The organism is Pararobbsia alpina, from assembly GCF_902859895.1.
Taxonomy (GTDB): Bacteria; Pseudomonadota; Gammaproteobacteria; order Burkholderiales; family Burkholderiaceae; genus Pararobbsia; species Pararobbsia alpina.
In genome coordinates this window covers 227,922-343,264 of sequence record NZ_CADIKM010000001.1, presented here as the reverse complement: position 1 = coordinate 343,264, position 115,343 = coordinate 227,922, and the positions used below count along the sequence as shown (strand labels likewise).

The following is a 115,343-nucleotide window of genomic DNA, read 5'->3' as shown; positions in this document are numbered from 1 at the left end:
GCATCATGACGCGAAACGGTATGCCATCAGGGTCGCGCATCGCGTCCTGCTCGTCGACCGCGAGCCGGTACGAAGCGTTCTGCCGGGTCCGATCGCCCGTGGGCTGGCTCGGTGGCGACTCGAAGGCGACGCCGCCCGCGAGGATCGCCGCGAGCGACTGGGTGTCGAGCTTGATGCCGTTCGCGTCGAGCCGCACGTCGATGCCGCTCGCCTGCCAGAAGCGCGTATTGCTGCGCACGTACTGGTCGTACGGCGAATTGACGAACACGCGCACAGTCACTCCGCTGCCGTCGCGATTCAGGTCGTAGCCGACCACCTGGCCGACCGTCACGCGGCGGTAGAACACGGGCGAGCCGATATCGAGCGAGCCGAGCGAATCGCCGCGCAGCACGAACTGGCGGCCCTTCTCGTCGCCGGTTACCGCGGGGGGCGTTTCGAGACCGGTGAATTCGGTGCGCTCGTCATGCGAGCGCCCCGCGTCGACGCCGATATACGAACCCGACAGCAGCGTCGAGAGCCCGGAGACGCCGCTCGCCGCGACACGCGGCCTCACGACCCAGAAGCGCGTGTCCGTGACCGCGAAATTCTCGGCCGACTTGGTCAGTTCGACTTCGACGAGCACGTGCGAACGATCCTGCGCGAGCGTGATCCGCTTGACCTCGCCGATATTGACGTTCTTGTACTTGACCTGGGTCTTGCCGGCATCGATCCCTTCGGCGCTCAGGAAACTGATCGTGATCGTCGGTCCGCGGTCGGCCACCGCCTTGATCGCGAGCGTGATCCCGATCACCGCGGCGAGCAGCGGGATCAGCCAGACGAGCGAGGGCAGCCAGCGGCGCCGGCGCTGCACGATGGGTTCCGGGACGTCGCCGGCCAGTGGCTTCGGATCGTCTGATTCAGGCGGTTCGGGCCGTTCGCCGTTAGTCATGGTGTTGTCCTGAGTTCTCGATGTTGTCCCAGATCAGCCGGGGATCGAACTGATGTGAGGCGAGCATGGTCAGCACGACGACCATGCCGAAGGCAATCGCGCCGGGTCCCGCGTAGATCGTCGCGAGCGACTGGAAGTGCACCAGCGCGACTGTCAGCGTGACGACGAATACGTCGAGCATCGACCATCGCCCGATGAACTCGACGATCCGGAACAAGCGGGTGCGCTGGATGGGCCGCCAGCGCGAGCCGCGCTGCGAGGTGATCGCGAGCAGGCCCAGCACGACGAGCTTGAGCATCGGCACCATGAAGCTTGCGATGAACACGATGACCGCGAGCGGCCAGGAGCCTGAGGTCCAGAAGTAGACGATGCCGCTCATGATGGTGTCGTCCTGATCGCCGAACAGCGACACTGTGTGCATCACGGGCAGCAGGTTCGCGGGCAGGTACATGATAATCGCGGCGATCAGCAGGGCCCAGGTGCGCGCGAGGCTGTCGGGCTTGCGCGCGTGGAGCACGGCGTTGCAACGCCGGCAGCGCTCGGTGTGAGAGCCCGGCACATGCCGGCTCAGCAGTCCGCACGCATGACAGGACAGCAGGCCGAGTCTGCGTGCGGTCACGTATTCGACCGGCGGTCCCGGTGCGGGCTCAGGGGCGCGCGGCTTGCGATGAATGCGAGCCCGCAGCGAGCGCGCCTGGGCGGCGGGGCGGCTGTCCTGGCCGGCTTCGATCGGGCCGGGCACGGGGTTCCGTGCGCCTGGCTCGGTCATGGATGCCTCGACGTCGGAGGCGGTGGGGGGCTCGGGCTTTCCGTGGTGCCGCTTGCACTTGATGACGCCCCCTCGGACGGACCCGCGGGCACACCTGAGGCGATCACCGCGCGAACCGATGCCGGGCCTGCCGCCCTGGCCGAAGCGTGCATGGACTTGCCGTTTGCGGCCGCACGCAGCCGCATCGAGGTGATCCTGACCAGTGTTTCATCGGCGAGATTCCAGAGGTCGCGCGGATTGTACGAGACGAGCGCGGCGATCAGGAAGCTCAGCACGCCGAATGCGAACAGGGCGATCTCGGGGATCACGCGGGCGATGCTCGTCATCTTGACGACGGTGATCAGCACCCCGAGCATGAAGACTTCGATCATGCCCCAGGGCCGGACGGCCTGAATACCGCGCAGCACGAGATCGAAACCCGGCGAGCGACGACCGAGCCGCATAGGCAGCAGCAGGTAGATCAACGCAAGAATCTCCATGAGCGGAAACACGATGGTCGCGAGCGCGACGATCACGGCGATCAGGGTCCGGTCGCCGTTCACGAGGTTGAGGATGGCCTCGATCAGCGTCGTGCGCGTCGTGAGACCGTTGGTCTCGAGTTCGACGATCGGGAAGGCATTGGCAATCAGGAAGGTGATGAAGGCGCCGAACGCGATCGCGAGCTGGCGGTCGGCCGAACGCAGGCCGACAGACCGGTACAGCGTGGAACCGCACCGCGTGCAGCGCGCCGTCGCAAGGCCGGCCAAGTGCTGCTTGTGGTGCACGGTGTCGCAGATTTCGCATGCGACGTATTTGTCTAGTTCCATAAGGCTCGCGAATGGGACGCGCGATCTTGAAAAGACCATGACAGCTGCGTCGACTTGACAGCGCTCCATGGTACCAAACGCACGACCCCTTGCGGCGGCAGACAGACAGGGCCGAATGCGCCTATACTTGGCGCCGCTTGTTGACTTGTCAATGATTTGTTGCGGGCATGGTTTTCCCGCGAGGCGTGCCGTGAGTCCATGTGCTTCCCGGTTTCCGTTTTCGATTCTTTACTTGTTTTCACACGCGCGAACCTGTGGTTTCCCGTACCGTTCTCATCCCGCTCATCGTGGCTTGCGCGCTCTTCATGGAGCAAATGGACTCGACCGTCATCGCGACGTCGCTGCCCATGATCGCGACCGACCTCGGGGAAAGTCCGATCGCGTTGAAGCTGGCTCTGACCTCGTATCTGGTGAGCCTCGCCGTGTTCATACCTGTGTCGGGGTGGATGGCCGACCGCTTCGGTTCGCGCACCATCTTTCGGGCGGCGATCGGGGTCTTCGTGGTCGGCTCGGTCTTCTGCGGGCTTTCGAGTTCGCTCGACTCCTTCGTCGCGGCGCGCTTCCTGCAAGGCATGGGCGGCGCGATGATGGTGCCGGTCGGGCGCATGGTGATCCTGCGCAGCGTCTCGAAAGCCGAACTCGTGCAGGCGCTCAACTACCTGACGATTCCCGCGCTGATCGGGCCGATCATCGGGCCGCCGCTCGGCGGCCTGATCACGACGTATTTGAACTGGCGCTGGATCTTCTTTATCAACGTCCCGATCAGCCTGCTCGGCATCTATCTCGCGACCCGCTTTATCGAGAACCTGCGCGTTGACCGGGTGCCCCCGCTCGACTGGCCCGGCTTCCTCCTGTCGGCGCTGGGCCTGAGCCTGACGATGCTCGGGCTCGCCACGATCGGGCGGCACCTCGTCTCGGCCCGCGTGTCGTCCGGCTGTCTTGCGCTTGGCGTGATCGCGCTCATCGCGTATTACCTGCATGCCCGGCGCGCTGAGCATCCCTTGCTGCGGCTCGACCTGTTCCGCCTGCAGACCTTCCGGGTCGGCGTGCTTGGCGGTTCACTGTTTCGAGCGGGCATCGGCGCGCTGCCGTTCCTGTTGCCCCTGTTTCTCCAGCTCGGTTTCGGCCTGACACCGTTCCAGTCGGGTCTGCTGACCTGCTCGGCCGCGGCCGGTTCGATGTGCATGAAGACGATCTCGCGCAAGATCCTGCGGCGCTTCGGCTTTCGCACGGTACTCAAGTTCAATGTCGGTTTCGCCTCGGCGTCGCTTGTCGCGATCGCGTTCTTCACGATCCACACGCCGCATGCCGGTATCGTGCTGACCCTGCTGTTCGGCGGCGTGTTTCGTTCGCTGCAGTTCACGAGCCTCAATGCGCTGTCGTACGCCGATGTCGATCATGCCGATGTGAGCCAGGCGTCGAGCATCGCGAGTGCGGTCCAGCAGCTGTCGCTCGGCATGGGCGTGACGATCGGCGCATTTGCCCTGCAGGCCTCGAGCTATGTGCAGGGGCATACGCAACTGGTCGCAGCCGACTTCTGGCCCGCCTTCGTGCTGGTCGGCCTGCTCTCACTGTCCTCGCTGCGTTTCATCCTTCAACTGCCTGACAACGCGGGCCACCAAATTTCCGGTAAGACGTGAGTGCGCTACGATGCGCTCCCCCGCGCGGTTCGCGCGAGCTTTCAAGACAACTCCGTATGACGATTTCCCCGATTTCCCCTCGACCGAGTCATTTTGCCGGCGCGGCAACGCTTGCCCTATTGTTGTCGCTGAGCGGCCCGGCACTCGCGCAGGTCGATCTGCAAAAGAGTACGGTCGACGCGAGGTTCAAGCAGATGAACATGCCGTTCGACGGCCAGTTCAAGCGTTTCGACGCGCAAATCGCATTCGATCCCGTAAAGCCGTCGAACAGCAGCGCGAAGATCACGGTCGACACCGGCAGCTACGATCTCGGCAACCCCAGCTTGAACAAGGCGGTGCGGGGCAAGGACGGGTTCGATGCCGCGCATTACGCGCATGCGACATTCGTCTCGTCGTCAGTGGTGCCGGCGGGTGACGGCGAATACAGCGTAACAGGCAGACTTACCATTCGCGGCAAGACGCAGGACGTCGTCGTGCCGGTCAGCATGACGGAGCAGGGCGGCACGCGCGTGTTCGACGGCAGGCTGCCCGTGCGCCGCCGGGGTTTCGGGATCGGACAGGGCAAATGGGCCGATACCGCGGTGCTCGCCGACGAGGCCGTGATCGAGTTCCACCTCGTCGTTGCAAAGTAGGCGCGACAGCTGTTAACGAAAAAGGCCGGTTCGAATTTCGAACCGGCCTTTTCTCATGCATCCCTGCCAGCGCTTATACCTGTGCACCCGCGTTCGGGTCGTTCGGGTCGTGCTTCTGCGCAGTCTGCTTGATCAGGTCTTCACGCTTGACCCCGAGCCACATCGCGATCGCCGCCGCGACGAACACTGATGAGTAGATGCCGAACAGAATCCCGATGGTCAGAGCGAGCGAGAAGTAATGCAGCGACGGCCCGCCGAACAGGAACATCGAGAGCACCATCATCTGCGTGCAGCCGTGGGTGATCACGGTCCGCGACATCGTGCTCGTGATCGCGTGGTTGATCACCTCGGTCACGCTCATCTTGCGTTGTCGCCGGAAGGTTTCGCGGATCCGGTCGAAGATGACGACCGACTCGTTGACTGAGTAGCCGAGCACGGCCAGCACGGCCGCGAGCACTGACAGCGAAAACTCCCACTGGAAGAACGCGAAGAAGCCCAGGATGATCACGACGTCGTGCAGGTTCGCGATGACGCCGGCCACCGCGTACTTCCATTCGAAGCGGAACGACAAGTAGATCACGATGCCGATCACGACGAAGGCGAGCGCAAGCAGGCCGTTGGTCGCGAGCTCCTTGCCGACCTGCGGTCCGACGAATTCGACGCGCTGGAGTTGCGCCGTGTTGTCCTGCTTGCTCAGCGCGGCCATCACGAGATCGCTCTGCTGGGCCGACGACAGGCCGCCCTTGAGCGGCAGGCGGATGATCACGCTGTTCGACGAACCGAAGTTCGCCACCTGGGCGTCGGCGTAGTTGAGCTTGTCGAGCGTCTGCCGGATCGGGTCGGTCTGCGCGACGTGCGGATACTGGACTTCGAGCACCGTGCCGCCGGTGAATTCGATCGACAGATGCAAGCCGCGATGGACCAGGAAAAACACGGCCAGGACGAAGGTGATCAACGAAATCGCGTTGAACACCAGCGCGTGGCGCATGAACGGTATGTCTTTGCGGATGCGGAATAATTCCATGATGAGGCTCCAGTTCAGCGCTTGGCGTGGGGCGCGCGCGGCGGCGTGCGTTTCGCGGAGCCGCCGGCTTTGCCGGCGTCCTGGGTGCCGCCGCCTTTCGTTGCGCTGCGTTTCGTTGCTGCCTGCGCCGCGGTATCTGCCGCTCCTGCGGCCTGCCTGACAGGCTGATTGCGCCGGTCGACCACTTCGTCCGCGATTTCGACACCACCGTCATCCTCGAGCTGGTCGATGGTCGGCGTGGCGCCCTCGGGCCGCCATACCTGGCCGATCGCGAGTGACTTGAGGCGCTTCTTGCCGCCGTACCAGAGGTTCACGAGTCCGCGCGAAAAGAACACGGCCGAGAACATCGAGGTCAGGATGCCGATGCAGTGGACCATCGCGAAGCCGCGCACCGGGCCCGAACCGAACGCGAGCAGGGCGATACCGGCGATCAGCGTGGTCACGTTCGAGTCGAGAATCGTCGCCCATGCATGCCGGAAGCCTTCCGAGATCGCGGTCTGCGGCGCGGCACCGCGCCGCAGCTCTTCGCGGATGCGTTCGTTGATCAGCACGTTCGAGTCGATTGCCATACCGAGCGCGAGCGCGATGGCCGCGATGCCGGGCAGCGTCAGCGTCGCCTGCAGCAGCGAGAGCACCGCGACGAGCAACAGCAGGTTGACCGACAGCGAGATCACCGAAAACGCGCCGAACAGCATGTAGTAGACGAGCATGAACAGCGCGATCGCCGCAAAGCCGTACTGGACCGAATCGAAGCCCTTGCGAATATTGTCCGCGCCGAGGCTCGGGCCGATCGTGCGTTCCTCAATGATGTTCATCGGCGCGGCGAGCGAACCGGCGCGCAGCAGGAGCGCGAGGTCGTTGGCCGCTTCAGTCGAGACCGCGCCCGTGATCTGGAAGTTCTCGCCGAGTTCCGACTGGATCGTCGCCACGGTCAGCACTTCACCGCTGCCGCGTTCGAACAGCACGATCGCCATCGGCTTGCCAATGTTGTCACGCGAGACGTCGCGCAGGATCCGGCCGCCGGCCGAATTCAGGCGAATCTTGACGGCCGGGCGCTGGTGTTCGTCGAACGTCGCGCCCGCATCGGTGATCTGGTCGCCGGTGAAGATCACCTGTTTCCTGAGCAGCACCGGTGCGGCGTTGCCTTGCGTGAAGAGCTGATCACCCGGCGGAACCGGGTCGCCCGGGTTCGGACGCAGGCCCGTCGGGTCGGCGAGCCGGGCTTCGAGCGTCGCGGTGCGGCCGATGATGCTCTTGGCCTTTGCGGTGTCCTGCACACCCGGGAGTTCGACGACGATGCGCTCCGGCCCTTGCTGCTGGATCACCGGTTCGGCGACACCGAGCTCGTTGACGCGGTTGTGCAGCGTCGACATGTTCTGCTTGAGCGCGTTCTCCTGGACCGTGCGTTCGGCTGCCGGCGAGAACGTGCCGACCACCTGCGTGCCGCCTTGCGGGTCTGCGCGCGTGGCCCATTGCAATTCGGTGACGCGCGAGAGAAGCACTGCGCGCGCCTGGTCGGCGGTCTGCGCGTCGGCAAAGTCGATCACGACCTCGCTACCGGTGCGGTTCACGCCGCCATCGCGAATTTCCTTGTCGCGCAGCGCATTGCGCGCATCCGTTGCATCCGCCTCGAGACGCTTCGCGAGCGCGCCTTGCATGTCGACCTGGAGCAGGAAGTGCACGCCGCCGCGCAAGTCGAGGCCCAGGTACATCGGCAGCGCATGCAGCGAGCTCAGCCATTTCGGCGACTTGCTCTGCAGATTCAGCGCGACGACATAGGTCGGATCGTTCTGATCGGTGTTGAGCGCCTTTGCCAGCACGTCGCGTGCGTGGAGCTGCTCGTCGGTCGACGCGAGGCGCACGCGAATGCTCGCGGACGTCGCGCTGTTGTCAAACGTGATATCGCTGGAGTGAAGCTGGTTCGCGGACAGCGTGTCCTCGACCTTCTGCAACACACTCGAATCGACCTTGGCCGTCGCCTTGCCGCTCGAAATCTGCACCGCCGGCGCTTCACCGAAGAAGTTGGGCAGCGTGTAGAGCAGGCCGATGGCGAGCGCCACCAGCATGACGAGGTATTTCCAGAGGGGGTAGCGGTTCATGGGATGGCCCAACGGGAGGGTTCAGGGCGGAAGGGGCCGGGTGCGATGGCCGCGCCGGAGCGCGGCCATCGTCAGTCGCGATCGATCAATTCGCTTACAGCGACTTGATCGTGCCCTTCGGCAGGATGGTCGTGACGGACGCTTTCTGCACGGTGATCTCGACGCCTTCGGCGATCTCGACACCCACATAGGCTTCGCCGACCTTCGACACCTTGCCGACCAGCCCACCGCCGGTGATCACTTCATCGCCCTTCGCCATGGCTGCGAGCATGTTGCGATGCTCCTTCTGGCGCTTCATCTGCGGGCGAATCATGATGAAGTAGAGCACCGCGAACATCAGCAACAGCGGCAAGAACGTCATCAGGCTGGACTCGGTGCCGCCACCGGTAATGCCTTGCGCGTACGCATTGGAAATAAACACTCAGGGTCTCCGTCGGTTTAAGCCGAAATTAGCCGTGCATTCTACCACTGCCAAGGGGCCTGCAATCGCCTTGGCCGCTTGGCTCGCGCCCGTTCACGAAGACCGGCCGGAGGCCGGCCTGGGGCGGCCTTCGGACAGGCGTGAAGGGTCTGTCCGCTTGCACATTTCGGGCAAACACGAGGCGAGCCGGAAGATGCGCCGGAATATGACAGATTGGATACAGCGGCGGACCTAGGCTGTGGGAATCGAATGTCTGCGGAATTTGGATGTCATCCGCTCTTGATTCGCCTCCAGGAAGAAAGCCATGCTCAATTTATCATTTGCCGTGTCTTCGCGCGTCGCGCCACCTATTGTCTCGCCCTTTGGTCCGCCTGTCGGGCCTTTCCCTGCTCCATCCCGCGCGGCGGATCCATCCGCCAATGCCCCCGGCCTCGCGCTCCAGGGCTCGCCGCGCGCCGGCATGTCTTACGACGGAAGCAACATGGACGGGTTGCAACGCGCCATGCAATCGGTCGATTTTTCGATGCTGGCGGCATCTGAGCGAGGCGGATTTGGCAGGCAGGGCGACGGCCCTTCCGGCGCAAGGAGCGTCGCGCAGCCTTCGGTACCCGAAAGGGTCTATGAGTGGTGCGGAGATTCCATTCGCTCATTGCTTGGCGGTCTGGCTCAGACGAAGCCGCCGGCCCGGAGTACCCATCGGCATGCCGGGCTCGCGGAACCCGGGCACGGCGAGCAGGCTGGCTCCGCCGGCAGACGCGAACGCCGCGGCGCCGGCGAAGATTTTCTGACGTCGCTAGGGAATCCGCATCCAGCACGGCGGTCTGCCGCAGAGGCACGGCCGTCTACCGTCGAGGACTTTCTGACGTCGCTAGGGAATCCGCATCCAGCACGGCAGTCGCGTTGCAATACGGTCGACCGCTCCGACCCGGACGCCGGCGGGATCGATCAGCACGTCCTTCCCACTTCGTGTCCGACCTTGGTCAGGACGGTCTCGACCAGGATCCCCGCACAAGAGGTCGGCATGGTCTTAGGCCGAAGGACGCTTGACGGCACGCAAGGCGTACTGACGCGCGTGCGCGTCGGGCTCCCCGCGAACGCGGCGAGGCTCACGGTCACCGTATCGCGCGAGGGGGGCGCATCCGGGACGGAGGTGTGGAACCGGCACACCGGCATCGCAGGAATCGCCGCGAGGGTCGTATCGGGCAGGGCGAACCACGTGGTACCGAACATCGCCAATTGCCGGCCCGCCGAATCGCTCGGCGCCGGCAAGCAGGGGTGCTCGATCCCGGTCGAGCATGGCCGCGTCGACGGCAAGCGCTTCGTGACGGTGGAGGCCTTCGCCACACGCAATGGGACGCCGATTCAACTGGAGGTCACGAGCCAGCCGGCATAGGAGACAGGCGTCGCGGGTACCGTTTCACCCCCCCGCGCACGCGACATCAAGAAACGCATAGCCTGCTGAGCCCCGGTGCTTCGGCGCGGCCGAGACCCGGCAGCGCCGAAGTTTTCCCTTTCTCTATCCCGCGCCACCCTGGCGATCCGCATGGAAGCGCGCGCGGAACGCATCGAACGTATGCGTCTCGACCGCTTGCCGGATCTCGCTCATCAGCTCCAGGTAGTAGTGGAGGTTGTGGATGGTATTGAGCTGGGCACCGAGAATTTCGCCGACTCGATGCAGATGGTGGAGGTATCCGCGCGTGAAATTGCGGCAGGTATAGCATCCGCAACTGTCGTCGAGCGGGCGCAGGCTGGCCTTGTGCGAGGCGTTCTTGATCTTGACGTCGCCGAAGCGCGTGAAGAGCCAGCCGTTTCGCGCATTGCGCGTCGGCATCACGCAGTCGAACATGTCGATGCCTGCCGCGACACCTGCCACGAGATCCTCGGGCGTACCCACGCCCATCAGGTAATGCGGCTTGTCGGCGGGCAGCTTCGGGCCGATGTGATCGAGCACCCGCATCATGTCTTCCTTGGGCTCGCCGACTGACAGGCCGCCGATCGCGAGACCGTCGAAACCGATTTCGGAGAGCCCCGCGAGCGACTCGTCGCGCAGGTCTTCGAACATGCCGCCCTGGACGATCCCGAACAGCGCATTGGGATTCTCGAGCTGCCTGAACTCGTCGATCGAACGGCGTGCCCAGCGCATCGACATGCGCATCGACTCCGCTGCTTCCTGACGGCCGGTCGGCACGCCGTTGGTCGCATAGGGGGTGCATTCGTCGAACTGCATGACGATGTCGGAGTTGAGCACGCGCTGAATCTGCATCGAGATCTCGGGTGACAGGAATAGCCGGTCGCCGTTGATCGGCGAAGCGAAAGTCACCCCTTCTTCGCTGATCTTGCGCAGATCGCCGAGACTGAATACCTGGAAGCCGCCCGAATCGGTGAGGATCGGCTTGTTCCAGCCCATAAAGCCGTGCAGGCCGCCGTGCGCGGCGATGATCTCGTTACCCGGGCGCAGCCACAGGTGAAAGGTATTGCCGAGCAGGATCTGCGCGCCGATCTCCTCGATCTCGCGCGGCGGCATGGCCTTGACCGTCCCGTAGGTACCGACGGGCATGAAGATCGGTGTTTCGATCACGCCGTGGTTCAGCGTCAGGCGGCCGCGGCGCGCGTTGCCGTCGGTGGTCAGCAGTTCAAATTTCAGCATGGTCGGGAGCCTTGGACCGGGTCGGCACCCGGGAGAACATGAGGGCAAGGGGCGCAACGGCGGCAGCCATTACAGTCGACGCAACGTGCGTCGTTCATGGGGATGGATCCTCCGGGCGAGGGCCCGTCCGGGTGAGCAGCATCGCATCGCCATAACTGAAGAAGCGGTAGCGCGCCTCGATGGCGTGCTGATAGGCGGCGCGGATCGTCTCATAGCCTGCGAACGCCGACACGAGCATCAGCAGTGTCGACTTCGGCAGGTGGAAATTGGTGATCAGCCGTTCGACCAGATTGAACGTATAGCCCGGTGTGATGAAAATGTCGGTTTCGGCGCTGCCCGCGCGCAAGGTGCCCGCGGGGGCGCCCGCGCGGATCGCGTCACGCGCCGCCGCCTCGAGTGCGCGCATCGACGTCGTGCCGACCGCGATCACGCGACCGCCGGCGGCCCGTGTCTCACTGACGAGATCGACGAGCGATGGCGGGATTTCATACCATTCGGTATGCATGCGGTGCTCGGCGAGGTTCTCGGTGCGCACGGGCTGAAAGGTCCCCGCGCCGACATGCAGCGTCAACGTCGCGCGGCGCACACCGGCCGCATCGAGCCGCGCGAGCAGCGCGGGATCGAAGTGCAGGCCGGCGGTCGGCGCGGCGACCGCGCCGGGGTTCATCGCGTAAACAGTCTGATAGCGCGCTTCATCGAAGGCATCGGCTTCGTGCGTGATATAGGGCGGCAGGGGCAGACGGCCGTATCGTTCGATCAACTCCAGGCAGTCGGCCGGGAACACGAGCGTGTAGAACGGTTCGACGCGCGGACCGACCGTCACGTCGAACGCGTCGGCAAGGCGCAGCGTGCTACCCTCGAGCGGCGTCTTGCTCGCGCGGATCTGCGCGAGCGCGGTGCGCGCGCCGGTCAGGCGTTCGATCAGCACTTCGATCTTGCCGCCGCTGCCCTTGTGGCCGTGAAAACGCGCCTTGAGCACTTTGGTGTCGTTGAATACCAGCAGATCGCCCGCGGCGATGCAGCCGGGCAGGTCGGTGAAGTGGCGATCGCTGAGCGTCGCATGCGCGCCCTCGCCGACCACCTCGAGCAGGCGGCTCGCGGTGCGGTCGGCGAGCGCCGTCTGGGCGATCAGCTCGGGCGGCAGATTAAAATCGAAGTCGGAGAGCGTGTACATGCAAGCGGGGATGTCGCGCGCGGAGGGTCCGCGCGCCGTTCGGCGCGGTTTCACGCGAAAAACCGCTATTGTAACGATGCCTGTACCCAAAACCACGACTGCCGATTTGCCGGATACCGATCCGTTTGCTCCGACCGGGGCCGACGAAGACGCCGCGACACCCGCCGGCAAGGCCGCGGCACGCGAGGCGAAGGGCGTGAACGACACCGGAGCCGGGAAGAAATCGGCCAGGAAAGCCGCGAAGAAGGGCGCCGCGTCTGAAACGACGGCCGACAAGCTCGTGCGCATGGGACTCGCGCGTGACATCGATCTCGCCTTGCATCTGCCGATGCGATATGAAGACGAGACCGAGCTCACGCCAGTCGGCGAGTTGCTGCCGGGCCAGGCCGCGCAGGTCGAAGGCGTGGTCGTCGACAACGAGATCACCTTCCGGCCGCGCCGCCAGATGATCGTCAAGATCGTCGACGATCTGCAGGACGTGCTGACGCTGCGATTTCTCAATTTCTACGGCAGCCAGACCAAGCAACTCGCGGTTGGCGCGCGCGTGCGTGCACGCGGTGATGCACGCGGCGGCTTCTTCGGCATGGAGATGGTTCACCCTGCCTACCGGATCGTCGCCGAAGGCGATCCGCTCCCGCAGGTGCTCACGCCGGTCTACCCGAGCACGGCGGGCATTACCCAGGCCTATCTGCGCAAGTCGATCGAGCGGGCGCTGGCGCGCACGCCGCTGCCTGAGATCTTGCCTGAGCCGGTCTCGGCCGAATATCTCGTACCGATGAAGGTGCCCGCGCTCGCGCAGGCCGTGCGAACGCTGCACCACCCCGATGCGCACGAGGACGAGAACGCCCTGATGGACGGCTCGCACCCTGCCTGGCTGCGCATCAAGTTCGATGAACTGCTCGCGCAGCAACTGTCGCTGCAACGCGCGCACGAGACACGGCGTGCGCGTTCGGCGCCGTTGCTGACGCGTCGCAGGAACGATCCGGCTTCTCTCGTGGCCCGTTTCGAGCAGGCCCTGCCATTCGCGCTGACGGGCGCGCAGCAACGCGTCTGGGCCGAGATCGGCACGGAGCTCGAGGCCGCGCATCCGATGCAGCGTCTTCTGCAAGGGGATGTCGGCAGCGGCAAGACGATCGTCGCCGCGCTCGCCGCGGCCCAGGCGATCGATGCCGGCTACCAGGCGGCGCTGATGGCGCCGACCGAGATCCTCGCCGAGCAGCATGCGCGCAAGTTGCGTGGCTGGCTCGAACCGCTCGGCGTGCAGGTTGCGTGGCTTGCCGGCAGCCTGAAGGCTCGCGAGAAACGCGCCGCCGTCGAGGCGGCGGCGAGCGGTGCCGCTCAGCTCGTGATCGGCACGCATGCGCTCGTGCAGGACACGGTCGATTTCGCGAGGCTCGGCCTCGTGATCGTCGACGAACAGCACCGCTTCGGAGTCGCGCAGCGCCTGGCGCTGCGGGCCAAAGCGAAAGCGACGAATGCGGCGGCGAATTCGCTTGTTCCGGCGGACACGGGAAGCGCCATCGACGAAGGCTTGCGGGCGGGTGCGCCGGTATCCGGCAAGCAGATGCCGGCGGGTACGGGGCACTCCGGATCTGGCACTGCTCCGGCGCCGGCCGCTGTCGTCGATCAGGCATTTCAGCCTCACCAACTGATGATGAGCGCGACGCCGATTCCGCGCACGCTCGCGATGACCTATTACGCCGACCTCGACGTTTCCACGCTCGACGAGTTGCCGCCGGGCCGCACGCCGGTATTGACCAAGCTCGTCTCCGATGCGCGCCGCGACGAGGTGATCGCGCGCGTGAGGCAGGCTGCGCTCGCCGGCCGCCAGGTCTACTGGGTCTGTCCCCTGATCGAGGAGAGCGAGGCGCTGCAATTGCAGACCGCCGTCGATACCTACGCGACGCTCGCCGCCGCGCTTCCGGAACTCCAGGTCGGCCTCGTGCATGGCAGACTGCCGCCGGCCGAGAAGGCGTCGGTCATGGACGGCTTCACCGAAAACCGGATTCAGCTGCTGGTTGCGACGACCGTCATCGAAGTCGGCGTCGACGTGCCGAACGCCTCGCTGATGGTGATCGAACATGCCGAGCGTTTCGGCCTGGCGCAGCTTCATCAATTGCGCGGTCGGGTCGGGCGCGGCAGCGCGGCCTCGGTCTGTGTGCTGATGTACGCGACCCCGCTCGGGCAGACCGCCCGCGCGCGTCTGGCGACGATGCGCGAGACCTCGGATGGTTTCGAGATCGCGCGCCGCGACCTGGAAATCCGCGGGCCTGGTGAGTTTCTCGGCGCGCGTCAGTCGGGTGCCGCGATGCTCCGGTTTGCCGATATCAACGACGACGCCTGGATGATCGAACCCGCCCGCAGCGCGGCTGCGCGGCTTTTGCGGGAATTCCCACAGGCGGCGGACGCGCATCTGAACCGCTGGTTGGGTGGCCGCGAGCACTATTTGAAAGCATGATGAAAGCGTGGCGCCGCACGGCGAAGCCCCGATTGGGCAGACCGCAGGCCGTGGAACAAGGCCGGCGGTGCCTCTTCGGAAATTCGGTGTCTTGGCGAAGACATCGCCAGGGTGTATAAGAGATAAAATCTATCGAAGTGTATAGCTGATATCAATGACCCTTACCGAATTGAAATACATCGTCGCGGTTGCCCGGGAGCGGCATTTCGGCCGCGCGGCCGAGGCCTGCTTTGTGAGTCAGCCGACCTTGTCGGTGGCAATCAAGAAGCTCGAGGACGAACTCAACATACAGATTTTCGAACGAGGCACGAGCGAAGTCAGTGTGACACCGATCGGCGAACAGATCGTCGCCCAGGCGCAGCGCGTGCTCGAACAGACGCTCGCGATCAAGGAGATCGCCAAGCAGGGAAAGGATCCGCTGATCGGGCCGCTGCGACTCGGGGTGATCTACACGATCGGGCCGTACCTGCTGCCGACCCTCGTCAAGCAGATCATCGACACCGTGCCGCAGATGCCGCTGATGCTGCAGGAAAACTACACGCTCAAGCTCATCGAGTTGCTCAAGCAGGGCGAGATCGATGCGGCGATCATGGCCTTGCCGTTTCCGGAGACCGGGCTGATGGTGCGTCCGCTCTACGACGAACCTTTCGTCGTCGCCGTACCCGTTGGCCATCACTGGGAGTCGCGCGAGTCTATCGATGCCGACGATCTGAAGCAGGAAACGATGCTGCTGCTCGGTGCCGGCCATTGCTTCCGCGATCACGTGCTCGGAGTGTGTCCGGAACTGATGCGGTTCTCGCAGAACTCGGACGGCATCCAGAAGACTTTTGAGGGTTCGTCGCTCGAGACGATTCGCCATATGGTCGCGAGCGGCGTGGGCATCACCGTGTTGCCGCGCACCTCGCTGCCGGCCAAGAGCATGCTTGACGGCTCGACCGCGAAGACGGACGCCGGGTTGCTGCGTTATGTGCCGTTCCGCGAGCCGGTGCCCGACCGGCGCGTCGTGCTGGTCTGGCGCAAGAGCTTCACGCGGCTGCCTGCGATCGAGGCGATCTTCGATGCGGTCGTTGCCTGCAATTTGCCGGGCGTCAAACGGCTCGATTTGCCGGTCAACGTGAATTGATCTGAAGGGATCCGCCCGAAGAACACGCTCCTTGGATTGAACAAGTGCGCGGCGATTCTCCTCCTTCAGGGGGCCTTCAGGGCGGGGAGGATGTCAAACATCGATCCGGGCGCAGGCCCATGCGCGGCCGCGTTGCGGCCGTGTGCAGACCTTCCTCGCCGGGCCCCTGTGTCGCGGCAAATGCGGTGCTTCGGCTACACTAGACGCCTCTGCCAAAACATCGCTCGAAGGACTCATCATGGCCAAAAAAGAAGTCGCAGCAAGCACACAGCCGATCAATATCGGTATCAGCGACAAGGACCGCAAGAAGATTGCCGACGGCCTGAGCCGCCTGCTCGCCGATACCTATACGCTGTACCTGAAGACCCACAATTTCCACTGGAACGTCACGGGGCCGATGTTCAATACGCTGCACCTGATGTTCGAAGGGCAGTACAACGAGCTTGCGCTGGCCGTCGATTCGATCGCCGAGCGCATTCGCGCGCTGGGCTTCCCGGCACCGGGCACGTATAAGGAATTCGCGAAGCTGTCGTCGATCCCGGAAGCGGACGGCGTGCCGTCGGCCGAAGAAATGATCCGCCAGCTCGTGCAAGGCCATGAAGCCGTGACGTGCACCGCGCGCGCGACCTTCCCGGAGACGGACGCGGCGGCCGACGAGCCGAGCGCCGACTTGTTGACGCAACGTATGCAGATTCACGAAAAGACGGCGTGGATGCTGCGTTCGCTGCTGGCCTGAACACACTCGACGCGGCGCCTGCACGATGAATTCCGCTTTCCTTGCTGCCCGACTGCCGCTCTATCTGCGGCTGATCCGGATGGACAAGCCCATCGGCAGCCTGCTGCTGTTGTGGCCGACGCTCAACGCCCTGTGGATTGCCTCGCAGGGTCGTCCCTCGCTCTCGCTGATTGCAATCTTCGTGGTCGGCACGGTGCTGATGCGCTCGGCCGGCTGTGCGATCAACGACTATGCCGACCGCGATTTCGATCTCCATGTCAAGCGTACCGCCGCGCGGCCGCTGACCTCGGGGCGCATTCACGCGTGGGAGGCCGTGGTCATCGCGCTCGTGCTGGCGTTCGCCGCCTTCCTGCTGATCCAGCCGCTCAACGGGCTGACCAAATGGCTGTCGGTCGTCGCGCTATTTGTCGCGGGCACCTATCCGTTCATGAAGCGGTTTTTCGCGATTCCGCAGGCCTACCTTGGGATTGCGTTCGGCTTCGGCATTCCGATGGGCTTCGCGGCCGTGCAGGAGACGGTGCCGGTCATCGCGTGGGTGATGCTGGTCGCCAATGTGTTCTGGTCGGTCGCCTACGACACCGAATATGCGATGGTCGATCGCGAGGACGACGTCAAGATCGGCATCCGGACGTCGGCGCTCACCTTCGGCCGTTATGACGTGCTCGCGGTGATGCTGTGTTATGCCGCGGTATTCGTGATCTATGCGGGCATCGGCGTGGCGCTGCACTTCACCTTGCCGTTCTGGCTCGGCCTCGCGGGGGCGATCGCCTGCGCGATTGCCCACTACCGGATGATCCGCACGCGCGATCCGGCCCGCTGTTTCGCGGCATTCCTCCACAACAACTGGCTCGGCGGCATCCTGTTCGTCGGCATTGCGGCGCAGTACTGGTACTAGAAAGTACTGAAGCACCCGGGCGCCGCGCTGCCGGTGGATGGATCACCCCTGTCCGAATTCCTCACCCATCTCGAACGCGCGGTTGCGCGCGGCGACCGTGCCGCGCACGATCGATTCCGCGATGCCCGATTCCATGAACGAGGCGATGGCGGCCGCCGTCGTGCCGCCCTTGGACGTCACGCGTTCGCGCAGCACACTGAGCGGCTCGTCGGAATGCGCCGCAAGCTGCGCGGCGCCCGTGAAGGTGCCGATCGCGAGGCGCCGTGCTTCCTCGGCCGGAAAACCGAGATTCTGTGCAGCCGTCTGCAACGCTTCGATGAAGTAAAACACATAGGCCGGACCGCTGCCCGACAGCGCGGTGATGCTGTCGATCTCGCCCTCGTTGGTGCACCAGACGACTTCACCGACAGCTTCGAGCACCTGTGCGGCCAGCATCCGGCCGTCGTGGTTGACGGTCGGCGAGGCGAGCAGGCCGGTCACGCCGAGGCCGACGAGCGCGGGGGTGTTGGGCATCGCGCGCACGATGCGCTGATGGCTGCCGAGCCAGCGCATGATGTCGCTCGATCGGATGCCCGCCGCGACGCTGATCACCACCTGACGTTCGACGATGAACGGCCGCAGCGATTCCGCGGCTTCCTTGAGCATTTGCGGCTTGACGGCGAGCACGATCGCGTCATAGTCCGCGAGCTTGCGCGAGGGCTCCTCGGCCGTCACGATCCGGAACGTCTTTTCAAGCCGTTCACGCGTTTCGGCGTTCGGATCGACCGCAAAGAGATAGCCAGCCGGCGTGCCTTGCTTGATCAGCCCACCGATCAGTGCGGAGGCCATATTGCCGCCGCCGATGAATGCGATTTTCATGGTTGGAGCTCAGGAGTGACGTAAGAAAGAGGGTGCATGCGGGGTGCATGGGGTTCAATGGATCGCATAGTCGCGCTCGCCGAATACCGCTGTGCCGATCCGCACGATCGTCGCCCCCTCGAGGACGGCCGCTTCGAGATCGGCTGACATCCCGATCGACAAGGTATCGAGCGCGAGACCGTCCTCGCGCAGCGCATCCAGCAGCGCATGCAGGCGCCGGTGCGGCACGCGTTGGGCATCGAGCGTCGCGGCCGGCTCGGGAATCGCCATGAGACCGCGCAGCCGCAGCCGGGGCAGACCGGCGATGCTGTGCGCGACCGCGGCGACTTCATCGGGCGCAAGGCCGCTCTTGCTTGCCTCGTCGCTGATATTGACCTGGATGCAGACGTTGAGGGGCGCGAGTGACTCGGGCCGCTGGGCGGACAGACGTTCGGCGATCTTGAGCCGGTCGACCGAATGGACCCAGTCGAAATGCTCGGCAATCGGCCGTGTCTTGTTGCTTTGGACGGGGCCGATGAAATGCCACTCGAGCGCCGCGCGCAAGTCGGCCAGTGCTTCGATCTTCTGCAGGGCTTCCTGCAAATAGCTTTCACCGAATATGCACTGGCCATGTTCATGGGCCGCGCGCACATCCGCCGCCGCGAAGGTCTTCGAGACCGCCATCAGGCTGATCGATGAGGGGAGCCGGTCGGCCGCCCGCGCGGCATCGGCGATGCGCTGCCGGACCGTGTCGAGATGCTGGGCGATGTCGGACATGAAAACGAGAACGTAGAGCGAAGGACGACGGGCCGCGACTTCATGTCATGCGGCATGTGAATCAAATTATACGGGCGCCCGGGCAGATGCCGGGAGGCAATCGCATCCTAGCGGATCATCCGATCCACGAGTTCGATCCAGTGCATCACCGGCGTGTTCGTGCCGCTTTGCAGATGCGCGATGCAGCCGACATTGCCCGAGACGATCGCCTGCGCTTCAGTGGCCCGGAGCTTTTCGACTTTCTGGTCGCGCAAGCGATAGGCGAGGCTCGGCTGCAGCACCGAGTATGTGCCGGCGGAACCACAGCACAGGTGGCTGTCGGCCGGTAGCCTGACCTCGAAGCCGAGCCCCGCGAGCAGGTTCTCGACCTGGCCACGCAGTTGCTGACCGTGCTGGAGCGTACAGGGCGGGTGATACGCGACGACATGCAAATCGCGCGGCCGCGCGCGTTCGGCGACCCGCTCGGCGAGTTCGTTCTCGAAATCGGGCAGCAGTTCCGAGACGTCGCGGGTCAGTTCGCTCACGCGGCGCGCCTTGGCCGCATAAGCGGGATCGTCGCGCAACAGATGACCGTATTCGCGGACTGTCGCGCCGCAACCCGATGCGTTCATCACGATCGCCTCGATACCGGCTTCGACATACGGCCACCATGCGTCGATATTGCGGCGCATGTCGTCGAGCGCTTCCTCGTGATAGCTCAGGTGCAGCCGGATCGCACCGCAGCAGCCGGCCGACGGCGCACTGACGAGCTGCACGCCGAGCGCGTCGAACACGCGTGCGGTCGCGGTATTGACATTGGGCATCATCGCGGGCTGCACGCAGCCGTCGAGCATCAGCATCTTGCGCGCGTGCGAGGTCGTGGGGCGCACGCCGGGATCGCGCTGCGGCGGCAGCTTGTCGCGGAGCTTCTTCGGCAGGACGCGGCGAAACTTCACGCCGACCTGGAACGCGGGGGCAAACAGGGCCGGCTGGGGGAGGATCGTCGCAAGCGCGCGGCGTAGCAGGCGCTGGGCGAGCGGACGCATGACCTGGGCTTCGGCCTGCTTGCGGCCGATCTCGACGAGGCGTCCGTACTGGACGCCCGACGGGCAGGTCGTCTCGCAACTGCGGCAGGTCAGGCAGCGGTCGAGGTGGATCTGTGTGCTGCGCGTGACGGGCGCGCCCTCGACCATCTGCTTGATCAGGTAGATACGTCCACGTGGGCCGTCGAGTTCATCGCCGAGCAGCTGATAGGTCGGGCAGGTTGCCGTACAGAAACCGCAATGGACACATTTACGCAGGATCGCTTCGGCTTCTTCGCCGTCGGGCGTCATGCGCATAAATTCGGCGAGATTCGTTTGCATGGATCAGCTCAGGGGGACGCACTCGATCGGATTGACTCAAAAGTCCGGATAGAGCCGGCCGCGGTTGAAGATATGCGCTGGGTCGAAGGCTTGCTTGAGCCGCCGGTGGATATTCAGGAGGGGCGTCGCGAGCGGCGTGAACACACCGACCTGCTTGTCGCCGCCGCGGAACAGCGTTGCGTGGCCGCCGGCCTGGCGCGCGTCGAGGCGCACACGTTGCGCGTCGGCGTCGGTGATCCACCAGCGCTGTGCGCAACCCCATTCCATCAAGCGTTGCCCCGGCAGCGAGGCGGGCTCGGCGACGCTCGGCACGGCGACGCGCCACAGCCCGCAGCCCTCGGGAATCTCGGTGAAGTAGGGATCGGTCTGTTCGCGCAGCGCTTCCCAGAAGCGGGTCGCTTCGACGGCGTCGACGGACTCGCCGCCGAGGGCGGTGCGTGCGGCCTTGATCGCGGCCTCCGCGCCCGAAAGCCGGATCGCCATCACGCCGCCGCGCCACGCGGTCGCGGAGATCGGCAGGGGTCGGCCGGCCCATTCGTTGATTTTGCGTACCGCGTCGCTCGCATTGCATTCGAATTTCAGCGTGTTCTCGGCGACGGGTATCGGCAGTGTCTTGATCGACACTTCGAGAATCAGGCCGAGTGTGCCGAGCGAGCCGGCCAACATGCGTGCGACGTCGTAGCCCGCGACGTTCTTGATCACGCGGCCGCCGAAATTCAATTGCTGGCCCTTGCCGTCGAGGATCGTTACGCCGAGCACGAAATCGCGGATCGCGCCCGCGAACTGTCGCCGCGGCCCGGCGAGGCCCGCCGCGACGCAGCCGCCGATGGTCGCCGCGCCGCCCGATCCGAAATGGTCGAAGTGAGGCGGTTCGAACGGCAGCATCTGGTTGTGCTCGGCGAGCTTCCGTTCGATCTCGGCGAGCGGGGTGCCGCAGCGTGTGGTGATCACGAGCTCGGCGGGGTCGTATTCGACGATGCCCGCGTAGGGACGAGTGTCGAGCAGTTCGCCTTCGAGCGACTGGCCGTACCAGTCCTTGCTGCCGCCGCCGCGAATGCGCAAGGGGCTGCGCTGCGCGGTGGCCGCGGCGATCTGGGCACGAAACGAATCGAGAATATTCGCTTCGGGTATTTGGGAGCGTTCCATCAAGGCCGTTCCATCAAGTCAGAATCTCGGCAGATCGGGAAACGGCAACTGGCCGCGCACGATATGCATCTTGCCGTAGTCCGCGCATCGCGCTCGTGTCGGGATCGCCTTGTCGGCGTTCAGGAGGCCCGCGGGGTCGAAGGCCCGCTTGACTGCGAAGAAGGCGTCGCGCTCCTCGGGTGAGAACTGCACGCACATGGAGTTGATCTTCTCGATGCCCACGCCGTGTTCGCCGGTGATCGTGCCGCCGAGTTCGACGCAGCATTCGAGAATATCGGCACCGAAGGCCTCGGCGCGGTGCCATTCGTCGAGGTCGCTGCCGTTGAACAGGATCAGCGGGTGCATATTGCCGTCGCCGGCATGGAAGACGTTCATGCAGCGCAGCGCATAGCGGTGTTCCATTTCGGCGATGCGCTTGAGCAGCAGGCCGATGCTGCGCCGCGGAATGGTGCCGTCCATGCAGTAGTAGTCGGGCGACACGCGTCCGGCGGCGGGGAAGGCGTTCTTGCGGCCGGACCAGAAGCGCAGGCGTTCGGGTTCGGACCGGGATACCTGGATGCGTGCCGCACCATGTTTGCGCAACACGGAGGTCATCCGGTCGATTTCCTCGGCAACTTCTTCGGGGGTACCGTCGGACTCGCACAACAGGATCGCCTCGGCCTCGGTGTCGTAGCCCGCGTGGACGAACTCCTCGACGGCGCGTGTCGCAGGCTTGTCCATCATTTCGAGTCCGGCGGGAATCAGGCCGGCGGCGATGATGGCGGCGACGGCTTCACCGCCTTTCTCGACGTCGTCGAAGCTTGCCATGATGACCTGGGCGGTCTGGGGTTTCGGAATCAGGCGTACGGTCACCTCGGTGACGATGGCGAACATGCCTTCGCTGCCGATCAGGACGGCGAGCAGATCGAGGCCGGGCGAATCGGGGGCGAGCGAGCCGAACTCGACGATCTCGCCTTCCATGGTCACGGCGCGCACGCGCAGCACGTTATGGACGGTGAGGCCGTACTTCAGGCAATGCACGCCGCCGGAGTTCTCGGAGACGTTGCCGCCGATGGTGCAGGCGATCTGCGAGGACGGGTCGGGTGCGTAGTAGAGGCCGAACGGCGCGGCGACTTCTGAAATCTGCAGGTTGCGCACGCCGGGCTGGACGGTCGCGGTGCGCGCATAGGGATCGACTTCGACGATATTGCGAAGTCGCGCCAACGACAGCACGAGCCCATCGCGAATGGGCATGGCGCCCCCGGACAGGCCGGTGCCTGCGCCGCGCGGAACGACGGGTATGCCCAGGCGGTGGCAGACCTGGAGAATGCGCTGAACCTGGGCCTCGTTTTCGGGCAGGGCGACGGCGAGCGGCACTTTGCGATAGGCGGCGAGGCCATCGCACTCGTAGGGCACGGTATCTTCGGAGCGGTGCAGCAGGATGCGCGGCGGCACGGCGGCCAGGAGCGCATGGACGAGCTCGTTCTGGCGCGCTTCGAACGATGTGGCGCTCAGTTCGCCGGCGAGCACGGTAGTCATGATGTCTCGCGTTGAAGGCTGAACATCTTGCCGGGGTTCAGCAGGTTGGCGGGGTCGAGGGCATGCTTGATGGCACGCATGACGTCGAGTGCGTCCTCGCCATGTTCCTCGCGCATGAAGCCGATCTTGTGCAGCCCGACGCCGTGTTCGCCGGTGCAAGTTCCCCCCAGGGCGAGTGCTCGGCGCACGATCAGGTGGTTGAGGCGTTCGGCTTCTTCGTATTCTTCGGGTTTGGCGGGGTCGACGAGGATGGCAACATGGAAGTTGCCGTCGCCGACGTGGCCGACGATGGGGCACGGCAGGGGCGAGCTCGCGAGGTCGTGTTCGGTGCCGGCGATGCATTCGGCGAGCCGTGAGATGGGCACGCAGACGTCGGTGGTAATGGCGCGGCAGCCGGGCTTGAGTTGCAGCATCGCAAAATAGGCATTGTGGCGCGCGGTCCAGAGGCGGCTGCGATCTTCGGGGCGCGAGGCCCATTCGAAGCTTTCGCCGTGATGGTCGGCGGCGATCTGTGCGACGGTCTGGACTTGCTCTTCTACGCCAGACGGGGTCCCGTGAAATTCGAAGAAGAGTTGGGGGGCTTCCTTGAGGTTCAGGTGGGAGTGGCGGTTGAGCGAGCGTACGGCGAGGGCGTCGACGAACTCGACGCGCGCGATGGGCACGCCGAGCTGGATGGTCTGGATCACGGCCTTGACGGCGTCGACCATGCTCGGAAAACTGCAGCTCGCGGCGGACACGGCTTCAGGCTGGGGATGAAGGCGCACGGTGGCCTCGGTGATCACGCCGAGGGTGCCTTCAGAGCCGACGAATAGACGGGTGAGGTCGTAGCCGGCCGAGGATTTGCGCGCACGTGTACCGGTGGGGATGACGCGGCCATCGGCCAGCACGACTTTGAGGCCGAGCACGTTTTCACGCATGGAGCCGTAGCGCACGGCGTTGGTACCAGATGCGCGGGTGGCGCACATGCCGCCGAGGCTGGCGTCGGCGCCGGGGTCGATCGGGAAGAAGAGGCCGGTGTCGCGCAGGGCTTCGTTAAGTTGTTTGCGAGTGACGCCGGGTTCGACGGTGGCGATCAGGTCTTCGGGATCGATGGACAGGATGCGGTTCATCCTGGACAGATCGATGGACACGCCGCCGTGTAGGGCGAGTATGTGGCCTTCGAGGGAGGAGCCGACGCCGAAGGGGATCACGGGTATCTGATACTGGTTGCACAGGCGCAGGGTTTCGCTGACTTCGGAGGTCTGTTCGGCGAAGACGACGGCGTCGGGCAGATGCGGGACGAATGCGGACTCGTCGCGGCCGTGGTGGGCGCGCACGGCCTCGGCCACGGACAGGCGTTCGCCGTAAAGTCGCTGCAAGGCGTCGAGCAAGCCCGCGGGTAGGGCGGCGCGCATGATCGAAGCTGGAGCTGCGGGGTGATTCACCAGTGCCTCCTCCCTGTGTCGAATCGCACGGGAATGTGTTATTGCTGCGCTTTCTCAATATTTGGATGCGATGTGGCGCATCCATCACTAGTCGATTCTACTTCCGATTGGGGGGCTCAGGCTGGGTAGTTGTGATGGGGAGAGAGGGCGCGCGGAGTGGGATGCATGCTTGGAACGAGGCTGGGAAGCAAGCTCGACACAAGTTGATATGCGCAGCGGGGTTTGCTTGGCGCGGGTCCTATAATGGCTCGGCGTTTGTAGCGGCAGGTCTGTCGTTATGGCTGCGCAACCAATGGAGGCCATTGATGGGACACCGGCTCAGCAAGATTGCAACGCGTGGGGGTGACGACGGCTCGACGGGGCTCGGTGACGGGAAGCGGCTGAGCAAGGGGCACGCGCGTATCGGGGCGATCGGCGAGGTTGATGAGCTCAACTCGAATCTTGGTGTCCTGCTTTGTGAGGTTCTGCCTGACGATGTGCGGGGGGTGCTCACGCGCATTCAGCATGACCTGTTCGATCTGGGCGGAGAGCTGTGCATGCCGGGGCATGTGATTGTCCGGGCGACGCAGGTGGAACAGCTCGATGGGTGGCTCGAGCACTACAACGCGACGCTCGAGCCGCTTGCGGAATTCATCTTGCCGGGGGGGTCGCGTGCGGCCTCACTGTCGCATGTCTGCCGCACGGTATGCCGGCGGGCGGAACGGTCGGTGGTCATTCTCGAGGCTCAAGCGGGTGCGGACAGCGCGCTTCTGCGTCAGTATCTGAACCGGCTTTCGGATCTCTTGTTCGTGCTCGCTCGTGTGCTCAACCGGGCGGCGGGCGGTGAGGATGTTCTCTGGAAAAATGAACATCGTCGTGGCTGACATATTGCGCTGATCGGCGGGGCTGGCTCTCCGCTTGAGCCCCAGCCAAGTGGCTCCTTTCGTGCTCTGCCAAGCGACCCCTTCCACGCCCAGCCAAGCGGCCAGAGCGGGGCCGCTCGCCCTCCGCGGAACACGCTGCGTGCGACCGGCCCCACTCCGTCCACTCTCTCAGCCCCATTCAGCGCTAGACCTCTATGACTGTCAGTGGGGTCGCTCTTTCAGCCTCATTCGGCGCGGAGGTCGTGGTCTTGTCGGAGGGTTCTTCTTAGTTTCCCCGGCCGCTCTTTACGCGGCGTTGGCGTACGGCTTCGGCGAGGCCCTCGAGGACGGGTACGGTCTCATCCCACGCGATGCAGGCGTCGGTAATGCTCTGGCCGTAGTTCAAGGTGCAGCCTTCGACGAGGTCCTGTCTGCCTCCGACGAGGTGTGACTCGATCATCAAGCCGACGATGCGTTCGTCTCCGTCAGCGATCTGGCGGCTGATGTCGGCGCACACGGGTATCTGGTTCTCGTGCTTCTTCTGGCTGTTGGCGTGGCTGGCGTCGATCATCAGGCGCGCGGCCAGACCGGCTTTGCCAATGTCGGCGCACGCGGCTTCGACGCTCGCGGCGTCATAGTTCGGGACCTTGCCGCCGCGCAGGATGATGTGGCAATCCTCGTTGCCGGCGGTGGACACGATCGCGGAATGGCCACCCTTGGTCACTGACAGGAAATGGTGGGGCTGGGACGCGGCCTTGATGGCATCGACGGCGATCTTGACGTTGCCGTCGGTGCCGTTCTTGAAGCCGACGGGGCACGAGAGCCCGGAGGCGAGTTCGCGGTGGACCTGGGATTCGGTGGTCCGCGCGCCAATGGCACCCCACGAGATCAGGTCGGCGATGTACTGGGGGCTGATCATGTCGAGGTACTCGGTCGCGGCGGGCAGGCCGAGCTCATTGATGCCGACGAGGAGCTGGCGGGCGGTGCGCAGCCCTTCGTTGATCTTGAAGCTGTTGTCGAGATGGGGGTCGTTGATCAGGCCTTTCCAGCCGACGGTGGTGCGGGGCTTTTCGAAGTACACGCGCATCACGATTTCGAGTTCACCCGCAAGTTTCCTGCGCAGTTCGACAAGCTTGCTGGCGTAGTCGAGGGCGGCCTTGGGGTCATGGATGGAGCAGGGGCCAACGATGACGATGAGGCGATCGTCCATGCCGTGGAGGATGCGGTGCATGGCGCCGCGCGAGTGGTAGATGAGCTCGGCGGAGGATTCGACGCACGGAAGTTCGCGGATCAGGTGCGAAGGGGGGGTCAGTTCTTTCAATTCGCGGATCCGGACGTCGTCGGTGTTGTGGGGGACCATGAAATTCTCCTTGTTGTCTTGGGCCCACTGGGTCGGCACCGCTGACAGGTCGTTAGGTTGGTTGCAAAGATTCGGGACATAAAAAAACCGCCAGTCTCGCTGGCGGTTTTTTTGGTATCGGTTGCTTTCAGTTCGTCAGCTACCCTCTCCATCCGCCAGCGGTGCGAGAAACGCATAAAACCAAAAATAAAAGCGGGCGGTGGACATGGGGTCGGGCTGTTCAAAATTTAAGCTGGTGTCGCTTTATACCGAGTTTAAGCAGGGAAGGCAAGTATCACCCCTTCAAAATGCGTGAAATCTGCATCTGGAAGGGGTGTGGTGCGGAAAATGGGCGGAGGGGCCTGATTGTCGTTCGGTCTCAGGCGGTGCCGCCGACGGTCATCTTGTCGATGCGCAGGGTGGGCTGGCCGACGCCGACGGGCACGCTCTGGCCTTCCTTGCCGCACACGCCCACGCCGGTGTCGAGGGCCATGTCGTTGCCGATCATGCTCACGTATTTGAGGGACTCGGGGCCGCTGCCGATCAGGGTCGCGCCCTTGACGGGGTAGGAGATCTTGCCGTTCTCGATCATGTAGGCCTCGGATGCGGAGAACACGAATTTGCCGTTGGTGATGTCGACCTGGCCGCCACCGAAGTTCACGGCGTAGAGGCCGTGCTTCACGGAGGCGATGATTTCCCGCGGGTCCTTGTCGCCGCCGAGCATGTAGGTGTTGGTCATGCGGGGCATGGGCAGGGCGGCGTAGGACTCGCGGCGGGCGTTGCCGGTCACGGGCACTTTCATCAGGCGGGCATTCAGGGAATCCTGGATGTAGCCCTTGAGCACGCCGTCTTCAATCAGGGTCGTGCACTGGGTCGGATTGCCCTCGTCGTCGATGTTCAGGGAGCCGCGGCGATTGGGCAGGGTGCCGTCGTCGACGACGGTCACGCCGGAGGCGGCAACGCGTTCGCCGATGCGGCCGGCGAAGGCGGACGAGCCTTTGCGGTTGAAGTCGCCTTCGAGGCCGTGGCCGATGGCTTCGTGCAGCAGCACGCCGGGCCAGCCCGGGCCGAGCACGACGGTCATGCCGCCGGCCGGAGCGGGACGGGCCTCGAGGTTGACGAGGGCACCGCGCACGGCGTCGTCGACGTACTGTTCGAGGCGGGCGTCGGTGAAGTAGGCGTAGTCGAAGCGGCCGCCTCCGCCGCCGCTGCCGATTTCGCGGCGGCCGTCCTGTTCTGCGATCACGGTCACGGACAGGCGCACGAGGGGGCGGATGTCGGCGGCGAGTGCGCCATCGCTGCGGGCCACGAGGATGACGTCGTATTCACCGGCAAGGCCGGCCATGACTTGCTTGATGCGGGGGTCGCGCTTGCGGGCGATGGCTTCGACGCGCTCGAGCAGGGCGACTTTCGCGGTGGCGTCGAGGGAGTTCAGGGGATCGGCGGGCAGGTACAGGTCACGCCCGGCGACGCCGCGCAGGGAATGGGCGACTTTGACGCGGGCCTTGCCGGCGCCGCCATGGCGGCCGATCGCGCGGGTGGTATGGGCAGCCTGCTTGAGGGCTTCGGCTGACAGGTCATCGGAATAGGCGAAGGCGGTGCGCTCGCCGGCGACGGCGCGTACACCCACGCCCTGGTCGATCGAGAAGCTGCCGGACTTGACGATGCCTTCCTCGAGGCTCCAGGCCTCGCTGCGGGTGGTCTGGAAGTAGAGGTCGGCATAGTCGACCTGGTGCGTGAAGATATCGCCGAGGGTGTGCAGCAACATGCCTTCGTCGAGGCCGTAGGGCGTGAGCAGCACGTCTTTGGCGATCGCGAGATTACGGATACCGGGTTCGATGATATTCATGCGTGGCTGGAAAAGGTCGAATAGGGTTCGTGGAGTTCGGAACGGGTGGGCGGCGGCGCTCAGGCCAGCACGCGATGCCGGTAGGCAGGCAGGCTCTGCCGCACTTCGGCGATGCGCGTGGGATCGACTTCGCCGATCACGACACCGGGGCCTTCGTCATGCACGGCAACGATTTCGCCCCAGGGGTCGATCAGCATGCTGTGGCCCCAGGTACGGCGGCCGTTTTCGTGTTTGCCGCCCTGCGCGGCGGCGAGCACATAACACTGGTTTTCGACGGCACGTGCGCGCAGCAGGGTTTCCCAATGTGCCTGGCCGGTCGTGTAGGTGAAGGCGGAGGGTACGACGATCAGGGCGCAGTCGCCGAGTGCCCGATAGAGTTCAGGAAAGCGCAGGTCGTAGCAGACTGACAGGCCGACGCGGCCGAACGGAGCTTCAAAGGTGCGTACTTCGGTGCCGGGGCGGATGGTGCGGGCCTCGTCGAACGCTTCGCTGCCTCTGACGAAATTGAATAGGTGGATCTTGTCGTAGCGCACGACTTCGCGGCCCTCGGGATCGAACACGAAGGTGGCGTTGAGCACGCGGCCAGGCTCGGGAGCGGCGACGGGCAGGGTGCCGCCGATCAGCCAGATGCGGTGTCTGCGCGCGGCATCGGCGAGAAAGGTCTGGATGGGGCCGGCGCCGGCGGGCTCGCGCAGGGCGACTTTGTCGGTGTCGGCGTGCCCCATGAAGCAGAAGTATTCGGGCAGCAGCACGAGTTTTGCGCCTTCGCCCGCGGCGGCCTCGATCAGCCGGCGGGCTTCGGCCAGATTGCGCTCGACGTCGGGCACGCTGACCATCTGGACGGCGGCGACACGCAAGGGAGGAAGAACGGTCTCGGTATTCTCGGTCATAACGGCTGCAATGGACGCCGGGCTGGCCCGGCAGGCCCGCTGGAGCGGCAGCTTCGGCGGTTTGGCGCGCCGCGCGCCAGCCTGCTGGCGCTGGGGTGGCGCGGCGCGACGGTTACTGGTCGCTGTCGCTGTGCTCGGTCGCGGGACGATTCATCTTACCCTCATCGGATTTGATTTGCCGGATCGTCGGTTTGTGCCAGGTGCCGGTGACGGAATACTCGCGCGAAAAGGTGTTGGAAATCGATTCGGACAGCAGGTATTGGCCGACGAAGCCGCCAAGGCCGATCAGGGGGTTCACGAACGCGACGGCAATCGCGGCGGTGCCGAAGTTGAGTGTCGGGATGACTTTGACGAACAGGGCCTGCTGCTGGTCGACGAGGTTGATGGTGCCGCTCATGGTCGCGCGCGCGGGGTCGGTCACGAGTTCGAAGTCGTCGGTCGAGGTGACGCCGTTGTGGATGGTGCCGGTGCCGGTGATCGAATCGAATGCAAGTCCGTGGCCGACGACGTCGCCGAAGTTGAGGGTCAGCACGCGCATCAGGGTCTGCAGGGAAAGCAGGCCGAGCAGCTTGGCGACGCCCGGGTCGACCTTGACGAGGGTGCCCTCTTTGAGCTCAGCCGAGACTTTGCCGTTGAGGGTCGGATAGTTGATGGAGGTCGGGCCGCTGCGCCAGCCGATTTTGCCGGACAGGGTGCCCTTGCCGTTTTCGATGGTGCGGGGCAAGCCGAGGGTGGAGAGCAGGGCACCTGCATCGAGCACGTCGACTTTGAATTCGAGCACGGTGCGGCGGGGGCGCAGGCTTTCGCCGTTGTCGTCGTCGAAGTCTTCGCCGGGCGCCAGGACGCGCTCGCGGCGCGAGGTGCGCCAGTTGCCGTTGACGGTCAGTTTCGCGGCGGGATTGTCGAGTTCGAGCTTGTCGAGCAGCCAGACGGGTTCGTTGTCGATATCGGTATTGCGTGCATGGACGTCGAGGTGGCCGAGGCTCTTGCCGTAGACGATCAGGTTGTCGACTTCGAGATCGACGGCCGGGAAGCCGGTCGACTGGCGTTCGATGATCCGGCCGACGACGTCGTGCTCGGTGGCGCGCGGAATTTCGAGTTTGGCGAGGCGGGCCTGGAGTTCGCCGCGATTGCCCTGGTCGGGCGCGCGCCAGTTGATATGGCCGGAGATCTGGTCGGAGGCGAGATTGGCTTGCCAGAGTTCCTGATCGTGGGTGGCGCCGAGCACGACGTTTTCCCAATGCCGTTTGAGCAGGGTCAGGTGGTTGACGTGGGCCGCGAGCCGGGTGGGCATAAAGCTCGACGTGGTGGTCGCGACGGGGCCGACGTCGGGCGGTACGACGCCCCGCACGCCAAGCACGGCGCCCGCGACGGCGCCGGCCGGGCGCGCGGTCCGGGAATCGACGGTCGGGGTCAAAGACAGGGAGGCGTTCGCCGCCTGAGACGTCGAAGCGTCGGCCGGCGACGTCGAGGCAAGGGATAGCGCCGGAGTGGTCGACGGCATCGTCAATGGCGCAGTCGGTGGCACGGTCGATGGCTTGATCGGCGGTACCGTCAATGACGCGGTTGCCGGCATGCTCGACTGTGCAAGCGTTGCCGGCACCGCTGCCGCGGGAAGACCGGCCGGGGCGGCACTGCCGGTCGGATGGACGAGTTTGTCGATCACGATGCGCCATGCATCGATATCGAGTGTATCGAGGTCGAGTGCGGCGACCACACCTTCGGCAGGCAGGGGCGCGGGCTTGTTGACGCCGATCGCGCCGCGCAGTGCCACGGGGTCCAAGCCGCCGCCGACAAGGTAGTTGGCCGAAAGGGGGCCGGCGTGCAGTTCCAGCTGGGAGACGCGGGCTTTGAGCCGGGTCGCGAGGTCGGAGCCCGCGGGTGCGTCGCGTTCGTCGCCAGCGCTCGCCAGGCGGTGCACGGTGGCCCGCACGGGCATGCTGGTTCCCGCGGCCTTGTTGAAGGGGGCGGGCAGTGTGCTGCCGAGGCCGATCAGATCGGAGTCGAGGGTGAGGTCGGGGATCGTACGGGGTGCGCCTCGCACGCTCAGCTTGTACGGCGCGCTGCCGGACAGATACTCGAACAGTGCGGAGGTCGCCGGCGTGGCCGACAGGGAACGCGCGTGATCGACCGCAATCCGGCCCGAGAGGTCGATCGCGAGGCTGCCGTCCGCACGCAGGCCGCCGCTGCCGTGCACGCCGCCGCCGAGCCATTGGCCGGTAACGCCGGCCATCTGCACGGAATGGCCGGTGAAGTCGATTGCACCATGGAGGTTCGACACGGGCGGCAACACGCTGTATGTCAACTCGTTGCCGGCAAAGGTGACGCGGCCCTTGGCGCTCGTCTGCGGATGGTGGAGTCCGCGCGGCACGGTGATGGTCATGGCGAGATGCGAGTCGCCGCTTGCCTTGATCTGCGCGGTTGCCCGGTTGACCGCGTCGGGTACCGGGCTGTCGTTGAGATACTGGACCATGTCCGCGAGGGGTCCGCGCGCAGTGCCACCGATCACGAGGGGGCTCGCGCGGTCCGCGAGGTCAGTGATCTCGCCGCGAACCCGGTCGACTTTCACGCTCCGGTATCGCGCCGCGTCGATGTCGAAACGCAGCAGCTTGTTCTCGATCAGCAGGCGTCCATCGATGTCGTCGAACGCCGGCCAGTTTTCGAGCTTGCCGAAGCGGGTGCGCTTGGCGGGCCAGGGCGACGGGTCGAAGCGACCACCCTTGAACGGTGCAACGATCTTGAACAGGCCGTGCTGGGTGGGCAGTTGGTAGGGGAATTCATCGAGGCTGCCGCGAACTTCGATGGTGGTGTGGTGGCCGGTGCCGGCGAGCAGGGCATGCGCGAGGTAGCCGCGGAGCTTCGCATCGATCGAAGTCGGCAGGTAGCGTGGCACGCGGTTGACCGTCAGCCGGTCGAATCCGGCCTTCAGGTCGAGTGCGCCGCGCCCGGGCCCGGCTTTGTGATAGCTGGCCGTCAGGAAGCCCGCGGCGTCGGGGTTCGAGAAGGCGAGGCGTTCGATTTTGACGTCGATGGCCGGTTGGTTCGGGTCGGCTGTGTTTTCGATCGACCAGGTGGTGCGCCCGGCGAGGGTGTCGAAATCGAGCTCGGGTTCGTCGAACATGCCGCGGATCGTGACGGCCGCATCGCGCGCGTCGAGCTCGAGCGTGCCACGGCCTTCGTCCGCGTCGATCGAGCCGCTCAGGTTGTTGAAGCCGGGTAGTCCGCTGCGTGGATGGTGGCGCAGGGTCAGGCCGGGTTTGGGCTGCTGCGCCGAGAAACCGAGGCCGTCGAATGAGGCCTTGAACCGGATGCGTTCGATGGCCTGCACCTTGTTGTTGCGTTGAGCCTGCTCGCCTTGCAGCGAGGAAGGGGCGGGCCTCGCGAAGGCGATTGCGTAGTCGTGCAGCACGCCGCGCGGCTCGAAGCGGGCGAGCGTATCGGCGGCGGCGTCGGGCAGCGGCAGGGTTCGTGCGATATCGGCAAGCAGCCCGACGTCCATGGCGTCACCGTCGATGCTGAAGCGCTCGCCATGCGCGGCGATCGCTTTGCGCGCGGCGGTGGCACTCGCGCCGCTCGCCGCGCGCAAGCCGGGCCGGCCGATATTGGGGCCCTGGTAGGCCGCGCTCAGACGCTCGATATCGAGCCGGCGCAATACCGGCGTGCCGTCGAAGAGCGGGGGTTCGCCGCCGAACTCGAGCACGAGATCGCGGATGTTGAGCGTCGCGCCGTCGTCGTCCTGGGCGAGGTTGTAGTGAAGCTCGGCGGCGGGCAGGCTCAGCGCGGGTCGGCCTTTCGTCAGCTGCAGCGCGAGGGTATGGCCGGAGAGCGCGCCGCGCGCCTGGTTCAGGCGGCCGCCGCTGAAATCGAGCCAGACGCGGCCCGCGACGCTGCCGGCGTCGACAGTGATCGGCAGCGCCATATAGTGAGAGGCGATGCGCAGGTCGAGGGGCCCGGCTGTCGCGTAGGCGGTGCCGATCCACGAACTCGCGTCGCCGGCCTGTCCGAAGGCGGCGCTTCGAAAGTCCGCGCGAAAATCGAGGGGCCCGTGGAGCACGGAGCCGTCGGGCTGGGCTTGCAGGCCGATCTGGTGTGTGCGGCCGTCGTTGAGCAACGCGAAGCGTATGTCGCGCAGTATCAGTTCGGGCGCGCTGCGCATGGCGTCGCGCCAACGCAGGGTGCCCCCGCGCAGGACGATCGCGCGCTGGGACAGCAGCCAGTTCGGGAAGGCGCGGTCGTGCCGCCCGGTGAACGCGAGGCGCACGCCGGCGATCGACAGGCCGCCCGATGCATCGCGCTCGATCAATACATCGGGCGCGTCGACGACCAGCCGTGCAAGCACCAGTTGCAGACGGGGTATCGAGATCCACGCGATCTGGGCATTGGCGTGCGGAATCGAGAGTGCCTGCACGCCGTGGGCATCGACGATGGTCAGCTGCTCGATGTCGACGCCGGGCTGCAGACCGCTCCAGCGTGCCGAGATCTTGCCGATGTGGACGGTGGCGTGCAGCGCCGCGGAGAGTTCGCTTTCAATGCGCGGCCGCAGCAGGCCGATATCGGGCAACACCGCGTAGCGCAGCAACAAAATGACGAATGCCGCGCCGAAGTAAAGCACAAGGGCTCCGACGAGCAGCACCTTGAATATGCGCCGCAACTGTCGGTTGCCACCCGTGTGCGAAACGTCGTTGCGCGGTTCGTCGATCACGGCGGACGGTTCCGGGCGTTCGGACATGCTGCGGGGGTCGTATGCGTATGGTAGTTTGCTGGGGCGTCGGAGCCACTTTAACACAGGGTCCGACGTGCGCCCCAGCGGCTTTGGCCCGCTTTTTCCCGAGTTTAGATGACCTCTTCCCTCTTGCTTTCTGAATCGTTTTCGAGATATGCGGCAGGTGTGCTGCACGCGTTGCCCGCACTTGCCGAAGCGTTGCCCGGCCTGGCCGCTCGCCCTGCGACACGGGCCTGGATCGAGGCGCGGCTTTCAACGCTCCTCGAGCACGCCCAGCCCGGCACGCCGCCTGGCGAAGATGCGCTCAAGCAGGCCTTGCGCCGGTTGCGGGCGGAGGTCTACCTGATCGAGATGGAGCGCGATCTCGCCGGCATCGCGGAGGTCGCGGAAGTCACCGCGGCGATGACCGATCTCGCGGAAGTCGCGATCCAGCGCGCGATCGAGGTGCTCGATGCCGACTTGCGCGCGAGTTTCGGTGTGCCGCTCGGGGAGAGCAATGGTGAACCGCTCTCGCTCGGTGTGGTCGGCATGGGCAAGCTCGGCGGCCGGGAACTCAATGTGTCGTCGGATATCGACCTGATCTTCCTTTATGAGGAAGAGGGAGAGACGGCCGGGGGGCAGCGCAGGCCGATCTCGAATCACGAGTATTTCACGCGGCTCGGCAAGCGGCTGATCGGCGCACTCTCGGAGCTGACGGCCGACGGCTTCGTATTCCGGGTCGACATGCGGCTGCGGCCCAATGGCGATTCGGGCGCGCTCGTCTCGAGCCTCGGCATGCTCGAGGAGTATTTCTACGTGCAGGGCCGCGAGTGGGAGCGCTATGCCTGGATCAAGGGGCGGCTCGTGAGCCGGACCGACGATGCGCCGGGCCGCCGGCTCGCGGAACAGCTCGACCGGCTCGTCAAGCCGTTTGTCTACCGCCGCTACCTCGACTTCAATGTGATCGGCGCCTTGCGCTCGCTACACGAGCAGATCCGGCAGGAGGCCGTCAAGCGCGCGACCATGCGGCCCGAAAAGGCGGACGACATCAAGCTCGGGCGCGGCGGCATTCGCGAGATCGAGTTCTCGGCACAGGTTTTTCAGTTGATCCGCGGCGGCCAGGATGCGGGTTTCCGCGTGCGGCCGACGCTCGAGGTGCTCGCGCACGCGGTCTCGCAGAACCTGTTGCTGCCCGCGATCGCGGCACAGCTCAGCGACGCGTACCTGTTTTTTCGGCGGGTCGAGCATCGGCTCCAGTACGCGGACGATGCGCAGACCCATGCGCTGCCGGTCGATCCCGAGGCGCGCCAGCGGCTCGCGGGATCGCTCGGTTATCTCGACTACGAGGCTTTGCTTGGCGAGATCAATCGCCATCGCGTGCTTGCCGAGGCAGAGTTCGACCGGATCTTCGCGGACAAGAACAATGGCGGGTCCAACGGAGGCGGAGCTGAAGAAGGGACGCGCCGCGAGTCATCGAACCCGGCCGCGGGCGGGCGTGCCGCGAGTGCCGGTCCGTCGCAGGGGGCCGGTCGAGGCGGTTTCCATGCGAATGATCGGGAGCCCGATGCGGCCGAAGCACCGCAATCGCTTGTGACGGGCGATGACCTTTGGACGGACGCCCTGGCGGACGAGCACTTCGACGGTGCCGAAGACGATACATGGGTGTCGCAGGCCGGCCGGCTTGGGTTCCAGGACCCGGCCGCTCTGCTCGCGCGGCTGCGCGTGATGCGTACCTCGGTGCGCTACCAGAGCCTGCCCCAACTCAGCCGCGAGCGCTTCGACCTGCTCGTGGTCCGCGTGCTCGACGCGGCGGCCTCGCTGTCGGCCGAGCTTTGCGACGTCACGGTCCTGCGCTTTCTCGACCTGCTCGAGGCGGTTGCACGCCGCGGGGCCTATCTGGCCCTGCTCGCCGAGTTCCCCGCTGCGCTGAGGCGGGTGCTGTCGGTGGTCGGTGCGTCGAGCTGGGCGGCGGACTATCTGCGCAAGCATCCCCAACTGCTCGACGAACTGCTCGACGACGAGGCGCTCGCGGCACCGTCGGACTGGCCCGCCTTCAAGCGTGCCTTGTCGGGCCGGCTCGCGACGGCCGACAGTGTCGAACAGCAGCTCGACCTGCTACGTCACGCTCAACATGCCGAAACCTTTCGCATCCTGCTGCTCGATCTGGCCGCGCACATCACGGTCGAACGGATCAGCGACCTGCTGTCCGAACTTGCCGACGCCGTGCTCGAGGTCACGCTGGACGCGGTGTGGCGCCAGTTGCCGCGCCGCCATCGCGAACAGCCGCGCTTCGCGGTGATTGCCTATGGCAAGCTCGGCGGCAAGGAACTCGGCTATGCGTCGGATCTCGACCTGATCTTCCTCTACGACGACGCGGATGAGAACGCGGACGAAATCTACGCGGCGTTTGCGCGCAGGCTGATCACCTGGCTCACGACGCCGACGGGCGCGGGACAGCTTTATGACGTCGACCTGCGGCTCAGGCCGAACGGCTCATCGGGCTTGCTCGTCACGGGCCTCGACGGGTTTCGCCGCTACCAGCTTCGCGAAGGGGACGCATCGAACACCGCATGGGTCTGGGAGCATCAGGCTTTGTCGCGTGCGCGCTTCGCCTGCGGCGATGCGCGGATCGGCGAGCAGTTCGAGGCGATCCGCACGCAGGTGCTGACCCAGCATCGCGAGGCGCTGCCGCTTGCGCAGGAGATCGTGGCGATGCGCAACCGCGTTGGCGAAGGCCATTCGAACCCGACCCTGCTCTTCGATCTCAAGCATGACCTGGGCGGCATGGTCGATGTCGAATTCATCGTCCAGTATCTCGTGCTGCTGCATGCATCGAGCCATCCGGAGCTGTTGCGCAATACGGGCAATATCGCCCTGCTGCGCGAACTCGCGCACTTCGGGCTGATGCCCGACAGCGAGGCGCAAGCCGTCGGCAACGCCTACCGGACCTACCGCGCGATCCAGCACAAGATGCGGCTCGACGGCATCGATACGGCACGCGTGCCGGCACAGCGCGTGAGCGTCGAACGCGAAGCGGTGCAGGGCCTTTGGGAGCGCATTTTCGCCGGCGTCGAACCCGCGCCGCTGGGTGCGATCGGGGTGAAGTAGCTGTCGGGCACCGGCCATCGCCGATACCCGGCGGCGGCCGTCTTGTTCAACGGCATTGCGCTTCAAAAGCGCTCGAAGGCGAACGCATTCCGGCCAACGCTCTGAGGCCGGCCGGGGGCGACCCCTTCAAGCCGCGAGCATTTCCTTTGCGTGCTTGCGAGTCGTGGCGGTGATCTCGAGGCCGCCGAGCATGCGGGCGATTTCCTCGACCCGGTTCGGCTTGTCGAGCGACGCGACCGACGAGACGGTCTGGTCCGGGTCGATCGTCTTCTTGACGACCCGGAAATGGAATTCGCCGCGCGCGGCGACCTGCGGCAGGTGCGTGACGCAGAGCACCTGGCGCTGGCGCCCAAGCTGGTGAAGCAGCCTGCCGACGACCTCGGCGACCGCGCCCCCGATGCCGGTGTCGACTTCGTCGAAGATCAGCGTCGGGGTCGGGCTCGCGGCACTCGCGATCACCGCGAGCGCGAGACTGATCCGCGCGAGTTCACCGCCCGAGGCCACTTTCGCCAGCGGGCGCAGTGGCACCCCCGCGTGCCCGGCGACGCGGAACTCGATCTGTTCGAGTCCGTTCGGGCCACCCGCGCCGCCATTGGACAGCGGTACGAGCGCGACCTCGAAACGTCCGCCCGTCATCGCGAGCTCCTGCATGCCGGTCGTCACGGCGGCGCCGAGTGCCTTCGCATGACGCGCGCGTTCCTTTGACAGCTTCTTTGCGACGTCCTGATAGGCCTGCTGCGCAGCGGCTTGCACCGCGCGCATCGCATCGAGGTCGGCGGCCGCATCGAGGGCCTCGAGCTGGGTGCGCCGTGCCGCGTGTTCCTCGGGAAGCGCTTCGGGCTGGAGCCGGAACTTGCGCGCGGCAGAGTGCAGTGCTTCAAGGCGTGCATCGACCTGGGCGAGCCGCTGAGGGTCGAGGTCAAGCTTCTGCGCGTAGTGGCTCAGCGAGTAGACGGCTTCTTGAAGCTGGATTTCAGCGGGCTCGAGCGTGGCGACCGCGTCGACGAGACCGGTGTCGATTTCAGCGAGTGCGCGCAGCCGCACGACGATCGCGCTCAATTGATGCAGCATCGCCTCGTCGGACTCGGAGAGCGCCCCCAGCGCATCCTGGACGCCGCCGATCAGGTTCGCGGCATTCGACAGCCGGCGATGTTCGGCGTTGATCTCTTCCCATTCGCCGGCTTGGGGCATGAGCTTGTCGAGTTCGGCGAGCTGCCAGGCGAGTCGTTCGCGTTCGAGCTGGATCTCGCGGTCGCGCGAATGCGCGGCCTCGATCGCGGCGCTTGCCTCGCGCCATGCGCGCCAGGCCCGCGCCGTCTCGCCGGCAAGGGCGCCCAGGCCCGCATGGGTGTCGAACAGTTCGCGCTGCGAGTCGGCTCGCATCAGCAGTTGGTGCGCATGCTGACCGTGGATCTCGACCAGCATTTCGCCGACTTCGCGCAACTGGGTCAGGGTCGCGGCGGTGCCGTTGATGAACGCGCGGGAGCGGCCGCCCGTGTCGATCACACGGCGCAGCAGCACGGTGCCGGCCTCGCCCTCGAGCGCCTGGTCGGCGAGCCAGCGGTCGACGGCTTCATGGGTTGCGAATTCGGCGCTGATGTCGGCGCGGCTCTGTCCGGTGCGCACCACGCTCGCTTCGCCGCGCGCACCGAGGGTCAGGGCGAGGGCATCGATGAGGATCGACTTGCCCGCGCCGGTCTCGCCCGAAAACACGGTGAAACCCTGCTCGAACTCGAGGTCGAGTGTGTCGACGACGACAAAATCGCGAATCGAAAGATGGCGCAGCATGGGAAGCGAGCACTCCAGGGCGGCACAGGCGACGAAATCGGAAAACAGAAGATTACCTGAGATGCGGGAGGATTTTGCCCTACCCGGATGTCAGCGCGATGGTGAGGCGGACGGGAGGGGCGACCGGCAAGTTGGCCGCCACGAGCACCCGGCCAGTGAAGGCAGGCAGCGGGGACCGCCAGCTGCCTCGATCCGGGCGCGCGCCAGTGGCGAGGCCCTCAGACCGGGTCGTCCTCGTTCGAAGGGTATTCGTTCCAGTGCAGTTTCTCGCGCAGGGTCGCGTAGTGACTGTGACCGATCGGATGCAGGAAGGGCACGGTGTGACTGGCTCGCCGCACTTCGATCGTGTCGTTGAGTTCGAGCGCGGTGAACGATTGCATGTCGAAGTTCACATTCACGTCTCGTCCTGAGACGATTCGTATCGCGATTTCCGAGTCGTCGGATAGAACGATCGGCCGGTTCGAAAGCGCATGCGGCGCGATCGGCACCAGGACGATACCCGCCAGCTGAGGATGCAGGATCGGCCCCTGCGAGGACAGCGCATAGGCTGTCGAGCCCGTCGGCGTCGCGACGATCAGGCCGTCCGAACGCTGGTTGTACATGAAACGGCCGTCGACCGAGACACGCAGTTCGGCCATGCCTGAGAAGCCCGAACGGTTGACCACGACGTCGTTGAGCGCATCGGCCTTGTAGATGGTCGCGCCGTCCCGCACGATGCGCGCTTCGAGCAGCATGCGTTCCTCGCGTTCGCAGGCGCCCGCGAGCATCTGGGGCACGACTGTGCGCATCTCGTCGAGCGGAATGTCGGTGATGAAGCCAAGCCGTCCCGCATTGATGCCGATCAGGGGCGTGCCGTAGGGCGCGAGCTGGCGGCCGATGCCGAGCATCGTGCCGTCGCCGCCGACCACCACGGCCACATCGGCCTGCGCGCCGATCTCCTCGGGCGTGAGCCCGCGAAAGCCTTCAAGGTCGAGGGCCGCTGCCGTTTCGGATTCGAAAACCACCTCGTAGCCCTTGGCCGTGATGCAACTGGCCAGCGCCTTGAGCGGCTCGGTAATGCCCGGCGTATTTGCCCGGCCGATCAGCGCGACGGTCTTCAATAGTCTCCCCCTCGTTCCTGCTTGAATGCGTGCTCGAATTACACCATAGCTGCCACCCGAACGGCGCCTCGTCAAGAGGACAGCGGGTAGAATGAAACCCGAATGAAGGCCGGCACGGGATGCAGAAGATACGCGTGAGCAAACCTGAAATGCAAGCGCAAAGCAACAGATGGCGGTAACGCACCCTGTTTACCCGCATGCATCGTGCCGCCATGCGGTTACAATCGATCCATGCTAGACCCACGCGCCCAAACCCTGCTAAAGACCCTGATCGAGCGGTATATCGCCGAAGGTCAGCCTGTGGGTTCGCGCACCCTGTCAAAGTACTCGGGGCTCGAATTGTCGCCGGCGACCATTCGCAACGTGATGTCCGACCTCGAGGAACTGGGTCTGGTATCGAGCCCGCATACGTCGGCGGGCCGGGTGCCGACGCCGCGTGCCTACCGTTTGTTCGTCGATACGATGTTGACCGTGCAAACGATGTCGGACAACGAGCAGGTCAAGCACGATGTCCAGCAGCGTCTCACGCCGGCTGAACCGACCAAGCTGGTTGCCGCGGCGGCGAGCGTGCTCTCCAATCTGTCCCAGTTCGCGGGTGTCGTGCTCACCCCCCGGCGCAGCCATGTTTTCAAGCAGATCGAGTTCATGCGGCTGTCCGAAAAACGGATCCTGCTGATCATCGTGACACCCGAGGGTGACGTACAGAATCGAATCATGGCGACCCAGCGCGAATATTCGCCATCGCAACTGATCGAGGCGTCGAACTATATCAACGGCCACTTCGCGGGACTCAGCTTCGATGAGGTCCGGCGCCGGCTGCGCGAGGAGATCGACGCGCTGCGCGGCGACATGACGCACTTGATGCATCAGGCGGTCGCGGCCAGCACCGACGAAAGCGACCCCGGTGAGACGGTGCTGATCTCGGGTGAGCGCAATCTGCTCGAAGTCGCCGACCTGTCGTCGGACATGGCCCGGCTGCGCAAGCTGTTCGATGTTTTCGACCAGCGCACGAGCCTGCTGCAATTGCTCGATGTCTCGAGCCACGCGCAGGGCGTGCAGATCTTTATCGGCGGGGAATCGAATCTCGTGCCGATCGAAGAGATGAGCGTCGTCACGGCGCCCTACGAGGTCGACGGCAAGATCGTCGGTACGCTCGGTGTCATCGGTCCGACCCGGATGGCCTACCAGCGCGTGATTCCGATCGTCGACATTACCGCGCGCCTGCTGTCGAGCGCGCTCAGCCAGCATTGAGCCTGATGCGTTTCGATCTCGAACTTCCCTCGCAGAACCCCAACGCGGGCGCGCGCCGCACGGCCGTGCTGCTGATCAATCTCGGCACGCCGGATGCGCCGACGCCGGCTGCCGTGCGCCGCTATCTTGCCGAGTTTTTGTCCGACCCGCGTGTGGTCGAAATTCCGTCCTGGCTCTGGCAGCCGATCCTGCGCAGCCTGATCCTGCCGTTCCGGGGCCGTTCGTCCGCACACAAGTACGCTTCGGTGTGGATGCCCGAAGGCTCGCCCCTGAGGGTCCATACCGAGCAGCAGGTCCAGGCTCTGCGCAACTGGTTCGCCGCGCAAGGCGCGCCGGTGCTGGTCGAGTATGCGATGCGCTACGGTACGCCCTCGATCGCCGATGTGCTCGGCCAGCTCAAGCGCGCCGGCGCGGACCGCGTGCTGCTTCTGCCGATGTACCCGCAATACGCGGCCTCTACGACAGCCACCCTGTTCGACAAGGTGGCCCAGGCGATGCGCCGCATGCGCAACCAGCCGGAAATCCGTGTCATCAAGCAGTATCCCGATGCGCCCGGATATATTGCCTCGCTCGTGGCCCAGCTGCGGGAATACTGGACGATCCATGGCACGCCCGATTTTGCGGCCGGCGACCGGCTGCTGCTGAGCTTCCACGGTCTGCCCAAGCGCACGCTGGATCTCGGCGATCCGTATCACGACCAGTGTCAATTGACCGGCGCCTTGCTCGCCCGCGCGCTCGGGCTCGATGAGACGAGTTGCCGGGTGACGTTCCAGTCGCGTTTCGGCCGTGAGGAGTGGCTCCAGCCTTACACGGCTCCGTCTCTCGCCGAACTCGGCGCGGCTGGCGTGACGCGCGTCGACGTATTCTGCCCGGGCTTCACGGCCGACTGCATCGAAACGATCGAGGAAATCGGCATGGAAGGGCGCGACGCGTTCATCAAAGCCGGCGGCAAGGTCTACCACCGGATTCCGTGCGTCAATGCGTCGCCGCTCTTCATTGACGCGCTCGGCGAACTCGCGCTGACCAACCTCGGAGGCTGGCTCGAGCCGATGCCCGGATCGTCTGGCGCGTCATTTGACGCCTCATCCGGGGCTGCGACCGGTGCGGGCTTCGGGGCCGGGTCGGCTTCGGCCTCACACTCCGCCATCCCTCCCTCCACGGCCGTGCCGCACCCGGGCCATGGCGCCGCGGCGGCCGACTTTACGCGCTAGGCGCGCAGAACGTCATGCAATACAAGATCTCGACCGAGCCCGGTGCGCGGCTGCGCATCGACAAATGGCTCTGGGCCGCGCGCTTTTTCAAGACCCGTTCCATGGCGGCCGATGCGGTCGACAAAGGGCGTGCGCGAATCAACGGCGACGCCGTCAAGACGGCGAAGGAAGTCAAGGTCGGCGACCTCGTGACGATCGAGATCGAGCGCGTGCGTTGGGTCGTCGAGGTCAAGGGCATCTGCGAAGTGCGCGGTCCGGCAACGGTTGCGCAGACGCTCTACGCCGAGACGGACGAAAGCATTGCGGCGCGGCGCACCGAGCTCGAACGCCGGAAAGTGTTTCACGAACCCGCGGAAGAACGTCATGGCCGGCCGACCAAGCGTGAGCGCCGCGTGATCGACCGCTTTTCGGGCGGGGACTAGAATCGGTCTGCCACAAGGGATTGCTCTGCGACAGGGGATGGGTCTGCGACAAGGGATTGCTCTGCGACAATGCATCGGTCCGCAGCAGGCACACAAGGTCGCCGGCTTCAGCTTATCCGTTCCAGGCCGCCGGTTTCAGTGGCACACAACCGTGCGCGGGGCGACCCATGACATGATGGTGGCTTTGGCGCCCCCATATTCGGAATTGCAGCGGGTGACCGCACCTGACAGGCAGATCGTCAGTGTGGTCGCGATCAACACGGCCGCGACTGTCGCAATCGCATAGCCCAGTCTCATGATGAACCCTTCGCGACGGTGAGTGGCCCGCCGTGGGGCAGGCCGGAGGCGCAAACGCTCGCGGCACGGTGAGCCGGCGGGTTCCCCCGAGCGCGATGGACGGCGCATGGGAAGGTTCGCAGGCGCGAGAGATGCGCTTGATGAATCAAGTGTAGGCCAGCAAAAAAGCAGGCTCAATCGGATTACGACGAGAGACCGCACGACTATGTAACCGCGCGTTGCAATGCAGTGTTCTACAAAAAATTGTCGAATTGGGGCTTGAAAAGGTGTATGAGCAGCCCGATATCGCACAAAGCGCGTCATTTGCCCCCGAAAGGCATGACGCGGCGGGCTGCGGTGCTCCTGCGAGGTGCCGGACTGCATCGTACCCACCCACGAATCTGATCGACCACAGACGGAATGAGCATGGAAGAAAACCAAGCGACGCAGGCCCCGGGCGAGACGCCCGAGACAGCTGCCGCCGCCCAGGCGGCCAGCCAGACGACGGGCCCCGTGCCCGGCAACGACACAGCGGCTGCACCGGCTGCGCCGGCTGACGCGGATGCGGCGCTCGCCGAGGTCCAGGCCAAACTCGCCGAAATGCAGGAAAGCTTCTTGCGCGCGAAGGCCGAGACGGAGAATGTGCGTCGGCGCGCCCAGGAAGATGTCGAAAAGACGCACAAATTCGCGATCGAGCGGTTCGCCGAGCATCTGCTTCCGGTGATCGACAGTCTCGAGGCCGCGGCCACCGATTCCTCTGGCGATCTCGTCAAGGTGCGCGAGGGCATCGAGTTGACCTTGCGTCAGCTCAATTCGGCACTCGAAAAGGGCCGCGTCGCCGTGATCAATCCCGTCGGCGAGAAGTTCGATCCGCATCGTCATCAGGCCATCTCGATGGTGCCGTCCGAACAGGAATCCAACACGGTCGTCACCGTTCTGCAGAAGGGTTTCCTGATCGCCGACCGCGTGCTGCGCCCGGCGTTGGTGACGGTTTCAGCACCGAAGTAGCCCGCCGGGCCGGCAAGGTGCGTCGCCCGTGAGCGGCAGGCCAGAAGTTCAGGTCAGCGTTCAGGCCAGAGTTCAGGCCGCCAGGGCGGACAGCCATACCGGTCGGCACGACAGCGGGCATGACGGCACAGCTGGACTGGGCGCGCAAGAAGATCGCTCGAAAAAAGTAGCCCTGTTTGACTCAGGGTCTTGAAAAGCAGGTAGCGCGCCCCGATTTACACGACATCGAACATCGTTGGCCTGGCTCGAGAGCGGGGCTGCGGATACGGAAATAACGGAGATTTGAGAATGGGCAGAATTATCGGTATCGACCTCGGCACCACGAACTCGTGTGTGGCGATCATGGAAGGCAACACCACAAAGGTGATCGAGAACTCGGAAGGTGCGCGCACCACGCCGTCGATCATCGCCTATATGGAAGACGGCGAGATTCTCGTGGGCGCACCGGCCAAACGTCAGGCCGTGACCAATCCGCGCAACACGCTGTACGCGGTCAAGCGGCTGATCGGCCGGCGCTTCGAAGAAAAGGAAGTGCAGAAGGACATCGGCCTGATGCCCTACAAGATCAGCAAGGCCGATAACGGCGATGCATGGATCGACGTGCGCGACTCGCAGCTGGCGCCGCCGCAGATTTCGGCCGAAGTCCTTCGCAAGATGAAGAAGACCGCCGAAGACTATCTGGGCGAGACTGTCACCGAAGCCGTGATCACGGTACCGGCCTACTTCAACGACACACAGCGCCAGGCGACCAAGGATGCCGGCCGCATCGCGGGTCTCGAGGTGCGGCGGATCATCAACGAACCGACCGCTGCCGCGCTGGCGTTCGGCCTCGACAAGAATGAGAAGGGCGACCGCAAGATTGCCGTCTATGACCTCGGCGGCGGCACGTTCGACGTGTCGATCATCGAGATCGCGGACGTCGACGGTGAAAAGCAGTTCGAAGTGCTCTCGACCAACGGCGACACCTTCCTCGGCGGCGAAGATTTCGACCAGCGCATCATCGATTACATCATCGGCGAGTTCAAGAAGGACCAGGGCGTCGACCTCTCGAAGGACGTGCTCGCGCTGCAGCGCCTGAAGGAAGCCGCCGAAAAAGCGAAGATCGAACTGTCGAGCTCGCAACAGACCGAAATCAATCTGCCGTACATCACGGCCGATGCGAGCGGTCCGAAGCACTTGAACCTGAAGATCACCCGCGCGAAGTTCGAGGCGCTCGTCGAGGAACTCGTCGAACGCACGATCGAGCCGTGCCGCATTGCGATCAAGGATGCAGGCGTGAAGATCGGCGAGATCGACGACGTGATTCTCGTCGGCGGCATGACGCGGATGCCGAAGGTGCAGGAGAAGGTCAAGGAGTTCTTCGGCAAGGAACCGCGTCGCGACGTGAATCCGGACGAAGCCGTTGCAGTCGGTGCGGCGATCCAGGGCCAGGTGCTGTCGGGCGACCGCAAGGACGTGCTGCTGCTCGACGTGAGCCCCCTGTCGCTCGGTATCGAGACGCTTGGCGGCGTGATGACGAAGATGATCGCGAAGAACACGACCATCCCGACCAAGCATTCGCAGACATTCTCGACGGCTGACGACAGCCAGGCCGCGGTGACGATCAAGGTGTTCCAGGGCGAACGCGAGATGGCGGCAGGCAACAAGCTGCTCGGCGAGTTCAACCTCGAAGGCATCCCGCCCGCACCGCGTGGCGTGCCGCAGATCGAAGTCGGTTTCGATATCGATGCAAACGGTATCCTGCACGTGTCGGCGAAGGACAAGGCGACCGGCAAGGAAAACAAGATCACCATCAAGGCGAACTCGGGCCTCTCCGAAGCCGAGATCGAACAGATGGTGAAGGATGCCGAGGCGAATGCCGTCGAAGATCGCAAGCTGCGTGAGCTGGCCGATTCGCGCAATCAGGCCGATGCGCTGATCCACAGCAGCCGCAAGGCGCTCGTCGACTACGGCGACAAGCTCGAGGCGGGCGAGAAGGCCAAGATCGAGGAAGCGATCAAGGCGCTCGAGGACTCGGTGCGCGGCGGCGACAAGGCCGATATCGATGCAAAGGTCGAAGCGTTGTCGGCGGCGTCGCAAAAACTCGGCGAAAAGATGTATGCCGATATGCAGGCTGCGCAGGCGGCCGGCGATGCCCAGCCAGCGGGTGGCCAGGAAGCCGAGCATGCGCAGCAGGCCTCGGCCAAGGCCGAAGACGACGTGCTCGACGCCGAGTTCAAGGAAGTCAAGAAGGACTAAACAGGACCAACCGGCCGCGCGGATCAAGCCCACGCGGCCGGTTTGCTTGTCGATTGCGGCGCCTGGCGTCCCGTTTTGGGCCGACCAGGCTTTATCGTTTGTGAGGGTCGCGAGGCCCGTTGCGAGTATCAGCACGGATTATGGCGAAACGGGATTATTACGAGGTTCTGGGCGTAGCCAAGAACGCGAGCGAAGACGAGATCAAGAAGTCGTATCGCAAGCTCGCGATGAAATATCACCCCGACCGGAATCCAGACAACAAGGACGCGGAAGAGCATTTCAAGGAGGCGAAGGAAGCCTATGAAATGCTGTCCGACGCGCAGAAGCGCGCGGCCTACGACCAGTACGGACATGCAGGCGTCGATCCGAACATGGCGGGGGCGGGCGGTCAGGGCTTTGGCGGATTTGCCGAGGCATTCGGCGACATCTTCGGTGATATCTTCGGCCAGGCTGCGGGCGGCGGTGGCGGGGCCGGTCAGCGCGGCGGGCGCGGCGGTGGTCCGCAGGTCTATCGCGGCGCCGATCTGCGCTACAGCATGGAGATCACGCTCGAGCAGGCGGCGCACGGCTACGAGACGCAGATTCGCGTGCCGAGCTGGACCGCTTGCGACATCTGCCACGGCAACGGCGCGAAGCCGGGCACCAAGCCCGAGGTCTGCCCGACGTGCGGCGGCAGCGGTGCGGTGCGGATGTCACAAGGCTTCTTCAGCATCCAGCAGACCTGCCCGAAATGCCATGGCTCCGGCAGCTATATTCCCGAGCCTTGCACGAATTGCCACGGCGCGGGCAAGGTCAAGCAGACGAAGACGCTCGAAGTGAAGATCCCGGCCGGCATCGACGACGGCATGCGCATCCGCTCGGCTGGCAACGGCGAGCCGGGTCTGAACGGGGGGCCATCGGGTGATCTGTTTGTCGAGATCCATATCAAGCAGCACAGTGTGTTCGAGCGCGACGGCGATGACCTCCACTGCCAGATGCCGATCGCCTTCACGAACGCGGCGCTCGGTGGCGAGATCGAGGTACCCACGTTGTCGGGCCGCGTAACGTTCCCGGTGCCCGAGGGCACGCAATCGGGCCGTACGTTCCGTCTGCGCGGCAAAGGCATCAAGGGCGTGCGTGCCACGGTGCCCGGCGACCTGTACGTGCATGTGGTAGTCGAAACGCCGGTCAAGCTCACCGATACGCAGCGTGATCTGCTCAAGCAATTCGAGCGGTCGCTGACCGAAGGCGGCGCGCGGCATAGCCCGCAAAGCAAGGGCTGGTTCGATCGGGTCAAGAGCTTCTTCGAATAGGAGCAGATGGGTTTGACGCCGTTCGCGTTGCTCGACGATTGCGACGCATCCCTGGCCGCACCGACCAGCCGTCTTTATACGGGGCTGGTCGGTGAGTTGGCTTCGTATGGCGCCGACGATGCCGAGGCTGTCTGCGCGCAAGCCGAGCGCGCGTTGCGCGACGGCCTGCATGCGATCGTGCTCGCCGACTATGAATGGGGTACGCAAGTGTCAGTCGATCGCATCGCTCGGGCGGGCGATGCGGAGCAAGCGTGCGTCGCAAGGGCGAATGCCGGAGTGGAGCAAAAAGCGCAGGCCGGGAGACCGGCGCTGCGCTTTTTGCTTTTCTCGAATTGCGAACACCTGTCACGTGAAGCCGTCGATGCATGGCTCGTGGAGGCGGATCATGCCGCCTTGCAAGCGGCTCCCGCAGGGCTCGCGCGGATCAAGGAAGATACACCGCGCGAACGCTTCGACGATGCGCTTGCGCAGATTCGCGCGGCGCTCGAGCGCGGTGATACCTATCAGATCAACTATACCTACCGGCTCGGCTTCGACGTGCTCGGTTCGCCGGTGTCCCTCTACCGGCGACTGCGGGCGCGGCAGCCCGTGCGCTATGGCGCGCTGATCGCATTGCCGGATGCGCGCTTCGTGCTGTCCTGCTCGCCTGAACTCTTTCTGCAGCACGAGGCGGGTATGCTGCGTGCGCAACCGATGAAGGGGACGGCCGCCCGTGTCGACGATCCGGACGAGGACGCACGGGTGCGAGCCGGTCTTCGGGCAGATCCCAAGAATCGTGCCGAAAACCTGATGATCGTGGACTTGTTGCGCAACGATATCGGGCGCGTCGCGCAGACCGGGTCGGTCGAGGTGCCCGCGCTGTTTTCGGTCGGTGCCTATGGCCGCGTCTGGCAGATGACATCGACGGTGCGCGCGCGGATCGACGCGGGACGCTCCTTTGCCGAACTCATGCGTGCGCTGTTTCCGTGCGGATCGATCACTGGAGCGCCGAAGCATCGGGCGATGGAGCTGATCGCCGAACTCGAAACTTCGCCGCGGGGCCTCTATACCGGTTCGATTGGGTGGCTGGACGCACCGACGGACACGCGCCGCTGTGGCAATTTCTGTCTATCCGTCGCGATCCGCACGCTTGTGCTCGATGCTGATACGCATCGGGGCGAAATGGGTGTCGGCGCGGGAATCGTGCTCGACAGCGTCGCGGCTTCAGAATGGGATGAATGTAAAGTGAAAGCAGGATTTGCAACGGGCAACGATGCCGGATTGGCTCTGTTCGAAACGATGCGTGCAACTCGCGCCGGCGGCGTCGCGCATCTCGACCGGCATCTCGCCCGGCTCGTGCACAGCGCGGCCGAGCTCGGCATGAAATTCGATCCCACCTCGATTCTCGAGCATGTGAACGCCTACCTGCCGCAGCTCAGCGACGGCGAGCACCGTGTCAAGGTCACGCTCGATGCGGCTGGCGCAGTCACGGTCGGTGGCGGGCCGCTCACGCCTTTGCCGCACATTCCGGTCAAGTTGGTACTGGCGGCCGAGCATGGCTATGCATCGACTGACGCCGATGATCCCTTGCTGCGCTACAAGACGACCCGGCGCGATCAATACGACAGTGCGTGGCGCGCGGCCGACACGCAGGGCGCGTTCGACATGCTGTTCTTCAACACCCGTGGCGAACTCACCGAGGGCGGCCGTAGCAATGTCTTCGTCAAGCGCGACGGCCATTGGTGGACGCCGCCCCTTTCGAGCGGCCTGCTGCCGGGCGTGATGCGCGCGATCGTCCTCGCGGATCCGCAATGGCACGCCAGCGAGCGCGTGCTCACGCACGACGACCTGCTGCATGCCGAAGACCTGATGGTCTGCAATGCACTGAGAGGGCCGCTGCGCGCCACGCTCGGCTAGAACGTATGCTCGGGCCCGGGAAACGAACCGTCCTTGACGGCACGTATATAGGCGCCGATCGCGTTCTGCACGCTGCCGTTTTCCTCCAGGAAGTTCTTCACGAAACGCGGCCGCTTGCCGGGGAAGATGCCGAGCATGTCGTGCAGCACGAGCACCTGGCCTGAACAGCCGGCGCCCGCGCCGATCCCGATGGTCGGAATCGCAAGCGACTGCGTGACGTCGTTCGCGAGCGCGCCCGGGACCGCCTCGATCACGAGGAGTTGTGCACCCGCCTGCTCGACCGCCAGCGCATCGCGTCGCAACTGCTCGGCGCCCGCATCGGTCTTGCCCTGTACCTTGAAGCCGCCGAATGCGTGAACCGACTGCGGCGTCAGGCCGACATGCGCACAGACCGGGACCGCGCGTTCGACCAGAAAGCGGATCGTCTCGGCGAGCCATTCGCCCCCTTCGAGCTTGACCATCTGCGCACCGGCACGCATGAGCGCTACCGCATTGTTGAAGGCATCGGCCGGCGTGCCGTAGGTGCCGAACGGCAGGTCGGCGATCACGAGTGCGCTGCGGGTGCCGCGCGCGACCGAGGCCGTGTGGTAGGCGATGTCGGCCAGTGTCACCGGCAAGGTCGTCCGATGGCCTTGCAATACATTGCCAAGCGAATCGCCGATCAGGACCGAATCGACTCCCTCCGCATCGCAGACCGCGGCAAAGCTCGCGTCGTAGGCGGTGAGCATGGCGATCTTTTCGCCGCGCGCGCGCATTTCAGCGAGACGCGGCACGGTCACGGCCGTGCGCGCTGTCTCTTGGAGATAACTCATCGAACAGGCTCCAGGGGAGCACGCCGGCACGGCGTGCGGTTCAGGAAGAGGGGGAGCGGGTCGCGATACGGCACTGGCATACTTCGACCCTTTCGATGCGCTGGTCGGCCACATCCGCGAGAAAACCCTGCAAGAGGCCGAGCCCGGGAATCTCGAGGGCCGGATCCAGTTCAAGCAGCGGTACGACCACGAATGCACGGCGCGTCATGCGCGGATGCGGGACGACAAGCTGCGGCGAGTCGATCGTCTCTTGGCCGTATAGCAGCACATCGAGGTCGAGCGTGCGCGGCGCGTTCCGAAACGGCCGTTCGCGTCCGAAATGGTGTTCGATCGAAAGACATAGCGCGAGCAATTGTTGGGCGCTAAGTGTCGTATCGATCGCCGCGGCGACGTTCAAATAGTCGTCGCCGCCCGCATCGACCGGCGCGGACCGGTAGAAGCTCGACTTGGCGAGCACGGTCACGCTGGCATGCTGGGCCAGGCAGACGACTGCATCCTTGAGCGTCTGCCGCGCATCGCCGAGGTTCGCACCCAGGCCAAGATAGGCTAACGTCATCTTATTGCTTCGTTCGTTACAGATCCCGTCGATCGTCGAATCGATCGACGCCCTGTGCATCGATCAGCGAGTACGACGTGCATCTTGCCACTTCCTGCGCAGTGCCGCTTGCCAGCGTCGCGCCGCAGCCCACGCTCAGTCGCCCTTGTAACCGCCGCCGTTTTCGTGATGGTAGTCGCGCTCGGCTCCTGCGTGCCCGTTGCCACCTTCACCTCCGTCGTGGTCGGTACTGTCCCCCGCCTGGCCGCCTTCCTCACCACCTGCCTTGCGCCCGCCTCGGCGCCGCCGGCGGCGCGGGCCGCGTTCCTTGGCGGAGCCTTGCGTGAGCAGGGCGTCGCGCGCGCCGATATCGCCGTCGACAAAATCGGTCCACCACTGGCCGACTTCGGCATCGAGCTCGCCCGATTCACACCGGAGCACGAGGAAGTCGTAGGCGGCGCGAAAGCGCGGATGCTCGAGCAGCTTGAAGGCGGTACGGCCGCTATGCTTTTCGAGGCGCGGCTGCATCGACCAGATTTCCTTCATATCGGCGACGAAGCGTTTCTGGATCGCGAGTTTTTCGGTCTGCGTGTCGAGCACCTCGTCCATCGCGCGATGCAGCCCGGGAATCGGATAGTCGCCGTTCGCGGTGTGTTTCTGCCAGCGGTCCTGTACTTGCTGCCAGAGCAGTGCCGCGAACAGGAAACCCGGCGAGACCGGCTTGTTCGCGCGCACGCGGTCATCGGTGCTCGTCAGTGCGAGCGTGACGAACTTCTCGCCGTGCGGCTGCTCGAGCACGACATCGAGCAGCGGCAACAGGCCATGATGGAGCCCTTCGGCGCGCAGCCGCTGCAGGCAGGCGAGCGCGTGGCCCGAGAGCAGCAGCTTGAGCATCTCGTCGAACAGACGAGCGGCCGGCACATTGTTGATCAGGTCGGCGAGTCTCGTGATCGGCGCGCGCGTCGCAGGGTCGATCTCGAAACCGAGCTTGGCCGCGAAACGCACGACGCGCAGCATGCGCACCGGATCTTCGCGGAACCGCGTCGCGGGGTCGCCGATCATGCGCAGCGTGCGTGCGCGAATATCGGCCATCCCGTCGTGATAGTCGAGCACGGTCTGCGTCGCCGGATCGTAGTACATCGCGTTGATCGTGAAATCGCGGCGTGTCGCGTCCTCGTGCTGTTCGCCCCAAACGTTGTCGCGCAAGACGCGGCCACTCGCGTCGACCGCATGGGTGCGTCGGTCGAGATCGGCGCGCTTGAGTCGGCGGGGGGCTTCGGTCTGCGTCTTCACGACGGCCTTCGCGGCGGCCCGGGCTTCCGGCGAGCCTTTGCCTTCGTTCTCGCCGTCGCCGCCGGGCTGGTCGACCAGCGCGCGGAAGGTGGACGTCTCGATGATTTCCTGACCGAACTGCACATGCACGATCTGGAACCGCCGGCCGATGATCCGTGCGCGGCGGAACAGCTTCTGCACTTCCTCGGGCGTCGCATCGGTGGCGACGTCGAAATCCTTCGGCGCGACGCCGAGCAGCAGGTCGCGCACGGCGCCGCCGACGATGAAGGCGCGAAAGCCGGCTTGCTGGAGCGTGTCTGTTACGCGGACCGCATTGCGCGAGATCAGCCCCGGGTCGATATGGTGAATATCGGCCGATACCACGGTGGGCACCGTCGGCGTCTTCGGCAAGGCAGCAGCCAAGGCTCCGGCCTTGCGGTCGTCCGGGCTTGTGTTCGGGTCCTGGCCCAGGAGCCGGCGTATCAGTTTTTTTATCACTTGGCTTCGAACAGTTCGAGAATCCGCCAGCCCTTCTGGAGCGCATGTTCGCGCAGCGTCGGATCGGGGTTCGTCGCGATCGGATCGGTGACTTTCTCGAGCAGGGGAATGTCGTTCCGGGAATCGCTGTAGAAATAACTGCGCTCGAAGCTCGACCAGTCCTTGTCGAGGGACTTGAGCCATTCTTCGGTGCGGATGATCTTGCCTTCCTGGAAGCTCGGAATGCCGTCGAGCTCACCCGTGTACGGGCCGTGCGGGTCGCCGTCAAGTGTCGCGGGCATCGGTGCGATGAGGCACTCGATGCCGAAGGCGCGTCCGATCGGCTCGGTCACGAATGCGTTGGTCGCCGTGATCAGGCAGCACAAGTCGCCGGCATCCTGGTGTTCGCGCACGAGTTCGAGCGCGACCGGGAGCAGCGCGGGCTCGATGACCTCGGCCATGAACTGGCGGTGCCACTCGTGCAACTGCGCGCGCGAGTGGCGGGCGAGCGGTGCGAGCGAAAAGCGCAGGTAGGCATGGATGTCAAGGCAGCCGGCCTTGTAGTCCGCATAGAAACGCTCGTGCGCGAGGCTGAAGGCGGGTTCGTCGACAATGCCGAGCTTGACCATGAAACGACCCCATTCGTGGTCGCTGTCGGTGGGCAGCAGGGTGTGATCGAGATCGAACAGCGCGAGATTGCGTGCGGCTTTAGTCATGGGGCGCATTTTACTTGAAGCGGGGAGAGCGTTCGGGCGATCGTTCCGGATAATCTCAGCCATCCTGTAATTCGCCGTCGAGACTGGCCAACATCGCACGCAGCAGGGGCAGCGTGACCGCGCGTTTCTGCTCGAGCGAAAAGCGGTCGAGCGCGTCGAACAGCGCCATCAGGCTCGGCATATCGCGCTTGAAATGGGTGAGCAGGTAAGGCGGCACATCATCAGCGAGCGCGATGCCGCGCGCGCGTGCGGCATTCTTGAGCGCGAGCATCTTGCCCGCATCGTCGAGCGGCGCAATCTGGTAGACGAGGCCCCAGCCGAGCCGCGTGCGCAAGTCGTCGCGCACCGTGAGGGCGAGCGGCGCCGCGTTTCCGGCGACGACGAGCGCGTGGCGCGCGTGCGCGCGCACCTCATTGAACAGATTGAACAGGGCGATTTGCTGCGCGCTCGACAGCCCGTTCACGTCGTCGACCGAATACAGCACGATTTCGGGCTCGAACTCGAACGCCGCAAGCGGGCTGTGCGGACCTGCGTGGCGTGCGCGGTCAGCCGGCGCCGCGTGGCAAAGCGCGTACAGAAGATGGCTGCGTCCGCTGCCGTTCTCCCCCCAGAGATAGAAAGTGCGGTCCGCCGGCGGTTCGGCAGTGGCGGATAGGCCGTCGAACAGTCCCCGCAGACGCGCGACCGGTTCGAGGTTGCCGCCTGTCACGAAATTGTCGAACGTCGCCGGCGGCGGCGTGCCGAGGTCGAGCACGAGCTGGCGGACAGGGGGCGCAAGAGGCAAGGGAGGCACCAACAATGGAAGGACCGGGTATGAGGAATGAACGGCGCGGTGCGCGACACCGATAAGTCAGTGACAACCTATCCCATCGGTTAAAATCCGCATTCTACCGAACCTCATTGTTTCCCCCGCCATGAATGATCCGAAAGTCGGCACTCCTGCAACTGGTCTGTCTTATCGCGATGCCGGCGTCGATATCGACGCCGGCGACGCCTTGATCGATCGTATCAAGCCGTTTGCGAAAAAGACGTTGCGCGACGGCGTGCTGGGCGGCATCGGCGGCTTTGGCGCCTTGTTCGAAGTGCCCAAGCGCTACCGCGAGCCGGTGCTGGTATCGGGCACCGACGGCGTCGGGACGAAGCTCAAGCTCGCTTTCCAGCTCGACAAACACGATACCGTCGGCCAGGACCTCGTGGCGATGAGCGTCAACGACATTCTGGTGCAGGGCGCCGAACCCCTGTTTTTCCTCGACTATTTCGCCTGCGGCAAGCTCGATGTCGATACCGCGGCCCGCGTGATCAAGGGCATCGCCGAAGGCTGTGAGCTGTCGGGCTGCGCGCTGATCGGCGGCGAGACCGCGGAAATGCCGGGCATGTATCCCGATGGCGAATACGATCTCGCGGGTTTTGCGGTCGGCGCGGTCGAAAAAAGCGAGATCATCGACGGCAAGTCGATCGAACCGGGCGACGTCGTGCTGGGCCTCGCGTCGAGCGGCATTCATTCGAACGGTTTTTCGCTCGTGCGCAAGATCATCGAACGGGCGAAACCCGACCTCGATGCCGATTTCGACGGCCGTTCGCTGACCGATGCGCTGATGGCGCCGACACGGATCTATGTCAAGCCGGTGCTCGCGCTGATGAAGCAGATCAAGGTCAAGGGCCTGGCCCACATCACGGGCGGCGGGCTCGTCGAAAATGTGCCGCGGATCCTGCAAGCAGGGCTGACCGCCGAACTCGACCATCGCGCATGGCCGTTGCCGCCGCTGTTCTCATGGCTGCAGAAACACGGTGGTGTCGCCGATGCGGAAATGCATCGCGTATTCAATTGCGGCATCGGCATGGTGCTCGTCGTGTCGGCCGCGGATGCGGCAGCGGCTCAGGACCTGCTCGCGGGCGCGGGCGAAACGGTCTGGCAGATCGGCACGATCCGTCGCGGCGCCGAAGGCGAAGCCCAGACGGTCGTGATCTAGCCTAGGCTAGCCATCAGCGCGAGCACGCGATCCGTTGCGTCGCTCGCGCAGCAATCGACGATCGCGCGTTCGGGAATCGAGCGCAGCCACGTCAACTGGCGCTTGCAGAGCTGGCGGGTGGCGAACACGCCCTTGTCGCGCATCGTCGCGCGATCGGTCTCGCCGTCGAGATATTCCCAGACCTGCCGGTACCCGACGCAGCGCATCGAGGGCATTGAGGTGTCGAGGTCGCCACGCGCCTTGAGGCGCTCGACTTCCTCGATCAGGCCGTTTCCGAGCATCATGTCGAAGCGGTGCGCAATGCGCTCATGGAGCACCGCGCGATCCGACGGTTCGAGTGCGATCGGCATGAAGCGGTATTCCGTCTTCGGCCGCCGCCGGGGGGCATCGAGCAAGGCCGACATCTGCTGGCCGCTCAGCAGGTAGATTTCGAGCGCTCGCTGGATCCGTTGTGAATCGTTTTCGGGTAGCCGTGCGGCGGTCACCGGATCGACTTCGGCAAGCCGCGCATGCATCGCGGGCCATCCGTCGCGCGATGCTTCGGCGTCGAGCCGCGCGCGCAGTTCGGGGTCGGCCGCGGGCAGATCGTTGAGCCCTGTCGTCAATGCCTTGTAGTAGAGCATCGTGCCGCCGACCAGCACGGGACGTCGGCCACGCGCGAGGATCTCGCCGACGAGGCGCAATGCGTCGTCATGAAACTCGGCCGCCGAATAGGCATCGGCAGGATCGACGATATCGATCAGGTGATGCGGGACGCTCGCGAGTTCGGCCGCGCTGGGCTTGGCCGTGCCGATATCCATTTCGCGATAGACGAGCGCCGAATCGACACTGATGATTTCGATCGGCTCGCGCGCGGCCAGCGCAAGCGCGGCGGCAGTCTTGCCCGAGGCGGTCGGGCCCAGCAGGCAGGCGATCTGGACGGTCATGACAAAGCCGCCGTCATCGGAGTGTCTTCATGTGCGCGCCGTCATATTCGGCGCACGGTCGCGAGCGACTCGTCGAGTGGATCACATTCATCATCGGCGAACCGTCACTGGCCACGCATGAACAGCCGGTCGAGATCGGCTATCGTCAACTGGAACCAGGTGGGCCGGCCATGATTGCATTGATCGGCGCGTTCGGTGGTCTCCATCTGGCGCAGCAAGGCGTTCATCTCATCGTGGTTCAGGCGGCGGTTGGCACGTACAGCGTGATGGCAGGCCAACGTGCCCAGCAACTCGTGCTGGCGCTCGGTCAGCATCCGCGAGCCGCCATAGGCCTGAAGGTCGGTTAGGACCGCACGGGCGAGCGAGATCAGGTCGGCTTCCTTGAGCAGCGCGGGCACCGCGCGGATGGCCAGCGCGGTGGGGGAGAGCACCGCGATGTCGAAGCCGAGCGCGTCGAGGACCTCGCGGTTTTCCTCGACGGTGCCCACCTCGATCGGGTTCGCGGACATCGAAAGGGGAATCAGCAGCGGCTGGACCGCGATCGCGTGGTCCCCGAGCGCAGTCTTGAACTGCTCGTAGAGAATGCGTTCGTGGGCCGCGTGCATATCCACGAGCACGAGGCCGCGCGTGTTTTGCGCGAGTATATAGACGCCATGCAACTGGCCGAGCGCGTAGCCGAGCGGTGCGTCGTCGGGCAGGCCTGCATAGGCGTCGGCCGGCGATCCGCCGGCGCGCACATTCGAGCCGTCGTAACGGGCTGCGTCGGCTCCGCCGGAACTTCCTGGAGTCGAGTCCCCGGAACCGGGCTGACCGAAACCGGCATCCACGGTGTCCGAGCCATACCTCTGCACGTTTTTTCGCACTTCGAGCCCGCGGCCGGCGGATTCGTAGTTCGCCGCGTAGGCCCAGCCCGCGCCATCCTGTCCCGGAACACCCTCCGCAAGGGGGCGGCCGGGCGTTGCCGGATCGAACCCTCGCGCGTGCGCGGGCGATACGTCCGCCATGCCGTCAAGCCCAGGCTGTTTGTCGGCGCCCGGCTCGGGAACGACCTGGGCCGTCCAGGCGGGTCTGGGCACGCCAGCGTCCGCAGCGGTTCCGTCCGCGCCGTCGCTGCCAGTGCGTCGCCCGTACAGTGCATCGTAGAGCGCGAGCGGCTGGGCGACCGGCAGGGTGCCCTGGCGCATGCGCATCTGCGCGATCCACTGGGTCGTGTTGGCCTGGCTTCCCGTGCCGCCGCCCAGGGCGCGCGACAACTGGCCTTCGCCCCCGGCTCCGTCGATCTGCGTTGCATGACCGAGCGAGGTCGTGTCGGGCGACGCACCCGCATGCCGCGCCAGCGCGCGCTGGACGGCGTGGAAGACGAACTGGTGGACCGAGCGCGACTCGCGGAACCGGACTTCGATTTTCGACGGATGCACGTTCACGTCGACCGATTCAGGCGGCACTTCGAGAAACAGTACGTACGACGGATACCGATCGCCATGCAGCACGTCTTCGTAGGCGGAGCGCACGGCATGGGTCAGCAGCTTGTCGCGCACGAAGCGGCCGTTGACGAAGAAATACTGCTGGTCGGCCCGACCGCGGCTCGCGGTCGGCAAGCCCGCAAAGCCATAGACTGCGACCGGTCCCGCCCGCTCGTCGAGCGGCAGGTGCGCGAGCGAGAACCCTTCGCCGAGTACCTTCGCCACGCGTTGTGCGGGCGTGCCCGCGTTCCAATGCTCGAGCGCGCGGCCGTTGTGCATGACCGAGAACGAGACGTCGGGGCGCGCGAGCGCGGCGCGGCGGACCATTTCGAGGCAATGGCCGAGTTCGGTCTGGTCGGTCTTCAGAAACTTCCGGCGCGCCGGCGTATTGAAATAGAGCTCGCGTATTTCGATCGTCGTGCCGACACCGCCCGCGGCAGGCGCGATCTCGCCGTGTTCGGCATCGATGCGTGCGGCATGCGCGGCGTCGGCGGTACGGCTCGTGATCGACAACTGCGAGACCGATGCGATCGAGGCGAGCGCTTCGCCGCGGAAACCGAGTGTGGTCACCGCTTCGAGTTCGGCCAGCGTGCGGATCTTGCTCGTCGCGTGCCGCAGCAGCGCGAGCGGCAATTCGCCGGCCGGCATCCCATATCCGTCGTCGGCGATCGAGATCCGCTTGACGCCCCCTTCATCGAGCGTGATCCGGACCGTGGTCGCGCCCGCATCGAGTGCGTTTTCAAGCAGTTCCTTGACCACCGATGCGGGCCGTTCGACGACTTCGCCCGCGGCGATTTGACTGACGAGCTGGTCGGGCAAGGCCGCAATCGACCTGCGTTCGCGTTTCGGCGCGGCGGGATCGGACGCCCCATTGTGCGTCGCGGCGGGTATCGACGCTGATGTCGACGCGGACGCGGCGGCGTCGGATGCGGCGAGGCGAGCCGTTTCGTCGTCGGGCGGAGGAGGAGGGGCTTGGACGTCGGACATGCGCAACATTATAGCCAGTCGGCCTGCGTTCAAACGCTTCTGGCAGACCGCCGCGGGTCAACTGCGAGTCAATTGCGAGTCAACCAGGAAATCGCCATGAGCTCCCTACGAAACCGCCGCGGAAGCGCTCGGCGATGACTCGCCGGAACGCCGTGGAAAATCGCGCAAGGATCACTAAGTCCGTGTCGCTTATTCACTAAAGTTGCAAATGTCTTCCGGTATGATCGTGCTCATCCATTTATGCCTGAAGGACATCGATTTTGGACACTCTTCTCCAATTCGCCGGATATGTGCTGCATATCGACAAGTTTTTTGGCACATTCATCGCGCAATACGGAGCTTGGATTTATCTCATACTGTTCCTGATCGTCTTCTGCGAGACCGGCCTGGTTATCGTGCCGTTCCTGCCCGGAGATACCTTGCTGTTCGTCGGCGGCGCCTTCTGCGCGACGCATGCGCTGAGCCTGCCGGGCCTCTGCGCGCTGCTGATCGTTGCCGCTGTGCTGGGTAACACCGTGAATTTCCATATCGGCCGATTTATCGGTCCGAAGGTTTTCGAGCGGGACTGGCGGCTGATTGACCAGCGCGCGCTGCGCAAGACGCACGATTTCTATGAACGCCACGGCGGCAAGACCGTCGTGCTTGCGCGATTCGTGCCGGTCGCGCGAACGTTCGCACCGTTTGTCGCGGGCGTGGGTGCCATGGGCATCGCGAGTTTCCAACTGTACAACGTGCTCGGCGCGGCGCTGTGGGTGCTGCTTCTCGTGATTGGGGGGTATTTCTTCGGCAACCTGCCTTTTGTCAGGCAATACCTGAATGTGATCGTGCTGGTCGGGGTCGCGGCCGCGATCGTTCCGGTCGCGTTCGGCGCACTCTATAAGTTCCTACAACGTAAGACGGCATGACTCGCCGGTGACGGAATTGCGAAGGGTTGATCTGGACGTGGTCGCAGCCGTGTGAGCGGTTCAAGTGTGCCGGTCGACTCAGGGTCCACACGTTATTAGCTGCTTATATGAGTTCGGAGCGGCTTGCTCTCGCGCTTGTCGGCTTGTTTCGGGCCATCGGGAAGCATCGCGGAGGGCCCCGCCGCGTGGCGGGTTCAGCGTCGTGGAAGGACCTTGTTGAAGGGTCGCACTGAAATCCCTCTTGCGACCCGACAGAATGACATCATAATAGTTTGACGATCCACGCCGATTTTCAGCGCGCGAACGGTCGATGGTCTGTTTTCGATGCTCCGAATCGACGACCCACCTCCCGCCACGTGCGCGACTGTCCCGCCGGTGTGGACGCACAGGGGTTTCGCGGAGATCGACGATGTTGCATGAGCTGCTCGAGCACTACGGTCTGATCATTGTGTTTGCAAGTGTGTTCGCATCGGCAATCGGCCTGCCGGTGCCAGCATTGCCGACGCTTGTGCTCGTCGGTGCGATGTCAATGTTGCATGTGGGACCGCTCGCGGAGCATTTATTGCCGGTCCTGGCGGTGTCCGTGTGCGCGAGCCTGCTCGGCGACACTGTATGGTTTTTTGCCGGCCGTCTGTACGGCGGCAGGACCTTGCAGACCCTGTGCCGCGTGTCGCTTTCGCGGGATACCTGCGTGAAGCAGACCGAACGTTTCTTCGGGCGCTGGGGCGTGCGCGTGCTCGCGCTTTCCAAGTTTATTCCCGGCCTTTCGCTGGTGTCGATCCCGCTTGCGGGGGCGATGAATGTGTCGCTTGGCCAATTCCTGCGCTACGACGCGGTCGGCGCCGCGCTCTGGGCCTCGGTCGGCCTACTGGTTGGTGTGTTGTTCGCGCCGCAGATCGACATGATCTTTATTGCGCTGGGCAAGCTTGGCAAGGCGGCCGCACTCGTGATCGCGGTGCTCGTGGTGCTCTATGTCAGCTATCGGTGGTGGCGCCGCCGCTCCTTGATGCATACGCTGTCCGAAGCGCGCATTTCGGTCGACGAACTCTACGGCCTGATGAACGCGCAAGCGATACCCGTCATCTACGATATCCGCTCGCGCGAGAAGCGCATGCTCGATCCGTTCATCATCCCGGGCTCGCTGTTCGCCGACGAGCGGATGCTCGACGAGATCGCCGCGACGGTCGATCGCGACCAGAAGCTTGTCATCTACTGTTCGTGCCCTAACGAAGTGTCGGCGGCATGGATGGCCAAGCAACTCACCGAACTTGGTTTCAAGGACGTCGTGCCTTTGCGCGGCGGTCTCGATGCATGGCGCGATGCGGGCTGGCAGCTCGCACCGATCGTCGAGGAAGCGGCCAATGATGCCGAGATCGGTATCGCCATGAAGGCGGTTTGATCGGCAGATGAGCGATCAATGGAACTGAGCCGCTAGAGCACCGATTGAGGGCTGAAGGTCGACCGAGCGTCGATCGAATGCTCAATGAGCGTCGACTGAGGAATTGAGCGACGCCTGAGCACCGGTTGAGTGCTGGCCAAAGGCCGTCCGCGCGTCGATTGAATGCCGAATGAGCGCCGACCGAGCGCCGCTTGAATGTCGATCGAACGTCGATTGAAGTGGCCCCGCTCCGGTCGATCCCGGCTCCCGGTAACTGTGCCACTTTCAGGACTTGCAATGACCTCGACTCCGGACGAATTTCCTGTAGCGCCCCTTGCGCCCCTGACGGGCACGGACGATTCCGCGCCCGGGGCCACTTCCGAACCGGCACCGCCCCCGCTCGACGCCCCCGTCGAAGCGCCGTTCTCCTCTTTGCAATCGCGGTTGCACCAGATGTTTCCGCAACTCAGCGACGCCGAGATCGAACGGATGCGGCCCTTCGGCGAGCCGCGTCATGCCGAGGCGGGCGAGGTGCTGGTTCACATGGGGCAGCCGAGCATCGGCATGTGGGTGATCCTGTCGGGCGTCATGCAGATCGTGCGGCGCGACGGCATGGGGCATCGCAAGATGTTCACCGAGGCCCATCCGAGGTATTTCGTCGCCGAGGTTGCCTCGATTTCAGGCGGCCCCACGCTGGTCGACGGGATCGCCCTCACGCCGATGGAACTCCTGTTGATTACGTGCGAACGCCTGCGCGCCTTGCTCATCGCCGATGCGGAACTCAGCGAAAAAATCATGCGCGCGCTAATCCTGCGGCGCGTCTCGTTGATACAGGAAGGCAGCGGCGGGCCCGTGCTCGTCGGCACCGGGAGCGAGCCCGGCTTGCTCGCGCTGCAAGGCTTTCTCACGCGCAATAACCATCCGCATACCGTCGTCGACGCGAAGACCGACCCCGAGGCCGCCGCGATCGTCGAACGCGTGGCCGCGAAACCCGAGGAGTTTCCGCTCGTGATCTGCATGGACGGCACGATCCTGCGCAATCCTGACGAGGGCCAGCTGGCCACCTGTCTCGGACTGCTGCCGGAGTTCGACGAATTGGCCGTCTACGATCTCGTGATTGCCGGCGCGGGGCCGGCCGGTCTCGCCGCGGCAGTGTATGCGGCCTCCGAGGGCCTGTCGGTCGCGGTGCTCGACTGTCGCGCGCCGGGCGGCCAGGCCGGTGCGAGTTCGCGGATCGAAAACTATCTGGGTTTTCCGACCGGCATCTCGGGCCATGCGCTCGCCGGGCGGGCGTTCGTGCAGGCGCAGAAGTTCGGCGCGCATATAGCGATCCCGGCGGAGATCGTCGCGCTCGACTGTAGTTGCTCGGCAGCCACGCATTACCAGCTTGGCCTGACATTGAAGACCGGGCAGCGCGTCAACACGCGCTCGCTCGTGGTGGCCACGGGCGCCGTTTATCGGCGGCCGCAGGTCGAGAAGATCGAGCATTTTGAAGGGCGCGGGATCTATTACTGGGCGTCGCCGATCGAGGCTAAGCTGTGCAAGCACGAGGAAGTCGTGTTGATCGGCGGCGGCAATTCGGCGGGGCAGGCGGCCGTGTTCCTGGCCTCGCACGTCTCTCATCTGCATCTGTTCATTCGTGGCACGAGCCTCGATGCGAGCATGTCGCGCTATCTGATCGACCGCATTGCATCATTGCGCAATGTGACGCTGCACACTTGCACGAGGCTGGTCGGGCTCGATGGCGACGAACGCGGGCTATCTTCGATTCGCTATGAGAGCACCGATCAGGTGGGCGAGCAGCGCATGAATATCCGCCATCTGTTCCTGTTCATCGGTGCCGATCCGAATACCAAGTGGCTGCGCAACTGCGGCGTCGAGCTCGATGAACATGGCTTCGTGGTCACCGGGGCAGACGCGCGCCCCTATCACGAGGCGCCGACGCTGGCGCTCGAAACGAGTGTCGACGGGGTGTTCTCGATCGGCGATGTGCGCTCCGGATCGATCAAGCGGATCGCCTCCGGAGTCGGAGAAGGCGCTGCGGTCGTCGCGCAGATCCATGGCTTCCTGAGCAAGCAGGGGCAGGTCGCGCCCACCGCGGCACAGGTCGTCTAAGTACGGGAGGCGGTGATTGGCGAGGTCTCTCGCCAATCACCGCCTCAAGCCCTGCCTCAAGCCCTGCCTCAAGCCCTGCCTCAAGCCCTGCCTCAAGCCCTGCCTCAAGCCCTGCCTCAAGCCCTGCCTCAAGCCCTGCCTCAAGCCGCGCCTCAAGGTCCTACATCAAGCCATCCTGTTCTTCGACAGCGGCGGGTTGGCGGCGAAGTAGCGTTTGATTCCACGCAGGATCGCATCGGCCATCTTGTCACGATAAGCGTCGTTCTTGAGCTTCGTTTCTTCTTCAGGGTTGCTGATGAACGCGGTCTCAACCAGGATCGACGGAATGTCGGGCGCCTTGAGCACCGCGAAGCCCGCCTGTTCGACCGAGCCCTTATGCAGCTTGTTGATATCGCCGATCTCGTCGAGCACGAAACTGCCGTAGCGCATGCTGTCGCGGATCTGTGCAGTCGTCGACATGTCGAGCAGGGCACGCGAGACCGTTTCGTCCTGCGTCTTGATATTGATCCCGCCGATGAGATCCGATGAATTCTCGCGATTCGCCATCCATTTGGCCGCGGTGCTCGTTGCGCCGTGATCGGACAGCGCGAATACCGACGAGCCGCGCGCCTCGGGCGTGATGAACGCATCGGCGTGAATCGAGACGAACAGGTCCGCTTCGACGCGACGCGCCTTTTGTACGCGTACATTGAGCGGCACGAAGAAATCGTCGTCGCGCGTCATCATCGAGCGCATATTCGGCTGAGCGTCGATCTTGGTACGCAGACGCTTGCCGATATCGAGCGCGACATGTTTCTCGTAGGTCCCGGAACTGCCGATCGCACCCGGGTCTTCGCCGCCATGGCCAGGATCGATGGCGACGGTCAGCAGACGTACCGTCTTCGAGCCCTTCTTCGGCGGTGCCGCGGGCAGCAGGCCGTCGGAGCCGGAGTCCGGCACGTTCTGTGCAAGCGGTCCTGGCGGGGTCGGCGACTTGACGCCGGAAGACTTGTTCCGTGAAGCCGTGGTGCTGCCGGCGCCATGGCCACTATCACCCAATCCGCCGGTGCCGCTGCTTGCGCCTTTCGCGCCCGTGCCGGCCGGCTTCGCATCGTTGTCCGCATATTTCTGGAAGAACGCATCGCTGTCGTCGCCAGCCCCCGAGGCACCGCCATGAAACGGCTGGCCCGCGAGCGAAGTGTTTGCGCCGGTGCTACCTTTCGCGCCATCGGCCCGCACGGCATCGTCCGGTGCATGTAGCTCGAGCGGCGGGCTTGTCGTCAGCGCGGATTGAGGCGCGTTCGCGCCGGCCTGCGCCTGCTGCTGGGCAAAATTCTGTTCCTTGTGTTCGGTCTGCGCGAGCAGTTCCATCAGCGGGTCGGGTGCGACGGCCGGATAGAGGTCGAAGACCAGTCGATAGCGATACGAACCCGCGGGTGCCAGCGCGAACACCTGCGGCTTGGCTGCGTCCTTGAGGTCGAAGACGAGCCGCACGACATGGGGGGCGAACTGGCCGACCCGCACCGACTGGATTTGAGGGTCGTTCGGCGTGATCTTCGAGACGAGATCGCGCAAGGACTGGTCGAGTTCGAGGCCGTTGAGATCGACTACCACGCGGTCGGGGTTTTCGAGCAGCTTCGACGCGTAGTCGAGCGGCTGGTCCGACTCGATCGTCACGCGCGTGTAGTCGCGCGCGGGCCAGACTCGCACGCCGAGCACCGAACTCGCGTAGGCGAGTCGCGGGCCGACCAGTGCGAGAGCGAGCGTCGAGGCACCGGCACGCAGCACCTGGCGACGCTTCCAATTGGGCGACGCGGTGGCGTCGGCTTCGATCGAGCGAAACGGTTTGATCAGCATCGGTCCAGATAGTCCTTGCCACGCGCGCTGTAGGCACGCGCGGTCAATACACGGCCTTCGCCCGCCAGGTCGAGCGACAGCGAAAGGTCCGGCACGCCGATCAGCATACCGGCCTTTTCTGGCCATTCGACAAGGCAGAGCGCGCCTTCATTGAAGTATTCGCGAAAGCCCGCATCGGCCCATTCTGCAGGGTCGGCAAAACGATACAGGTCGAAGTGATAAACGTCGTAACCACGCCTGCCGGTTGACATGTCGCCATGTTTGCCGGGCGAGTGGTCCTGTTGTTTTTCGTGCGGGGTGCGCGAGTTGCCGTTCGGCATGGAATGCTGCTTGCCAAGCGATTCGTCGCCCGGTCTGTCCTCGCGCTTGTCGTCCGGCTGATCGACGCACCCGACGTCGTCGATCCGATACGGTTCGACGAGGGTATAGGTCGGACTTCGTACACGGCCCCGATGACCGAGGGCATGGAGTGTCGCGCGCACGAGCGTGGTCTTGCCTGCGCCGAGATCGCCGAGCAGATGGACATGCAGGCCACCGTCGATCCGCTGGCCCGCGGTTCCCGCCGAACGCAGCGCGGCCGCGAAGCGTTCGCCGAATGCGACGGTCGCGGCTTCGTCAGGCAGATCGAACTGACGTTCGCAGATCGGTGACACGGGTGCGGCGGGGGCTGCAGGCATTGCGTAAAATGGTCAGGATGAATCCAGTCAAGGCCGATCTCGCGCCCGACCCCGTGCCCGATGCACTCCCTACCGGTGCCGCGCAGCCACTACGCGCGCCGGGGGGCGAGTCGTTGCGCTCGTCTCTCGACAGCGATGCGCTTGCCGCTCTCGCGACGCGCATCAAGACATGGGGCGGCGAACTCGGATTCGACGCGGTCGGCATCAGCGATACCGACCTCTCGACCGCGGAACACACGCTGCAGGCATGGCTCGCTGCGGGTTTCCACGGACAGATGGATTATATGGCCAAACATGGCCTCAAACGCGCACGTCCGGCCGAGCTTGTGCCTGGAACACTACGAGTCATCAGCTTGCGGATGGCTTACCTTCCCGCACAATTGCAGCCTTCCAACTGGCGCGCGGCGCAGTTCGCACGCAATGCGGTGCCGGGTGAGGCGGTCGTATCGGTCTATGCGCGTGGCCGCGACTATCACAAGGTGTTGCGCAATCGCCTGCAGAAACTCGCCGAACGTATCGAGATGGAGATCGGCCCCTTCGGCTATCGTGTATTCACGGACTCCGCACCGGTGCTCGAAGTCGAACTCGCGCAGAAGGCGCGGCTCGGCTGGCGCGGCAAGCACACGCTGTTGCTCGAGCGCGATGCGGGTTCGTTTTTCTTTCTCGGCGAGCTGTTCGTCGACCTCCCGCTGCCGATCGATGCAGCCGCAGTGCCCCCGGTTGCTGCGGCGCCGCCCGCCAACGGCGTGCATTGCGGCAGTTGCAGCCGGTGCATCGATGTCTGTCCGACCGGAGCCATCGTCGCGCCGTACCAGGTCGATGCGCGTCGCTGCATCTCCTATCTGACGATCGAACTCGCAGGCAGCATCCCCGAAGAACTACGGCCATTGATCGGTAATCGGATCTATGGATGCGACGATTGCCAGTTGGTGTGTCCCTGGAACAAATTTGCAAAGCTGTCCCAGGTCGACGATTTCGAGGCGCGCAACGGTCTCGAGCAGGCCTCGCTCATCGATCTCTGGCAGTGGACGGAGAACGATTTCGAAGCCAGACTGGCGGGCACGGCGATCCGCCGTATCGGCTATGAGCGTTGGGTGCGCAATCTCGCCGTCGGCCTTGGCAATGCCTTGCGGGCCACGCCGGATGCCAGCGCGCGCGCACCGTTCGCCGATGCTTTGCGAAGCCGTTTGGCCGATCCTTCCGCCTTGATTCGCGAGCACGTCGAGTGGGCGCTCCGGGCGGCGTGAACGTCGCCCGGGAGCGGCATGAGTCCAATAGGGAAAAGAAGCACGGATGAATACAGGCGCGGTGACAAAAACGGGCAACAAACCGCGCGGCAAGCGTTCGCATGTCCTCATCGACACGGAGACCCCCTTTCCGCCCGCACATGCTGACAGCTTGTACGTGATCGACGCGTTTTGCGATGCGCTCTGGCTCGAGCAAGGCCTGTCACGCAATACGCTCGATGCTTACCGGCGCGATCTGCGGCTTTATGCTGACTGGCTCGCCAGGCGCAATGCCAATGCGATCGCGCAGACCACCGAGGTCGATCTCATCGCTTATGTCGCGGCCCGCAGCATTGACAAGGCGAGTTCGGCAAACCGCCGCCTCTCGGTGTTCCGCCGCTTCTTCGGCTGGGCACTTCGCGAGCATCACGTGAGCGTCGACCCGACGCTGAAGATGCAGACCGCGAAACAACCGCTGCGTATGCCTTCGACATTGTCCGAAGCGCAGGTCGAAGCACTGCTCGACGCGCCGGACGTCGACACGCCGCTCGGACTGCGCGACCGCACCATGCTCGAACTCATGTATGCGAGCGGACTGCGCGTCTCGGAGCTCGTCAATCTGAAGACGGTCGAGATCGGGCTCAATGAAGGGGTGGTTCGCGTGATGGGCAAGGGTTCCAAGGAACGGCTCGTGCCGTTCGGCGAGCAGGCGCACGAATGGCTTTCGCGCTATCTGGTCGAAGGGCGCGGTGCCATCCTCGGTGCGCGCGCGGCCGACGCGATGTTCGTCACCGCGCGCGGCGACGCGATGACGCGCCAGCAATTCTGGCACCTGATCAAGCGCCATGCACTGAGCGCCGGCATCGCGGCGCGCCTGACGCCGCATACCTTGCGCCATGCGTTCGCGACGCATCTGCTGAACCACGGCGCCGATCTGCGGGTCGTGCAGATGCTGCTCGGTCATGCCGATATCTCGACCACGCAGATCTACACCCATGTGGCGCGCGAGCGCCTGAAGACCCTGCATGCCATTCACCACCCGCGCGGATAGAACGCCGACGTTAGAATGCGCGCATGAGCGAGTTGCAGCACGTGCGCAACACTGCTGATGCAGCGCCGACGATGAGATGAGCAAGAGCCGACACGTTTACGAGACCCCCGCGACGCAGTTTCTCAAGCGCCACAACATCGCGTTTGGCGAGCATCCCTACGACTATGTCGAGCACGGCGGCACGACCGAGTCTGCGCGCCAGCTCGGCGTGGACGAACATCATGTGATCAAGACGCTGGTCATGGAAGACGAGCAGGCGAAGCCGCTGATCGTGCTGATGCATGGCGATCGCACTGTTTCGACGAAGAACTTGGCAAGGCAGGTTGGCGCGAAGCGCATCGAGCCCTGCAAGCCCGAGGTCGCCAACCGGCATTCGGGCTATCTGATCGGCGGCACCTCGCCGTTCGGCACGCGCAAGGCGATGCCGGTCTATGTCGAAGCCAGTGTACTTGCGCTGGAGCGGATCTATCTGAACGGCGGCAGGCGGGGTTATCTCGTCAGCATCGCGCCTTCGGTGCTGACGACCCTGCTCGATGCCAGGCCGGTCGAATGTGCGAGCGTGGAGTAGGCGGACAAGCAGGCGGACAAAGCAGACGGACAAAGCAGACGGACAAAGCAGACGGACGAGCAGGCAGATAAGCAGGCGGAGAAGTAGACGGATAAGCAGGCGGAGAGGTAGGGGAGAAGCAGGGACAAGCAGGCGGATAGGCAGGAGCGAGTAGCGGGGGCTCGCTTGCCCCAAGCGCCATTGCCTCGTGGCTTCGCTACAATTGCGGCCGGTCTCTTAACTGGAATAGTCCATGCCGAATGTGCTGAATGTGCTGATTGCCGTCGTCGGCGCCTATCTGATCGGGTCGATCTCGTTTGCCGTGGTCGTCAGCAAGGCGATGCGGCTCGACGATCCGCGCACCTATGGCTCGAAGAACCCTGGTGCGACCAATGTCCTGCGCAGCGGCAGCAAGACCGCGGCGATCCTGACGCTGCTTGGCGATGCGCTCAAGGGCTGGTTCGCCGTCTGGCTCGTGATCCAGTTCAGCGACCGCTATCAACTCGGGGAAGAAGTGATCGCACTAGGTGCGATCGCCGTGTTTCTCGGGCACGTGTTCCCGGTGTTCTTCAAATTCAAGGGCGGCAAGGGGGTCGCGACGGCAGCAGGCGTGCTGTTCGCATTGAGCTGGATACTGGGCCTCGCGACGGTGGCGACCTGGGTGATCATCGCGTTCTTCTTCCGCTATTCGTCGCTCGCCGCGCTCGCGGCGGCCATATTCGCGCCGTTCTACGAGTTCTTCATGTACGGCCCCGGGCCGATCTCGGTCGCCGTGGTCGTGATAGCGATGCTGTTGATCTGGCGCCACGCAAGCAATATTGCCCGGCTGATGGCAGGCAAGGAAAGCCGGCTCGGCCAGAAGAAATCCTAGCGGCCGGAGAGCCCGGCCTCGGCGCGCCTGGCGGTGCGCGGGCCGCGTCACGGTTCCTCAATCCCGCCAGACCCGTGAGACTCGCCAGTCCCGCCAGACTAGCCAAACTAGACAAACTAGACAAACTAGACAAACTAGACAAACTGGTCAGTCCCGTCAGTCCTGTCAGTCGCGGAAGTTGTTGAAGTCGAGCGGCGTGTCCGTCACATCTTTCTTGAGCAGCGCGATCGCGGCCTGGAGGTCGTCGCGCTTCGTGCCGGTCACGCGTACCGCGTCACCCTGGATGCTTGCCTGCACCTTGATCTTGCTGTCCTTGATCGTGCGTACGATCTTTTTCGCGAGATCGCCGCTTACGCCCTTCTTGATCTTGATCACCTGTTTGATCTTGTCGCCGCCGATCTTCTCGACCTTGCCGTAGTCGAGAAAACGCACGTCCACATTGCGCTTGGCCATTTTCATGGTCAGGACGTCGGTGACCTGCCCGAGCTTGAAGTCGTCGTCCGCAAAGGCGGTCAGTTCGAGTTCCTTGTGTTCGATGCGCGAGTCGGATCCCTTGAAGTCGAAACGGGTCGAGATTTCCTTGTTGGCTTGCTCGATCGCATTTTTTACTTCAATCATGTTTGCTTCACTGACGACGTCGAACGATGGCATGGCTGGTTTCTCCGGGGTCCGCGGGACCCTCGTTATAATCACGGGTCGTCGTTATTTTACCGGGGTGGCCCGCTTTTCCAAGCCCCGCAATGACCCGACCCGCGCATCGGCCACCCGTCGACAGGGCGCTTCTCCTTCACCGATTCCGTATGTCGAGCCTGCTCAACGACTATTCATTGCTTACCCATAACACGTTCGGCTTCGACGTGCGCGCGCGGTTTGCCCGCACGATCGAAGACGAGCGCGATGTGGCGGACGCTTTTCACGACACGCGCACGGCTTCGATGCCCCGTCTCGTGCTCGGCGGCGGCAGCAATGTCGTGCTGACGCGCGATTTTCCGGGCGTGGTGTGGCTCGTCGGTCTGCGCGGGCGGTGCATTCTGAGTGAAACGACCGATGCCTGGCTCGTCGAGGCGGCCGCGGGCGAGAATTGGCATGACTTTGTTGCCTGGTGTCTCGACGAGGGATGCCGAGGTCTCGAGAATCTGGCATTGATCCCAGGTACGGTCGGGGCGGCGCCGATCCAGAACATCGGTGCGTACGGGCTGGAGATCGCCGAGTATTTCGATTCGCTGCGTGCGTTCGACCTGTCGAACGGAGTGATCGTCGAACTAGACTGCGCGGATTGCGCGTTCGGCTATCGGGACAGCGTCTTCAAGCGCTTGGCGCGCGATCGCTACCTGATCCTGTCGGTCCGTTTCAGGCTGCCCAAGGCATGGCGAGCACGCACCGCTTATGCGGATCTTGCGCGCGAACTCGTTGCACGCGGTGTCGCCGAACCGAGCGCGCACGATATCTTCGCAACGGTGGCCGCCGTGCGCCGCGCCAAGCTGCCGGACCCGGCCGCGCTGGGCAATGCGGGTAGCTTCTTCAAGAACCCGGTGGTGGGTGCCGCGCAATACGCGGAGCTGATCGCGGTCGAGCCCGAGCTCGTGGCCTACGAGCAGCCAGACGGTTCACGCAAGCTCGCCGCTGCGTGGCTGATCGACCGCTGTGGCTGGAAAGGGCGCTGCCATGCGGGCGCCGCGGTGCACGACCGGCAGGCGCTCGTGCTCGTGAACCGAGGCGGCGCGACGGGTGCGGATGTGCTCGCCCTGTCGCAGGCAATTCGCGATGACGTGCTGGCGCGCTACGGCGTCGAGCTCGAACCGGAGCCGCTGGTCGTTTAGACAAGGCCAGCAAAACCCGCAAACCCGCAAATCCATAGAAACCCCGGAAAAGACGACAAAAAACCCCGTGATTCGCGTGAACCGTTTCCCGCAAGCGGGATGGGTTCACAGGGAACACGGGGTTTTCTGCTACGAGGCCGGCGCGCCGGCCTCGTGCACGATGCCCTTACGAGCGATTGCGGCGTGCGTTCTCGGCAATCCGCATACGCAAGGCGTTGAGCTTGATGAAGCCGCCGGCGTCGGCCTGGTTGTAGGCACCGCCGTCGTCGTCGAAGGTCGCGATGTTCTTGTCGAACAGCGTGTTCTTCGAATCGCGTGCGACCACCGTTACGCTGCCCTTGTAGAGCTTGACGCGTACCCAGCCGTTCACATTCTGCTGCGTATGGTCGATCAGCACCTGAAGCGCCTTGCGCTCCGGCGCCCACCAGTAGCCGTTATAGATCAGCGCCGCATAGCGGGCGAGCAGGTCGTCCTTGAGGTGCGCGACTTCGCGATCGAGCGTGATCGATTCGATGCCGCGATGCGCCTTGAGCATGATCGTGCCACCCGGCGTTTCGTAGCAACCGCGCGACTTCATGCCGACAAAGCGGTTTTCGACGAGATCGAGACGACCCACCCCATGCTTGCCGCCAAGCCGATTCAGCTCGGTTAGCATCTCGGCCGGCGACAGGGCCTTGCCGTTCAGCGTGACCGGATCGCCGCTCTCATAGCCGATGTCGAGATATTCGGGCGCGTCCGGAGCCTGTTCGGCCGAGACGGTCCAACGCCACATATCAGCCTCGGCTTCGGCCTTCGGGTCTTCGAGGTGGCGGCCTTCGAACGAGATGTGCAGCAGGTTCGCGTCCATCGAGTACGGCGCGCCGCCTTGCTTATGCTTCATATCGATCGGAATGCCAGCCTTTTCCGCATAGCTGAGCAGCTTCTCGCGCGACAGCAGGTCCCATTCGCGCCACGGCGCGATGACCTTGATGCCGGGCTCGAGCGCGTAATAACCCAGTTCGAAGCGGACCTGATCGTTGCCCTTGCCGGTCGCGCCGTGCGAGACGGCCTGCGCGCCGGTCTGGCGCGCGATCTCGATCTGGCGCTTCGCGATCAGCGGACGCGCGATCGACGTGCCCAGCAGATACTCGCCCTCGTAGATCGCATTGGCACGGAACATCGGGAATACGAAGTCGCGCACGAACTCTTCGCGCAGATCGTCGATATAGATGTTTTCGGGCTTGATGCCGAGCTGCACGGCTTTCGCTCGCGCGGGCTCGAGTTCTTCGCCCTGACCGATGTCGGCCGTGAAGGTGACGACTTCGGCGTCGTAGTTGTCCTGCAGCCACTTCAGGATGACCGAGGTGTCGAGCCCACCCGAATAGGCGAGCACCACTTTCTTGATTTCGCTCATGTTTGACTCGTGCGATGCCGCGGCGCCCGGTGCGGGCCGCGAACCCGATATTGTGACATTAAATAAAGCAGCAGCCCCTGAAACGGCGAGGGCGCCGCGCTTGAACAGCGGCTCGGATGGCGGCCGGCCTCAGCTCAGGCGGTAACCGGCGGGCGCATGGCCACCGGCGCGCCATCGTCAATGGCTGACTCGCCCCAGCAGCAGGAATTCCATCAGCGCCTTCTGGACATGCAGCCGATTCTCGGCCTCGTCCCAGACTACACTTTGCGGGCCGTCGATGACATCCGCGGAGACTTCCTCGCCCCGGTGCGCCGGCAGGCAATGCATGAAGAGCGCCTCGGGCCGGGCCCGCGCCATCATGCCGGCATCCACGCACCAATTTGCAAACGCCTTCTTGCGCACTTCGTTTTCCTGTTCGAACCCCATGCTGGTCCAGACATCGGTCGTGACGAGGTCGGCACCGTCGCAGGCTTCGCGCGGATCGGCAAAGACTTCGTAGGCATCGCGTGCATCGGGGTCGAGCATCGCCGGATCGAGCGCGTAACCTGCCGGCGTCGACAGCTTCACCTTGAAGCCAAGGATGTGGGCCGCCTCGATCCACGTATAGAGCATATTGTTTGCATCGCCGACCCAGGCAACAGTCTTCCCTGCGATGGGTCCGCGTTGTTCATAGAATGTGAAGATGTCGGCGAGAACCTGGCAGGGGTGGTTCTCGTTGGTCAGGCCGTTGATGACCGGCACGCGCGAGTTGTCCGCGAAACGGCGCAGGATGTCCTGTCCGAACGTACGGATCATGATGATGTCGGTCATGCGCGAGATCACCTGGGCGGCGTCTTCGATCGGCTCGCCGCGACCCAGCTGGGTATCGCGCGTGCTCATGAACACGGCGTGGCCGCCAAGTTGGTGAATGCCCGCTTCGAACGAAAGCCGTGTGCGCGTGGAGTTCTTCTCGAAGATCATCGCGAGCGTGCGATCGTGCAGCGGGTGGTAGGTCTCGTAGTTCTTGAACTTCTGCTTGAGGATTCGAGAGCGGTCGAGCAGGTAGTCATACTCGTCGCGCGTCAGGTCCTTGAACTGCAGATAGTGGCGAATGTTTTTTTGAGCCATAAAAACAAAATCGGCGGACTGACCCGGGCAATGAAGCCCGGACGGCGCCGCCGTTCGTTGGATAAGTACCTCAAGCATAATGGATTTCGCGGGCTTTGACGAGCCGCGTCGGCAGCATAAGGTGTCTCTGTCATGGGTCGGCAGCACGCGTCCGGAAGACCCGAATGTACCCTCGAGTCTTCTATAAGAGTGGGCCTAAAACCTGTCTAGCCCATGCTGCTTTGCAGTATAATTTCGCCAGCTTCCAACACGGGGATCGTGCCGGAAGCCGCGCCCACAAGGGCGCGTGGGTGTTTGCATTCGCCGGTTTCCGATCCCTTCATGCCGCGGCGTGAGGGTTCCAGTTCTTGCTGGAACTCAGTCTGCGTGCTTACCAGGTATTGCATATGGCCGACACGTTCCCAAGAGAGTTTTTCATCCAAGGCGTGACCAATGAAGGCAAGACCTTTCGGCCCAGCGACTGGTCCGAGCGGTTGTCCGGCGTGATGTCGGCCTTCGGGCCGGGAGCCAGCGGCGCGAATGCGAAGCTCAAGTATTCCTTGTACGTGCGACCCGAAATGTTCGGCAACGTCAAATGCGTGGTGGTCGACGAGCGCCTGCGCGATATCGAGCCGATGGCCTTTGACTTTGTGATGAATTTCGCGCGCGATAACAACCTGTTGGTGACGGAAGGCTGTTCGATACCCGATCATACCGAAGAAGCCGAGGCTGCCGCGGCCGCTAAAGCCAAGGCGGCAGCGCAAGCCCGGATGGCAAGGCTGGGGTGAGGAAGCGGTCGGGGCCGGTAGGTCGAATCCGCCGTGACAGCAGAACTCGCCGAGGGGCGAAAACGCAGGGAAAGATTAAGGCGCAGGAAGAGACCTTACCGCCGACAAGCAAAAAGCCCGCTTCAAGTGAGAGCGGGCTTTTTTTCGTGCTGCCGGATCAGCGGGCCGTGCGGGCCACGGCTGGTGTGAGCGGCCTTCAAGCAGTTGCCTGCTCAATGGCCCCGCATCACAAGTTCGTTCAGGCTGCCGTCGAGAGTTGCTTGACCGCGGCGGCCAGGCGGCTCTTATGACGAGCTGCCTTGTTCTTGTGCACGATTTTCTTGTCGGCGATGATGTCCAGCGTCTTCGACGAGGCGCGGAATACTTCAGCAGCCTTTTCCTTGTCGCCCGACTCGATCGCCTTGCGGACAGCCTTGATGGCGGTACGCATCTTCGAACGCAGTGCGGAATTGTGGGAATTGGCTTTCGCTGCCTGGGTGGCGCGCTTGCGTGCTTGTGCGGTATTGGCCATGGTGGTCCTCGATCGGTTCCGGCAATGCGACTGCCGGCATTGGCCGCGGTCGCGAGAATTAGAGATTCAGAAACGGCGGAGTATATCAGCGGGCCGCCGTCCATGGCAACCTCCCCGACATCCCGCCGCACAGGCACCGTTGCGAGTCCGCTCACGAATCCGTTCTCGTCGCCGGTCTGCCGGCATCGGTCGGCTTACCCTGCGAGGTGCCTCCATCCGCGCTTTCGTCCGCGCATCCATCCGTATGTCCGCGCATCCGTCCCGCATCTGTCGCGCATCCATCCCGCATCCGTCCGTATAATACGCGCCAACATGAATCTACTCCGAGCACTACTCACCGTCAGCGGCTTCACGCTGCTGTCGCGGATCGCCGGCTTGGCGCGCGAAGTCCTGATCGCCCGCACCTTCGGCGCCAGTCCTCTCACCGACGCGTTCAACGTCGCGTTCCGCATTCCGAATCTACTGCGCCGCCTGTCCGCCGAAGGCGCGTTTTCGCAGGCTTTCGTGCCGATTCTCGCGGAGTTCAAGGCCCAGAAAGGTCATGATGCGACCAAGGCGCTAGTCGATGCGACCGCCACCGTCCTGGCCTGGTCGCTCACCGTGTTGTCCCTGATCGGCATGCTATTTTCGTCGGCCGTGGTGTTCGCCGTTGCGACCGGCCTCAAGAACCAGGGAGATGGTTTCCCGGCGGCGGTCCACATGACCCGCGTGATGTTCCCATATATCGCGCTGATTTCGCTGACCTCCCTCGCGGCCGGGGTGCTCAACGTCTACAAGAAGTTCTCGCTGCCGGCCTTCGCGCCGGTTTTATTGAATGTGAGCTTCATCTTTGCCGCGCTGTTTGTCGCCCCCCATATCAAAATGCCGATCTACGCGCTCGCATGGGCCGTGCTGGTCGGCGGGGTGCTCCAGTTCCTGGTTCAGCTACCCGGTCTGCGGCAGATCGACATGATGCCGCGGATCGCGCTCGATCCCTTCAGGGCCTTGCGGCACCCGGGCGTCAAGCGAGTGCTCGCCAAGATGGTGCCGGCGACGTTCGCGGTCTCGGTCGCGCAGCTCAGCCTGATCATGAACACCAATATCGCGTCGCGGCTCGCGGCGGGCAGCGTGTCGTGGGTCACCTATGCCGACCGGCTGATGGAATTCCCGACCGCCATGCTCGGTGTCGCGCTCGGCACGATTCTATTGCCGAGCCTGTCGCAGGCGCATAGCGATGCCGACAACAATGAATACTCGGCGCTGCTCGACTGGGGCCTGCGCCTGACCTTCCTGCTCGCCGCACCGGCCGCGGTCGCGTTGTTCGTGTTTTCGGTGCCGTTGGTCGCATCGATCCTCGACTACGGCCGTTTCAATGCGCATGACGTCGAGATGGTCGCGCGTGCGTTGTCGGCCTACGGCGTCGGGCTGATCGGCCTGATCGTCGTCAAGATTCTCGCGCCGGGCTTCTATGCAAAGCAGGACATCAAGACGCCGGTCAAGATCGCGGTCGCGGTGCTCGTTTTCACCCAGCTGTCCAACTACGTGTTCGTGCCGATGTTCGCGCATGCGGGCCTTGCGCTCGCCGTCGGGCTCGGCGCTTGCTTGAACGGGCTGCTGCTCTATCTCGGGCTCGTGCGGCGCGGCATCTACATGCCGTCGGCCGGGTGGGGCAAATTCCTGCTCCAGTTGCTCGGCGCGTGTCTCGTTATTGCCGGGGTTCTGCTATGGTTGAGGCAGAGCTTCGACTGGGTTGGCCTGCGTCACACGCCGGTTGTGCGACTGGGGCTGTTCGGTTCGAGCCTGATAGCCATTGGCGCGCTGTACTTTGGCATGCTGTGGGCAATGGGTTTCAAATACACCTTTTTCAGACGGCGAGTGAGTTGATGGCGACGCGCATGCTCGAATACTTCGGCACGCTGGTAGCCGAGGATGTCGGCTTTCCGTTGACAGAGGCGGCGTTGGCGCTTGCGCAGGACGCCTATCCCGATCTCGATCTGCAGGCCTCCCTGGCCGAGATCGATGAGTTGGTGATGCGCGTGCGCAAACGCCTGCCGCGGGATGCCGGCGCCGTGCAGAAATTGCAATTGCTGAACCGATTCTTCTTCGGTGAACTCGGTTTTGCCTGCAATCTCAACGATTACTACGATCCCGACAACAGTCATCTGAACGCGGTGCTTCACAAACGCCGCGGCATTCCGATCACGCTCGCCGTGCTCTACCTGGAGTTCAGCGAGCAGCTTGGAATCCCCGCGCGAGGAGTCTCGTTTCCGGGGCACTTCCTGCTGCGCGTGACGACGCCTGCGGGTGAGGTGATGCTCGATCCGACCTCGGGCGAAGCGATGTCCGAAGCGAGACTGGTCGACATGCTCGAGCCTTATGTGCGCGAGCACTCAGGCGATCCGGTCGCAAGCATCTTGCGCGCACTGCTAACGCCGGCGACCGATCGCGAGATTCTGGCGCGGATGCTGCGCAATCTGAAGGCGATCTATCTGCAGACCGAACGCTGGCAGCGCTTGCTTGCGGTTCAGCAGCGGCTCGTGATCCTGCTGCCCGACAGTATCGAGGAACGGCGCGACCGGGGCCTTGCCTTCGCGCGGCTCGACTATTTCCGCCCCGCGGTCGAGGACCTCGAACGTTATCTTGAAGTGCGGCCCGATGCGGAGGATGCGACGGTCGTCGAATCCCAGCTCGACGAGCTGCGCCAGCGGACCCGCGGCGACGGCGACGACGACTGAACTATCTGCGGTTGATCAGGCCTGCGTTCAGGTGCTCTTCGCGGCGCCATGATTGGAATAAGGCCTCTGCCGCCTATCTGGGTGCCATGCGGATTGCACCGTCGAGCCGGATCACCTCGCCATTGAGCATCGGGTTGCCGAGGATATGTTTGACCAGCATCGCATATTCGATGGGTTTGCCGAGCCTCGAAGGGAAGGGCACACTTGCACCGAGTGCATCCTGCACGCCCTGGGGCATGCCGAGCAGCATGGGCGTTTCGAAGATGCCGGGGGCGATCGTCATCACGCGAATGCCGTTGCGTGCGAGATCGCGGGCGATCGGCAGCGTCATGCCGACGATGCCGCCTTTCGAGGCCGCGTAGGCTGCCTGCCCGACCTGCCCCTCGTAGGCAGCGACCGATGCCGTGTTCACGAGCACGCCACGCTCGCCGTCCGCTGTGGGTTCGAGTACGGCCATTGCCGTGGCAGCCAGCCTGATCATGTTGAAGCTGCCGATCAAGTTGATGGTGATGGTGCGCGTAAAGACATCCAGTGGATGGGGGCCGTCCTTGCCGATGGTCTTCGCGGCCGGCGCGATGCCTGCGCAATTGATTAGGCCGCGTAGCGCGCCAAGACCCTCGGCGGCGCCGATCGCAGCGATGGCGTCCGCTTCCTGAGTCACATCGGTCTTGACGAACAAGCCGCCAATCTCTTTGGCGAGCGCTTCACCCGCATCCGGGTTGAGATCGGCGATCACCACCCGGCCGCCGTTTTCGGCAAGCAGGCGCGCAGTGCCCGCACCAAGACCTGAAGCGCCACCCGTGACGATAAACACGTTATTGTTGATCTGCATCGCCGGCTTCTCCCAAAAGTCGCTCGCGCGCGATAGCGTGAGGCCGATACGATTCTGTCCGTTTTCCGGTAACAGAGCCAGTCGTCAGAGCGGTCCCAAAAAAAAGCGGCCACATGGGCCGCTTTCTCCGCGTATCGATCCGGTTGCCCGGGATCGACGCCACACTGACATCTGACACCTCACTTCAACGCTTCGACCACACGTTGGCGGATCGCCTCGACCGAACCAGTTCCCGAAATCTTCCGGTATTGCGGTGCCTTGACGGGCGAGCCTTCGGCCGAATGCGCGGCCCAGTCGGCATAGTAGTCGACCAGCGGACGCGTCTGCGCGACGTAGACATCGAGGCGCTTGCGCACGGTTTCTTCCTTGTCGTCGTCGCGTTGCACGAGCGGTTCACCGGTCACGTCGTCCTTGCCCTCGACCTTCGGGGGGTTGAACTTCACGTGATAGGTGCGGCCCGAGGCCGGGTGGACGCGGCGTCCGCTCATGCGCACGATGATCTCGTCGAACGGGACATCGATCTCGACAACATAATCGATCGCCACACCCGCCTGTTTCATTGCCTCGGCTTGCGGAATCGTGCGCGGGAAGCCGTCGAACAGATAGCCGTTTATGCAGTCGGGTTCCGTGAGCCGTTCCTTGACCAGGTTGATGATCAGGTCGTCCGGCACCAGCTCGCCCGAGTCCATGAAATGCTTCGCCTTGATGCCCAGCGGTGAGCCCGCTTTGACCGCCACGCGCAGCATGTCGCCCGTGGAGATTTGCGGGATGTTGTAGTGTTCCTTGATGAAGGTTGCCTGGGTGCCCTTGCCCGCGCCGGGGGCGCCTAGCAGGATCAAACGCATGGTGATGTCTCCCAAGAAGATTGCGAATTTTTTTCAGGCGCCCGCTGCCACGAGGGTGCGGACGCGTTCGAGATCGGCCTGCGTGTCGACGCCGGGTGCAGGAGCGTGCGCTGTCAGCAGCACGCCGATACGCTCGCCATGCCAGAGCGCGCGCAGTTGTTCGAGTGCCTCGGCTTCCTCGATCGGCGCCTGGCTCAAGCCCGGGAAGCGGCGCAGGAACCCCGCGCGATACGCATAAAGACCGATATGCCGGTAGACCGCGGTCGAAGGTGCAGGCATCGCAGCAACATCCGGCCAGTTCCGTTGATAAGCGTCGCGTGCCCAGGGTATCGGAGCACGTGAGAAATACAGTGCGACACCGCGCGCATCGGGTACGACCTTGACCACATTCGGATTGAAAATCTCCGCTGGGTCGGCGATCGGGTGGGCGGCGGTCGCGATGGCGCAATCGGGCAGGGCGGCCAGGTGCGCGGCGACGCCACGCACGAGCGCGGGATCGATCAGCGGTTCATCGCCCTGAACATTGACGACGATCTGGTCGTCCGGCCAGCCGAAATGTTCGGCGACTTCAGCGAGACGGTCCGTGCCGGTCGGGTGATCCGCGCGCGTGAGCAGGGCATCGAAGCCCGCGTCCCTGACCGCATCGAACACCGAACGCGCATCCGTGGCGACGAGCACTTGCCCGGCGCCGGACGCGCGGGCCCGCGCCGCGACGCGCACGACCATCGGCACGCCACCGATATCGGCCAGCGGCTTGTTCGGCAAGCGGGTCGATGCAAGGCGCGCGGGAATGACCGCGACAAACGGGGCGGCAGGGGCAGAGGGGGCAGAGCCACTCGGTGCGCGGCTCATCGGTCGCCGGCGGGACCGGGGTCGACGAGCGTGCCTTCGACAGTCTGCCGGGCTTCGTTGACGAGCATCACCGGAATCCCGTCGCGAATCGGGTAGGCGAGTTTGTCGACGCTGCAGATCAGCTCCTGGGCCGCGCGATCGTGCGTGAGCGGCCCCTTGCAAAGCGGGCAGACTAGGATTTCAAGCAGGCGTGCGTCCACGAAGTTTCTCCACAACAAGCGCAATCAGGCGCGAATCCAGCACGGCTTCGACCGGGACCGCCCAGAGCCGGTCGTCGCGCCAGGCGGTGCATTTTACCGCATCCTTTTCTGTAATCAGGACCGCTTCGGCATCATCTTCGCCAAATGGGTTCGTTTCGAAACGGTAATGATCGGGCAGCGCGCGCGTGGCCGGCGCAATGCCCTGCGCCCGCAGCGTCGCAAAAAAGCGCTCCGGCGCTCCAATACCCGCAGCGGCCAGCACGCGCTGACGCGTGAATTGCGTGAGCGGACGACGCAGCGACGGATTCGCGACATGCCACGCTTCACCCGGTTCAAGCCTGAGGCCGAACGTGTTCGGCCACGCGGGCAAGGCGCGATCATACGGGTTATTCACCAATGTGGCGTCGCGCGAGCGCGACAAGCCTTCGCGCAGCGGGCCTGCCGGCAGCAGAAAACCGTTGCCGCCGAGCCGGTGATCGAACACCACGATCTCCGCGTCGCGACCCAGGCGGTAGTGCTGCAAGCCATCGTCGCTGATGATCGCGTCGACTTCGGGATGAACGCGGCGCAATGCCTGTGCCGCTGCCACACGGTCGGGATGTATCACAACCGGTGCGCCGCTGCGGCGCGCGATCAGCAAGGGTTCATCGCCGACTTCACTTGCAGCGGAAGTCGCCAGGACTTCGCGCGGCTCCCGCACCTTGACACCGTAGCCGCGCGAAATGACACCCGGCGTGAAGCCGGCTTCACGCAACGCCCGCACGAGGGCGATGACCGTCGGCGTCTTGCCTGTGCCGCCGACCGTGACATTGCCCACCACCACGACCGGCACGCCGACGCGTTCGATCTTCCGCAGTCCGCTCTGAAAGCTCGCACGCCGCAGCGCCGCGAGCGCGCCGAAGACGAGCGAGAACGGCCATAAGCTCCAGGCCAGCCAGCCGCGCTGTTGCCAGACACGGGTCAGGAACAGTTCAGCGCCGCCCAAACGTTGTTTTTTCAAAATATCAATCGCGAGTAAACCACCGGCGCGGGAACCCCGATGGCCACGTACTTTAGCGTGCGGGTCCGGACCGAACAAGGCGCAACTGCCCTGACTCGTCACCTCGGCGGATATCCCCCGCCGCTGTGGATAACATTGTGAAGAACTTCGCTAAAAGCGTGCTAAGTCTTTGCGGCGGCAAGCTTTGCATTGCCCTGCCGCGTTTTGAGGCACCCATTGACGAGAGTCAGACGGTAACGTTTGCGTGCGCCAGCGCCTTGCGACGATCTCTCCAAACCGCGCGCCATATAAGGCCCTCAGCCGGTACAGGGCCGGGCGAACTCAGGCGAACACTACGCAGCATTGCGAGGCACGAGGTCATTTTTTCCTTTGAATACTTGCTTCGCGCGGTCATCAAAGCTCTGCACGTGGCTAAGGAGTACATGTGGATAGCTTGGCGGACCCCTTTTTAAAGTGGGCCGTGCGGGCTCACCGATTGCGGGCCTGCTGAGGCTGCGCTACACGCATGTCGATCACTAGCGCACGCAGCGACGGTCTTCGGACAAACCATCGGGCCGTGGGGCTGTTTGCCGCCTTCCGTGCGATGTCAGTTAAGCTACATCGCCTTGATCGCTACGATGGCATCCGGCGTTTCGATGACGGGATCTGCCTGTCCTCACGCCGCATCCGTCCTTAGCGTGCTGTGCTCGCCTTTGACATTGACTGAAATCACCATGAACCTTGACACCGACTGGCCCACATCGCCATCGTCCGATCCGTTTCCGTCCGGCGGGGAACTGGTATTGCCGGTGTCGGCGCTCAACCGCGCAATTGCGAGTGTGCTCGAGCGGACATTTCCTCTTGCATGGATTTCCGGCGAGGTATCGAACTTTACGCGGGCGGCGAGCGGGCATTGGTATTTCTCGATTAAGGATGCCTCTGCGCAGATTCGCTGCGTGATGTTCCGCGGCCGTGCCCAGTACGCGGACTTTTTGCCGCGCGAAGGCGACCGCATCGAAGTTCGCGCGCTCGTCACGATGTACGAGCCGCGCGGCGAACTCCAGCTCAGCGTCGAGCAGGTGCGCCGGACCGGCCAAGGTCGCCTTTACGAAGCTTTTCTCAAGCTCAAGAAGCAGCTCGAGGCCGAAGGTATGTTCGACGCCGAGCGCAAGCGCCCGCTGCCTGCGCATCCGCGCGCGATCGGTATCGTTACTTCGCTCGCGGCCGCCGCATTGCGCGATGTGCTGACGACCCTCATGCGGCGTGCGCCCCATGTTCCCGTGATTCTGTATCCGGCGCCGGTACAGGGCGCCGATTCAGCCGGGCGGCTGCGCGAAATGGTCGAACTCGCGGGCCGGCGAGCGGAAGTCGATGTGTTGATCGTTTGCCGGGGTGGTGGCTCGATCGAGGATCTCTGGTCTTTCAATGACGAGGCACTGGCCCGCGCGATTGCCGCGTCGCCGATGCCTGTCGTGAGCGGCGTCGGCCACGAGACCGACTTCACGATCGCCGACTTCGCGGCCGACCTTCGGGCACCGACGCCGACCGGCGCGGCCGAACTCGTGAGCCCCCAGCGTGCGCTGTTACTACGCGAGCTGGGACACCATCATGCCCAGCTCTCGCGCGCTCTCGAACGGGGCATCGAGCGCCGCGGCCAGCAGCTCGACTGGCTCGCCCGGCGCCTGGTCAGCCCCGCTGAACGACTTGCACGCCAGCGGCAGCATCTGGGTCAACTCGGCGCGCGCCTGGCTGGCGCGGCCGCGCGCTCGACGCAGACAGCGCGTGCACGCTTCGCGCTGCTCGAGATGCGCTGGCGCCGTCATCGCCCCGATCCCGCGCAGGCGCGCCTGCGTGTCGATCAGCTCGCTGCGCGCCTCGAGCAGTCGTTTTTTCGCGGCCAGGAGCGCCGGGTCGCCCAACTTCATCAGTTGGCCATGCGGACCGAACTATTGAGCCCGCGCCGAACGCTCGAGCGCGGTTATGCGGCGATTCTCGATCCACAGGGCCATGCCGTGCGCGATCCGGCGATGCTGCAACGCGGCAAGCGCATCACCGTGCATCTGGCGGAGGGTTCCGCGGATCTCGGCATCGGTGACGTGCAACCCCGGCTCGATGCGGATTTTTGAGCGTGCTGAAAGGTCTTGACGTATCGCAAGCCCGCCATCCGACAGGGTGCAGAAATTCCGGGCACGGAAATGGCGACGCTTCCTCCTGGCACGCGAGGGCGGAGAAGATCGCCTACAATCCTAAGTCGCGCGCTTGATTGAGCGTTACCCGTATCCCTGAGAACAATTTCAAGTCCCCCCTTACAACAGGAAGAAAGACCATGGAACATACGTTACCGCCGCTGCCTTATGCCAAGAACGCACTCGCTCCGCACATCTCGGAAGAGACGCTCGAGTTCCACTACGGCAAGCATCACCAGACCTACGTGACCAACCTGAACAAGCTGATTCCGGGCACCGAGTTCGAGAATCTTTCGCTTGAAGACATCGTCCGCAAGGCATCGGGCGGCATTTTCAACAATGCCGCACAGATCTGGAATCACACCTTCTTCTGGAACAGCATGACCCCGGCCGGCGGCAAGCCGAGCGGCGCCCTGGCTGCAGCGATCGACAAGAAGTACGGTTCGTACGACAAGTTCAAGGAAGAGTTCACCAAGGTTGCCATCGGCACCTTCGGTTCGGGCTGGGCCTGGCTGGTCAAGAAGCCGGACGGTTCGCTCGACATCGTGTCGACGAGCAACGCCGCAACCCCGCTGACGACCGATGCGAAGCCGCTGCTGACGCTGGACGTCTGGGAACACGCGTACTACATCGATTACCGGAATGCACGTCCGAAGTTCGTTGAAGCGTTCTGGAACATCGTGAACTGGGAATTTGCCGGGAAGAATTTCGGCGCGTAAATCCGACTTGCTGTCACGTGACGACATAGTTCGGATCGTGCAATAGAAGTTTGGAAACGGTGGTAAAAACGAAAGCCCTCCAGCGTGAGGGCTTTCTGTTTTTCCGCACGTGATCGCAATGGATTCATGGTCAGGGCCGCGAGTGTCTCGTTCGCCAATCCTCCCCGCTGCTCCTTGAGAAACTCGACCAGACGCTGGACGTCTGTCTCTTCGACATCTACATTGATTCCACCAACATGAGCGCGGCGGAATCGAGAAACTCAATAACAGGGACGTCCTTACGAGTTCGATCTCATGGTCGAGACCGGCCGGTGGGCGAGCTCTCTTTCTGAACGCATTTCCCAATGTGTCGTGGTTCATGTTCGCTGAAGGGGGGTGTTTGAGGCCCCCCCAACATCACCAATCGCGAGGAGCTTCTTATGAGCAATTCACAGATGCAGAGCGAAGCCGCGACGGCGACCGGGAACGCGCGGAAGCTCGACATGAAGCTGGAGGTCGTCGTCATCCCCGTCTCGGACGTCGATCGCGCCAAGCAGTTCTACGCTCGGTTAGGTTGGAGGCTCGACGTCGATATCGCGAAGGATGACCAGTTTCGGGCCGTACATTTCACCCCCCCGGGCTCGCAATGCTCGGTCCTCTTCGGCACGGGTGTCACGACGGAAGAGCCGGGTTCGGTGCAGGGACTCCATCTCATCGTCTCTGACGTCGACGCAGCACGCGCAGAGCTGGTCGAACGTGGCATCGACGTGAGCGAAGTCTTTCACGACGTCGGCGGCGTGTTCCACCATGCCGGCGATGTAGGGCGGGTGAACGGCCCGCATCCGGCGCGGGGCAGCTATGGTTCTTTCGCCTCGTTCAGCGATCCCGACGGAAACGGCTGGGTTTTCCAGGAGGTCACCACACGACTCCCCGGAAGGGTGGATGCGCGCGGCACGATTTTCACTTCGTCGATCGAGCTCGCGGATGCGCTTCGACGCGCTGCGGCCGCGCACGGCGAGCATGAGAAACTGATCGGCCAGACTGATAAAAACTGGCCGGACTGGTATGCCGAATACATCGTCCGTGAGCAGGCCGGCACTCCACTACCGGCATAAGTAATGGCAGCGGCCAGCCGGGCAGCTAGCGATCACAACGGGACGTCCTCGCAAGTTCACCTGGCCTCGTCTCCTCCCAACTTCACCCAGCCTCGTCGGTTTATCCACCTCTCCAATGAGCGGTCTCAGGGGCTCCAAAGCACATTGGACTACCGTCGCCGCGAGCGCGCGGGCGGTTCAATTCCGGGTTGTGTGTCAACCGCGGCGAGGAGATGCCGGCGGCCCTCGTCAAGGATTTCATCCGCGAGCGTCGGGTCAACACCTGCAACAGCACGCGAAAGCAGCAGCGTACCGACCATCTGGCTGAACAAAGTGATCGCCTTTCTGCGGCTGCCTTCGCTGATCCCTTCCGTCTCTTCGATGATTTTGGCGAACCGTCCGAGGTTCGCCGCGAGACCTTCTGCATAAGAACCACGCGCGACGTCGTCGAACCGGCGCGCGTCGCCGACAAAACCCGACAAGGGGCAGCCCGCCTCGATATTCGCCCGATGCTCGGGGGACAGGTACCACTGAATGTTTTGCTTGACCGGGTCAGCGTCCGCGGACCTGGCGCTTTCGATCAGGGAGACAAAAGCCGCTCCTCCCTCATCCATGGCCTTTTCCATCACTGCGGTGACCAGCGCGTCCTTTGATTTGAAGTGGTTATAGAAACCGCCCTGCGTAAAGCCCGCCGTCTTCATCAGCTCCGCGAGTCCGACCGCATTGACGCCGCGCTCGCGAAACAGCTTCTCGGCGGCTGCCACGATCGCGCGCCGGTTTTCAACCGCCTGCTGCCTGGAAACTCCCACTCCGTCCTCCCTTCGGCCGACAACGACCCAATAAGACTCATCGAAAAATACAATGTCGATCACCATTGACATTGCCGGAGCGGGCGCCCACAATCCGCAGCAATGACAATGTCATTCACCATTGACTTGAGTATAGCCTTCTTTACCTGAACGTTCAGGCAGCAGGGGGCGCAACCGGTATCTGACGCCTGACCGCGTCATCACCTGAGTCTCCAAGGAGGGCCTCTACATGACTAAGACAACCCCCGATCAGAATAGGGCGCTCGTGCTGGAAGCATTCGACACCCTGTTCAACAAACGCGACTACGTTGCGGCCGAGCGTTTCTGGTCCGACCGCTACATTCAGCATAGCGCCCACATTGCACCGGGACGCGACGGCCTTTTCAACCTGGTTCACGCGCTGCCTGACACCTCGCGCTATGAGAACCAGCTGATCGTGGCCGACGGTGACTATGTCATCGCGCATGGCCGCTTCACCGGGACCGGCAGGCCCGCTGCGTGGATTGCAGCCGACATCGTCCGCTTCGAAGACGGCAAGCTCGCCGAGCACTGGGACGTCCTTCAGGACGAAGCGACCAAGGCCGAATCCGTAAGCGGCCTGCCGATGTTCGGCGACCGATTCCCTGCCTGACCACGCAAACCTCACCTTCAGCCACTTCAACAGGGCAACGACCATGAAACTCACTGGAAACACGATCTTCATCACGGGCGGCGGTTCGGGCATCGGCCGCGGGCTGGCCGAGGCGCTCCACAAGCGCGGCAACAAGGTCATCATCGGTGGTCGCCGGCGCAGCCATCTCGACGAGTCGGTGGCGGCGAATCCCGGCATGGCTGCAATCGAGCTCGACATTGCCGACCCGGCCAGCATTGGCAGGGTGGCGGCGCAACTGATCGCGGACTATCCCGATCTCAATGTGCTGATCAACAACGCAGGGATCATGCAGCCTGACCAGGCGGGTGGTCACATTGACGACGCGCTGATGGTGTCCACCATTACGACCAACCTCATGGGGCCGATCCGCATGACGTCGGCGCTGATCGATCACCTCAAGACCCGGAACGACGCTGTCGTCGCCTATACCAGCTCGGTCCTGGCTTTTGTTCCGCTGGCCGCTACGGCAGTGTATTCATCGACCAAGGCGGCGCTGCATTCGTACATCCTGTCGCAACGCTTCATGCTGCAGAACACGAAGGTTCGCGTACTGGAGATCGCACCGCCCTGGGTGCGCACGGACCTCATGAACAGCCGTGAGGCTGAACAGGCGATGCCGCTTGAGGCCTTCATCGACGAAACGATTGCTGTCCTCGGAACGGATGTGGACGAGGTTCTGGTTGAAGGGGCGAAGCAGTACCGCGAGAACCCCGGACCCGGTGAGCACGGTTTCGTCAATGGCTTGAATGCTCGGATGATGGAAGTGCTGGGTGGGTGAGTTACCCGAATAGCTACTACGCGACGGCACTCACATAGGCCCAACTCAGACTTCGTGTTGGCCAGCAGAATCACTTCGTGATCCATAACGACTGGATGGCTAGTCGACTCGATCGCCAATCAGGCGCCGACCTTGCCGCAGTCTCGGGTTGCAACACCATTCGCTGCGCCGGCGGGTTATACGCCGGTATAGCCAGGTAATGCTAACGCGGTATCGGACTATCCATCCGTAGAGTAGATATGCCCTGCGGCCATATCTACTCTTCTGTCATCAAGACAGTGCCTGCCGTTACAACAGCGCAAATCCCACGGTTCGGCCCGACGACGACATCGACTTGGTTCCCTCTTATAAGGTCGTCGAGGAATCAATTTACATTGCATATCTAGATGCGTTGTCCAGGCGCTGTGCAGAAGAATGGCGCGTATTTTTTTGCGGGTATGAGCCATGAGTTTCAGTTCCTGATCATAGGCTCGATCGATCGTGATGATTGAAAATCTCGTTTGGACTCTGCAGACTGCAGCGCGCACCATGCCTCACCTTGCTGACGAATGAGTTGGCATACATCATAAAAATCATGGTGGCTGCTCTATTCGTTTTTGTGTTGTCACCGTTAAATTCTTGAAGAAGGCGCACATCGCGTCTGGATGGAGTCGCGAAGACCGTAGCCAGGTGATGGGTCGATCGCATCCGAACCACACGCTATCCGTCGTTCGACCGACATTGTTGATCGCTTGAATTTTGTCTTTGGAAAGCGACGCTGGCGCAAGCGATGTAATTCGCAGTCCTTCATTGGATAGGGTCAGCGAAGTCGCGAGGGCTCGATTGCCGCAAAGAAATGGATTGCCGAACTCTAACCACCGTGGGAAGCACCTGAGTCGCGAACGACACGGCCCCACGCCTATTCGATGTTCATCACCCCCCTAATAGCAGGAGACATGTATGACCAGCCTGTCACGACGTAAGATGCTTGTTGGCGCTGCCAGTGCAGCCGCTGCCGCGGGAGTCGCGGTCACCGCGAAGGCGGCCTCGTTCGGCAATCCGGACCGCCCGCCCGAGGGAGCGATCAACGCAAAGAGCGTGACCGATCCCGGGCCACAGAACCCCACGCTGGCGAATCAATTTCCGTCGTTCCAGGATCCACCCGCGACCGACATCAACGGCATGCCGATCTTCTGGTCGTCGTTCAACAACGCGCACAAGCGTATTCAGGACGGCGGCTGGGCGCGCGAAGTCACGCAGCTTGACTTCTATATTTCCGAAGACATTGCGGGCGTGAACATGCGCCTGAACGCGGGCGGCATTCGCGAATTGCATTGGCATCAGCAAGCGGAGTGGGCCTTCATGGTCGATGGAAACTGCCGCATCACGACGCTCGACAACGAAGGGCGTGCGTCCGTGGAGGATGTGAAAACGGGCGACATCTGGTACTTCCCGCCGGGCTTGCCGCATTCGCTGCAAGGACTCGGTCCGAACGGTGCGGAGTTCGTCCTCGCATTCGACAATGGCAAATCGACGGAATTCAACACGCTGATGTTGACGGACTGGATCGCCCATACCCCGCCGGAGGTGCTTGCCAAGAATTTCGGCGTGCCTGCCGAGTCCTTCAAGAACATTCCGGTCGACAATCTGTGGATTTTCCAAGGCGAGGTACCGGGTCCTCTAGCGGCAGACCAACGGGAGACGCTCTCGCCGAAGGGGGCACCTTCGCATCCGTTCATCTTCAGGATGAGCGACATGAAGCCCAACGTGAAGACCGCCGGCGGACAGGTACAGATCGTCGACAGCAAGAACTTCAACGTTTCCAAGACGGTTGCCGCCGCACTGGTAACGGTGAAGCCGGGCGGCATGCGTGAGTTGCACTGGCATCCGAATGCCGATGAATGGCAATACTACGTCAAGGGCCAAGCCCGCATGACCGTGTTCGATACCGGCCCAAAGGCTCAGACAGCCGATTTCAATCCGGGCGACGTCGGATATGTGAAGAAGAGCCTCGGGCACTATGTTGAGAACACCGGGAAAACGGACCTGGTGTTCCTCGAGATCTTCAAGGCGGACGAGTATGCGGAAGTCTCGCTGTCCGAGTGGTTGGCTCATACGCCGGCGAAAATGGTGATGCAGCACCTGAACATTTCGGAAGACGTCATTGCGAAATTCGCGAAAGTCCGGCCTGACGTCGTGCCCACCTGATCATTAAAGCAACAGGGGTCCGCTCCCATCCGCGAGGCCCCTTAAATTTTTGATCATTTCTGGCACCTCCAATGAAGAAAGCTCTGTTGACCGTGGTACTGACGGGTATTGTTGTTTCGACTGCCGCGCACGCGCAAAGCAGCGTAACGTTGTATGGCCTCATCGATGCGGGACTCACGTATGTGTCGAACCAAAAGGAAGCAGGTTCGAGCGCCGGGCACAGCAAATTCGCGCTGACCGACGCCAGCATCAACCCCGACCGTTTTGGTCTGCGTGGTTCAGAAGACCTGGGCGGTGGCCTCAAGGCCATCTTCACATTGGAAAACGGCTTCACCCTCACCAATGGCGCCCTTGGCCAGCACGGTCTGCTGTTCGGTCGGCAGGCGTTCGTCGGTCTGTCAAGCGACCAGGTCGGTACGGTGACGCTTGGCCGTCAATATGATTCGATGGTCGACTACCTGGCACCGTTGGCGGGCGCCGGTGCCCCCAAGGGCGGCGTATTCTTCGGGCACCCGTACGACAATGACAACCTGCAGAATACGATGCGGATCAACAATGCGATCAAGTACGCGAGCCCGGACTACAACGGTTGGAGCTTCGGCGGCCTGTACGGCTTCTCGAACGCGGCCGGAAGCTTTTCCAACAACCGGGCCTATAGCTTCGGTACTTCGTATGACAACGGTCCATTTCGTTTCGCGGCGGCGTACCTGCAGCTGAACAACGGTGGTACCGCCACCAATCTGGCCGGCGCGACAGACTCCATCGTCAATGCGGCCGGCCAGGTGACCGGCAGCGACTCTACGTTCAGCGCCGGTCAGCAACGTACATTCGGTGCGGGTCTGGACTACGTGTTGGGTCCGGCGACGGTCGGCTTTGTGTTCACGGAAACAAAACTGGAAAACGCCATCGGGATCAACAACACCAGCTCCTCGCCGATCTCCCTCGGTCACGCCTCGAGCCTGCGTTTCGACAACTATGAAGTCAACGCGAGCTACACCGTGACGCCGACGGTCAAGGTCATAGGTTCATACACGTTCACGGACGGCGCTTCCAGTCTCTCGGGCGCGTCGGACCCGAAATGGAATCAGTTCAACCTGCTGGTGGACTACGCGCTGTCCAGGCGGACCGATGTGTACGTCGAAGGCCAGTTCCAGAACGTGAGCGGTGGTGGCACGGTGTTTACGGCTGACATCAACGGATTGTCACCGTCGGCCACCAGCAGGCAAGTCGCGGTCACCGCGGGCTTGCGTACCCGCTTCTAAGGCGCAGCGACACACCGGCTGCCCGGACGAGCCTCCCGCTTCGAGCGTTGGCAGACACGGGCAGGTCGAGCGTCGGCCGTGCCTCACATCAATGTAGTCCGAAGCGGTTCGTGGCTTGACCTGCGGCTGTGCATGCGCGACCGCTGCAGAGTAAGTAGAAGGTTTCCCTGCCAAGCCGTTCGGTCATCGCGATTGCCGTGCCCGGCTTTCCCGGCTCGCGAGTCAATATCCAACCGTCGCGCGGATCCCTGGGCAACCAGGTCAGCGGAGCGGACGGCCACCTCAACGCGTCGACATTACCGGCGATGGACAGCCCCACGCTGGACGGGTCATCCGTGTAGATAGGATCCTGGCCAGCAATGGCTGCGACGTCCTTTGCGACGGCCGCGGCGTTACCCCGATACTTCGTCTGGTAGAAGGGGAAGCCCACCATAGCCACGTATTTGAGCGCTATGACACCGGCAATGAAGCAGACCGCAATGCGCACGGACGGAGCACTCATGCGCGCCAGCCGACCCGCTAGGTAGTACGCGATAAACGGATAGAGCGGCAGGATGTAGCGAATGCTGCTTTGCGGCGCGAGCCAGTAGGGCAGGAAGTTGAGCAGCGCCGCGCACGTAATCGTCCCATCCCAGCGGCAGGCCCCCTCACGGGCCGCTGCGCGGTCACGAATGGCGCCGTAGGCGACGACGGCCGTAACAGGCAGGAAGCGGCAGAACGTTTCGACCGGGAATGCCACGATCTGCTTCAACCATGCACGCGGATCCGCCGGCAAGAGCTTGTTGATGATGTCGGCCGTCATGGCGCCGCCGTCGCGGCCAGCAATGCCACGCCCGCCACCCCCATTGAAATGGAACCAGACGAGCGGAGCTGCGATCGCCACGGCGTAGCACAAGAGTGCAAAGGGCTTGAGGAGGGTGGCGCGCGACTCGCGATGCCGGACAAAAACGACCAGCCAGGTCGCGGCCACGAACACGTAAGCAGTGAGCGCCTTGGTCAGGAAAGCGGCCGTCACGAGCGCGGCAGCGAGCGCCAGTGGGGCCGCTTTCTCGCATCGAGCCGCGAGCAGAACGCAGCCCATCGCGCCAAAGGTGAGCAGGGCGAAAAGTGGGTCCGAATACGCAAGCCACCCGTGGTAGAGCAGGGCATCCGAGCTCAGGAAGACCAGCACGGCCAGCGCGGCATGACGAGTCGTTGCACCGATGCCGCGAGCGAACCCAAGGAGCGCGGCAGCTGTCAGGACGGTTGCGCCGGCGGCGACAAGCCGGCTGGCCACAAGAACATGCTCGGGGCCAAGCACCATTGCAATCGGAAGGATGACCCAATTCAGAAACGGTGGGCGTCCGTAGGCACCGCCATAGAGGAGAGGGTTCGACCAGAAGTGACCGTGCCACATTTCCAGCGTGGAAATCGTGTAGACGCCTTCTTCCCCGACATATGGAAAAAACAGACTCGGTACGAAGCTCAAAACCGCAGCCACTACTAGCCAGCGCCATAACGTCGGCGTCTCCCCGTGCTTCATTGTTACCTTCCTTCTGCGCCGGCCAGCAGACCCGGCAATCTAGTAGAATCGGTGCCCGCGCCGCGCGCGGCGGCCCGGAGTTTAGCACCATTCCGAGTTGGAAAAAGATGCGCGAAACAGGGGCGCATACAGATGATTCGGTGCGTCGACGGGGACGTATTGACGGAAAGCGAAGCATGCCAAATAACATCGACCAGACCACATCCAGACCGCTCTTGACCCTCATCGCGCCGGCATACAACGAGCAGGAGGTGTTGCCTGATTTTCATCGGCGGGTTGTCGCGGTCCTGGATCAAATGGACGTGCCGGCGGAAATCCTCTACGTGAACGACGGCAGTACAGATTCAACACTGTCCATCATGCGGCAACTGCTGGCGGATGATCGGCGCGTGAGCCTCATCGACCTGTCGCGCAACTTCGGCAAAGAGATTGCCATGACGGCCGGCCTTGACCACGCCCGAGGCGATGCAGTCGTGGTCATCGATACGGATTTGCAGGATCCGCCCGAGCTGATTCCCGAACTGGTGCGCTTATGGAAGGCCGGTCACGACGTTGTATACGCCCAGCGCGAGACTCGGGAAGGGGAGTCGTGGCTCAAGAAGGCGACCGCGCATTGCTTTTATCGAGTCATCGACAAGCTTACGAATGTTCGTATCCCGCGCGACACCGGAGACTTTCGCCTTTTGTCGCGCCGTGCGGTCGACGCACTGCGGCCGCTGCGCGAGCAGCATCGATTCATGAAAGGCCTGTTCGCCTGGATTGGCTTCACGCAAATCGCTGTTCCTTACCGTCGGGACGAACGCTATGCGGGCAAGACGAAATGGAATTACTGGAAGCTCTGGAATTTCGCTCTTGAAGGCATTACATCGTTTACCACGGCCCCGCTCCGGTATGCGACCTACCTGGGCCTGTGTACCTCGTTGCTGGCGTTCTCATACGGCGCTTTCGTGTTCTGGAAGGCAGTTGTCTATGGCGATGCCGTGCGCGGATATCCATCGCTCATGATCGTGATGCTGTTTCTTGGCGGCGTGCAGCTCATGACGCTGGGTGTTATTGGCGAATATGTCGGACGCACGTTTAACGAAACCAAGCGCCGGCCGCTGTACTACACCAATCAAGTCAGTCTCTCGATGCTAGCCGGCGCGGCGCGGGCCGAAGCCGCGACGCTGCTCCCCACACCCGACTAATATGCAGCGGCAGCTTGTTTGCTTCGGGATTGCCGGCGTTGCCGGTTTTCTGATCGATGCCGGCGTGCTCTATCTGGCGCTGTGGATTGGCTGTGGCTTTTTCGCCGGCCGCGCGGTGTCGTTTCTCTGCGCCGTTTGGGTGACGTGGCGAATCAACCGACGGTACGCCTTCGCCGCGGATCGTAGCGAATCGGTCTGGTCGGAGTGGTGGAAGTATCTGGCTGCGATGTCGGCGGGCGGGACGGTCAACTATGTGGCGTACGGTGCCATCGTGTTCAGCCTTCAGGGCAGGGCATACCTGCCCATCGTTTCTGTCGCAATCGGGTCCGTCGCCGGCATGGTCGTCAACTATATGACGGCGAGGCTTTGGGTCTTCCGATCGCGTTGATAGTACGCGCGCTGACTGGCGCCGGTTCCAGGATGCGTGCATCACGGCGGAACATGCATCGTGTCGCGCGCACCGACAAAGGGCGACCGCACCATCTTGCTTCGCTTTCACGAAGCCTGCGATGACATCGGCAGACCGGCCTGCTCAAGTGCCGATGACTATTCCGCACCAACCGTTCTGGATTGAAAGTCCACCTGGCTTGGCACGATTCTCGCTAATGTCCCCCGGCTCGTATAGATAGGGTGGCAACCATGGCTTGCTTACATTGACTGGGGTTCGAGCAACCGGCGCCCGTTCGTCGCGCTGCTGCCGCGATCCTTTGATGTCGGCCAAGCCGTGCGCTGTCGCGCTGACGGTGTAGACGAGGTAGGCCGGTTCACGAGTCGGCACGCAATTCGAAACGGAGAAACACAATGGACATGCTGACACAGACCCCAGACGGAATGGTGGCGCACACAACGGCTCACGCAGTGCCGGCCGCCATGCGCAGCCGCTGGCTTCAGCTCGGCCTGGGCCTCATTTGCATGATGACCATTTCGAGTCCGCAATATGTGTGGACTCTGATGACGAAGCCGCTCATGGCGCAATTCGGCATTGCGCTGCCCGAGCTGCAAGTCACCTTCTCCCTGCTGGTGCTGCTGCAGGCTTTCTTTTCGCCGTTCCAGGGCGCGCTGATCAATCGCTTTGGGCCGCGCGTGCTGATTTCGATCGGCACGGTGCTCTCCGGCCTGAGCTGGGTGCTCGCATCGTATGCGCACAGCACGACGATGCTGTACCTCACGTACGGCTGCATTGGCGGCCTCGGTACGGGTATCGTCTACGTCGGTGTCGTGGGCCTCATGGTCCGCTGGTTTCCTGATCGACGCGGTTTCGCCGCTGGCGTAGCTGCCGCAGGCTATGGCATGGGCGCCATTCTGACCACCTTCCCGATTTCGGCGTCGTTGGTTTCGCGCGGCTTGGATTCGACCTTGTGGCTGTACGGGGTCGTCTTCATCGTGGTCGGGTTCGTCGCATCGCAGGGTCTGCGCCTGCCGCCGGCGGCTGTGGACGGCGCCACGGCCAGTGCCAAGGCAAGCACTTCGAAGCGCGAGTACCGGCCGGCCGAGATGCTGAAGCAGCCGCTGTTCTGGTTGATGTTCCTGATGATGACGATGATGTCCACCTCCGGGTTGATGATCACTTCGCAGATGGCGACCTTCGCGACCGATTTCGGCGTCAGCAAGGTCATGGTGTTCGGGCTCGCCGCGTTGCCTCTGGCGCTGACGATCGACCGTTTTACCAACGGCCTGACACGTCCGCTGTTCGGTTGGGTATCGGACCGCCTGGGGCGCGAAAACACGATGGGGTTCGCCTTTGCACTGGAGGGCGTCGCCATGACGCTCTGGCTGTTGACACGCCATGACGCCATGCTGTTCGTGCTCCTGTCCGGTGTCGTGTTCTTCGGCTGGGGCGAGATCTTCTCGCTGTTCCCGTCGACACTAACCGACACCTTTGGTGCCCGATATGCAACGGCGAACTACGGCTGGCTCTACCTCTCGTTCGGGATCGGCTCGGTCTTCGGCGGTCCGCTTGCCGCACTGCTGCATCAGCACACTCAGAGCTGGCTGCCGGTATTCGCCTGTGCGATCGGGCTGGATATCGCCACCGCCGCGCTTGCGATGTTTGTCTTGAAGCCGAGGCGCGCCCGGTTTGTCAGCGCCCTGCGCTGAACGGCCTGCGGGAAGGGATATCGCGGGCGGTGACCTCGGTATCGCCGCGGTCCACTCCGAGCGCGAAGCCTTCCCGACCTAGGATCTCTTGGTTGACGCGATCGTTGAGCAGCGCCTGCTTAATTTGACCGTTCGTGCCCTGAACGTCGGTCGCGTCAACTGCCAGCCCCCCGAATCGCCTGGAACGCGACCCCACACCTCGCGCTGTGGAGCGCTCGCTTCACCTGCACTCACCCTCACGGACGGTCCGCCTACACACAGGACCAAGGTCCAATAGCGGCAATTTCTCCTGACCCTTAGTCTATCGAAAGAGCGAGTGCAATCCCGCTGCACGCGCGAACTCCGGACTACCGGCAATGGGAAAACTCCAACCATTCGTTGTGGTCGTCGATGACGATGAATCGGTGAGCCGGGCGGTCAAGAGACTCTTACGCTCAATCGGGATCACTGCGGAAACGTTCGCCAGCGGTGATGCCTTTCTCGACACTTTGTCGTCGATCCCGTCATATCGCCCCGACTGCGTCATCCTCGACGTGCAAATGCCCGGGCTCAATGGACTGGAAGTCCAGCGGCGCCTGGCCGGTAGTGGTACGCCAATCATTTTCATCACCGCTTACGACGACGTCGGTCTGCGCGAGCAGGCGCTCGCCGGCGGTGCCGTAGCGTGGCTGCGCAAGCCGTTTCAGGACGATTTATTTGCCCGGACTGTGCGTGCCGCCCTGGAAAGAAAGCAGCCGTCGTAGCTGGCGTGTTCGCGCCGAGCCGGTATTGGACCAAAGGCCAATTGTCACGACGCAGCCCGGCATCCAATATTGATCCTATGAAGGCCGTGTGGGAAGCACATCGCGCGGCTCGATGAGTCATCGCATCGGGGACGGAGCCATCGCAAGAAGCAAGAATCAGGAGAAGCGGCGATGAAAAAGCACTACCTTCTTGCGGCGTTTGCGTTGGCTTCATGCCTCGCCTCGGCCACGCTGCAGGCGGCCGACTTCGACGGCAGCAAGCCATTGATCTGCGCCACGATCGATGCGCACGACTGCGACCCCGGCCTGACCTGCCAGCGTTCGCTGCCGGCCGAGCTGGGTGCGCCGCAATTCCTTCGCATCGACTTTGCGAAGAAGACCATAGCCGGGCCACAACGCACCACACCCATTCACTTCATGGATAACAGCCCGGCGGAGATTCTCATGCAGGGCGTCGAATTCGGCTTTGCCTGGACGATCGTGATCGACAAGGCTTCGGGTGAACTCACCATGACACTTCTTAGCAGTGAGGACGCCCTGGTGCTCTTTGGGAGCTGCACCCCCCTGTAGCGACAAGCGGTGATCCAATGAAACGTGCAAGCGTGGATGTTCACATGAAACAGTTGCCGCAGTTACGCGATGACCTCAATGCGATGCCCGCGCCGCGCGACGTGCCTCGCTGGCTTTTCGCCATGTGCGCATTGATGCCGGTGTGCGTCGCCTGCAACAAGCCGGCTGCACTACCCGCGCCACCGCCCATGGAAGTCACCGTGATGCAGATCACGCAACGTGACACGCCCGTCGAATTTGAATTTACCGCACAAACGCAAAGTTCCCGGGAAGTCGAGATTCGCGCGCGAGTCGATGGCTTTCTCGACCGCCGCGTCTATACCGAAGGTCAAATGGTCCACGTCGGGCAGACGCTCTTTCTAATGGACCCCAAGCCGTTCGAAGCCGCACTGCAGACCGCGAAGGGTGAACTCGCGCAGCAGCAGGCACGGCTCGGCGTGACCAAGGAAAACCTGGCGCGCGTGATTCCGCTTGTCGCACAGAATGCAGTGAGTCAGAAAGATCTCGACGACGCGAGGGGCAGGGAGAAGGAGGCGGAAGCGGCAGTGATTGCGGCGAAAGGGCAGGTGCAGGTCGCGCAGCTGAATCTCAGCTATACGACGATCAAGTCACCGCTCAAGGGCCTGTCGAGCTTCGCTCGACAGCAGGACGGCAGCTATGTGACTGCGTCCGCAACGGGATGGCTCACGTCGATCTACCAACTCGATCCCATGTGGGTCAATTTCAGCATCTCGGAAAACGAGATGCTCGGGTATCGCGACCAGGTCAACAAAGGTCGATTGCGCTTCCCCGCGAACAATGACTTCGAGGTCACGCTCGTGCTCGCCGACGGCACGGTGTTTCCCTCCCGCGGTCGCATCAATTTCGCCAATCCGGCCTTCAGTTCGGAAACCGGCACGTTCCTCGTGCGCGCCGTGTTCGCGAATCCGGACGATAGCCTGCGGCCGGGCCAGTTCGTGCGCGCGCGTGTTGCCGGTGCGGTGCGCGTGAACGCGATCCTCGTGCCGCAACGGGCCGTTCTGCAGGGCGCCAAGAGTCACTTCGTGTGGGTCGTCGACAACAACTCGAAGGCACACCAGCGCGTCGTCGAAACAGGGGAGTGGCACGGCGACGACTGGTTCATCACCCAGGGCTTGCAAGCGGGAGAGCGGATTGTCGTCGACGGTTCCCTTCGTGTTGTCGCCGACACACCGCTGAAGATCGTGGGGGCGGCGGCGCCGCGCCCCGTTTCCGAACCGACGCCGGGCGGGACGGCTCCTGCGTCCGGTTCGTCCAACGTCGCGGCGAATTGAACAGGCGAGCGACATGAGCCTCTCCCGTTACTGTATCGACCGTCCGATCTTCGCAACGGTCATTTCGATCGTGATCACGCTAGGCGGCGCCGTCGCGATGTTGAATCTGCCGATCGCGCAGTATCCGGACATCACGCCACCGCAGATCACGATCTCCGCCACCTATCCGGGTGCGAGCGCCGACGTGGTAGCCAACAACGTCGCCGCGCCGATCGAGCAGCAGGTGAACGGCGCGGACAACATGATCTACATGAACTCGTCGAGTTCATCGACGGGCAATCTGACAGTCAACGCGTTCTTCCAGATCGGCACCAATCCGGAACTCGCACAGGTGGATGTGCAGAACCGTGTCAATCTCGCTTTGCCGCAGTTACCTTCGTCGGTGCAGGCGCAGGGTATCCAGGTGCAGAAGAAGTCGTCGGCGTTCATGATGGTGATTGCGATCTATTCGCCCACCAACCGCTACGATGCAACCTATATCGCGAACTACGCGAACATCTATGTGCTCGATGCACTCAAGCGTGTGCCTGGAGCGAATCAGTCGAGCATCTTCGGCACGCCGGACTACGCGATGCGGATCTGGCTCAAGCCCGATCGCATGGCGCAACTGGGGATCACGGCGGGCGACGTGCAAAGGGTCGTCGCCAATCAGAACCAGCAGTTCGCTGTCGGTCGCATCGGGCAGTCGCCAACCGGTTCGCCGGTCGAGCAATCCTTCGCGGTGACGACGACAGGGCGGCTCAGCGAGCCGGCCGAATTCGAGGACATTATTGTTCGCGCAGCCAGCGGCGGCGCGGCCATCGTGCGCCTCAAGGACGTTGGCCGAGCCGAGCTCGGGCAGAAGGACTACTCGATTCGCAGCCGTTTTCAAGGCAAGCCGGCAACGGTGCTCGCCGTCTATCAGCAGCCGGGCGCGAACGCACTCGATGTGTCCAAGCAGGTGCGCGCGACACTCGAAGAAATGAAGAAATCGTTTCCTGAAGGGCTCGAGTACAGCATCGCAATGGACACGACGGAGTTCACGCGTGTGTCGATCTCGGATGTCGTGCACACATTTTTCGAAGCGCTCGTGCTGGTCGTGATCGTGGTATTCGTGTTCCTGCAGAGCCTGCGCGCGACGCTGATTCCGGTGCTGGCGGTACCGGTATCGATCATGGGCACGTTCATGGGCATGCTCGCGCTCGGCTTCTCGATCAACATGTTGACGTTGTTCGGGATGGTGCTCGCGATCGGCATCGTGGTGGACGATGCGATCGTGGTGATCGAGAACGTCGAGCGGAACATGAATGTCCACAAGCTGAGTCCGGCTGACGCCGCCCGGCGCGCAATGGATGAAGTGTCGGGCCCGGTTATCGCGATCGTGCTCGTCTTGTGCGCCGTATTTGTACCGGTCGCGTTTCTCGGCGGCATCACGGGCCAACTGTACAAGCAGTTCGCCATTACGATCGCGATTTCAGTGGTCCTCTCGGGCGTCGTCGCGCTCACGCTTTCGCCGGCGCTGGCGGCCTTGCTGCTCAAGCCAGGGCATCATGAAAAGCGCGGCTTCTTCCGATGGTTCGACAAGAAATTCGAGGGCATGACACACGGCTACACGAACGCGGTCAAGCTCGTGATCAAGCGGTTTGTGATCGCACTCTTCCTGTTTGCCGGCATGATCGCACTCGCAGTCATGATGATGCGCACGATACCGACATCGTTCCTGCCTCCCGAAGATCAGGGCTACCTGCTCGGCGCGATCATCATGCCCGATGCCGCGAGTCTCGATCGAACAGGTGACGTGTCGAAAGAGGTCACCGACTACTTCATGAAGCAGGAAGCGGTAGGCAGCGTGACGATCGTCGATGGCTACAGCCTGCTCGACAGTCAGAACAAGAACAACGCGAGCACGTTCTTTATCGGCTTCAAGAGTTTCGATGAACGCTACAAGTGGGCCAACATCAGAACGCAGAATGCGCGGGCGGTGTTGATCGATGCGTACCGGCACCTGTCGACGGTAAAGGAGGGGATCATCCTGCCGGTCAATCCGCCGTCGATTCCGGGGCTTGGGACGACGGGCGGCACCGAGATGTGGATTCAGAGCAAGGGCGATGCGACCACCGCGCAGCTGGCCGACGTGGTGCAGAGATTCCAGGCCGAGGCGGCCAAGCGCCCCGAACTCGCGCGTGTGACTTCGACTTTCAATGCCTCGTCCCAGCAGTTGCTTGTCAACGTCGATCGGGACAAATCCGAAACACTCGGCGTGCCGATCGAGGAAGTGTATAGCGCGATGCAGACGATGTTCGGTTCGCTGTACGTCTCGCAGTTCAACCGTTCGAGCCGGCTCTGGCAGGTCATCCTGCAGGCGGAGCCGACTTACCGGCTCGCCCCGAAGGACCTCGACCAGATTTTCGTGCGCAGCAGGACGGGCAGCATGGTGCCGCTGAAAGCCGTGGTCACGTCGCGCTTCGTCACCGGGCCCGATCTCGTCACGCGCTTCAACAACTTTCCGGCTGTGAAGATCACGGCCAATGGCGCGCCTGGCTATAGCTCCGGTCAGGTCATCACGGCGCTCGAAGAAGCGGCCACGCAGGTCATGCCCCAGGACTATGGCATCGGGTGGAGCGGTGAGGCCTATGAGGCGCGGCAGTCCGGTGGTACCTCGGGGCTGGTGTTTGTCTTCGGGCTCGTGATGGTCTTCCTCATTCTCGCCGCGCAATATGAGAAGTGGAGTCTGCCGGTGGGGGTGTTGATGGCAGTGCCCTTCGCGCTCTTTGGCGCGCTGCTCGCGATCATGCTGCGCGGGCTGGAAAACGACGTGTACTTCCAGATCGGTCTGACGATGCTGGTTGCGCTGGCTGCGAAGAATGCGATCCTGATCTTCGAGTTTGCGGTGTTGAACCGTGAGTCGGGCCAGTCGGTGTACGACTCGGCCGTCACGGCGGCGACTGAGCGGCTACGACCGATCGTGATGACGTCGCTCGCGTTCATCCTTGGTTGCGTCCCGCTTGCCATCGCCACCGGGGCCTCGGCGAACAGCCGGCATTCGATCGGCACGGGCGTGATCGGCGGGATGCTCGGCGCGACGGTGATTGCCGTGTTCTTCATCCCGATGTTCTTCTATGTGCTCGAGTCGATGTCCGAACGCACCGGCGGCAAGAAGACGCCAGGGCCGACCACCGGCGGACCGGCAGGCGGCGAACCGGCAGCCGTTGCGCAGCCGGGGCCGGGCGGACCGACGGTCAAGCCGTCCGCGCCGCATGAGGATTCATGACATGCGCGCCCCGGTCCGCCACTTGCCCCTGGTCGCCATCCTGCTTGTGACAGCCGGGCTTGGCGGTTGTCTGCTCGGTCCCGACTATGTGCGGCCGAGCGTTGCCACGCCCGCAACCTACCGGTTCGCAGCCGACGAATTGAACGATGTCGCCAATACCGCCTGGTGGGAGCAGTTCCAGGACCCCGTACTGAACGATCTCATAGCCGCCGCGCTCGCCAACAACTGGGATGTGAAGATCGCCGCGGCTCGCATCGACCAGTTTCTGGGTCAATTCGATACGACACGCTCGTTGTTGTTTCCGCAGGTCGGTGCCGGGTTCGACGCCTCGCGCCAGCGTGTGTCAGGGGTTGGCCTGATCCGGCCGCCGGCCGTGAGTGGGGCGGTGTTCAACGACTTCCAGTTATCGCTGTCGGCCGCGTGGGAGATCGACCTGTTCGGCAAGTTGCGGCGCCAAACGGAATCCGCCCGTGCGAGCCTGTTGGCGAGCGAGGAGGGCCGTCGCGCGACGATCATGTCACTGGTTGCCTCGGTGGCTTCGTCGTACATCAATCTGCGCGATCTTGACCAGCAACTCTCGATCGCCAAGGCGACGACGCAGAGTCGCGCGGGTTCGGTGGAAGTGTTCCAGGCACGGTTCTCGGGTGGCGACGTGTCACAGATGGAACTCGCGCAGAGCCAGTCGGAATATGAAGCGTCGCTCGCGACGATTCCGCAGATCGAGACACAGATCGCCCAGCAGGAAGATGCGCTTTCAGTACTGCTCGGCCGCAACCCCGGGCCTATTTTGCGTGGACGTGAATTGACGGAACTGGCCGTGCCTGAAGTGCCGATGGCGTTGCCATCCGATCTGCTCGAGCGACGCCCCGATCTTCGCGAGGCCGAACAGAACCTGGTCGCCGCCAATGCACTGATCGGCGCTGCGCGCGCACTGTACTTTCCCACGATATCGCTGACGGGTCTCCTGGGCACGGAGAGCAGCCAGCTCTCGAAGCTGTTTACCGGGCCGGCGCGGATCTGGTCGTATGCCGGCTCGCTCACCGTGCCAATCTTTACCGCGGGCAATATCAGCGGCCAGGTGCGGCAGGCGGAAGCGCAACAGCAACAGGCGCTGCTCCAGTACCAGCAGGCGATTCAAGTGGCATTTCAGGAGGTCGCCGATGCGCTGATCGCGCTGCAGAAGTCGCGTGAGCAACTCGTGATCCAGGGACGTCAGGTGGACGCGTTGCGCACGTATTCACGGCTCGCGAGGCTGCGCTACGAAGGCGGGTACACAAGCTATATCGAGGTACTGGACGCCGAGCGCAGCCTGTTCAACGCGCAATTGAGCTACACGCAGACCAACGGCGTGGTGTTCAGCTCGCTGATCGGTTTGTATAAGGCGATGGGGGGCGGTTGGGTGATCGAGGCCGAGCACATGACCGCTCCCGTGGCTCAGCAAGGCGCTTCGGGACCCCAGGCCGGCACCGCGGTCACGGAGCAGCCGCGATGAACGCCAGCATGCCTCTCGTCGCCTGCCACGAATGCGATCTGCTGCAATATGAAGTGCCACTGTCACCCGGTGGGGTGCTGCGCTGTCGCCGATGCCGGGCGGAGCTCGGTCGCGCGCATCCGGATGGCGTTGACCGCCCGTTGGCCTTGACGTTTGCATCGATGGTGCTTTTCGTGATCGGCAATGTGTTTCCGATCGTTGGCCTCGCTGTCAACGGCGATCTGGTCCAGACGACTTTGCTGGGCGCTGTCCGTGTGTTGTACAGGGACGGCATGTGGCCACTCGCGGGGCTCGTGTTCGTGACGACGTTCCTGATGCCACTGCTGCAGATGGCAGCCATGATCCATCTACTGGTTCCACTCCAGCTCCGCCGGCTGCCGTACCGGTATGACATCTTCGTTCGCCTACTGCATCTGGCGCGGCCATGGGGCATGACTGAGGTCCTGATTCTCGGCATGTTGGTGGCGCTTGTGAAGCTGGCTCACATAGCGAGCGTGGTCCCGGGCGTGGCGCTCTGGTCGTTTGGAGCACTCATGCTGCTGCTTGCCGCAGCCAGTGCGGCATTCGATCCACGCGCGCTCTGGCAGCGTGTGGAAGCCGCTCATCGTGGCGCGGCGAATACCGGTGAGTTGGCGGCGCCGTCTGTGCGAACAGCGATGCGTTACGGGCTGCTCAGCTGCCACAGTTGCGGGTTGCTCGTGAAGTCGGGCACGCATCATGACGATGCGCGCTGCCCTCGGTGCGGGGCCGGACTTCACGTGCGCAAGCCGGAGAGCTTGGCGCGCACGTGGGCGTTCCTGATTGCTGCGATGGTGCTCTACATTCCCGCAAATGTGTTGCCGGTCATGAATACCAGTTCATTGTTCGGCACGGAAAAGGACACGATTCTCAGTGGCGTTGTCTACCTGTGGACTTCCGGATCCTGGCTCCTTGCGGTCGTAGTGTTTATCGCGAGTATTGCCGTTCCGATGCTCAAGATCATCGCGCTCATTTTCCTCGTCATCACCACGCAACGGCGCTCGGTGTCGCTCTTGCAGGGAAGAACACGGATCTATCGGGTGGTGGAGTTTGTCGGACGCTGGTCGATGCTCGATATCTACGTCATCACCATTCTCGTTGCACTCGTGCAATTCAATGCGCTCGCGACTATTCAGGCTGGCCCGGCCGCTATTGCATTTGGCGCGGTGGTGGTGCTGACGATGTGCGCAGCGATGTCGTTCGACCCACGCCTGATCTGGGATGCGACGGAGGTCGATCGTGCCTGAACCCACGGGCGAGCCCGGGTCGTCCGACATGCCCGACGCCGTCACCACGCCGCGCTCGCGCTGGCGGGTGCAGATCGTGTGGCTGGTGCCGCTCATTGCGGTTCTGATCGGCGGCTGGCTGGCCGTGAAGGCCGTCATGGAGCAGGGGCCGACGATCACGATCACCTTCCAGACCGGCGAGGGCCTCGAGGCGGGCAAGACCAAGATCAAATTCAAGGACGTGGACATCGGCGTTGTGAAGAGCGTCACCCTGTCGAGCAACCATCGCGCTGTTCTCGCTACCGCCGAACTTTCCAAGGACGTATCGACGCTGCTGGTGGACGACACGCGTTTCTGGGTTGTGCGGCCCCGCATCTCCGGGGGTACCGTGTCTGGCATTGGTACCTTGCTTTCGGGATCCTTTATCGGCATGGACGTGGGAAGCTCCACGAAGTCCCGGCACGACTACATCGGCCTGGAATCTCCTCCTGTCTTTGCAAGCGGGGTGCCGGGCCGCGAGTTCATATTGAAGGGGGAAGACATGGGCTCGCTCGATGTCGGCTCCCCCATCTATTACAGACGGCTGCAGGTGGGGCAGGTCACGTCATACCGGCTCGATGACAATGGGAAGGGCGTGACGATGCATGTCTTTGTCAATGCACCCTACGACAAGTACGTGAAGGCGGATACACGCTTCTGGAAGGCCAGCGGCATCGATGTGTCGCTCGATGCGACGGGTGTGAAGGTGAACACGGAATCGCTGGTGGCCATCCTCATCGGTGGCCTCGCGTTCCAGACGCCAGACGAGACGGCCGACCAGCCGGAGAGCGCCGCGCACACCGAATTTGAACTGTTCTCCGATCGGGTGGAGGCGATGAAGCGCCACGACACCATCGTCGATACCTATGTCATGAACTTCAAGGAGTCCGTCCGCGGATTGACAGTCGGTGCGACGGTCGATTTTCGCGGCATCGGTGTGGGCGAGGTGGCCGCGATCAACACACGGTTTGATCCCGTTACCAGGCAATTCAGCATTCCGGTCACGATTCGTCTTTACCCGGAGCGATTTACCTCACGCTATGCGGCAGGTGAGTCTGGCGGCAGGGTGACGAAGGACCCGCAAGGACTCGCCCAATGGCTCGTCGACCGCGGCCTGCGCGGACAGTTGCGCACGGGAAATCTTTTGACTGGCCAGCTCTATATCGCGTTTGATTTTTTCCCTGATTCGGCAAAAGCAAAGATGGACTGGAGCAAGAATCCGCCTGAATTGCCGACTGTGCCAGGCGGCTTCCAATCGCTGCAGGAGTCGGTCACCAGTCTCGTGGCAAAACTGAACAAGATCCCGTTCGAGGAGATCGGCAAGGACGCGCACCAGACGCTGCTCGACGCGAACAAACTGATCAAGCAGCTCGACACGGAAGTCGCTCCGCAGGCGCGGCAGACGCTGGCTGCTGCGAAAACCGCGCTCGATGCGGCAAATGCCGCACTGCAACCCGATTCCGCGCTTCAGACCAATACCGCGGATGCGATGCGGGAGATGGCACGCACTGCGGCTGCTTTCCGCACGCTGGCGGATTATCTCGAACGTCATCCTGAAGCACTGATCAGCGGCAAGGCGGAGGAAAAGAAGTGATACGCCCATCCTTACGCCCCGCTATCGTGCTGGTTGTCGCCATGCTCGCCGGTTGCGCTTCACAGAAGTCGGATTTTTATACCTTGAGCGTGGAGGCGCCCTCCGACACTACGCGCTCCACCGAGATGATCAGTGTGGTGGTCGGGGCCGTGACTGTCCCTGAATTGATCGACCGGCCGCAGATCGTGATTCGCGGGGGCGCCAATCAGGTCGATATCGACGAATTCGCCCGTTGGGCGGAGCCACTGAAGAGTCAGATCCCGCGTGTGATAGCCGGAGATCTCGCCTTGGTACTGAACAGCCCGCGGGTGTCCGTCTACCCGATCGCCGGCGATTCGGCCGGGGCCTTTCGGGTGCGCACGGATGTGGAACGTTTTGACGCGGTGCCTGGCGAATCAGTCACGGTCGATGTGATGTGGTCGGTGTCGCCGCCCGGAAAAGGCAGGCCGATATCCGGGCGAACCACCGTGCGCGAGCCGTGTACCGGCCCGGGCTACGGCGCGCTGGTGGCGGCCTGGAGCCGGGCGCTTGCCACGGTAAGCCGCGATATCGCCTCGGCAATCCGCCCGGCGCCGGCGCTCTGAGTGCTGCGGCACAGGCACAATCGCCGAATTGCGCGCGCAGTGAGTCGTCCACCTTGACGAGCGGCCCCAGCGGCGCAGCCTCGTTCGCAAACAGCAGCAATCGTTCGACGGTCTCTCCGAGGGTCAGGAAACCACGCTCTCGCCGACCCCCATGCCGCAAACGCCTTTTACCACTCGGCCACCGCTCCGTCCGGATGTCGCCACACCGGGTTGTGCCAGTCCGGCGCATTGCGGCTGCGTTCGAGCACGACTTCCTCGTCGATGTCGACGCCGAGGCCGGGGCCGGTCATCGCATGGATATGGCCTTTGTCGAACTTGAACACGTCCTTGTTGCGGACGTAGTCGTTGACCTCACCACCCTGGTTGTAATGAATTCCCATGCTCTGTTCCTGGAGCACGGCATTGCGCGAGACGAAGTCGACATGCAGGCATGAAGCCAGCGCGATCGGCCCGAGCGGGCAGTGCGGCGCGAGCGCGATATCGTAGGCTTCGGCCATCGAGGCGATCTTGACGCACTCCGTGATGCCGCCGGCATGCGAGAGGTCCGGCTGCACGATCGACAAGCCGCCCTGCGCGAAAACACGCTTGAACTCGAAGCGCGAGAACATCCGCTCGCCCGCGGCGATCGGAATGAAGGTGCGCTCGGCAAGTCGCGGGTAGTACTCGGCCTGTTCGGCCAGCACGGGCTCTTCGATGAACAGGGGGCGGAACGGTTCGAGTTCCTTGATCAGCACGGGGGCCATCGGTGCCGAGACGCGGCCATGGAAGTCGAGTCCAAAGTCGATGCTGTTACCGAGCGCATCGCGAATCTCGCCGATCTTCTTCACGACGGTATCGACGGCACGCGCCGAGTCGACGATGCCCATTTCCTCGCAGCCGTTCATCTTGAAGGTGTCGAAGCCGACGGCCATGAGCTTTTTCATCTGCTCGACGATATCGCTCGGTCGGTCACCGCCGACCCAGCTATAGGTCTTCATCTTGTCGCGCACGAGACCGCCGAGCAACTGGTAGACCGGCACGCCGAGTGCCTTGCCCTTGATGTCCCAGAGCGCCTGGTCGATACCGGCGATCGCGCTCATCAGGATCGGGCCGCCGCGATAGAAATTCGAGCGGTACAGCGTCTGCCAGATATCGTTGATGCGCGACGGGTCTTGCCCAATCAGCGACTCGCCCATTTCGACGACGGCCGTCTCGACGGTGCGCGCGCGGCCTTCGATCACGGGTTCGCCCCAGCCGACGATGCCCTCATCGGTTTCGATCTTGAGGAACATCCAGCGCGGCGGCAGGCGGTAAGTGGTCAGCTTGGTGATTTTCATGGCGTTTCGGTCAGGTTTCGGTCTGGCGGTCCGGCAGGTTTTTGCGCGTGGCAGCCGTGCACAAGGCAAACCCAAGGCAAACCCCAGGGCAAACCCCGATGCGCGTTCCGGGCGTTCAGTATGCCTTTTTTAGTGCTCTCCGACGAACCGCGGCGAGGTGTCCCAAAAGGCGGGCAACTCGTCTTGCCCCGCCTCGCCGATGAGACGGCGCCAAGTCCCATCTCCAATCCTCAAGCCCTACCCATCGAAGAAATAATGGGCTGCTGCATTGCAGCACCCCGGCGCCTTGTCCTAACCGCCGACGGTGAATTGCTCACTCAACGAGCACATATCAAAAATCTGAACTAGAACTAATAAGGATTTCCGCGGTGTTCGACCGGCAAACGCGTTTACCCGACCTTGACTTCACCCGATCGATTGTCGATCATTCGATCAATGCAAGATCAAATGATCGATTTTGGCCCGCATTGCGGGCGTTGGATCATGCGTCGGAATTTCTTGTTCGATTTTCCCGCCAACACGCAGCACCTTATCCGGCACCGCAGTTCAACAAGCCGGCACACTCAGGAGACGCAACATGAAATACTTTTCCCGGCCGTGGCAGGCCCTGATCCCGGCAGCCTGCGCAACGCTCGCCTGCACGGCGTTCAATGCCCAGGCCGCCACGACGGTCACCATCGCAACGCTGAACAACCCGGACATGATCGAGCTCAAGAAGATCTCGGCCGACGGTTTCGAAAAGCAGAATCCGGATATCAAGCTGAACTGGGTGATCCTTGAGGAAAACGTGTTGCGTCAGCGTGCGACAACCGACATCACGACCAACAGCGGTCAGTTCGACGTGATGATGATCGGCACGTATGAAGCGCCGCAGTGGGGCAAGCGCGGCTGGCTCGCGCCGATGACGAACCTGTCTGCAAACTACGATCTCGACGACGTCGTGAAGAGTGCGCGCGACGGCCTGTCGTATAACGGCACGCTCTTTGCGCTGCCGTTCTATGTCGAAAGCTCGATGACCTACTACCGCAAGGACCTCTTCGCGGCCAAGGGCCTGAAGATGCCCGATGCACCGACCTATGACCAGATCAAGGACTTTGCCGACAAGCTGACCGACAAGGCCAACGGCCAGTATGGGATCTGCCTGCGCGGCAAGGCAGGCTGGGGCGAGAACATGGCGTACGTGACGACGCTCGTCAACGCGTTCGGCGGCCGCTGGTTCGACGAGAAGTGGAATGCGCAACTGACCTCGCCGGAATGGAAGAAGGCGGTCAACTTCTACGTCGACCTGTTGAAGAAGGACGGCCCGCCGGGAGCGAGCTCGAACGGCTTCAACGAAAACCTGACGCTGATGTCGGGCGGAAAGTGCGCGATGTGGATCGATGCGACGGTTGCCGCCGGCATGCTCTATAACAAGAAGGACTCGAAGATCGCCGATACGGTTGGCTTCGCAGCCGCACCGACACAAGTGACGGCGAAGGGTTCGCATTGGCTGTGGTCGTGGGCGCTCGCGATTCCGAAGACGTCGAAGTCGCCGGATGCCGCGAAGAAGTTCATCGAATGGGCGACGTCGAAGGAATACATCGCTCTTGTCGCGAAGGATGAAGGCTGGGCATCGGTGCCCCCGGGCACGCGTAAGTCGACCTACACCAATCCCGAATACCAGGCTGCTGCGCCGTTCGCGAGCTTTGTGCTGAAGGCGATCGAAACCGCCAACCCGAACGATCCGTCCGCACAGAAGGTGCCGTACACGGGCGTGCAGTTCGTCGGTATTCCGGAGTTCCAGTCGTTCGGCACGGTGGTCGGTCAATCGATCTCCGGTGCGGTGGCAGGCCAGATGGCGGTCGACCAGGCACTGGCCGCAGGTCAGGCAACGGCGAACCGCGCCGTCAAGCAAGCGGGCTATCAGAAGTAAGCTGGACGGTGAGCTGAGCAAAGCCGGCAAGAAAAGCAGGCTCAGCAGGCCCGAAAGCCGGAAGTACAGGAGCAAGGGAGCCGGGCATCGGACGATCCGATGCCCGGCGCTCGGTGGACGCGCTGGTGCGGTCCGCCTTCAGGAGACGAAGCAAAATGCCAAATCCGATCTCGCGTCGCGCAGCGCTCGCCACCGGTCCGATGGTGGTCGACGCCGCGGCCCTCACCCCCCCCAAGGCACGCCGCGCAAGTCGCTGGCTGATGTCGCCCTCGGTATCCTTGCTGTTGATCTGGATGGCGGTGCCGCTCGCGATGACGATCTGGTACTCGCTGTCGAACTACAACCTGCTGAACCCCGATATGAAGGGTTTTGCGGGTATCCAGAATTACCTGTTTCTCGCGGGTGATCCGGCCTTCTGGCCGTCGATCCTCAATACGATGGTCCTGATTGTCTCGGTGCTGCTGATCACCGTGGTTGGCGGCACGCTGATGTCCGTCTTGTTCGACCGACAGTTCCCGGGGCAGGGTGTCGCGCGGCTGCTTGCCATCGCACCGTTCTTCGTGATGCCGACCGTGAGCGCGTTGATCTGGAAGAACATGATCCTGCATCCGGTCTATGGGCTGATCGCGCGGGGCATGATGGCCGTCGGCCTGCAGCCGATCGACTGGTTCGCGCGATTCCCGATGTTCTCGATCATCCTGATCGTCGCCTGGCAATGGCTGCCATTCGCCTTCCTGATTTTGTTCACGGCGATTCAGTCGCTCGACCAAGAGCAGAAGGAAGCGGCCAAGATCGACGGCGCGGGTGCGTTCTCCATGTTCTTCAAGATCACGCTGCCCCATCTGAAACGACCGATCACCGTGGTCGTCATGATGGAGACGATTTTCCTGCTGTCCATCTTCGCGGAAATCTACACGACGACTGGCGGTGGCCCGGGCACGGCAACCACCAACCTCTCGTACCTGATCTACTCGCTCGGCCTCCAGCAGTTCGACATCGGCCTTGCGTCGGCGGGTGGGATCATCGCGGTGGTGCTGGCGAACATCGTGTCGTTCTTCCTCGTGCGGATGCTCGCGCGCAACCTGAAAGGGGAGTATGAATCATGAGCTACTCCGCTCCCGCCAAACCCTCTTCTTCGCCCATCGCGCCGCCCAGTAGTTCCGCGGGTTCCGCGGGTTCCGCGGGCGCGTTCCCAGGCGCGCCTGCTGCGCCGAACGGTCCGCTTGCGAGCACCATGGCGACGCCGGCCACCGCACCCCCAGGCGTGCGCGCAGGCGCCAAGGTGGCCAAGCGCCGCAAGCCCAAGACAAAGATCAAGTTGGCCGACGGCGTGCTGGGGATCTTCGCGTGGATCGTTGCGCTGTTGCTGTTCTTCCCGATCTTCTGGATGGCGATCACCGCATTCAAGTCGGAAGGGCAGGCGTATTCGACCTTGCTGTTCTTCCGGCCCACGCTCGAAAGCTTTGCTGAGGTGTTTGCACGCAGCAACTACTTCGCGTTCGCATGGAACTCGATCCTGATCTCGCTGGGCGTCACCATCCTGTGCCTGATCCTCGCCGTGCCGGCCGCCTACGCGATGGCCTTCTTCCCGACGAAGAAGACGCAGCAGATTCTGCTGTGGATGCTGTCGACGAAGATGATGCCGTCGGTCGGCGTGCTGATTCCGATCTATCTGATCTGGAAGAACGCCGGCTTGCTCGACACGGTCAGCGGTCTGGTCATCGTCTATACGCTGATGAACCTGCCGATCGCGGTATGGATGGCCTACACGTACTTCTGCGAAATTCCGCGCGACATCCTCGAAGCGGGGCGCATCGATGGCGCCGTGACATGGCAGGAGATCGTGTTCCTGCTGCTGCCGATGGCCCTGCCGGGGATCGCCTCGACCGGTCTGCTGCTCGTGATCCTGTCGTGGAACGAGGCGTTCTGGAGCATCAACCTGTCGAGTTCGAACGCCGCGCCGCTCACGGTGTTCATCGCATCGTATTCGAGCCCTGAAGGCTTGTTCTGGGCGAAGCTGTCCGCCGCGTCGCTGCTGGCTGTTGCACCGATCCTGCTAATCGGCTGGATTTCGCAGAAGCAGTTGGTGCGCGGACTGACCTTCGGTGCGGTCAAGTAGACGTTGAAGCCGGCCGGGTTGGATGTTGCGTTCGAAGCCTGGTCGGAAGTGCAAGTGCCGCAATCACCTGCGAGCACCACAGGAAATGCGGGCGAGGCCTGGTTGAACCGGGTCTCGCGCGTGCCCCGCTCTCGGGAGATGGTTAATGAATGTCGAAGCCCTGACGCCTGCATTCGAGGCGTTGATTTGCGACTGCGATGGCGTGCTGATCGACAGCGAGGCCGTCGCGTCGCAGATGCTGGTCGACGAACTCGAAGGGCGCTGGCCGCACCTCGACGTCGAGCCGCTCCTGCAGCCGCTGCTCGGTCATCGCATCGAGCGGGTGCTTGCCGCGATGGCCGTGCATGCGGGCGCGATCCTCTCGGAGCGTGACATCGAGGCGATCCGGCGCCGCGTCGAAGATGCGGCGGTGCTCGCGCCCGCCGTGCCCGGCATCGCCGATGCACTCGACCGCATCGCGTTGCCCAAGGCTTGCGCGAGCAACAGCCACACTGAATATGTCGAATCGGCGCTGTTGCGCACGGGCCTCGCGCAATTCTTCGACAACCGTCTCTGGTGCGCGGACCGGGTGCCGCATCCGAAACCCGCGCCCGATGTGTATCTGGGTGCGTCGGCTGAACTCGGCGTCGCGCCCGAGCGTTGCCTGGTCGTCGAGGACAGCGTGACCGGCGTGACGGCGGCCGTGACCGCGGGCATGCCCGTGCTGGGCTATATCGGCGGCGCGCACTCGAGCGCCGCGCAGGTCCGGGTGCTCCGGGAGGCCGGCGCCCTTCATGTATTCGAAGACATGCGGGAACTGCCCGCGATGATTGCGCAACTCTCCGCGGCGCGCGTACTGCGCGCCACACAGAACTAGCCGGGAGGCGATATGGCAAGCGTAATACTCAAGAACGTTGCAAAGCGGTACGACGAAGTCGATGTGCTTCGCAATATCAACCTGACGATCGGCGACGGCGAGTTCGTGGTGTTCGTCGGGCCGAGCGGCTGCGGCAAGTCCACCTTGCTGCGGATGATCGCGGGCCTCGAGGACATCACCGATGGCGACCTCGAGATCGACGCGATCCGCGTGAACGAAGTGCCGCCGGCCAAGCGCGGCATCGCGATGGTGTTCCAGTCGTATGCGCTCTATCCGCACATGACGCTGTACGACAACATGGCCTTCGGCCTCAAGCTCGCGCATACCCCAAAGGCCGAGATCGACGCGGCCGTGCGCGGCGCGGCGAAGACGCTGCATATCGAGCACCTGCTCGACCGGCGCCCCAAGCAGCTCTCGGGCGGCCAGCGCCAGCGCGTGGCGATCGGCCGTGCGATCACGCGCAAGCCAAAGGTCTTCCTGTTCGACGAACCGCTGTCGAATCTCGACGCGGCACTGCGTGTGAAGATGCGTCTCGAGTTCGCGCGGCTGCATGATGAACTCAAGACCACGATGATCTATGTGACGCACGACCAGGTCGAGGCCATGACGCTCGCCGACAAGATCGTCGTGCTCTCGGCGGGCAATATCGAGCAGGTCGGCACGCCCGACATGCTCTATCACGCACCGGCCAATTTGTTCGTCGCGGGCTTTATCGGTTCGCCGAAGATGAACCTGCTCAACGGAACCGTGTCGGCCGTCGGGGCCGACGGCGTGACGGTTCGCTACGAATCGGGCGATGTCCAGCATGCGGCGGTCGATGGCTCGGGGGCGCAGGTCGGCGACAAGGTGACGGTCGGCATTCGGCCCGAGCACGTGCTGGTCGACGGCCTCGACGATGGCGTGCGCGCGACGGTGCTCACCGTCGAATCGCTCGGTGACGCGGCCTATCTCTACGCGCAGTCGCCGCTTGCCCTGGACGGTCTGATCGCACGGATTCCGCCGCTCGAACGCCGTCAGAAAGGCATTCAGGTCAAATTCGGCGCGACCCCTGAGCATTGCCACCTGTTCGATGCCGAGGGACGCGCGTATCCGCGCAAATTCATCGAGAAGTTGCAGGTCGCGTGAGGAACGCGCCCGATCGTGCGTGAGTCGGGTGAGCCCGTATGAGCGGGCTTGCCCATGAGCTTGCCGGGAACGGTCCCGCTTGAGCGTCTCCCCTCGTTTTTATCCTGATTGCAAGGTCGTACTATGGCAACTTCTTCTCCCGGCAGTGAAGAGCACATCATCCTGCACATCGGCACGGGCTCGTTTCATCGCGCGCACCAGGCGTGGTACCTGCACCGGCTGCGCGAGACCGGCAACGACGAAGACCGGCGCTGGTCGATCGCGGCGGGCAATATCCGCAGCGACATGAACGCCGTGCACGAAGCGCTCGCCGCGCAGGGCGGCCGCTATACACTCGAGACGGTCACGCCGGCCGGCGAGCGCGAGTACGAGACGATCACCTCGATCAGGCGTGTGCTGCCGTGGTCGGCCGATCTCGCTTCCCTCATTGAATGTGGCGCTTCGCCGGCTTGCCGGATCATCGCTTTCACGGTCACCGAAGCGGGCTACTACCTCGATGAACACAACCGGCTCGATCCCTCGTACCCGGATCTTGCGGCCGACCTTGCCGGCGGGCGCACCACGATCTACGGCGCACTTGCGGCGATCCTCGACGCACGGCGCCTCGCGGGCGGGGGGGCGGTCACGCTGCAAAGCTGCGACAACCTGCGCAGCAACGGTGAACGTTTCCACGCGGGCTTCAGCGAGTTTCTCGATCGGCGCGGGCTGAAGGAACTCAAGCAATGGGTTGATCAGAACACGAGCTCGCCGAGCGCGATGGTCGACCGGATCACGCCCCGTCCTTCTCCGGACGTGCGCAAGCGTGTGCTCGCCGAGACAGGCTTCGACGATACGTGTCCGGTGATGGGCGAGTCGTTCATCCAGTGGGTCATCGAAGACCACTTCGTGGCCGGACGCCCGGCCTGGGAAAAGGTCGGCGCCGAACTCGTCGAGTCAGTGGTGCCGTACGAAGAAGCGAAGATCCGCATCCTCAATGCGAGTCATAGCTGCATCGCCTGGGCCGGCACGCTTGTCGGGCTTCGGTATATCCATGAAGGTACGCACGATGCCGACATCCGGCGGTTTACCTACGACTACGTGACGCAGGACGTGATCCCGAGCCTGAGTCCGAGTCCGCTCGATCTCGAAAAGTACCGCGACGTCGTGCTCGACCGCTTCGGCAATCCCTATATCCAGGATACCAACCAGCGTGTTGCCGCGGACGGCTTCTCGAAGATTCCGGGCTTTATCGCGCCGACGATGCGCGACTGCCTTGCGCGTGGTGCGCAGCCTGCCGCGACGGCGATCCTGCCTGCATTGTTCCTGCGTTTCCTGCAGCGCTGGGACAAGGGTGAGCTGCCTT

Annotated in this window: 94 protein-coding genes (2 of these 94 cut by a window edge); 52 read left to right on the top strand and 42 right to left on the bottom strand. The window is 63.6% G+C overall.

All coding sequences use genetic code 11. The features are described 5' to 3' along the window. The 3 genes in view from HV670_RS01485 to HV670_RS01475 are tightly spaced (each overlapping or abutting the next) and all read right to left on the bottom strand, a layout consistent with a single transcriptional unit that may run on beyond the window. Positions 1-928, bottom strand: the 5' portion of a protein-coding gene (locus HV670_RS01485) for a PqiB family protein (RefSeq protein ID WP_175102839.1). It extends 713 nt beyond the left edge of the window; only the first 928 of its 1,641 coding nucleotides appear in the window; it begins with the start codon at positions 926-928; the stop codon falls past the left edge of the window. Continuing rightward, positions 921-1,697 (bottom strand): paraquat-inducible protein A, encoded by a 777-nt coding sequence (locus HV670_RS01480; protein ID WP_175102838.1) that lies wholly within the window; start codon positions 1,695-1,697, stop codon positions 921-923. The genes HV670_RS01485 and HV670_RS01480 overlap by 8 nt, the downstream gene beginning before the upstream one ends. After that, positions 1,694-2,503 (bottom strand): paraquat-inducible protein A, encoded by an 810-nt coding sequence (locus HV670_RS01475; protein ID WP_175102837.1) that lies wholly within the window; start codon positions 2,501-2,503, stop codon positions 1,694-1,696. Before HV670_RS01475 ends, HV670_RS01480 begins: the two co-directional genes overlap by 4 nt. Before the next feature lie 254 nt (positions 2,504-2,757). Here HV670_RS01475 and HV670_RS01470 point away from each other — a divergent pair, with 254 nt between their 5' ends. Both HV670_RS01470 and HV670_RS01465 read left to right on the top strand, forming a co-directional pair. Next, complete coding sequence (locus tag HV670_RS01470; RefSeq protein WP_281362346.1) at positions 2,758-4,143, top strand: MFS transporter; 1,386 nt, start codon at positions 2,758-2,760, stop codon at positions 4,141-4,143. A 56-nt stretch (positions 4,144-4,199) separates the two neighbouring features. Next, on the top strand, positions 4,200-4,775 hold the full coding sequence (locus HV670_RS01465) for a YceI family protein (protein WP_175102835.1): 576 nt from the start codon (positions 4,200-4,202) through the stop codon (positions 4,773-4,775). Positions 4,776-4,848: 73 nt separating this feature from the next. Here the strand turns inward: HV670_RS01465 and secF are convergent, their stop codons facing one another. From secF to yajC, 3 genes are all read right to left on the bottom strand, one after another. Then, on the bottom strand, positions 4,849-5,799 hold the full coding sequence (secF, locus tag HV670_RS01460) for a protein translocase subunit SecF (RefSeq protein WP_175102834.1): 951 nt from the start codon (positions 5,797-5,799) through the stop codon (positions 4,849-4,851). A 14-nt stretch (positions 5,800-5,813) separates the two neighbouring features. Next, the gene (gene secD / locus HV670_RS01455; protein WP_175102833.1) at positions 5,814-7,898 is read right to left on the bottom strand and encodes a protein translocase subunit SecD; all 2,085 of its coding nucleotides are present in this window, start codon (positions 7,896-7,898) and stop codon (positions 5,814-5,816) included. A 94-nt stretch (positions 7,899-7,992) separates the two neighbouring features. After that, complete coding sequence (gene yajC / locus HV670_RS01450; protein ID WP_246256906.1) at positions 7,993-8,259, bottom strand: preprotein translocase subunit YajC; 267 nt, start codon at positions 8,257-8,259, stop codon at positions 7,993-7,995. A 541-nt stretch (positions 8,260-8,800) separates the two neighbouring features. Here yajC and HV670_RS01445 point away from each other — a divergent pair. Then, complete coding sequence (locus HV670_RS01445) at positions 8,801-9,712, top strand: hypothetical protein (RefSeq protein WP_175102831.1); 912 nt, start codon at positions 8,801-8,803, stop codon at positions 9,710-9,712. Between the two features lie 123 nt (positions 9,713-9,835). On the opposite strand, the gene tgt is transcribed toward HV670_RS01445, so the two are convergent. Beyond that, positions 9,836-10,966 carry a tRNA guanosine(34) transglycosylase Tgt gene (tgt, locus tag HV670_RS01440; RefSeq protein WP_175102830.1) on the bottom strand — a complete coding sequence of 377 codons (1,131 nt, stop codon included), beginning with the start codon at positions 10,964-10,966 and terminating at the stop codon, positions 9,836-9,838. A 94-nt stretch (positions 10,967-11,060) separates the two neighbouring features. Beyond that, the gene (queA, locus tag HV670_RS01435; RefSeq protein ID WP_175102999.1) at positions 11,061-12,140 is read right to left on the bottom strand and encodes a tRNA preQ1(34) S-adenosylmethionine ribosyltransferase-isomerase QueA; all 1,080 of its coding nucleotides are present in this window, start codon (positions 12,138-12,140) and stop codon (positions 11,061-11,063) included. A gap of 76 nt (positions 12,141-12,216) precedes the next feature. Between queA and recG the strand changes: the two genes are divergently transcribed. From recG to ubiA, 4 genes are all read left to right on the top strand, one after another. Further along, on the top strand, positions 12,217-14,598 hold the full coding sequence (gene recG / locus HV670_RS01430) for an ATP-dependent DNA helicase RecG (RefSeq protein WP_175102829.1): 2,382 nt from the start codon (positions 12,217-12,219) through the stop codon (positions 14,596-14,598). A 154-nt stretch (positions 14,599-14,752) separates the two neighbouring features. Beyond that, entirely contained in the window at positions 14,753-15,721 is a 969-nt protein-coding gene (locus HV670_RS01425; RefSeq protein ID WP_175102828.1) for a LysR substrate-binding domain-containing protein, read from the top strand. Between the two features lie 238 nt (positions 15,722-15,959). Further along, positions 15,960-16,457 (top strand): Dps family protein, encoded by a 498-nt coding sequence (locus tag HV670_RS01420; RefSeq protein ID WP_175102827.1) that lies wholly within the window; start codon positions 15,960-15,962, stop codon positions 16,455-16,457. Positions 16,458-16,482: 25 nt separating this feature from the next. Further along, entirely contained in the window at positions 16,483-17,352 is an 870-nt protein-coding gene (gene ubiA, locus HV670_RS01415; RefSeq protein WP_175102826.1) for a 4-hydroxybenzoate octaprenyltransferase, read from the top strand. Positions 17,353-17,394: 42 nt separating this feature from the next. Here ubiA and proC read toward each other — a convergent pair whose 3' ends face one another. The 6 genes from proC to HV670_RS01385 all read right to left on the bottom strand — a co-directional run bounded on the left by proC (position 17,395) and on the right by HV670_RS01385 (position 24,397). Continuing rightward, positions 17,395-18,210, bottom strand: coding sequence for a pyrroline-5-carboxylate reductase (gene proC, locus HV670_RS01410; protein ID WP_175102825.1), 816 nt, complete (start codon positions 18,208-18,210; stop codon positions 17,395-17,397). A 54-nt stretch (positions 18,211-18,264) separates the two neighbouring features. Further along, positions 18,265-18,966, bottom strand: a complete 702-nt coding sequence (locus HV670_RS01405) for a YggS family pyridoxal phosphate-dependent enzyme (RefSeq protein ID WP_175102824.1) — start codon at positions 18,964-18,966, stop codon at positions 18,265-18,267. Between the two features lie 107 nt (positions 18,967-19,073). Next, positions 19,074-20,309 carry a glycolate oxidase subunit GlcF gene (gene glcF, locus HV670_RS01400; RefSeq protein ID WP_175102823.1) on the bottom strand — a complete coding sequence of 412 codons (1,236 nt, stop codon included), beginning with the start codon at positions 20,307-20,309 and terminating at the stop codon, positions 19,074-19,076. A gap of 36 nt (positions 20,310-20,345) precedes the next feature. After that, positions 20,346-21,455 carry a glycolate oxidase subunit GlcE gene (gene glcE / locus HV670_RS01395; RefSeq protein WP_425511366.1) on the bottom strand — a complete coding sequence of 370 codons (1,110 nt, stop codon included), beginning with the start codon at positions 21,453-21,455 and terminating at the stop codon, positions 20,346-20,348. Between the two features lie 18 nt (positions 21,456-21,473). Beyond that, positions 21,474-22,973, bottom strand: coding sequence for an FAD-linked oxidase C-terminal domain-containing protein (locus HV670_RS01390; RefSeq protein ID WP_175102822.1), 1,500 nt, complete (start codon positions 22,971-22,973; stop codon positions 21,474-21,476). Beyond that, a complete protein-coding gene (locus HV670_RS01385) occupies positions 22,970-24,397 on the bottom strand; it encodes an FAD-binding oxidoreductase (protein WP_175102821.1) in 1,428 nt (475 codons plus the stop codon). The genes HV670_RS01390 and HV670_RS01385 overlap by 4 nt, the downstream gene beginning before the upstream one ends. A 305-nt stretch (positions 24,398-24,702) precedes the next feature. Between HV670_RS01385 and HV670_RS01380 the strand changes: the two genes are divergently transcribed. After that, complete coding sequence (locus HV670_RS01380; protein WP_175102820.1) at positions 24,703-25,260, top strand: cob(I)yrinic acid a,c-diamide adenosyltransferase; 558 nt, start codon at positions 24,703-24,705, stop codon at positions 25,258-25,260. Positions 25,261-25,525: 265 nt separating this feature from the next. Here HV670_RS01380 and aroG read toward each other — a convergent pair whose 3' ends face one another. The 4 genes from aroG to HV670_RS01360 form a co-directional block, all read right to left on the bottom strand. Then, positions 25,526-26,599 carry a 3-deoxy-7-phosphoheptulonate synthase AroG gene (gene aroG, locus HV670_RS01375; RefSeq protein WP_175102819.1) on the bottom strand — a complete coding sequence of 358 codons (1,074 nt, stop codon included), beginning with the start codon at positions 26,597-26,599 and terminating at the stop codon, positions 25,526-25,528. 358 nt (positions 26,600-26,957) lie between these two features. Next, positions 26,958-28,427 (bottom strand): metalloprotease TldD, encoded by a 1,470-nt coding sequence (tldD, locus tag HV670_RS01370; RefSeq protein WP_175102818.1) that lies wholly within the window; start codon positions 28,425-28,427, stop codon positions 26,958-26,960. Between the two features lie 59 nt (positions 28,428-28,486). Further along, positions 28,487-29,317: a carbon-nitrogen hydrolase family protein gene (locus tag HV670_RS01365; RefSeq protein ID WP_175102817.1), complete on the bottom strand. Its 831-nt coding sequence runs from the start codon at positions 29,315-29,317 to the stop codon at positions 28,487-28,489. A gap of 112 nt (positions 29,318-29,429) precedes the next feature. Continuing rightward, positions 29,430-34,046, bottom strand: coding sequence for a YhdP family phospholipid transporter (locus tag HV670_RS01360; protein ID WP_175102816.1), 4,617 nt, complete (start codon positions 34,044-34,046; stop codon positions 29,430-29,432). Positions 34,047-34,154: 108 nt separating this feature from the next. On the opposite strand from HV670_RS01360, the gene glnE reads away from it, so the two are divergent. Continuing rightward, positions 34,155-37,127 (top strand): bifunctional [glutamate--ammonia ligase]-adenylyl-L-tyrosine phosphorylase/[glutamate--ammonia-ligase] adenylyltransferase, encoded by a 2,973-nt coding sequence (gene glnE, locus HV670_RS01355; protein ID WP_175102815.1) that lies wholly within the window; start codon positions 34,155-34,157, stop codon positions 37,125-37,127. A 126-nt stretch (positions 37,128-37,253) separates the two neighbouring features. Here the strand turns inward: glnE and recN are convergent, their stop codons facing one another. Further along, a complete protein-coding gene (recN, locus tag HV670_RS01350; RefSeq protein ID WP_175102814.1) occupies positions 37,254-38,915 on the bottom strand; it encodes a DNA repair protein RecN in 1,662 nt (553 codons plus the stop codon). Between the two features lie 218 nt (positions 38,916-39,133). Beyond that, positions 39,134-40,042 (bottom strand): NAD kinase, encoded by a 909-nt coding sequence (locus HV670_RS01345; protein WP_175102997.1) that lies wholly within the window; start codon positions 40,040-40,042, stop codon positions 39,134-39,136. Positions 40,043-40,246: 204 nt separating this feature from the next. Between HV670_RS01345 and hrcA the strand changes: the two genes are divergently transcribed. The 3 genes from hrcA to HV670_RS01330 are packed head-to-tail and all read left to right on the top strand — an operon-like array spanning position 40,247 to position 42,899. Beyond that, on the top strand, positions 40,247-41,266 hold the full coding sequence (gene hrcA / locus HV670_RS01340; protein ID WP_175102813.1) for a heat-inducible transcriptional repressor HrcA: 1,020 nt from the start codon (positions 40,247-40,249) through the stop codon (positions 41,264-41,266). A 5-nt stretch (positions 41,267-41,271) separates the two neighbouring features. After that, entirely contained in the window at positions 41,272-42,477 is a 1,206-nt protein-coding gene (hemH, locus tag HV670_RS01335) for a ferrochelatase (RefSeq protein ID WP_175102812.1), read from the top strand. 14 nt (positions 42,478-42,491) lie between these two features. Then, complete coding sequence (locus HV670_RS01330; protein WP_175102811.1) at positions 42,492-42,899, top strand: RNA-binding S4 domain-containing protein; 408 nt, start codon at positions 42,492-42,494, stop codon at positions 42,897-42,899. A 135-nt stretch (positions 42,900-43,034) separates the two neighbouring features. Here the strand turns inward: HV670_RS01330 and HV670_RS01325 are convergent, their stop codons facing one another. After that, entirely contained in the window at positions 43,035-43,196 is a 162-nt protein-coding gene (locus HV670_RS01325; protein WP_175102810.1) for a hypothetical protein, read from the bottom strand. A 405-nt stretch (positions 43,197-43,601) separates the two neighbouring features. Here HV670_RS01325 and grpE point away from each other — a divergent pair, with 405 nt between their 5' ends. From grpE to pabB, 4 genes are all read left to right on the top strand, one after another. After that, positions 43,602-44,183 carry a nucleotide exchange factor GrpE gene (gene grpE, locus HV670_RS01320; protein ID WP_425511365.1) on the top strand — a complete coding sequence of 194 codons (582 nt, stop codon included), beginning with the start codon at positions 43,602-43,604 and terminating at the stop codon, positions 44,181-44,183. Between the two features lie 288 nt (positions 44,184-44,471). Beyond that, the gene (dnaK, locus tag HV670_RS01315; RefSeq protein ID WP_175102808.1) at positions 44,472-46,421 is read left to right on the top strand and encodes a molecular chaperone DnaK; all 1,950 of its coding nucleotides are present in this window, start codon (positions 44,472-44,474) and stop codon (positions 46,419-46,421) included. 140 nt (positions 46,422-46,561) lie between these two features. Continuing rightward, entirely contained in the window at positions 46,562-47,713 is a 1,152-nt protein-coding gene (dnaJ, locus tag HV670_RS01310) for a molecular chaperone DnaJ (protein ID WP_175102807.1), read from the top strand. A 6-nt stretch (positions 47,714-47,719) separates the two neighbouring features. Continuing rightward, the gene (gene pabB, locus HV670_RS01305) at positions 47,720-49,609 is read left to right on the top strand and encodes an aminodeoxychorismate synthase component I (RefSeq protein WP_175102806.1); all 1,890 of its coding nucleotides are present in this window, start codon (positions 47,720-47,722) and stop codon (positions 49,607-49,609) included. Here the strand turns inward: pabB and panB are convergent. The 5 genes from panB to hda form a co-directional block, all read right to left on the bottom strand. Beyond that, positions 49,606-50,421 carry a 3-methyl-2-oxobutanoate hydroxymethyltransferase gene (panB, locus tag HV670_RS01300; RefSeq protein WP_175102805.1) on the bottom strand — a complete coding sequence of 272 codons (816 nt, stop codon included), beginning with the start codon at positions 50,419-50,421 and terminating at the stop codon, positions 49,606-49,608. The genes pabB and panB overlap by 4 nt on opposite strands. 40 nt (positions 50,422-50,461) lie before the next feature. After that, a complete protein-coding gene (folK, locus tag HV670_RS01295; RefSeq protein WP_175102804.1) occupies positions 50,462-50,977 on the bottom strand; it encodes a 2-amino-4-hydroxy-6-hydroxymethyldihydropteridine diphosphokinase in 516 nt (171 codons plus the stop codon). A gap of 135 nt (positions 50,978-51,112) precedes the next feature. Then, entirely contained in the window at positions 51,113-52,726 is a 1,614-nt protein-coding gene (gene pcnB, locus HV670_RS01290; protein WP_175102803.1) for a polynucleotide adenylyltransferase PcnB, read from the bottom strand. After that, positions 52,723-53,421 (bottom strand): histidinol-phosphatase, encoded by a 699-nt coding sequence (locus HV670_RS01285; protein ID WP_175102802.1) that lies wholly within the window; start codon positions 53,419-53,421, stop codon positions 52,723-52,725. The genes pcnB and HV670_RS01285 overlap by 4 nt, the downstream gene beginning before the upstream one ends. A 55-nt stretch (positions 53,422-53,476) precedes the next feature. Continuing rightward, positions 53,477-54,205, bottom strand: coding sequence for a DnaA regulatory inactivator Hda (gene hda, locus HV670_RS01280; protein WP_175102801.1), 729 nt, complete (start codon positions 54,203-54,205; stop codon positions 53,477-53,479). 130 nt (positions 54,206-54,335) lie between these two features. Here hda and purM point away from each other — a divergent pair, with 130 nt between their 5' ends. After that, on the top strand, positions 54,336-55,391 hold the full coding sequence (gene purM, locus HV670_RS01275; protein WP_175102800.1) for a phosphoribosylformylglycinamidine cyclo-ligase: 1,056 nt from the start codon (positions 54,336-54,338) through the stop codon (positions 55,389-55,391). On the opposite strand, the gene miaA is transcribed toward purM, so the two are convergent. After that, positions 55,388-56,317, bottom strand: a complete 930-nt coding sequence (gene miaA / locus HV670_RS01270) for a tRNA (adenosine(37)-N6)-dimethylallyltransferase MiaA (RefSeq protein WP_175102799.1) — start codon at positions 56,315-56,317, stop codon at positions 55,388-55,390. The two genes, purM and miaA, sit on opposite strands and share 4 nt — an antisense overlap. A 104-nt stretch (positions 56,318-56,421) precedes the next feature. Then, a complete protein-coding gene (gene mutL / locus HV670_RS30785; protein ID WP_246256864.1) occupies positions 56,422-58,767 on the bottom strand; it encodes a DNA mismatch repair endonuclease MutL in 2,346 nt (781 codons plus the stop codon). 260 nt (positions 58,768-59,027) lie between these two features. Between mutL and HV670_RS01255 the strand changes: the two genes are divergently transcribed. The 3 genes from HV670_RS01255 (at position 59,028) to HV670_RS01245 (ending at position 63,165) form a co-directional block, all read left to right on the top strand. Beyond that, positions 59,028-59,672, top strand: a complete 645-nt coding sequence (locus tag HV670_RS01255) for a VTT domain-containing protein (RefSeq protein ID WP_175102798.1) — start codon at positions 59,028-59,030, stop codon at positions 59,670-59,672. A gap of 409 nt (positions 59,673-60,081) precedes the next feature. Next, positions 60,082-61,071, top strand: coding sequence for a DedA family protein/thiosulfate sulfurtransferase GlpE (locus HV670_RS01250; protein ID WP_175102797.1), 990 nt, complete (start codon positions 60,082-60,084; stop codon positions 61,069-61,071). 276 nt (positions 61,072-61,347) lie between these two features. Beyond that, positions 61,348-63,165 (top strand): FAD-dependent oxidoreductase, encoded by a 1,818-nt coding sequence (locus HV670_RS01245; RefSeq protein ID WP_175102796.1) that lies wholly within the window; start codon positions 61,348-61,350, stop codon positions 63,163-63,165. Between the two features lie 165 nt (positions 63,166-63,330). Here the strand turns inward: HV670_RS01245 and HV670_RS01240 are convergent, their stop codons facing one another. Both HV670_RS01240 and tsaE read right to left on the bottom strand, forming a co-directional pair. Then, positions 63,331-65,001 carry an N-acetylmuramoyl-L-alanine amidase gene (locus HV670_RS01240; protein WP_175102795.1) on the bottom strand — a complete coding sequence of 557 codons (1,671 nt, stop codon included), beginning with the start codon at positions 64,999-65,001 and terminating at the stop codon, positions 63,331-63,333. After that, a complete protein-coding gene (gene tsaE, locus HV670_RS31995) occupies positions 64,995-65,678 on the bottom strand; it encodes a tRNA (adenosine(37)-N6)-threonylcarbamoyltransferase complex ATPase subunit type 1 TsaE (protein WP_343054283.1) in 684 nt (227 codons plus the stop codon). Before tsaE ends, HV670_RS01240 begins: the two co-directional genes overlap by 7 nt. A gap of 17 nt (positions 65,679-65,695) precedes the next feature. Between tsaE and queG the strand changes: the two genes are divergently transcribed. The 4 genes from queG (at position 65,696) to plsY (ending at position 69,373) form a co-directional block, all read left to right on the top strand. Further along, the gene (queG, locus tag HV670_RS01225) at positions 65,696-66,925 is read left to right on the top strand and encodes a tRNA epoxyqueuosine(34) reductase QueG (RefSeq protein WP_175102794.1); all 1,230 of its coding nucleotides are present in this window, start codon (positions 65,696-65,698) and stop codon (positions 66,923-66,925) included. Positions 66,926-66,971: 46 nt separating this feature from the next. After that, positions 66,972-67,955, top strand: a complete 984-nt coding sequence (gene xerD / locus HV670_RS01220; protein ID WP_175102793.1) for a site-specific tyrosine recombinase XerD — start codon at positions 66,972-66,974, stop codon at positions 67,953-67,955. Positions 67,956-68,031: 76 nt separating this feature from the next. Then, a complete protein-coding gene (gene ybaK, locus HV670_RS01215; protein ID WP_175102792.1) occupies positions 68,032-68,523 on the top strand; it encodes a Cys-tRNA(Pro) deacylase in 492 nt (163 codons plus the stop codon). Positions 68,524-68,755: 232 nt separating this feature from the next. Next, positions 68,756-69,373 carry a glycerol-3-phosphate 1-O-acyltransferase PlsY gene (plsY, locus tag HV670_RS01210; RefSeq protein WP_425511364.1) on the top strand — a complete coding sequence of 206 codons (618 nt, stop codon included), beginning with the start codon at positions 68,756-68,758 and terminating at the stop codon, positions 69,371-69,373. A 165-nt stretch (positions 69,374-69,538) separates the two neighbouring features. Here plsY and HV670_RS01205 read toward each other — a convergent pair whose 3' ends face one another. Continuing rightward, positions 69,539-70,024, bottom strand: a complete 486-nt coding sequence (locus HV670_RS01205; RefSeq protein ID WP_175102791.1) for a YajQ family cyclic di-GMP-binding protein — start codon at positions 70,022-70,024, stop codon at positions 69,539-69,541. A gap of 149 nt (positions 70,025-70,173) precedes the next feature. On the opposite strand from HV670_RS01205, the gene murB reads away from it, so the two are divergent. Next, the gene (gene murB, locus HV670_RS01200; protein ID WP_175102790.1) at positions 70,174-71,193 is read left to right on the top strand and encodes a UDP-N-acetylmuramate dehydrogenase; all 1,020 of its coding nucleotides are present in this window, start codon (positions 70,174-70,176) and stop codon (positions 71,191-71,193) included. Positions 71,194-71,359: 166 nt separating this feature from the next. On the opposite strand, the gene HV670_RS01195 is transcribed toward murB, so the two are convergent. Together HV670_RS01195 and argF are read right to left on the bottom strand one after the other, a co-directional pair. After that, entirely contained in the window at positions 71,360-72,586 is a 1,227-nt protein-coding gene (locus HV670_RS01195; protein WP_175102789.1) for an argininosuccinate synthase, read from the bottom strand. Between the two features lie 177 nt (positions 72,587-72,763). Continuing rightward, positions 72,764-73,693 (bottom strand): ornithine carbamoyltransferase, encoded by a 930-nt coding sequence (gene argF, locus HV670_RS01190; protein ID WP_175102788.1) that lies wholly within the window; start codon positions 73,691-73,693, stop codon positions 72,764-72,766. A 386-nt stretch (positions 73,694-74,079) separates the two neighbouring features. Here argF and HV670_RS01185 point away from each other — a divergent pair, with 386 nt between their 5' ends. After that, positions 74,080-74,460, top strand: a complete 381-nt coding sequence (locus HV670_RS01185) for a DUF3579 domain-containing protein (protein WP_175102994.1) — start codon at positions 74,080-74,082, stop codon at positions 74,458-74,460. Positions 74,461-74,698: 238 nt separating this feature from the next. Here the strand turns inward: HV670_RS01185 and rpsT are convergent, their stop codons facing one another. Next, entirely contained in the window at positions 74,699-74,971 is a 273-nt protein-coding gene (gene rpsT, locus HV670_RS01180; protein ID WP_175102787.1) for a 30S ribosomal protein S20, read from the bottom strand. A gap of 312 nt (positions 74,972-75,283) precedes the next feature. Here rpsT and murJ point away from each other — a divergent pair, with 312 nt between their 5' ends. Both murJ and HV670_RS01170 read left to right on the top strand, forming a co-directional pair. After that, the gene (murJ, locus tag HV670_RS01175; RefSeq protein WP_175102786.1) at positions 75,284-76,834 is read left to right on the top strand and encodes a murein biosynthesis integral membrane protein MurJ; all 1,551 of its coding nucleotides are present in this window, start codon (positions 75,284-75,286) and stop codon (positions 76,832-76,834) included. Then, complete coding sequence (locus tag HV670_RS01170; protein WP_175102785.1) at positions 76,834-77,685, top strand: SirB1 family protein; 852 nt, start codon at positions 76,834-76,836, stop codon at positions 77,683-77,685. Before murJ ends, HV670_RS01170 begins: the two co-directional genes overlap by 1 nt. Positions 77,686-77,758: 73 nt before the next feature. Here HV670_RS01170 and HV670_RS01165 read toward each other — a convergent pair whose 3' ends face one another. The 5 genes from HV670_RS01165 to lpxK all read right to left on the bottom strand — a co-directional run bounded on the left by HV670_RS01165 (position 77,759) and on the right by lpxK (position 81,414). Continuing rightward, positions 77,759-78,517, bottom strand: a complete 759-nt coding sequence (locus tag HV670_RS01165; protein ID WP_175102784.1) for a 3-hydroxyacyl-CoA dehydrogenase — start codon at positions 78,515-78,517, stop codon at positions 77,759-77,761. A 179-nt stretch (positions 78,518-78,696) separates the two neighbouring features. After that, complete coding sequence (adk, locus tag HV670_RS01160; RefSeq protein ID WP_175102783.1) at positions 78,697-79,362, bottom strand: adenylate kinase; 666 nt, start codon at positions 79,360-79,362, stop codon at positions 78,697-78,699. A gap of 33 nt (positions 79,363-79,395) precedes the next feature. Beyond that, a complete protein-coding gene (kdsB, locus tag HV670_RS01155; protein ID WP_175102782.1) occupies positions 79,396-80,214 on the bottom strand; it encodes a 3-deoxy-manno-octulosonate cytidylyltransferase in 819 nt (272 codons plus the stop codon). Then, positions 80,211-80,414, bottom strand: a complete 204-nt coding sequence (locus HV670_RS01150) for a Trm112 family protein (protein ID WP_175102781.1) — start codon at positions 80,412-80,414, stop codon at positions 80,211-80,213. The genes kdsB and HV670_RS01150 overlap by 4 nt, the downstream gene beginning before the upstream one ends. Next, positions 80,395-81,414: a tetraacyldisaccharide 4'-kinase gene (gene lpxK, locus HV670_RS01145; RefSeq protein WP_246256863.1), complete on the bottom strand. Its 1,020-nt coding sequence runs from the start codon at positions 81,412-81,414 to the stop codon at positions 80,395-80,397. The genes HV670_RS01150 and lpxK overlap by 20 nt, the downstream gene beginning before the upstream one ends. A gap of 713 nt (positions 81,415-82,127) precedes the next feature. Here lpxK and xseA point away from each other — a divergent pair. The 3 genes from xseA to HV670_RS01130 all read left to right on the top strand — a co-directional run bounded on the left by xseA (position 82,128) and on the right by HV670_RS01130 (position 85,392). Next, positions 82,128-83,519 (top strand): exodeoxyribonuclease VII large subunit, encoded by a 1,392-nt coding sequence (xseA, locus tag HV670_RS01140; protein ID WP_175102780.1) that lies wholly within the window; start codon positions 82,128-82,130, stop codon positions 83,517-83,519. A gap of 200 nt (positions 83,520-83,719) precedes the next feature. Further along, entirely contained in the window at positions 83,720-84,298 is a 579-nt protein-coding gene (locus HV670_RS01135) for a superoxide dismutase (protein ID WP_175102779.1), read from the top strand. A gap of 434 nt (positions 84,299-84,732) precedes the next feature. Further along, the gene (locus HV670_RS01130; RefSeq protein ID WP_246256862.1) at positions 84,733-85,392 is read left to right on the top strand and encodes a VOC family protein; all 660 of its coding nucleotides are present in this window, start codon (positions 84,733-84,735) and stop codon (positions 85,390-85,392) included. Positions 85,393-85,541: 149 nt separating this feature from the next. On the opposite strand, the gene HV670_RS01125 is transcribed toward HV670_RS01130, so the two are convergent. Then, the gene (locus HV670_RS01125) at positions 85,542-86,180 is read right to left on the bottom strand and encodes a TetR/AcrR family transcriptional regulator (RefSeq protein ID WP_175102992.1); all 639 of its coding nucleotides are present in this window, start codon (positions 86,178-86,180) and stop codon (positions 85,542-85,544) included. A gap of 229 nt (positions 86,181-86,409) precedes the next feature. Between HV670_RS01125 and HV670_RS01120 the strand changes: the two genes are divergently transcribed. From HV670_RS01120 to HV670_RS01105, 4 genes are all read left to right on the top strand, one after another. Beyond that, positions 86,410-86,811 (top strand): nuclear transport factor 2 family protein, encoded by a 402-nt coding sequence (locus tag HV670_RS01120; protein WP_175102777.1) that lies wholly within the window; start codon positions 86,410-86,412, stop codon positions 86,809-86,811. A 43-nt stretch (positions 86,812-86,854) separates the two neighbouring features. Beyond that, positions 86,855-87,610, top strand: a complete 756-nt coding sequence (locus tag HV670_RS01115) for an SDR family oxidoreductase (protein WP_175102776.1) — start codon at positions 86,855-86,857, stop codon at positions 87,608-87,610. A 939-nt stretch (positions 87,611-88,549) separates the two neighbouring features. Then, entirely contained in the window at positions 88,550-89,797 is a 1,248-nt protein-coding gene (locus HV670_RS01110) for an oxalate decarboxylase family bicupin (protein WP_175102775.1), read from the top strand. 71 nt (positions 89,798-89,868) lie between these two features. Then, positions 89,869-91,059, top strand: coding sequence for a porin (locus HV670_RS01105; RefSeq protein ID WP_175102774.1), 1,191 nt, complete (start codon positions 89,869-89,871; stop codon positions 91,057-91,059). 88 nt (positions 91,060-91,147) lie between these two features. Here the strand turns inward: HV670_RS01105 and HV670_RS01100 are convergent, their stop codons facing one another. After that, positions 91,148-92,581 carry an ArnT family glycosyltransferase gene (locus HV670_RS01100; protein WP_175102773.1) on the bottom strand — a complete coding sequence of 478 codons (1,434 nt, stop codon included), beginning with the start codon at positions 92,579-92,581 and terminating at the stop codon, positions 91,148-91,150. Between the two features lie 215 nt (positions 92,582-92,796). On the opposite strand from HV670_RS01100, the gene HV670_RS01095 reads away from it, so the two are divergent. From HV670_RS01095 to HV670_RS01045, 11 genes are all read left to right on the top strand, one after another. After that, positions 92,797-93,768, top strand: a complete 972-nt coding sequence (locus HV670_RS01095; protein ID WP_246256859.1) for a glycosyltransferase family 2 protein — start codon at positions 92,797-92,799, stop codon at positions 93,766-93,768. Between the two features lies 1 nt (position 93,769). Further along, positions 93,770-94,156, top strand: a complete 387-nt coding sequence (locus HV670_RS01090; protein ID WP_175102772.1) for a GtrA family protein — start codon at positions 93,770-93,772, stop codon at positions 94,154-94,156. Positions 94,157-94,599: 443 nt separating this feature from the next. Beyond that, positions 94,600-95,865 carry an oxalate/formate MFS antiporter gene (gene oxlT / locus HV670_RS01085; protein WP_175102990.1) on the top strand — a complete coding sequence of 422 codons (1,266 nt, stop codon included), beginning with the start codon at positions 94,600-94,602 and terminating at the stop codon, positions 95,863-95,865. A gap of 356 nt (positions 95,866-96,221) precedes the next feature. Further along, complete coding sequence (locus HV670_RS01080) at positions 96,222-96,608, top strand: response regulator transcription factor (RefSeq protein WP_175102771.1); 387 nt, start codon at positions 96,222-96,224, stop codon at positions 96,606-96,608. Positions 96,609-96,779: 171 nt separating this feature from the next. Beyond that, a complete protein-coding gene (locus HV670_RS01075) occupies positions 96,780-97,178 on the top strand; it encodes a hypothetical protein (protein ID WP_175102770.1) in 399 nt (132 codons plus the stop codon). A 134-nt stretch (positions 97,179-97,312) separates the two neighbouring features. Beyond that, the gene (locus HV670_RS01070; protein ID WP_246256904.1) at positions 97,313-98,470 is read left to right on the top strand and encodes an efflux RND transporter periplasmic adaptor subunit; all 1,158 of its coding nucleotides are present in this window, start codon (positions 97,313-97,315) and stop codon (positions 98,468-98,470) included. 13 nt (positions 98,471-98,483) lie between these two features. After that, positions 98,484-101,720 carry an efflux RND transporter permease subunit gene (locus tag HV670_RS01065; protein ID WP_175102769.1) on the top strand — a complete coding sequence of 1,079 codons (3,237 nt, stop codon included), beginning with the start codon at positions 98,484-98,486 and terminating at the stop codon, positions 101,718-101,720. 1 nt (position 101,721) lies between these two features. Further along, entirely contained in the window at positions 101,722-103,212 is a 1,491-nt protein-coding gene (locus tag HV670_RS01060; protein WP_175102768.1) for an efflux transporter outer membrane subunit, read from the top strand. Next, complete coding sequence (locus HV670_RS01055; protein WP_175102767.1) at positions 103,209-104,477, top strand: paraquat-inducible protein A; 1,269 nt, start codon at positions 103,209-103,211, stop codon at positions 104,475-104,477. Before HV670_RS01060 ends, HV670_RS01055 begins: the two co-directional genes overlap by 4 nt. Continuing rightward, positions 104,452-106,089 (top strand): PqiB family protein, encoded by a 1,638-nt coding sequence (locus HV670_RS01050; protein WP_175102766.1) that lies wholly within the window; start codon positions 104,452-104,454, stop codon positions 106,087-106,089. The genes HV670_RS01055 and HV670_RS01050 overlap by 26 nt, the downstream gene beginning before the upstream one ends. Before the next feature lie 26 nt (positions 106,090-106,115). After that, complete coding sequence (locus tag HV670_RS01045) at positions 106,116-106,673, top strand: PqiC family protein (RefSeq protein WP_343054281.1); 558 nt, start codon at positions 106,116-106,118, stop codon at positions 106,671-106,673. A gap of 167 nt (positions 106,674-106,840) precedes the next feature. Here the strand turns inward: HV670_RS01045 and dgoD are convergent, their stop codons facing one another. Further along, positions 106,841-107,989 carry a galactonate dehydratase gene (gene dgoD / locus HV670_RS01040; protein WP_175102765.1) on the bottom strand — a complete coding sequence of 383 codons (1,149 nt, stop codon included), beginning with the start codon at positions 107,987-107,989 and terminating at the stop codon, positions 106,841-106,843. A 577-nt stretch (positions 107,990-108,566) separates the two neighbouring features. On the opposite strand from dgoD, the gene HV670_RS01035 reads away from it, so the two are divergent. The 6 genes from HV670_RS01035 to dalD form a co-directional block, all read left to right on the top strand. Next, positions 108,567-109,901, top strand: coding sequence for an ABC transporter substrate-binding protein (locus tag HV670_RS01035; protein ID WP_175102764.1), 1,335 nt, complete (start codon positions 108,567-108,569; stop codon positions 109,899-109,901). A 200-nt stretch (positions 109,902-110,101) separates the two neighbouring features. Then, the gene (locus HV670_RS01030; RefSeq protein WP_246256900.1) at positions 110,102-111,007 is read left to right on the top strand and encodes a carbohydrate ABC transporter permease; all 906 of its coding nucleotides are present in this window, start codon (positions 110,102-110,104) and stop codon (positions 111,005-111,007) included. A 128-nt stretch (positions 111,008-111,135) separates the two neighbouring features. Further along, the gene (locus HV670_RS01025; protein ID WP_175102987.1) at positions 111,136-112,020 is read left to right on the top strand and encodes a carbohydrate ABC transporter permease; all 885 of its coding nucleotides are present in this window, start codon (positions 111,136-111,138) and stop codon (positions 112,018-112,020) included. A gap of 145 nt (positions 112,021-112,165) precedes the next feature. Further along, entirely contained in the window at positions 112,166-112,876 is a 711-nt protein-coding gene (locus HV670_RS01020; protein WP_175102762.1) for an HAD family hydrolase, read from the top strand. Between the two features lie 12 nt (positions 112,877-112,888). Next, the gene (locus tag HV670_RS01015; protein ID WP_175102761.1) at positions 112,889-114,001 is read left to right on the top strand and encodes an ABC transporter ATP-binding protein; all 1,113 of its coding nucleotides are present in this window, start codon (positions 112,889-112,891) and stop codon (positions 113,999-114,001) included. 123 nt (positions 114,002-114,124) lie between these two features. Next, a protein-coding gene (dalD, locus tag HV670_RS01010; protein ID WP_175102760.1) for a D-arabinitol 4-dehydrogenase crosses the window boundary here: on the top strand, positions 114,125-115,343 show its 5' portion. Its footprint extends 206 nt past the window's final position; 1,219 of the gene's 1,425 nt are visible here — the first part of the coding sequence; its start codon is at positions 114,125-114,127; its stop codon lies beyond the right edge, outside the window.

Coding starts and splice junctions, on each gene's coding strand:
- yajC (WP_246256906.1), bottom strand. CDS start 8,259: ATGACGTTCTTGCCGCTGTTGCTGATGTTCGCGGTGCTCTACTTCATC.
- HV670_RS01075 (WP_175102770.1), top strand. CDS start 96,780: ATGAAAAAGCACTACCTTCTTGCGGCGTTTGCGTTGGCTTCATGCCTC.
- dnaK (WP_175102808.1), top strand. CDS start 44,472: ATGGGCAGAATTATCGGTATCGACCTCGGCACCACGAACTCGTGTGTG.
- HV670_RS01100 (WP_175102773.1), bottom strand. CDS start 92,581: ATGAAGCACGGGGAGACGCCGACGTTATGGCGCTGGCTAGTAGTGGCT.
- tsaE (WP_343054283.1), bottom strand. CDS start 65,678: ATGCCTGCAGCCCCCGCCGCACCCGTGTCACCGATCTGCGAACGTCAG.
- HV670_RS01035 (WP_175102764.1), top strand. CDS start 108,567: ATGAAATACTTTTCCCGGCCGTGGCAGGCCCTGATCCCGGCAGCCTGC.
- panB (WP_175102805.1), bottom strand. CDS start 50,421: ATGAGTTATCTCCAAGAGACAGCGCGCACGGCCGTGACCGTGCCGCGT.
- HV670_RS01015 (WP_175102761.1), top strand. CDS start 112,889: ATGGCAAGCGTAATACTCAAGAACGTTGCAAAGCGGTACGACGAAGTC.
- HV670_RS01030 (WP_246256900.1), top strand. CDS start 110,102: ATGGTGGTCGACGCCGCGGCCCTCACCCCCCCCAAGGCACGCCGCGCA.
- oxlT (WP_175102990.1), top strand. CDS start 94,600: ATGGTGGCGCACACAACGGCTCACGCAGTGCCGGCCGCCATGCGCAGC.
- queA (WP_175102999.1), bottom strand. CDS start 12,140: ATGTACACGCTCTCCGACTTCGATTTTAATCTGCCGCCCGAGCTGATC.
- adk (WP_175102783.1), bottom strand. CDS start 79,362: ATGCGTTTGATCCTGCTAGGCGCCCCCGGCGCGGGCAAGGGCACCCAG.
- HV670_RS01170 (WP_175102785.1), top strand. CDS start 76,834: ATGGCGACGCGCATGCTCGAATACTTCGGCACGCTGGTAGCCGAGGAT.
- HV670_RS01130 (WP_246256862.1), top strand. CDS start 84,733: ATGCAGAGCGAAGCCGCGACGGCGACCGGGAACGCGCGGAAGCTCGAC.
- plsY (WP_425511364.1), top strand. CDS start 68,756: ATGCCGAATGTGCTGAATGTGCTGATTGCCGTCGTCGGCGCCTATCTG.
- HV670_RS01110 (WP_175102775.1), top strand. CDS start 88,550: ATGACCAGCCTGTCACGACGTAAGATGCTTGTTGGCGCTGCCAGTGCA.
- HV670_RS01050 (WP_175102766.1), top strand. CDS start 104,452: ATGCGACGGAGGTCGATCGTGCCTGAACCCACGGGCGAGCCCGGGTCG.
- HV670_RS01165 (WP_175102784.1), bottom strand. CDS start 78,517: ATGCAGATCAACAATAACGTGTTTATCGTCACGGGTGGCGCTTCAGGT.
- HV670_RS01060 (WP_175102768.1), top strand. CDS start 101,722: ATGCGCGCCCCGGTCCGCCACTTGCCCCTGGTCGCCATCCTGCTTGTG.
- HV670_RS01365 (WP_175102817.1), bottom strand. CDS start 29,317: ATGACCGAGAATACCGAGACCGTTCTTCCTCCCTTGCGTGTCGCCGCC.
- argF (WP_175102788.1), bottom strand. CDS start 73,693: ATGGCTCAAAAAAACATTCGCCACTATCTGCAGTTCAAGGACCTGACG.
- HV670_RS01055 (WP_175102767.1), top strand. CDS start 103,209: ATGAACGCCAGCATGCCTCTCGTCGCCTGCCACGAATGCGATCTGCTG.
- grpE (WP_425511365.1), top strand. CDS start 43,602: ATGGAAGAAAACCAAGCGACGCAGGCCCCGGGCGAGACGCCCGAGACA.
- tldD (WP_175102818.1), bottom strand. CDS start 28,427: ATGAATATCATCGAACCCGGTATCCGTAATCTCGCGATCGCCAAAGAC.
- HV670_RS01250 (WP_175102797.1), top strand. CDS start 60,082: ATGTTGCATGAGCTGCTCGAGCACTACGGTCTGATCATTGTGTTTGCA.
- dnaJ (WP_175102807.1), top strand. CDS start 46,562: ATGGCGAAACGGGATTATTACGAGGTTCTGGGCGTAGCCAAGAACGCG.
- mutL (WP_246256864.1), bottom strand. CDS start 58,767: ATGTCCGACGTCCAAGCCCCTCCTCCTCCGCCCGACGACGAAACGGCT.
- HV670_RS01325 (WP_175102810.1), bottom strand. CDS start 43,196: ATGAGACTGGGCTATGCGATTGCGACAGTCGCGGCCGTGTTGATCGCG.
- HV670_RS01285 (WP_175102802.1), bottom strand. CDS start 53,421: ATGACTAAAGCCGCACGCAATCTCGCGCTGTTCGATCTCGATCACACC.
- HV670_RS01195 (WP_175102789.1), bottom strand. CDS start 72,586: ATGAGCGAAATCAAGAAAGTGGTGCTCGCCTATTCGGGTGGGCTCGAC.
- HV670_RS01090 (WP_175102772.1), top strand. CDS start 93,770: ATGCAGCGGCAGCTTGTTTGCTTCGGGATTGCCGGCGTTGCCGGTTTT.
- HV670_RS01360 (WP_175102816.1), bottom strand. CDS start 34,046: ATGTCCGAACGCCCGGAACCGTCCGCCGTGATCGACGAACCGCGCAAC.
- aroG (WP_175102819.1), bottom strand. CDS start 26,599: ATGGTCCCCCACAACACCGACGACGTCCGGATCCGCGAATTGAAAGAA.
- glnE (WP_175102815.1), top strand. CDS start 34,155: ATGACCTCTTCCCTCTTGCTTTCTGAATCGTTTTCGAGATATGCGGCA.
- HV670_RS01025 (WP_175102987.1), top strand. CDS start 111,136: ATGGCGACGCCGGCCACCGCACCCCCAGGCGTGCGCGCAGGCGCCAAG.
- ybaK (WP_175102792.1), top strand. CDS start 68,032: ATGAGCAAGAGCCGACACGTTTACGAGACCCCCGCGACGCAGTTTCTC.
- hrcA (WP_175102813.1), top strand. CDS start 40,247: ATGCTAGACCCACGCGCCCAAACCCTGCTAAAGACCCTGATCGAGCGG.
- glcE (WP_425511366.1), bottom strand. CDS start 21,455: ATGGAACGCTCCCAAATACCCGAAGCGAATATTCTCGATTCGTTTCGT.
- recN (WP_175102814.1), bottom strand. CDS start 38,915: ATGCTGCGCCATCTTTCGATTCGCGATTTTGTCGTCGTCGACACACTC.
- murB (WP_175102790.1), top strand. CDS start 70,174: ATGTCGAGCCTGCTCAACGACTATTCATTGCTTACCCATAACACGTTC.
- HV670_RS01115 (WP_175102776.1), top strand. CDS start 86,855: ATGAAACTCACTGGAAACACGATCTTCATCACGGGCGGCGGTTCGGGC.
- HV670_RS01420 (WP_175102827.1), top strand. CDS start 15,960: ATGGCCAAAAAAGAAGTCGCAGCAAGCACACAGCCGATCAATATCGGT.
- secF (WP_175102834.1), bottom strand. CDS start 5,799: ATGGAATTATTCCGCATCCGCAAAGACATACCGTTCATGCGCCACGCG.
- HV670_RS01405 (WP_175102824.1), bottom strand. CDS start 18,966: ATGTCCGACATCGCCCAGCATCTCGACACGGTCCGGCAGCGCATCGCC.
- pabB (WP_175102806.1), top strand. CDS start 47,720: ATGGGTTTGACGCCGTTCGCGTTGCTCGACGATTGCGACGCATCCCTG.
- ubiA (WP_175102826.1), top strand. CDS start 16,483: ATGAATTCCGCTTTCCTTGCTGCCCGACTGCCGCTCTATCTGCGGCTG.
- HV670_RS01425 (WP_175102828.1), top strand. CDS start 14,753: ATGACCCTTACCGAATTGAAATACATCGTCGCGGTTGCCCGGGAGCGG.
- folK (WP_175102804.1), bottom strand. CDS start 50,977: ATGACGTTAGCCTATCTTGGCCTGGGTGCGAACCTCGGCGATGCGCGG.
- kdsB (WP_175102782.1), bottom strand. CDS start 80,214: ATGAGCCGCGCACCGAGTGGCTCTGCCCCCTCTGCCCCTGCCGCCCCG.
- xseA (WP_175102780.1), top strand. CDS start 82,128: ATGAACCTTGACACCGACTGGCCCACATCGCCATCGTCCGATCCGTTT.
- HV670_RS01330 (WP_175102811.1), top strand. CDS start 42,492: ATGCAATACAAGATCTCGACCGAGCCCGGTGCGCGGCTGCGCATCGAC.
- tgt (WP_175102830.1), bottom strand. CDS start 10,966: ATGCTGAAATTTGAACTGCTGACCACCGACGGCAACGCGCGCCGCGGC.
- HV670_RS01380 (WP_175102820.1), top strand. CDS start 24,703: ATGGGACACCGGCTCAGCAAGATTGCAACGCGTGGGGGTGACGACGGC.
- HV670_RS01105 (WP_175102774.1), top strand. CDS start 89,869: ATGAAGAAAGCTCTGTTGACCGTGGTACTGACGGGTATTGTTGTTTCG.
- HV670_RS01070 (WP_246256904.1), top strand. CDS start 97,313: ATGCCGGTGTGCGTCGCCTGCAACAAGCCGGCTGCACTACCCGCGCCA.
- rpsT (WP_175102787.1), bottom strand. CDS start 74,971: ATGGCCAATACCGCACAAGCACGCAAGCGCGCCACCCAGGCAGCGAAA.
- miaA (WP_175102799.1), bottom strand. CDS start 56,317: ATGACCGTCCAGATCGCCTGCCTGCTGGGCCCGACCGCCTCGGGCAAG.
- secD (WP_175102833.1), bottom strand. CDS start 7,898: ATGAACCGCTACCCCCTCTGGAAATACCTCGTCATGCTGGTGGCGCTC.
- HV670_RS01120 (WP_175102777.1), top strand. CDS start 86,410: ATGACTAAGACAACCCCCGATCAGAATAGGGCGCTCGTGCTGGAAGCA.
- hemH (WP_175102812.1), top strand. CDS start 41,272: ATGCGTTTCGATCTCGAACTTCCCTCGCAGAACCCCAACGCGGGCGCG.
- HV670_RS01205 (WP_175102791.1), bottom strand. CDS start 70,024: ATGCCATCGTTCGACGTCGTCAGTGAAGCAAACATGATTGAAGTAAAA.
- purM (WP_175102800.1), top strand. CDS start 54,336: ATGAATGATCCGAAAGTCGGCACTCCTGCAACTGGTCTGTCTTATCGC.
- dgoD (WP_175102765.1), bottom strand. CDS start 107,989: ATGAAAATCACCAAGCTGACCACTTACCGCCTGCCGCCGCGCTGGATG.
- xerD (WP_175102793.1), top strand. CDS start 66,972: ATGAATACAGGCGCGGTGACAAAAACGGGCAACAAACCGCGCGGCAAG.
- glcF (WP_175102823.1), bottom strand. CDS start 20,309: ATGCAAACGAATCTCGCCGAATTTATGCGCATGACGCCCGACGGCGAA.
- HV670_RS01465 (WP_175102835.1), top strand. CDS start 4,200: ATGACGATTTCCCCGATTTCCCCTCGACCGAGTCATTTTGCCGGCGCG.
- HV670_RS01065 (WP_175102769.1), top strand. CDS start 98,484: ATGAGCCTCTCCCGTTACTGTATCGACCGTCCGATCTTCGCAACGGTC.
- HV670_RS01135 (WP_175102779.1), top strand. CDS start 83,720: ATGGAACATACGTTACCGCCGCTGCCTTATGCCAAGAACGCACTCGCT.
- HV670_RS01390 (WP_175102822.1), bottom strand. CDS start 22,973: ATGACTACCGTGCTCGCCGGCGAACTGAGCGCCACATCGTTCGAAGCG.
- HV670_RS01020 (WP_175102762.1), top strand. CDS start 112,166: ATGAATGTCGAAGCCCTGACGCCTGCATTCGAGGCGTTGATTTGCGAC.
- HV670_RS01240 (WP_175102795.1), bottom strand. CDS start 65,001: ATGCTGATCAAACCGTTTCGCTCGATCGAAGCCGACGCCACCGCGTCG.
- HV670_RS01245 (WP_175102796.1), top strand. CDS start 61,348: ATGACCTCGACTCCGGACGAATTTCCTGTAGCGCCCCTTGCGCCCCTG.
- HV670_RS01480 (WP_175102838.1), bottom strand. CDS start 1,697: ATGACCGAGCCAGGCGCACGGAACCCCGTGCCCGGCCCGATCGAAGCC.
- HV670_RS01185 (WP_175102994.1), top strand. CDS start 74,080: ATGGCCGACACGTTCCCAAGAGAGTTTTTCATCCAAGGCGTGACCAAT.
- HV670_RS01080 (WP_175102771.1), top strand. CDS start 96,222: ATGGGAAAACTCCAACCATTCGTTGTGGTCGTCGATGACGATGAATCG.
- HV670_RS01475 (WP_175102837.1), bottom strand. CDS start 2,503: ATGGAACTAGACAAATACGTCGCATGCGAAATCTGCGACACCGTGCAC.
- queG (WP_175102794.1), top strand. CDS start 65,696: ATGAATCCAGTCAAGGCCGATCTCGCGCCCGACCCCGTGCCCGATGCA.
- proC (WP_175102825.1), bottom strand. CDS start 18,210: ATGAAAATCGCATTCATCGGCGGCGGCAATATGGCCTCCGCACTGATC.
- HV670_RS01445 (WP_175102831.1), top strand. CDS start 8,801: ATGGACGGGTTGCAACGCGCCATGCAATCGGTCGATTTTTCGATGCTG.
- murJ (WP_175102786.1), top strand. CDS start 75,284: ATGAATCTACTCCGAGCACTACTCACCGTCAGCGGCTTCACGCTGCTG.
- recG (WP_175102829.1), top strand. CDS start 12,217: ATGCCTGTACCCAAAACCACGACTGCCGATTTGCCGGATACCGATCCG.